This window comes from Streptomyces finlayi, assembly GCF_014216315.1.
Lineage (GTDB): Bacteria > Actinomycetota > Actinomycetes > Streptomycetales > Streptomycetaceae > Streptomyces > Streptomyces finlayi_A.
Genome location: NZ_CP045702.1, coordinates 1,251,438 through 1,366,780 on the forward strand (window position 1 = coordinate 1,251,438; position 115,343 = coordinate 1,366,780).

Consider the following 115,343-nt stretch of genomic DNA (forward strand, 5'->3'; position numbering starts at 1 on the left):
AGGACCTCGACGTCGCCACCGAGAACCCTGCGCCCATGGCCGACATCGCCGCCACGCTCCGCGCCGGCCTGGAAGCCCGCGGCTGGAAGGTGCACGCGCTGGAGACCGCCCCGCTATCCGCCCGCTTCACCGTGACCGACCCGGCCACCGGGCAGGAATGCGAAGTCGACATCCTCAAGGAGATCTTCTGGCGGCCGGTCACTCAAAGCCGGTACGGGCCTGTCCTCGCGGAGGAGGACGTGATTGGGACCAAAGTCCGCGCCCTCGCCGACCGCGGGGCGCCCCGCGACCTGATCGACGTGTTCGTGGCCTCCCGCCGCTGGAGCAATGTCGAGCTCGAGGAGTTCGGCCGCCGCCATGCCCGAGGCCGCTTCGAGCGCGAGGATCTCCGGTCGAACCTCACGGGCGCCGAGTGGACCGACGACGAAGCCTTCACCGCCTACGGCCTGGACGAGGCCACCATCAGTGCTCTCCGCATATGGGCCTTGTAGTGGGCCGACGACCTCGCGGCCCGGCTCCTTGAAGAGGCCGGTGATCCGGACATCGACTGATCGCGTCCGGACGAGATCACAACTGCAAACGAGTTCGCGAACTTGTCACACCGAGCACGCCGGGCAAGTAGCGGCCCGTCGGGGCGGGTGACCAAACTGGGTCATCCCTCGTGCGCCCCTATACACCTGGCCTCCAGGGTCTCGGCCGTAGGGAAGGCGGCGTGAACAGGGCAGCGCGCCGCGGGGATACGTAGGCCGTGTCCGGCCTCAGCCGGACGCCCGGCCCGTCATGGGACGGCCTGAGCAAGGGCCAGAGACCTCGCCGATTCTGGTCGGCTATCGGCAAGGTGACCGTGAAAGGCGACCGGCCGCCCGGACACGCGGGCGGCCGGACCGGTGTCACGCACCGTCACATGCGGAGCGCCACGCACTGGCGCAGCAGCGGTTCCAGGCGCAATTGGGTGTCCTCGCGGTCGAACACCTGTAGAGCGTCGAGGCAGGTGACAATCCACCGTCCCTCGTCCTCGTCCTCGATCTTGAGCGCCACAGCAGTCACCGCGCCCTCAAGATCGAAAGGGCCGTCCTTGAACTCGTCGTCGAGGGCCCGGTACCCAGCGGCAAGCAGTGGGTCCGCGTACACGCCGGTCGCCTCGGCCAAGGCGCGAGCCTCGGCCCGGTCCGTGCGCAGGCTCGCCAGGCGGCGCAACACCTCGTCGGGGTCACCCAGTTCGCCATGTAGGAGATGTGCTCGGCTGACCAAGAGCGGCCAACCGCCGGTCAGCTCGTGGAGACGGTCCAGGCGGTCCTCCGTGTGGAACATGTTGACACGCTGAGCCCAGCTCCGCAGGCTACGGCGGTCGTGACGACGCAGGACCACCGGGGCGGCTGAGGTGGGTTCGGTTCCCGTCAGTAGGGTCCGCCACAAGGCCAGTTGGTCGGTGTCGGTGACGAGGACGACCGCGCGGGTGACTCCCGGGGTGACGGGGAGCAGCATCTCGGCCAGGTCGACAGCCTCCCGGCAGGTTTCAGGCCGCACCGGGTCCTGGTAGTTGACGAAGTCACTGATGACGACGCGTCGTTCGCGAGGGCGCCCTCCGGTGAGCTCCTGCTTGTAGACGCTGGGCTTACCAACGGGCGGCAGCGTCCAGCCATCGATCGGTCCGGCGATCGTACGCAAGGTCCGGGCAACGTCGGTGACTCCGGTAGCAGATGTGCCAAGGACGACCCTGGTCCGGCTGGACCGCTCGCCCAGGAGGTCGTCGAGCTGAGTGTTGGTCAGCGGAGCCGGCTGGCCGTCGGGGAGTTCTGGGCGGCCTTCCTGCACGATGCTTTCCTGGAGTTCACAGTCCTGTTCGGCCCTGAGCAGGCGGGCCTCCACCTCGTGGGAGGTCCCGATCATGCGCAGGGCGTTGGGTCCGCGCAGATGCCAGCCAAGGCCGTCGTGGTTGGGCGCGAGGATACCGAGGCCGACCATCTCGGAGAGGTACGCGCGGAAACCCTCGGTGTCGAGCTGTTCGAACCCCTTGCGCCAGTACGTCTCGCACTCCTCGCGCAGCTCGGTGTCGCTCAACCGCACCTCAAGGCCGTGATGGCGGGCGTGGTACGCCAGCACGTTGGCGATCACGTCGTAGCGGTGGTCAAGGCTTAGCGTGTCCTTGAAAGCCGCCGAGATGCCGTCTCTGAGCGCGGCGTCCGACTCCACGACCTCGATGTCGGTCACCTCCACCTCATAAGGGGGCCCCTCGGCTCCGCGCCGCGCCCGCTTGCGGTGCATCAGCTCGACCAGCCGGTGCCCGAACATCTGAAGCAGGAAGGGCTGATAGGAGCAGTAGCCGAGCACCCGGTTGACGAGATCCAGGTTCTTGAACTCGAACCCGAGCGCCCGCATCGGCTCGACCAGCAGCTCGGCCGCGGACTGGGGAGCCAGCGGACCGATCACCTTCGGGGTCTGCGCGAGGTGGCCGAACGGCCCGTTGCTCGCGAGTTTGGAGAAGCGCTGCACGGAGTGCAGTCCGGCGAAGACGACCTTGGCGCGGTCCTTTGTGTCGGACCCGAGACCCTTGAGCTTCTTGGTCTGGTCGAAGCGCGGGGCGTCCGCCTCGAAGAACTGGTCGCACTCGTCGAGCAGGACCAGCAGACGGCGGCGCGAATCCCCGTCCAGCCAGGTGCGGATTCCGAGGCGCACCCGCTCGGAGATTTCCTGCCGTTTCCTTCGCCCCTGCGGCCGGTCGTCGAGTACCTGAGCTTCGGTCAGCTCCCGCTCCAGGACGCTCCACAGCGTCACCGGACCGAACGAGCTGCCTTTGCCGATGTTCTCCTGGTCGAGGTTGACGTACACCGCCTGGTGGTAGCCGGGGCGTTGCTCCGTGAACCGTTCCCCGGCGTCGGCGAGCAGTGCCGACTTACCGAGCCCCCGGCCGCCGTAGATGACCTGGGTGCCGCGTGGGTCGAGGATGCTCTTGCGTTCGGCGTCACGGCCGTAGAACATCTCGCCGCCGATCCGGCCGCGCTTTTCCCTGATGTATGGGTTGACGCCCGAGAAGGGCAGCAGTGTCTGCGTGGCGGTGCTGACCTGGCGATCGCCGCGGGCAGCGAGATAGGCGAGGGCGGCGTCGTCCACGACCAGCAGCGGCTGCAACCGGCATGAGCCGACGGCGAGTTCGACGCGGGCCTCGCGGCTCAGCGTGCCGAAGTAGACGATGAGGAGGCTCGCATCGCTGGTGTCGCGCTCTGCCCAGCTCATGACGACCTTGGCAGGCGGTCTGCCCCAGACCATCATCACCCGCAGGTTGCCGCCCTGCTCCCTGATCTGCGAGCCGAACGCGGGCGCCTTCGCCCTGCCGTTGATCTCCACTCCGGTCGCTTCGAAAAGACGGTATTCCCGCCGGTGCTGGGACCGGTCGTCAAGCGGCCTGGCGCTCTTGGCGTCGTACCCGAGGAGCTTGAGGAGCGGGGGCACCTGTCTCGTCGGAGCCACCTGGAGCCGGTCCTTCCGCTCGACGGCGGCCAGCGCGCGCCACTCGTCGAGCGCCTCGGCCGCGAGTGCCGCCTCGTCGGTGGAGAGGCCGCCGTAGTCCAGGACGGGAAGCGTCGGATGCTTACCGCCGGACCGGACCAGTTCGACGAGCTCGTGGTCGATGCCTCCCGGCAGGCCGTCGGGCACAGCCGGGAAGAAGTCAGGCAGGTGGGACTCGCCTCCCTCGATCTCCGGGACGGGTTCGCCGATTTCCAGGAAGTAGACGAGGTCGGCGGCGGTAGCCAGGTCGTTCGTCTCCAAGCGCCGCAGCACCTGGGCCCGCTCCTCCGCAGTGGGGTCCAGGGCATCTAGCCGGGCGCGGATCCGGTCGGACGCTTGCTGCCGGAAGGCGGGCAGGTCACTTCGCACCGTGTCGAGCGCCCGCCGCACGTCCAGCAGGTCGTGCCGGTCGCCGCCTTCGAGGCGGTCATGGGCGTCGGCCAGCAGCTCCTGTAGGCCCAAGTCCTGATCCTCGGTCACGGCACCATCGGCCTGCGCGCGGTGCACCTCGGCAACGAGATCGGCGTGTGTCTTCCGCAACTCCGTGCGCCGGACGGCTTCCCGGTCGTCGATCTCAGCGTCCGCGGGCGGGACGAACTCACCAGCCCGGGCGGCGGGCAGCAACTCGTGTCCGGCCAACTCTACGATGCTACGGGCCGCGGTGAAGGCGTCGTGGGAGAGCCGCTCGGCGAGGGCGTCCTGCCAGCTCCGGTCGACCGCGGTCAGCAGCTCGTCGAGCGACGGCCGCTCGTCACAGGTGTCGCACACCTTCAGCAGCTCCGCGTCCAGGACGATTTCTGGGTCGACCGGAGCGCCGGAACGCCTGGCCACGATGCCACCAGCCAGCATCGCGAACAGTTCCTCCATCGATGCGCGGGCCGCCCAGGCCGTCGCGGCAGCGATGGCGTCCGAGCGCCGCGCCATCTGCTCCAGCTCGCTCAGCGCAGCCTCCCCGCCGCCCAGCAGGGACTGGCGCAGTGAAGCAATCTCTTTGGCCGCCCGGTTACCGTCGGAACGGTCGCCGCGACGGATGCCTTCCACCGCCAGGCACCACTCCTTGACCAGGCTGACGGCTCGCTCCACCAGGTGCACCAGATCCTGCCGCCCTGAGCCCTGCAGCGGCTTGCCGCTGGACGAGCGGTGTCTGCGGTCCATGCGGTCGATCTCGCTGTTGACCTCGGCCAGCTTCGCCAGCCGCTCGGCCTGCTCCCGCACCTGCTGTATCGCGTCGCGGTTGTCGCCGACGACGGTCATGAGCAGCGATCCGAGCATCCCGTCGTCAGGGGCGAGCCAGCGCTTTGCGATCTCCGTCGCCCGCGCGAACCGCAGCCTCTGTGGCACGAGCAGGGCACGGCTCTGCTCGCGCAGCTCCCGCAGCCGGACCTCCGTCTCGGAGACATCGGCGACCAGCGGGGAAGCGATCAGCAGGGCACCGCTGAGGGCACGGTCCGCGACGGTGGTCGCCGCCTCCGCGAGCCGGTCCGGGAGTCGGGGTGCCAGTGCCTTGAGCTGAGCGCCTGCCGAGTGGTCGCCGGTGATCAGGGCGGCACGCAGCAGGGCAGGCAGCACGAGGAGTTCGCTGCCCTCGGTGTGGTGGCCCGCGTATCCGCCGTACTGCTGGAGCAGGTCCGCCATCAGCCGGGCGCCCCGGCTGTCACCGGATGTGAGCAGCGCGGCGGCACCTGCCAGGCGGAGCGCCGCCACCTGAGGCTCGGGGTGGCCGGTGGCCCTCGCCAGATGGTGGGCGAGTCCGAAGCGTCGATCCGCGACCAGCTGCGCCAAGGCCCGCTCGGCTACGCCGTCGTCGGAAGCGTCATCCACGGCTGGCCCCGCTTCCCGGACGGGCGTGTCCTCCTTGAGTGCGGCGGACGCCGAGACGGGCCCGCCCGGGTCCGTGAGGGGCGCCGGGTCGCTCGCGGCGGGAGGCGTGGCATGCGCATCGGCAGCGTGGACCGGCTCCCGGGCCGTTGTCAGGGCGGGCGCATCCGGGTCCGTGAGCGGTACCGGCTCGGTGTCCGCAGGTGGCGCAGCCTCTGCGTCGTGGGCATAGGCCGGCTCGGGGGCCGTCGCAGGTTCCGGCTTGGAGGCGTGCTCGGGTGCGGTCTCCCTGATGAATTGACCAACGCTCTCCTCCGTTTGCCCGGCCGGCAGTACGGCCGGGTACTCCACGGTCGTCTCGGCGTCGGCGCGCTGAGGGGTTCCGTCCGCCCCAGCCCCGGTGGGTTCGCGGCTGGCATCCTCCGGCTGAGCCAACGTCAGCTCTGGGGCCATGACCACCGCCATGGCACACGTGGGCAGCACCCGCACGACCTGCTCCTGCAGAACCAGGATCTCCGCCGCGGCCTCCGCCTGCCGGCCCAGCCTGATGAGCCGGGCCAAGGCGGCCAACGCTGCGCTTTCCTCCCGTTGCGGCTCCTCCCACACCGGTGTGCCCAGCAGGCGGCTGGCCGCGCCGCGCACCGCCTCAGCCGCAGGAGCGGCAGCGACGGAGCCGTCCGGGCGGGAGACAACATCCAGCAGTTCCCGCAGCGGCTCCCGTGCCCGGAGGTCACGCTCGTGCGCAGCTCGGTGCGCGCGTACGGCGCACGTCATATCCTCCAGGCGGCGAGGCACCCCCTCGATCCCCGCCGTGTGGAGCACCGCGTCGACGCTGTCGAAGACGGCACTCAGCGCGGCCAGCCGGGCCAGGTCCTCCTCCTGCGGGGGGCAGCCGTCCCGGACCGCACCGGTCACCTTTTCCGCGGCTTGCCGGGCTTGCGCGAGGGCCGACTGCAACTGTCGGCAGGCCGACTCCGGTTCCGTCCCCTCATCGGTTCGGGCGCTGTCGGACGCCGTAGCGGTCGTCTCGTGAGAGGTGCCGGGGTCGGGTACCACGATCTCAGGAGTGGGGGTATTCGTGCCCCGCCGGTCGACGACGGCAGCGCGCACAGGATTCCCGTCGCCCGCGACTGGCGGTTCGTCGTCTTCCGCTGCTCCGGGGGCGACGTCCGGGTTCGCCTCCACGATGGACCGCGCCGCGGCACCGACAGCGGCGAGCTGAGCCGTCTCCTTGTCGTCGGCTGTCACCGCGAACCAGTCCTGCTCCGACGCCCACGCAAGGATGTGGGCGTCGGTGACGGAGGCGTTGCACCACGCGAACACCGTGGCCCGGACAAGCGTCGTGCCCCACCGGGCAACGGGGTCGGAAACCGTCTCGCCGTCCTGCGCGACGACGAAGTTGCCCACCTGATTCATCACGGTGACCGTGAGTTCTTTGATTCCGCATATGCAGGTGTGCTGCCGTGCCTCACGCCGCAACCTGGCGAGAACGTCCTGGCACAGGGCTTTGCTCACCCGTCGGGGGGCCGCTATGCGGATGCCCAGCCTGCCGAGCAACTCCTGTCGGTCCTTTGGTCGCAGGGAGTTGAAGGCCAGTTCGACCATGTCGGCCGTGAGGTCGTTGAGGGCGGTGACGGCTGGGTGGTCCAGGGCGTTGAGCGCGGCGGCCAGGTCTTCGAGATCCTGGGCCGAGACGCTCGACGGGGACCACGGCGGCCCCGTGACGACGCGGTAGCGGTCCTGCATGTACGCGTACTCCATTTCTGTGGACACCAAGGAGAAGGGAGGGGCTGGCCGGACCCGCGTGATGAATCAGCGGCCGCGCGTGTGCTCGGTGACGAACGTGTATCCGTAGGGCAGTTCCCAGCCGTCCGCCTTGCCGAGCCTGCGGCAGTGCTCCCGAAAGGCCGCACGCTGAACGACACTGGGCGAGCACCCCGGTCGCAGGCGGCGCAGATGACCGGGGACGAACTGCATCCCCCGCAGCCTCTCGCCACCCGGTTCGGTGCCGCCCCACGGACGTATCACCCGCGGCCGCGCGGGGCGGTAGCCGATGAGGGCAATAGTCCGCTGTCCGTCGTGCGGCGGGAAATGAGGTTGACCCCAGGCGTCTCGACTGCCGAGCACCGGTTCCAGAAGCCGTTCCGCAAGCAGTTCCGCAACGGCCGATTCCAGGGCGGCGGCCTGTGACCGAGCCGGCCGACGCCCGTAGACCGCGCTCGGCAGGACCGAACGGTCCATAAGGGCATGGCCCTCCAGGGTGAGCAGACCGCAACGGCGCACCGTGCGCATCACCAGCTGCCGGGGGCCCAGCCCGACCGCGCTGTCACCGTGGCGGTCACTTCCCGGGACGTCCTCCCTGGTGAGCACACAAGGGTCATAACAGTGCCCGGTGTCACGGTCGCCGACCAGCACGCGTTCCTCGAGCGACGTCGTGGCCAGGCGGATCACCGAGCCGCCGCGGAGGCTGCGCAGCTCAAGCATCAGGCCGGGGAAGAAGTCGCCGGGCCAGACGATCCCGGTCAAACGGCCCGAAGTGTCACCGAGTTCGGCGACGACCTCCTGCACTGCCTCCTTCTCGTCCAACGCCTCGCCGGCATGTTCGAGTTCAAGGCGAACCGTGGGGCGCACACCGTGAGATCGGCGAAGTTCCTCGACGACGTACGGTTGTAAGGGAAACCAGCCGTCGATGAGCTGGGACAGCCGCAGGGGTGCCCGCCAGACGATCTCCTGTGCGTCACTCCGCAGGAGTTCACCGGTGCCGAGAGAGGCGTCGTCGGCCAGGGGCAGATTGACCGGGTCCAACTCTGCTTCCAGCTCCGGCTCCGATGTCGCGGGCAGCGTGGATATCCAGCCGCGCCCGGCCGGGGCCAGGGGCTCTCCGTGCGCTTCTGCATCACCGGGATGATGGGACCGCCACACACCTCCGCCCTCGAAGGCGTCGTCGAGCGTGATCCGCGAGCCGCTCTCGAACAGGCCCTGGTCGCTGTCCCCCTGGACGACGTCGGCGAGCGCCACGTTCGCCCGGCATACCGCTGCGGCGTACCCCACTCCCCTGAGCACCTCCGTCGCCCCCGGGAACGCGCGAAGCCGCGGTCCAACCGCTGTGTACACGGTGACAGGCATGGTGAGGCCGTAACGCCGCCTCCCCGGGGTGGCCGCGCGTTCGACCGCTGCGGCAAGCGACCTGAGGTCATCGCCGCCCAGCGGCCCGGTGTCCCGCCAGCAGTCCGCGAGGGAGGTCCGGGTCATGGTGTAGTCACCCCATGTGCGCAAGTCGGCACTGGAGTTGAGCGCACCCCTCACCGTGCCAAGTAGTCCGCTCAGCCCCGCTCGCAGGTCGTCGTCGTGCGTGCCGCCCACCAGTGCAGCGAGGGACACGGGGACGAAGGGACTGAGCATCTGCTCCCGTGCCGTCGTCAGGAGATGCTCCGCATAGGCCGTCAGGTCGTCGCGCCGTGCCGCCTCCTGGGACGGGTAGCGGACCTCGACGACGACATGCCCGTCCTCGTTGATCCAGCGCCGGCGCGTGCGTAAGCGGAGGAGCTGGGCCGATGAGAGGCTCAGAGCCGGGCCGAAGGCATGGAGATCCGGGACCAGGAGCTCCCTTCGCCGTGGCGCAGCGCCGTCTCCCGGCCTCCCCGGGCCCCCGGCCCCTGCAGGTGCCCCTGACACCCAGGCGGGTACGTCACCGAGGGCGCCCACCTTTGGGTGGGCACCCTCCCGATAGACGATCTCGGCGTACAACGGGTCCGACCCGGTGGCGACACACACCATTGCACCGACCGGGAGCACGGGGGCGCACTCGCCGAAGGTGACCACAGGAAAGTCGTCGAGACAGAGCGGGCTGCCGCCGTAGCCGTCGCCGCCGAGGTCGTACCCGAAGTACACGGCGTTGAAGGCGACAGCAGTGTGCACGGGCGCCGGGCGGGCCACGACTACCGCTTCAAGATAGCGCCGCAACCGATCCCGTTCTTCGTCAGGTACGGCGTCATAGCCTTTCGTCATTGCAGAGGTCAACAGGGGCCGGTCACCGTACGGATCAGGCACCTGCGCCCTATCGCGAGGCATCGACGGCACCTCCGGCCCCCCACGTTCGTCAACCGTTGCTGATACATACGGGTCCCCACCCATGACACCTCCGCCGCGCTTCAGACCACTGCGGTCTGACGTGCGGCAATTCCCGCAGGGTATGCCGACCCGGAACATTCCGGAAGCACTTTCGTCACTTTGCGATGATGGGCAGTGACTCTCATCGGACACACCCGCGTGCCGACATCAGACCGAGCTCAGATGGCGGGACCGGGGCAGGTCAACGTCCTCTGCAACAGCACTTGGCAGCTCGTGGAAGCCACAGCCATCGCCCACTTCCAAGGGCAAGATGGCCTGGCACTCCAACTGCGCGTGGATGACCCAGGCCGGGCTGACCGTCGAAGGGGAGGAGCTCGTACCCGAAGGCGATGGCGGGCACGCCTTGTTCTGGGCACGATACCCCTGATACCGCAACCTCCGGTTGGGTGATGTCACGTGGGCCTGCAAGAAGGCAGCGTCGTTGCGGTGCGGACGCCCCTGCACGCTGTCGCCCATTCCTGAGAAAGAGGTCCGAATGGGTACCGATCCGGGTTCCGCAGTCGTCCTGATCACCGGCGTGATGGCGTCGGGGAATTCCACCGTGGCCGAACTCCTGGCCGGGCAGCGGTCCTGAGCCGTCCACGTGCGCGGTGACGTCTTCCGGCGGATGGTGGTCTCCGGCCGGGAGGAACTGCTACCCGAGGAGACCACGGAGGCCAGAGCCCAACTGGGCCTTCACTACCGGCTCTCCGCGCTCGTAGCCGACGAGTACGCGCACCACGGATGGACCGCGGTCGTCCAGGACATCACCCTGGGCGACGACCTGACCCGGTATGTCGCCAGGGTGCACACCCGACCGCTATTCGTCGTCGTGCTGGCCCCCCTATCCCGGTCGTGCGGGGCAGAGAGGCCGGGCGCCCGAAGGCCGGGGACGGCGTCTGGACGGTCGAGGCACTCGACCACGCTGTGCGGGCGGAGACTCCGCGCATCGGGCTCTGGCTCGACACCTCGGCGCACACGCCGACACTGACGGTCTCAGCGATTCTCGACGACCTCCCGGCCGCGCGTCTGGAGAGCGGCTGACCCAGGTCACCGCGCAGCCCGGCTGCCGAAACCGGCCGGCAGCCATCCATGAGCCAGCAGCACTCGCATCGCACCTGACATCACTTCGCGGTAGCTGAGGGGGAAGCGGAAGTACAGCCAGACGCAGTGCGAGATGACCTCCACCGGATACCGGTGGTTCCTGTACGACGGCACAGCGGACGACACGACCAGCCCTCTCCCCAGACACGGGCAATCCGAAGAACATCCCACCCCCACCGGCAACGTGACAGCGCCGACGTAGGGCTGCCGACGAGCGCGTCTCAGCGAACTTCGCCGCCACTACCCGGGCGTCGAGGACCTCTGAACGGTCGCTTCACTCCGGACGCACCCACAGGCGGATCGCCGCCACGGTGACCGTCCCGTGCAAGATGTACGCCCGTTTGTCGAAGCGCGTGGGTGCGCCACGAGGCGCCATGGAATCGAGTGAGGTGAGAGACCTTCACCGCCGGGTTGTCGCAGCAATCCGGTTGAAGCTGGGGGCAGTTCGGTTCGGGGGATGTCGAGCCGAGCGGTAAGCAGCCCCGACAACGCCGGGACGGGTTGGTACTGCCAGACGACCCGGGCCCGGCTAGCGAGACAGGAAGGTGCACGCGAGAAATAATCCGACGGGTACCGGCGCACCCGATCCGGGTGATCAGCCGCGTTCCCGTACACGTGCGCGAGGCAATCGCACGATCGGGCAGTCGAGTTGAACGATGCGGACGCGAGCGCGTAGAACTGCGACAACAGGGCCTCCTGGAACTGCTCGGTTCGGTTCGCACCTCCGAGCTACCAAGGGGCCCTGCCTTCATGCACCTACCGCCGGAAGATCACCCCGGCGGGAAACCCGTTCGACTCACACGTTCCATGACCGGTTGAGATACGGCTTCTCACCGTCACCACCGACTACGGAACAGACCCGCTCTTTTGACAGGCCCCTGACTGGAGTAGTAAGTCGCCGAGGATCGGGTTGGCAGGCGGCCGAGTTCGTCGCTCAGGTTGATGCAGCCGAGCACGAAGCCCTCGGCTACGCCCTGTCAGCGGTCTGTCGCCCCAAAAGCCCGGGTCGACAGACCGCTGATCTCGTTGCTGAGGTTGGTGCAGCCGAGCATAAAGTCCTCGGCTGAACCTCGGTTAACGGGAGCTGGCTGAGGCGAGTGATGCGAGCAGTCCCGCGTCTCTTCCGTCTCCGTCGCTTGACGGGAAGTAGACGTAGTAGGAAGAGTCGTGCTGCTCGAAGGTAAGGCCGCCTTCTTGCCCTCCCACTACGGTGCCGTCTTCCCTGATCATCCTTAGCTCGTCCTGAATGCCGTACATGGCGGCGCTGTGATGCGGCGGGGCGACCAGTTCCACCGTGTCAGTGTGGCTCTTCATCTCTTCCACCCGGGTCGCGCTGGAGTACCCGGCCTCGATAGAGAGATTTGCACTGAACTTTGCGGTAGCTTCGGCGAACAGTACTCCAGCTTTGACTCCGGTTTCGAAGCCTACAGAGACCCCGACCTTCGCGGACCACTCCTTGGTGACTCCTTCGCTCACTCCAGTCATCCACGACGAGGAGCGGCTTTGTGGGATGCTCCCGTCTTTGTTGTTGATGAAGCCTTCGCGGTGGTAGCAGGACCTCCTTTCGAGGGTGTATGTGGGGGAGTTCTGAAGTTGCCAGATCAACGACCTGCCGGTGTCCTTCACTGCAAGGCAGGGCACCTTTACGCGCCGCTCCACCGACCAGGGTGTGTCCTCCTGCGGAACTCCGTAGTCAGTCATGGCGGGCGTTTGCGGGTCCGGGCCGATCTCCGGCTTGACGGGGAGGTTGAGCACCCAGTTCACCGGTGAATCCAGGGGATCACCCGGAGAGTACAGACACTCACCTCCGTACTCGGTCGGAGTGATCTTGAAGCCAGCCGTGTCGAACCAGCCGTATGGAGCGCGAATGTACCATGCCCGGTTTTCGCCGTATGCGTGTTCCACGGGATTGCCCCGGTGCAGGTAGGGGTGGCCGTCGGAACCCTTCTCCTTCACGCAGCCGAAGACTTGCGCGATCTTCCATTCGGGCAAAGGGTTTCCCGGGATGCCGCCATTGTCGTCCAGGTCGGAAAGGGCTCGGTAGCCGGGCGGCGGCACCGGCCGCCATATTCCATTCTTTGTCACCATCTTCCACTGCTGCGGAGAGGCGATGACCGGGTCACTCGGGTTGGTGTTCTTCGCTAGGACAGCCCAGCCTTCCTTCTGGCCACTCGGAGGCACAAGTCCTCCGCCGAGATAGAAATATCCTGGCGGGAAGCTATCCCACGACCACCCCTGGGCCGAGAAGTTGACGATCTTCAGGGTGAGTTGACCGAAAACTCGTTCTTCCGAAGCGATGTAGGTGCCATTCGACATTTGGTTTAACCTCCGAGGTCACTGGTCTCGTGATGCTCTGTCAAATGGATCAGGAGAGAACGAAATCCCCTTGATCACTTGTCACTTATGAGAATCACCCCTTCTTCACGCTAGGAGCAGACTTATTTCCTCGCAAGTCGAGTCTCCACAGACCAGCAGGTCATCAACCGCTCCCACGCGAAGATCCGTGAGCTCGCCGAGCAGTGAACCTCTTTCATCCTGAATAGTTGCAGATCAGCAGCGTATGGATGGCCTGGACGATCGTGCTGATGCGGCGGGTGGAACATCTGGCTCGCCGGAGTAGTCGCCAGGACTTCAACTGGGCGAAGGCACGTTCGCCCGGGGCTCTCAGTCGGGCGTGGTCGCGGTTGAACTGCTGGTAGTGATCGGGCTGTTCGCGGTGGTGGTAGTACGGGGTGCGGACGGTGGCGCCGGCACCCTGATAGGCGCGGTCGGCGAGGCCGCAGGCTCTGCCGGTGGGGCCGGCGGAAGCCCAGCGCGAACACGCGCAGCGTCGTTTCGCGCGTGGATCAGAAGCGCGACGGCTCCGATGACGGCAGCCGCACTCATGCCGACGGCAGAGGCCAACGCGCTGATGGCTGTGACGACCTGGGCGGTCTCCGAGGGGTTGAAGGCACCATGCACGGGGCGTGAGAGGACCGGCTGTCCCGTGAGGTAGGCAAGGACATAGCCAAGTACGGCGGCCAGGGTCAAGACCACTACACGATGCCACGGTGCTGCGGTGAGAAGGCTCCGTGTGCTCCACAGCATGTACACAAGGCCCCCGAGCGCCGCTAGGCACACCCCTCCCGCGATGGCCGTGACCGGTGTCGCCTGAACGGAGTCGTCAAGCCGGTTGCCGATCAGCAGGCCGCCCGAGACGGCCGCGGCCCAGTGCCACCAGCGTCGCCGCAATCGGTATCGAGCACGTCCGGCCTCCAGATAGACGTGCTCCTCCGAACTCAGCTTGGCGTTTAACACCGCAGGTCACTCGACCTGTTGATCTGCGGTTCTTTCCCGGACAGTTAGGGCGGCCGTTCTCCACGCTTCGAGATGTCGAGTCACGAAGCACCGAGAGAACGGCCGCTGTGTATGAGTCTGTATGTCGATGCACCCGCAGGTGAGGCGTTGGACGTGTTGTCCCGCTTTCGGGTTGAGTTCTACGAATGCCTCTACGCCCGCTCGGACGCGCTCTTCGAGCTCACCGACGCGGTGCTGTGCACGGACGGGCCGGTGAGGACGCTGGTCGAGCTGTCGCTGGCAGTCGAGCATCGACGTGGGCACGGCGCCCTGTATGCCGCGTTGGACCGGGGCTGGTGCGAGCCCGCACGCCTGCGGCGCGCTCTGGCCGGCCTTCCGCTGCCCCGCGCGGCCGACGGTCGGATCGTGCTGGCCGTGGACGTCAGCAACTGGCTCCGCCCCGACGCCCCCACCAGCAACGACCGGTTGTTCTGCCACGTCTACGGACGCGGGGACCGCAGCAAGGACCAGTTCGTGCCCGGCTGGCCGTACTCCTTCGTCGCGGCTCTGGAGACCGGCCGGACATCCTGGACCGCCTTGCTGGACGCCGTGCGCCTGGGGCAGGCGGACGACGCGACAGCGGTCACCGCCACCCAACTACGTGACACAATCGATAGGTTGAGGCAGGCCGGGCAGTGGCGCGAAGGCGACCCGGAGATCTGGGTCGTCATGGACTCCGGCTACGACATCGCCTTCCTCTCCCACGCCCTGGCAGACCTGCCCGTCGTCCTGGTCGGACGCCTGCGCTCGGACCGCGTGATGCTCCGCGACGCCGGGACCGCCCGCTCGGGACCCAGGGGCGGACGCCCCCGCAAGCACGGCGGCGTCCTCTCCCTCGCCCGGCCCGACAGCTGGCACGAACCCGAGGTCACCACGACCACCGACACCACCCACTACGGCAAGGCCGAGGCGATGGCCTGGGACCGGATGCACCCCAGACTCACCCACCGCGGCCCCTGGCTGGACCTGGCCGACGAAGAACTCCCCGTACTGCACGGCACGTTGATGCGCCTGAAGGTCGAGCGCCTGCCGGGCGACCGCGACCCGAAACCAGTCTGGCTCTGGATCTCGGCGACCGCCGCCCCACCGACGGACGTGAACCGCTGGTGGCAGGCATTCCTCCGCAGATTCGACCTCGAACACACCTTCCGGCTGATGAAACAGACCCTCGGCTGGACCGCCCCGAAGATCCGCCACGCCGACAGTGCCGACCTGTGGACCTGGCTGGTCATCGCCGCACATACCCAGCTCCGCCTCGCCCGCCCGCTCGCCGAAGATCTGCGCCGCCCCTGGGAACGGCGGGTGCCCGAGCCCCGGCGCCTCACCCCCGCCCGGGTCCGGCGAGGGTTTCGCAACATCCGCGCGGCTGCGACGAGGCTGTCGCACGGCTCCTGCCCGCTGAAGGTCAAGGGCGTTTCTTGGGCGTGTGCTTGATGAGCTTGTTGATGTTGTGCACCGTGCCGAGGAGCTTGATCTCGGCGTCCACCGCCGTGCGGCCGCAGTAGTTGAGGTGTCGTCCGAAGCGTTGGAAGAGCTGAGCGAATCCAGGCTCGACCAGGACACTTCGTTGACGGTACTGGGCCCGTCCTGTTGGGGTGGCGAGGCGGGCCGCCATGTCCTGCTGGCCGGCAGGGGCCTGCTGACGTTTCGCGGGAAAGCCTGCCTGGTCGGCATCGCTGGTGACCGAGACCAATAGCGGGAGGTCGGCGAGGGCTTCGAAGGAGGCGGCGGAAGCGTACCCGCTGTCGGCGAGCCAGAGCTGGATGTCGCCGGGGAGCCGTGCGGCCTGGTGATTGTGCTGAGTCTTCTTCACCATCGGAACGAGGGCCGTCCTGTCCGAGGGATTGTCGTGCGCTTCGATGGCCAGCAGGAATTGACGGCGGGCGCACACGATCTGGATGTTGTATCCCTGGAGGTAGCCGCCACGTTTGCCGGGAATCAGTCGGGAGTCGGGATCGCTCAGGCAGGCACGGGCGTCCGGGGAGGGGGCCGGTCGGGGGGTGCGGGCCCGCTCCAGCCAGGCCCGCATCTTCACCAGTCGCGTTCGCTGGCGAACGAGGACGGTCTTGTGCTCCATCGGGACCGGCGGCCGTCCGTTCGCTCCACGACGTCCTGCCGCCCGGTCCTCTTGGACGCGGAGCTCGTACTGCCTCAGTTTCTCCTGGTGAGCCTCGGTCTCGGCGGCCAGGCGCTTCTCCGCACGGGCCACCATCCGCTCGGCGGCTTCGACCTTGATCCGGATCTCGGTGGGTGAAGGCATAGCCCGTTCATGCAGTCTGTCCCTGGCCATGTGCGCGCGGGTGAGCCGGTCGCACAGCCGGGACAGGCGAGGCCAGTTATCGCGCGGGTCCTCGCCATCGCCCTGTGCTGCCGAGCCGTCGGCCTCGACGCTCAGCGCGTGGTCTGCTGCATCCTCCATCAGCGTGTGCATCTTTTTCTCGCACTGGGAGATGGTTTCTTCCAGGCGCTGGAGCCGCTGGTTGGCGGCGCGTGAGGCGTTCGCCTCCATTGGTGAGCCGTCCACGGCCACCGCCGAAAGATCGACCAGGCCGCGTCTGCCACACAGCGACAACACCTGGACGAACAGCGAGTTCAAGGCGGCACGGTGGCGTCGTACGAACCGCGCGACGGTGGAGTGGTCCACTCGGCGGTTCGCAGTGATGATTCGGCAGCCCACGTCGTCCCAGCAAGCCTGCTCGATGCGACGGGAGGAGCGCACCCCCCTTGCTGTAGCAGTACAGGAGCAACGCAATCAGGCTCGCGGGAGGGTAGGCCACCCCGCCCTGCCCGTCGTCACGGTAGCTGTTCTCGAACGCCGACAGGTCAAGAAACTCGACGACGCCGAGCACCTTCCAGCACAGGTGCTCGGGCGGCAGCCAATCCCGTACATCCCGCGGCATCTCGAGATCACGTTCACGGTCGCACGACAAGAAGTTCCGCTCCACCGGCCAAGAGTCCGACACCTCCCTGATCCTCGGAACCGAACAACGAATCGCTCTTGACCTTCACCGGGCAGGAGCCGTGCGACGGCCTCCGACTGCCCCGCAGCCGCACCGAAACCCTCCCGACCAGGACCAGGACGACCGGCAGGCTCGAAGAACAAGCACCGCGCCAAGCGCCACGACGTCGGCAAGACCGTCAAACGAGCCGAATCGATCAAGGAACACCAGACGCAGCGACCATAAACGCCAAGCTAAGGGCCGACCTCCTTGGCTGCCGCGGCGCCGGCGGTTGGCCCGCTGGTCTCTCGGCTCGGGGATCGTGTGCTTGATCTGACGTCTGCGCACGTGACGCCGAAAGCCCTCCCCGGCCCCTCGCCCGGTGGCACGCTCATCGCCAGGAGCGCGGTGTCGTCGTCGAGTCCCTCGCCGAACGAGTCCAGCAGTGCGGCGAGCGCCCTGACGGCTCCCGATGCCGAGGCGGGTGCGAGGGACCGCACGAAGTCCAGGAGTGCTTCGTCGCCGTAGCGTTCACCCGGGTTGCCGGTACGGGCTTCGGTCAGGCCGTCGGTGTAGAGCAGCAGGGTGTCACCGGGACGCAGGTCCAGGGTGACGGTGGTGAACTGCGCGTCCGGTACGACCCCGACCAGTTGGCCGCCCGGGGTGTGCAGGTAGTCGGCGCTGCCTTCAGCCCGGAGAAGGACGGCGGGAGGGTGGCCACCGCCGGCCAGGACGACATGGAATCCGACGTCGGTCTCCTCGGGTGTGAGCAGGCCGAAGATCACGGTGCAGAAGAGGGGTTCGTCTTCCTGGACCTGGTGATTGAGCGCGGTGTTGAGGTTGGCCAGAACCCTGACCGGTACGGGATCGGAGACTGCCGCGGCTCGCAGGGTGTACCGCGCCAGCGACGTCACCACGGCCGCGTCCGCGCCCTTGCCGCGCACGTCCCCCATGAAGAACCCCCAGCCTCCGGCGGCGAGCGGGAACAGATCGTAGAAGTCCCCGCCCACCTCGTCGGAGGATGCGAAATGGTAGTGCGCGGCGGCCTCCATGCCCGGAACCGGTTCGATGGCCGGCGGGATCAGGGTGCGCTGCAGAGTGGTAGCGAGGCGCTGCAGGCGTTCGCGGTCATGCTCAGCATCCCGCCGGGCCCGGAGGAGTTCTCGCTCGTAGGTACGCCTGTCCCGGGCGTCGAGGAGGGTGGTGCGGATCAGCATCGGTTTGCCATCCGCGTCGCGCTTGACGGTGGAGGTGACCAGGACGGGCAGCCGGGTGCCGTCCGTGGCCTTGAGTTCCAGGGCGACTCCGTTGACCTCACCCTGCATCCGCAGCAGCGGTGCGAAGTGCGTCTCGTGGTAAAGCCTGCCGCCGATGGTCAGCAGGTCGGAGAAGTACTTGTGGCCCACCAGCTCCTCGCGGCGGTGGCCGAGCCATTTCAGGAGCGTTCCGTTGACCTTGGCGATCCGTCCGTCCATCAGTGTGGAGAGGTAGCCGCATGGCGCGTTCTCGTACAGGTCCTCCGCACTGTCCTCCAGCAGGGCGGAGAACACCGGGGAATCGTGGTCACGGTCCTCTGCAGGCCATGATGCGTCGGTCCCTTCGCCGGCCGGGTGCACAGTCACGGCTCCTGCACGAAGGCGATGATCGCTTCGGCAGTCTCCTCGGGGGCACTCAGCTGGGGGCAGTGGCCCGTCGAGTCCAGTGTGACCAGTTCGCTGCCGGGGATCTGCGCGTGGACGAAGGCGCCCACCTCACGCGGGGCGATCGTGTCGCGCGCGCTCTCAGCGATGAGCGTCGGAACGGTCACCTTGGGGAGATCTGCCCGGTTGTCAGACAGGAAGGTGGCTCTCGCGAAGACCCGGGCGATCTCCGGGTCCGTTCGGCAGAAGCTGTTGGTCAGCTCCTCCCCTAGTTCGGGGCGCTCCGGGTTTCCCATGATCACCGGTGCCATGGTCGCCGACCAGCCCAGATAGTTGCTGTCCAGTGACTCGAGCAGTTCGTCGATGTCCTGCTCGCTGAATCCGCCCCGGTAGTTACCGTCGTCGATGTACGACGGCGAGGGGGTGAGGAGGACCAGCTTCTCGAAGAGTGCGGGCTCCTGCACGGCGGCCAGCACACCGATCATGGAACTGACCGAATGCCCGACGAAAGTCACGGGCCCGAGGCCGAGCTCCCGGCAGAGGCCGATGACGTCCTGCGCATAGCCGTCCAGGGTGGAGTACCGCTCGGGGCTCCAGGCCGACGCATCGGAACGCCCCGCCCCCACATGATCGAACAGAACCACCTGGAAGCGCTCCTCCAGCGCGGGCGCGACAAGACGCCAGAGATTCTGATCGCAACCGAACCCGTGGGCGAGCATCACCACCGGGCCGCCCTCCCGGCCTGTCACCCGTACCCGATTTCTCTTGCGCACGTCCACATGAACATCCTGACACCCTTTACACCTCACGGCCTGGCCTGCCGGACGGCCACCTCCCACCAGCGCGGATCACGATTGCGGTGGCAGGCAGGCGGTGTCCGTCGCGCGAATGCGTACCGGCATACGCGAGGCATGACCCTCCGAGGCGTGGATTCCCGGGCCGAAGTCCGCACCCGCCGCCGGGCCGGGCCGGGCCGGGCAGGGACCCGATGCACTCCGCAGCGCGGCGGCCGGCCACTGCGGCTTCGGCCAAGACCTCGCCCTCCCCCGCCCACGGCGCGTACAGCGGGACATCGTCAGAAGGCCCGGCGATCGGTGAACCGCCGCCATCTCGTAGTCACATAAGTGAGCTAAGTTCCCCCCAGAGCACGGGAGTTCGAGTCTTTTCGCGAAGCAGCTCGCCGGCCGCCTCCGGTTCGGGAGCGGCGGGCCCCTGGTGCCGGGGCAGGGCCGCCGGCGGCACCAGAGGTCCGGGCCGTACTCCGGGAGACCCGGACTTGACCGCGCACCCATACGGCACAAGCTGCCTACCGGCGGCGCGGGATGGTGACCCGGGCCTCCGCCAGGACGACACCGGTCACCGAGTCGCGGTGCACGGGGACGTACAGGCCCCAGTCCGCGGCCTCACCACCGTGAGCCAGCCCCCGACCCACGGGGTGTCGGTGGTCTTCAGCACACGACCGGCGAGCGGACCGCCGACGAAACGAACAATCACAGATGCCTCCGCAGTACGAGCGGGCGGGCCTTTCCCGCCTCACCCCTTAGCGGCTCTCGGCACCAGAAGGACAGGGCTCAGACGGCGCCCCGCGTCCGGTCGGCGCCGGTCCGGCGCCGGAGCTCCACCCGGGCCACAGGCGTACGGCCCGCCGGGGTGGACCAGAACGGATGCCAGTGGATCCGGACGGACAGCGTGAGCAGGTGGCGGCGCAGCTCGGTGGTACGGCGGGGGTGCAAGGCGGCGAGAGCGCGGTAGGTGTAGTGCCACTGCTGTTGGGCGTGGATCAGGTCGTCGGGGAAGAGGTGGCGTCCATTCACTCATTAGATCGCTTGTTCGAATTATGGTGCTACTCGTCCAGGGTGCCCGTCATGTAGTAGCCGGTGATCCGGCGTCTGCCGGCGGTGGTGGCTGGCTGTCGCGCGAGGCGTACAACCGCCCCGCCCACCACCAGAAGACCACCAAACCCCGGCGCGCCCAGGAGCGGCAAACTTGACGGCCTGGGCCACGTGCAGCGGGCACGAGGCCGAAGAATTCGTACGGGGTACGTCGGTGGATCTCAGTCAGTGATCATCGGCGTCGCAGGCGTCGCAGGAACCCTGGGAGGGGCGCTCCTCACCCGGCAGGTTCCGGTACTTGCTGAGTGCACATAGGCCGCGACGGTCTGAACCGTAGCGGTCGGTCGCCAATGCCCATCAGCTCGTCGTGGAAGCCGAATCCGGGAGTCAGGCCAGTGGAGCCAGGAACGGGCGCCGGGGCACAGTCTCTGAACAGGTGATCCAATCAGGGTTACCCGGAGGTGCCGCGGCCGTTTCCGGTGCACACTGGGCACCATGAGGCGTCGAGTCCTGCTTTGGAGGCGGAAGAGTGAACGCCGGCAGTGGTGGACGGCGCCTGCCCAGTCGGGGCTCCGCCGGGCGACGCTCGGCCGGCGCGAACGTGCGGTTCCGCCGGAGCAGAGGCGTCCTGCCGCCGGACCGGTTCACCACCCGCAGCCGTCTTGCCTGGCTGAATTCCGCCAGCTCCCGCATCGGCACGACCCTGGACCTGGAGCGCACCGCACAAGAACTCGCCGAGTTCACCGTGCCCCGTTTCGCCGACGGGGCGGCCGTGGACATCCTCGAGAGCGTCCTGCGGGGTGACGAGGGCTCCCGGAAGACCGAACGCGGCATCCCGCAGATGCGGGCCACGGCGCTGTGCGCCATCGAGGAGCTCTCCAGCCTGGAGCCGACCCCGGTGGGCGAGATCTTCGTGCACGCCAAGCAGCCGCACGAGACGCTGCTCCACCGGTACGTCCTCCAGCAGGGCAAACCGGTGCTGCTGAGCAGGATGCGCGACGACGACTTCATCCGCGTCGCGCCCACCGCGAGCGCCGCCGCGCAGTTGCGTGCCGCCGGCGTGCACAGTTACCTGGCCGTGCCCTTGATCGCCCGTGGGCTGCTGCTCGGCAGCGTCGACTTCGTGCGCGGCCGCGGAGCCCCGCCGTTCTCCGCCACCGACCTGGCGCTGGCGGAGCAGCTCGCCTCCAAGGCGGCGGTCTTCATCGACAACGCGCGTCTGTACGGGCGGGAGCGCGAGCACGTCGTCTCGTTGCAGCGCTCCCTGCTGCCGCGCGTCACCCCGGCGACGCCGGGCCTACTGGTGCACTCCGAGTACACGCCCGCGGCGGCGCATCATGGCGTGGGCGGGGACTGGTACGACGTGATGGCCCTGCCCGGCGGACGGACGGCGCTGATGGTGGGCGACGTGATGGGGCACGGGCTGCCCGCCGCCGCCACCATGGGGCGCCTGCGGACGGTGGCCCGCACGCTGATGACCCTGGACATGGCCCCCGAGCGGATCCTCGCGCGGCTCGACCTGGCCACCCGCGACCTGGAGGACGAGCAGGTCTCCACCTGCCTGTGCGCGGTATACGACCCCGCCGACTCTTCCTACACGCTGGCGAGCGCCGGGCACCTGCCGCCGCTGCTCCTCGACGGGCAGGGCGCCGCCGACCTCGTCCCGGTGCCGACCGGCGCGCCGCTGGGGGCGGGCGTGATTCCGTACGACCCCCTGCGGCTGCGCGTCCCGGACGGCGCCCACCTGGTCATGTACACGGACGGCCTGATCAAGTCCCGGGACGAGGACGTGGACGCCCAGTTGGACCGGCTGCGTACGGCGGCTCTGAGCCTGCCGCCCGGGTCGCTGGAGAAGGGCGGTCTGGTGGAGCGCGCCCAGGCCACCGCCGTCCAGTTCGACGAGGCGGTGCTCCTCGTCACCACGAGCGCCGCACTCCCGGCTGGGGACCTGCGGGTGTGGGAGCTGCTGCAGGACGGCCGGGCCGCCTCGGCCGCCCGTGGTCTCGTCACCGGCCAGCTCGCCGCATGGGGCCTCGAGGAACTCGCCGACGTCTCCGAGCTCGTCGTCTCCGAACTGGTCGGCAACGCACTGCGCTACGGGAACGGCCCCGGCGAGCTGCGGCTGCTGTGCGGGGAACGCCTCGTCGTGGAGGTGTCGGACACCGGCCCCGACCTGCCCCAGATCCAGCACGCGAGCCTCAGCGACGAGGGCGGACGGGGGCTTCAGCTCATCAACATGCTGTGCCGCCGCTGGGGTTCGTCCCGCACGGGCACCGGCAAGGTGGTCTGGGCGGAACAGAACATGCCAGCCTCGTTCCTAGCTGAGCGCCAGGCCATGGTGAGGTGAGGGCGCAAAGTGCTGTGACCTGGGGTGGGCGGTGGCCTCAACCCGAGTGCCTCGGTCAGGGTGACTCGCCGAACGGCTCCGGAAGGGGTGATGGTCAGGCGGCAGTACCGAGGGGCACCCTGGAGGCGTGGTGAACAGGAAGACCCCGCGCTGCAGCCAGTGCGGAACGCCTCTCCCCGACGGGTCGAGAAGGAGCCGTCGGTACTGCTCCGCGACGTGCAGGACCAGGGCCTGGCGCACGATGAAGGCCCGGCGCGAAGCGATCGAAGCGGGCGAGGCCGCCCTGAAGGCAGTTCTGCAAGGGCGCCGCCTCCCTGGCCCCGCTTCAGGGGCCCGGAGTACGGCAGCACCTGGTACTCCAGCGACACCCCGTTCGGGAAGACCAAGCGATCCGACAGCACGTGCTGCTCACCCCGCTGCCGGACCAGGGCATGGCGCAGACGGTCCCCCCAGGAAGCGTCACCGCGTGACGCCTTTCAGGTGACGCAAACCGCACACCCAAGGTCCAGGAACAGGTACCCAGCCATCGGAACCCACCGCAGCGGATCCACCGGTTGGCAGGACATGGTGTGAGTCGCCGCCCCGGCGTGGTGAGTTCCCGTGGCGAGTAGCCGGGCCGCCATGGTGAGCGGTGTGGATCCGCCCCGCCTACCGCCTCTACCGCGCCGAGTACATGCTCCGCCAACAAGGCTGCGACGCACTCGCCGACCTGTACGCGGAAGCCGCCGACGAACTCACCCAGCAAGTGGCCCTCGTCGGGGTCGGCGGCCTCAGCGGCTGGAGGTGACAAGCGGTCGAGCCCGAGACGTCGGCCTTGGGCGCCGAAGGGCTGAGTAGTCGCCCCGCCATTACGGGGGCCAGGACGGCCACAGAGCTAAGGAACTCTCCGGGCGCTGTAACAGGTGGCGGGCGTCTGTCCAATATATCTGGTGGGTGGCTGAAGGGAACCCATGGAAGTACGGGAAAATCCCGGGACAGATCGGCCGACAGCTGCAGGGGAAATCCTTCAAAACATTCGGGGATTTTCGCGAGGCATTCTGGAAAGCTGTTTCCAGTGACTCAGGGTTGGCAGCAGGCTTCAGCAAATCAAACAGGACACGTATGGCTGCCGGCAGGGCGCCATTTGTGGCGAACCAGCAAGCCGTGGGAAGGAATAACAAGTACGTCCTCCACCACGTAAAACCGATTCAACATGGCGGCGGCGTCTAGGATCTGGACAACCTGGTGGTTGTAACGCCTCGGTATCATGCCGAGGTACTGGACCCCAACTATCATCAGTGAGGTGTGATGGGCGCGCCTGACCTTACCCGCGATCAGCTCGTCGAGCTCGTTCGAAAAATTATGGCGGACCACGGGACGGAGGAGGAAGTCGATAGGCTCGTGGAGATTCTCGAAGCGAACGTTCCTCATCCTCGTGTACTCAATCTCATCTATCATCACGACATGGAAGGTTTTACGGACGGCTTGACGGCAGAAGAGGTTGTGGACACCGCCTTGTCCTATACCCCTTTGGCTCCGTAAGGACGAAGTGCGGGGTCGGATCCCCGGCCGCAGGTCGACGTATGCCGCCAGCGTCAAGGCCGCTGGCGACAGAGCCTCCGGGGCCGATCGGCCCCGGAGGCCGTTCCTTGTTCTGGCTCAGTTCAGCGCGGATCCACAGGCTTGAGTGTGGTGCGATCGGTTCGGGCTGGTGCAGGGCATGCAGAGACTGGGCAGACAGAACTCCGAGGTGAGCACGCTGCGCTTCCTCGGTCGACTCTGAGGAGACGACGCCGGAACGCCGTATCGCGTGGCCGTCGGCGCTGACAGGTTGTCGACATCGGCGGCGAGCCAAGCCGCCCCACCCGGCAGTTGTGACAGTTTCCCTGGACACCTGACTGCCCAGCAGTTCACCTGACACCCCACCAGAAGGAGCGTCCGGTGAGCGTCAAGATGCCCTGTCAGCACCATGTCGTCGCCCGGATCGGGAGTGGCACACGCCACGCACACCCTCTGAACCTGCAGGTCAGCGGCCTTTTCGAGAGGCTCAAAAAGCGTCACACACTCCACATGATGCGCCCATGAAAACATGTCGACGCGACCTGCCCAGTTTCCCGAAAGTTGGGAAACCAGCAGGTCAAAGGCCCTCCGTTGCAGGCTCGAGGATCGCTACACACTCAACATGCGACGTCATCGGAAAGACGTTGGCCTGGGCGAGTCACGGAAAAGCCCAGGTCATACACGACTTCTCAGCTCGCAATCCTGCGGGTGGATACCTGGAGCGTCAAACGAGCGTCACAGCCGACAGTCGGTGAACAGGCCGCCGAAGTGCCCGCCGGGGCCGGCTACAGGTGCAGTCCCACATGGTTCACGATGAACCGCTTCTCTTCGGAGTCGAGGGCGAAGTAGATGCGTCCGACTCAACGCTCGGGACGCAGGTCCACTGATGGCTCAGCACCCCACCCACCCGGCGGCGCATCTCGCGTGCGCAGCCGGGCGCTTGGCGTTGGGGCTCCGGCTCGCGCGCGGCCTCACAGTCGGTCTGGTACTCGCCTTCGGCGACGCATTCTTCGAGTCGACGGACGACGTTGCCTTACCCGAGGCCGAATCAATGGGGCCCTCGTAGCCATTGACCTGGGAAAACATCCCCTGGTGGCCTCGTATGAAGGGTCCCTGAGAAGCCCCTGTTGACCGTTCCTTACCGGTCCGACTGGCATGTGGTGGCACGCCAGGAAGCCGGGGCTTCGGTGGCTGGAACCTAGGGCTGATCGTTCTGCAGGAAGGCCAGGGCGTCGGCGGCGAACCGTTTGTCCGTGAAGGTTCCGCTATGGCTACGGTCCTGGTAGACGACGAGCCGGGCGTCTGGAATGCCCTTGACGGTCTGCCGGGCCAGGTCGAGTGGGTAGACGATGTCCTCCTCGCCCTGGAGGAGCAGCGTGGGCGCCTTGATCTCGCGCAATCGGCTGCGAAGGTCGAAGCCGTCCTCGGCGGCCAGCATGGTGGCGGCGTCGTGGTATTCGCGGCGGCCGTCCATGAGCCAGAGCAGGCCCCCAAGCGCCGTCCGGCCGATCGGCGAACGGGTGAGCATCTCGGCCAGTGCAGGGCTCGGCCGCTCGCCTTGCCGTGCGCGCTCGATGTAGCGGCGCTGGGCGCGCCTGCCGACCGGGCCGAGGGTGCAGGCCGTACCGCCCAGGACGAGGCGGTCGACCAGCTCGGGATGGTCGGCGGCGAGCTGGAGGGCGAGCGACCCACCGGTGGACAGGCCCAGCACGTTCACCGGGCCGCCGAAGGTCTCCCGGATCGCTTCGGCGTGGACAGCGGCGAGCTGGGCCATCGCCGTCGTCGGCGGCAGGCCGGGCGGGCGGATGAGGAGGTGAGTGGTGAACCGCTCGGAGAAGGGTCGCAGCATCCGCAGGGTGAGCCGGCGGCTCACGCCCGTGGGGACGGCCGCCTCCGGCGTGAAGAGCAGGACGATCAACGGCGGTCCTTCGCCAGCCGACAGACAGGGCAGTCCGTGCATCATGACGCGGCTCCGCGGACTCCGCCGCCGGCGTCGAGGCGGGTGATGCGCCGCTGCGCGGCGAAGGCGGCGGCCGGATAGCGCGGGTCAGGCCGCAGGGCGTATTCGCGCAGGCACGCTTCGGTGAACTTGATGACGTGCTCGTCGCCGTGCTCGGCGGCGCGGGCGCCCAGCTCGTCCAGTGGGGGCAGATCCGGTATCTCCGACTGCCAGGCCGCCGTGCCCTCGTCGCGCCGGTCCGAGGTGAAGGCGAACAGGAACGCCGACTGCACCTGCCAGAGCCGGGCCAGCGTCGGCTCGTACAGCTCCTGCGGTAGATGCGGGAGTACGAGGCGGATGGCGGCGGGGGCCGTGACGCCGTGGATCAACGGGACGGGGTACACCTCGGGGTGGCCGAGATAGACATCGGCGAACTGGGCCGTCATCTCGCTCAGCAGCCGGGGTGCCTGCTGCGGGGCCAGCATTACCAAGGACTCGCCGTAGCCGGGGAGTTCGGCGAGCGTGTCCAGGCGCCGGCGGGCGGTACCCGGCCCCATCGCGTCGTCGAGCGGTACGCGGGGCAGCGTGGCGACCGCGTCGGGCAGCTCGTGGGGGCCGTGCAGTCGCGGGCGGCCGGGGAGTTCGCTGTAGCGGGCCGCCCAGTAGGCCAGGCCGCGGGCCAGTTCCTTCAGCTGGAGCGCTGTGCTTCTGTCGCCGGTCGCGTACAGGCCGCGTACGGCGTGCGCGGTGCGGATGACCCCGTGGGTCAGGCCTGCGAACAGCCCTGGAAGCAGGCGGGGCCACCAGCGCACGAGCACCGCGCGCCAGTGCGCCCCGGCCAGTTCGCGGACGAAGAGCCGCTCCCAGTCCCCGGCCCGCCGGAAGGTGCCGAGGGCGGGGCGCCACGAGGACTCGTCCGCGGGGTCCAGGGCGAAGCCGGCGGCGGGAGGCTCGTGGTGTTCCATCGCCCTCCGGTAGCGACCTACCCACCGGGCGACTTCGTCCACTTGCCCGAGCAGGGCGAGCGCCTCGGCGCCCATCGGGCCGTGGTTGGCGAGATCCACGCCCTGTCCTCGCTCGTATCCCAGGTCGTCCATGCGTTCCAGGGCGTCATTGAGCGCATCGCTGTAGCTGATCGACGGCATATGAGATCCTCCGCAGAGCCAAACAGTTTGGATATCCAAACCATATACACTTGTAGCATGCTACAGAGCGAGAACGCCGGGAAGACGTCACGGAAGCCGACCCCGGATGAGCTTGAGGTCGCCGGTCTCGTACCGCTGCTGGAGCCCTTCTTTCGCGGTTCGGTCGTACGCGATCTGATGCCGGAGCCCTTGCGAGACGCCATGGAAGCGCATGGCCTGACGCCTCGCCACGGCGCCGTACTGCCCCAGTTGCTGGCCGGACAGCCGCTGACCGTCAGCGAGATCGCCCGACGGCTTCAGGTGTCACTGTCCACCGCCAGCGAACTGGTCGGAGCTCTGAGCCGGGCCGGCATCGTGGATCGGGCCGAGGATCCGACGAACCGCCGCCGCGTCCTGGTGTCCCTGGCCGAGGAACACCGCCTGCCGCTCGAAGCCTTCATCCTTCGGCGGACCGAGCCGCTGCTACGCGCGCTGGAGGGGCTGTCGCCCGACGAGAAGGCGGGATTCCTGACCGGGCTCACGGCCTGGGTCCGCGAAGTGCAGAAGTGAGCGTGTTGCGCGCGCTCCCGCAGGCGAGCGCTGGATGCCGAAGCTGGCACTGAGAGGTCTGGACAACGAAGAAGGCCCAGGTCGTCGACCTGGGCCTTCGCTGAAGAGCGGATGACGGGAATCGAACCCGAGCTATAAGCCGGGGGAGCTCATGGCGCCTGCTCCGGCCGACGCCGGCCAGGGGTGAGGCACGGTGAGCGCCACCCCGGGGTCGAGCCGCTCCCTGGTGTCCGAGCCAGGACTTCGGGCCGCATAGAGCCGAAGGTGTCATCATCGCCCCTGGGAATGCTCTGGGACTTTTCTGGGACTTCCGGCTGCATCAACAGACATGACCGTGAAACAGCCGAAAGAACATCTATGCAGGTCAGCGACTCACAACCACCCAGACCGGCAGGTCACGGGCCTGGCTGATCTCTTCCGCGACATCTGAGAATCGCAAGAAAGAGCACCGTCTCACCCCTCCTCGCCTGCATGCGCGTGAGGAGGGGAGGGGTGTGACGGGGGCTCCGAAACTTCGAACCGGGGCGACGGTTTCCGAGCACCGAACTCTTCACATGATCAGTCATCGGGGACACGTCACAGAACGCCCAATCCGCCGAACTCACGGGTCACCCGAGTTTCCGGCTGCTCCCCGCAGTCCGGCCGATCGCCGGGGGATGGTCCGGCGCAGGCCGTTACTCGCTGGTAGCCCGCCGATGGGCCGATCCGTCTCAGGTGCACGACTGCTGCTTCCGCCGCGCGGGCAGCGCGGACGAGCGAGGCCGACGCAGGGGCCGCCTGAGCCGCGATCCGGGTCGGCGGGATTCCGTCGTTGAGCCAACCCGGCAGACCGGTGTGACCGCATTGATCACGTGCCGACAGTTTGCCGGGGACCCTCCGGTAGCGTCAGGGTATGAGTCATCCCCATCCAGAGCTGAAAACTGCCCCGCCGTTGCCCAAGGGAGGCCTCAGGGTCGTCGCCCTCGGTGGCCTGGGTGAGATCGGCCGTAACATGACGGTCTTCGAGTACGCGGGCAAATTGCTGATTGTCGACTGCGGAGTGCTGTTCCCCGAGGAGAACCAGCCCGGGGTCGATGTCATCCTTCCCGACTTCACCTCCATCCGGGACCGCCTGGACGACATCGTCGCCGTCGTGCTGACGCACGGCCACGAGGACCACATCGGCGGCGTGCCCTACCTGCTGCGTGAGCGGGCGGACATTCCGGTCGTCGGCTCGAAGCTGACGCTGGCGTTCCTGGAGGCCAAGCTCAAGGAGCACGGCATCAGGCCGCGCACGGTCCGGGTGCGTGAAGACGACCGGCGGAGCTTCGGACCCTTCGAGTGCGAGTTCATCGCGGTCAACCACTCCATCCCTGACGGGCTCGCGGTCGCGATCCGTACCGGCGCGGGCCTGGTCCTGCACACCGGTGACTTCAAGATGGACCAGTTCCCGCTGGACGACCGCATCACCGACCTGCGCGCCTTCGCCCGGCTCGGCGAGGAGGGGGTCGACCTGTTCCTCACCGACTCGACCAACGCCGAGGTGCCGGGCTTCACCACATCCGAGCGCGAGCTGAACCCCGCCATCGAACAGGTCCTGCGCACCGCGCCACGCCGGGTCATCGTGTCCAGTTTCGCCAGCCACGTGCACCGTATCCAGCAGGTGCTGGACGCCGCTCACCAGCACGGACGCAAGGTCGCGTTCGTGGGCCGGTCGATGGTCCGCAACATGGGCATCGCCCGGGAGCTGGGCTATCTCAAGATTCCGTCCGGTCTGGTGGTCAGCACCAAGGAGCTCGAGAAGCTGCCGGACCACAAGATCACCCTGATCTGCACCGGCTCGCAGGGCGAGCCCATGGCCGCCCTCTCCCGCATGGCCAACCGCGACCACGTGATCCGCATCGGCAAGGGCGACACCGTCCTGCTCGCCAGCTCCCTGATCCCCGGCAACGAGAACGCGATCTACCGGGTGATCAACGGGCTGACGCGATGGGGTGCCAACGTCGTCCACAAGGGCAACGCGAAGGTGCATGTCTCCGGGCACGCCAGCGCGGGTGAGCTCGTCTACTGCTACAACATCGTCAAGCCCCGCAACGTCATGCCGGTGCACGGCGAGTGGCGCCACCTGCGCGCCAACGGTGACCTGGCCATCCGTACCGGCGTCGACCCCGACCGGGTCATCCTCGCCGAGGACGGAGTCGTCGTCGACCTCGTCAAGGGACGTGCGTCGATCACCGGCAAGGTGCCCGCGGGCAACGTCTACGTGGACGGCATGACCGTCGGCGGTGCCACCGAAGCCTCCCTCAAGGACCGCGTCACCCTCGCCGAGGAAGGCGTCGTCACCGTCGTGGCGATCGTCGACTCCGGTACAGGCGCCCTCGCGGAGCCCCCGGACTTCCTGGCCCGGGGCTTCGTCCACGACGACACCACCTTCGAGCCGGTCATCCCGGTGATCGAGAAGACCCTGGCCAAGGCAGCTTCGGAGGGCGTCGGGGACGCGCACCAGTTGGAGCAGCTCATCGCCCGCGCCGTCGCGTCCTGGGCGTTCCGGACCCACCGCCGCAAGCCGCTCATCATCCCCGTCGTCATCGACGCGTGAGCGGCCGGGAGAAGAACCTGAAGGTGAACGGATGAGCGCGCGTTTCCAGGAGATCGACTGGCGCCCGACACCCATGGGTGACATCAGCCTGCGACGCCGGCGGGATCCGGCGTCGGGCGTCGATGTGCACGAGGTGAAGCTGGGCGACGAATTCCTGATGTCCAGCCTCTTCACGGCGGGCGAGATCGCGCTCACCCGACTCGGTCTCGCCGGGGCGACGGGTGACGAACTGGACGTCGTGGTGGGCGGGCTCGGCCTCGGCTACACCGCCCGCGCGGCCCTGGACGACCCACGCGTACGCTCGCTCGTCGTGATCGACGCTCTCGCCGAAGTGATCGAGTGGCACGAGCGGGGACTGGTGCCGCTGGGCAGTGGTCTGGCGTCCGATCCCCGCTGCCGCCTGGCCCATGGCGACTTCTTCGCGATGGCCGCGGACTCAGCCCTGGATCCGCAGGATCCGGACCGCCGGTTCGACGCGATCCTGCTGGACGTGGACCACTCGCCCCGCCATGTGCTGCATCCGAGCCACGCGGCGCTGTACCGGCCCGACGGGCTGCGGGCCCTCGCCGGCTGTCTCCGCCCCGGCGGCGTCTTCGCCCTGTGGTCGAACGACCCGCCGGACGAGGAGTTCATGTCCGTACTCCGGGACGTCTTCACCGGAGCGGAAGCCCACGTCGTGGAATTCGAGAACCCTCTGCAGGACGGGACCGCGACCAACACCGTGTACGTGGCGCTGTAGGGACCGGGACCCGGAGACACCAGGCCCCCTTCTGACCGAACACTGTCGGAAGGGGGCTTCTCGTTAGGTGACGATGTACCGGGGAGGGCGACGGGCGCCGTCCTGGGCCTCCTGGCCCTCCTGGCTCAGTGGGCGACGGGTATGTCGGCGCGCTCGGCGGCGGCGTTCCCCGCGTCGGAGGTCGGCCCACCGTCCTTTCGGGACCTGAGGCCGAACGCCCCTACGGCGGCGGCGAGTACGGCCGTGGCGAACGGGACGAGCAGGCCGGTCCGGTAGCCGTCCAGCAGGGCGGCCGGTGTGTCCCCGCGAGTAGCTGCGACGCTGACGGCCGTGACGGCGGAGAGACCGACAGCGGCGCCGAACTGGAAGGCCGTGTAGAGGAGACCGCCCGCAAGGCCTTGCTCCTCGTCCGCGACTCCCTCGGTAGCCACGATGGTGAGGGGGCCGTAGGCCATGGAGAAGGCGAGCCCGAGGATGATCAGGCTCGGGAACATCGCCCCGTAACTCCAGTCGGCGCCCAGCGGGAGGAACAGCCCGTAGGAGAGGGCGGCGAGCGCGAGGCCGCCGAATATCACCTTGGCGTTGCCGAAGCGGAGGACGAGGCGCGGAGTCAGCGTCGGCGAAAGGACCGCGTCGATGCCGATGACCAGCATCGCCAGGCTCGTCTGCAGCGTCGTCCAGCCGCGCAGTTCCTGGAGGTACAGCACCACCAGGAACTGGAAGCCGAAGAAGCCGGCAGCGAACAGCATGGCGGAGACGTTCGCCCGCACCAAGGGGCCGTTGCGGAAGATCCCCAGGCGCACCAGCGGTTCGGGGGACCGCCGTTCGATGAGGACGAAAGCCACCAGGAACGCCAGTCCGGCAGCGAGCGTGCCGACGCTGGAAGCCGCTCCCGCGTGTGCCGCGCGCTCGACCCCCAGCACGATCAGCACCAGTGCGGCGGTGACGGTGAGCGCGCCCGCCCCGTCGAGGCGTCTCCCCAGCCTTTCGGGACGCGCCGAACGGGGGACGAACACGAGGGCCGCGACGAGTACGACGAAGGACAGTACGACCGGTGCGAAGAAGACCCAGCGCCAGCCGATGGCGGTGAGCAGTCCGCCCGCGACCAGTCCGATCGTGAAGCCTCCCGCGGCGGTCCCCGAGTAGATGAGCAACGCCTTGTTGCGATCCGGGCCTTCGGCGAAGCCGGTCGTGATGATAGAGAGACCCGCCGGGGTCATGAACGCGGCGGCCACTCCCGTGACGAACCGGGCGACGATCAGCATCCAGCCTTCGGTGGCGAAACCACCCAGGCCGGAGAACAGCAGGAACACCGTGAGCCAGAACACGAACATCCTGCGTCGCCCGAACAGATCGGCCGCCCGTCCGCCGAGCAGCATGAAGCCGCCGTAACCGAGTACGTAGGCGCTCATGACCCACTGCAACTCCCCCGTGGAGAGCCCCAGATCGGCACGGATCGACGGAAGGGCCACATTGAGCATGGCCACGTCGATGCCTTCGAGGAAGATCGCACCGCACAGCACGAGCAGGATGCCCCACTTCCGCGCGTCCAGCCCGCTTGATGCTCTCATGGCGATGAACTCCTTCTGAAAAGGGTGAGGTCGTGCGATGCCTCCAGCCTTCGCGACGCCGTGGCCGGGAACAACGGCGAAGATCGCAACGTTCGGTAAGCCAGCCTTACCGATCCTCTTCCCGGCCACCCCGGAGGCGTGCGTGGACCAGAGCGAGCTCCACTCCTTTCTCGTGCTCACCGAGGAACTGCACTTCGGCCGCACCGCCGACCGTCTGCGTCTCTCCCGTGCCCGGGTGAGCCAGCTCATCCAGAGGCTGGAGCGCCGCGTGGGAGCTCCCCTGTTCACGCGAACGAGCCGACGCGTGGCCCTCACCCCTCTCGGCATCCGGCTCCGTGACGATCTCCAGCCGCACTACCGCGGGATCGAGGACGCCCTGGCGCGCGCGGTGACCGCCGCGCGCGCGGTCGAGGGGGTGCTGCACGTCGGCTTCTCGACACCGCTGGCGGGAGAGATGGTGATGAAAGCGACCGAACGGCTGCGCGTCACCCACCCCGAACTCGTCGTCGAGGTGTGCGAGGTGCCCCTCTGCGACCCGTACGGAATGCTGCGCCGGGGCGAGTACGACATGCAGCTGACGGACTTTCCCAGCCACGAGGACGACCTGACGCGCGGCCCCACGCTCCTCACCGAAGGCAGGGTGCTGGCCGTCGCGACGGGACACCGCCTGGCCGGACGGAGCAGGGTGACCCTCGACGATCTGGCCGGTGTGCCGTTGCTGACCGTCGCGGGTGATCTTCCGGACTACTGGCTGGAGCATCAGGTGCCGACGCGCACGCCCAGCGGCCTGCCGATCGGACGGGGCCCGTCCGTCACCAATTTCCAGGAGGCGCTGACGCTCGTCGCCGGAGGGCAGGGAGCCTTGCTGGCGGGAGCACATGTGGCGCTCTACCACGGGCGTCCCAGCATTTCCTACGTTCCGGTGGAGGAGGGCACTCCGCTCGGGTACGGCCTGATGTGGCGGTCCGGCGGCAGCAACCGGGCCATCGAGCTCTTCGGTCGCACGGCTCACGAGGTCGCACGCGGCATGGTGCCGGCCGATGGTGTGGCGACGGGGGCCCGGCGGTAGGCCGGTGCCTGGCTGAGGAGGTTCTGTAAGGCCGGTGAGGAGGAGGCCCGCGTCGACCAGCTCGCCGCATGGGAGGAGTCGAGCCACTGCACCGTGCGGGAGCGGGCAGCCCTGGCGCTGACCGAGGCCGTGACCCGCCTCCCCGGCGGCGTACCGGACGCTGCTACCTCGGCGACTGGCGCACCGCGTTCGCCACCGTGGGCATCCTCGGACTCGTCTCGCCGGCCTGCCTGCTCTGCCTCATGCCGAAAGTACCGGCGGAGCGGACCTCCGCATCCGCCGATCCGCACGGGTGTTCAAGAGCAAACGCGGGGGTGCGGGCAGGACTGGTCATCACCTTCCCTGTGATCACGGGCCACTTCCTCGCCCATACGTTCGTCCGGCCCGTCCTTCAGGACGACGGTGTCGCCGACAGCATGACCAGCGTGCTGTGGATCGGCCCCGCGCTCACCGTTCTTCCGCTGGTGGCGTTACGGAAGGCCGGTCAGGGGCCGAATGAGCGGCCCGTGGCCACGGACGGCGGGGCCGCATACGCTGCACAGCGTGATCAACTCGTATGCGGGCCTTGACGATACCGAGGTGGTGGTAGCCGCCGCGCGCGCCGGCGCCGACGTGGTGCACGGGATGTACGGGCGACGGCTCACCCGTATCGACAAGGGTGCCGGGGACTTCGCCACAGACGCCGATGTCGGGTCCGAGAAGGCGATCCTCGACGTCATCCGCGGCGCCCGGCCCGAGGACGCGGTGCTCGGCGAGGAAGGCGGGCATCAGGGCACCGCCGGGGCCGTACGCCGGTGGCTGGTCGACCCCCTGTGCGGCACGCTGAACTACGCCGCCGGGACCATGGCCGTGGCCGTCAACGTGGCGCTGTGCGACGGGGCCGCGGCGGTCGCGGACCCGTTCGGCGGCGACATCTTCTTCACCGACGGCGAGCGTGCCCACGTACGGCACGACGGAGCCGATACGCCGCTCGCACCCACGTCCGCCACCGGCCTCGTCGACGTCAACCTCGACCCGCCCTTCCCGAACGCCCCCGGCTTCCGTGCCGTCGAACTGCTTGGACACCCGGGGTTCGTCGAGCGGTTCCGGCCGCGCGTCCTCTCGACGACCCTGTCGCCGGCCTGGGTCGCGGCGGGCAGGCGCGCCGCGTACGTCACCGATGGCGGCGACCTCTCCGGGAGCGTGCACTTCGCCGCCGGTATCGCGCTGTGCCGGGCCGCGGGCTGTGTGGTCCCCGGTATCGACGGCGGTCCGGTCGGGCCGGGCGGCCGGGGGCTCGTCGTGTCCGCCGACGCCGGGACCCACGGACAGCTGATGTCCCTGGTCAGCGACCGGGATCGTCTCGTTCATCGTGCAATCCTCCCGCGCGACCGACGAGCGGAGAGGACTTTTGGGCCTGAAAGGTGACATGCCGCCACCGGTCGGGGCGTCGTTCGTGGCGCGGGCCGGGAAGGCTGTGTAGCGTCGCTCCCAGCTGTCGTGGTTCGCAAGGAGCGGCCCGCGGACGCGAGTTCGCGGGCGTTCTGCTGTTCAGTGTCTCCGGGCACCATGGCGATCACCTCCGGTGCCCGTACGGTGCGGGCGCCGATTTCTGTGTCTGCTTGGAGGACAAAAAATGGCCAGTGGAACCGTGAAGTGGTTCAACGCGGAAAAGGGCTTCGGTTTCATCGAGCAGGACGGCGGTGGTCCGGACGTGTTCGCCCACTACTCCAACATCGCCGCCCAGGGCTTCCGCGAGCTCCAGGAAGGCCAGAAGGTGAACTTCGACGTCACCCAGGGCCAGAAGGGCCCGCAGGCGGAGAACATCACCCCCGCCTGATCGCCCTGGAACCGAGCGGGCCCCGCACCTGTCGGCGGGGCCCGCTCGTTCGCGTCCGGCGTCGTGGGGTCCGGCCGTCGTCCCGGACCTGGAGGTCGTGGTCGCGGCCTGCCGCGGCAGTGGCGCAGCGTCGCCGAGCGGCGTGGCGGGACCACTGCGGGCGTCGGCGCTGTGGAACTCCCCGGGCCCGTCACCACCGACCACCCGTCATGTGCGGATGCGGGGCATCGAACGACAGCTCACGTACAGCTGTGCGCCGTACCGCTTCGAGGTGCGCGGCTGAGACCGCGCCGTTCCCGCTGAATCGACGCTCAGCTCGTACCAGCGCGCGCCGGCCCGCAGGTCGCCCCGGTGTCGCCCGGGTTCCTCATCGTCGGCACCACCGTTCCGGCGAGGTCGTCGTGCCGGGCGGTCACCTCCTGGCCCGAAGTCGCGCCGGGTCCGCGGAAGGTGCGCAGGGACCCGTCGGGGCCGTACACCCCGAGGTCGTACACACCCCTTCGAGCAGGCCGTGCTCCAGGTGCCGCCGGGTGTCCTGCCGCACCGGCCTGCGCACCGGACCGCCGAAGGACAGCGCGAACCGCCCCGTCGAGGACTGCGGCCCCTGTTCTTGAGGTCCAGGCCGACGACCACCGGCCACGTGCACACCGACCACTCCCGCGCCGGGCCCTTGTGCTGGACTTCCAAACGGCGATCACCGCACGGCTCCTGGGCCGCTTCGGCGCCGAACCCCTCATCGCGGGCGGGCTCCCCGTACTCGCCGGGGGTCTGCTGGCCCCGGCGGAGGCGGGCCGCGATGACTCGCACGACGCACAGGACGCGTCCCTCACGAGGTGATCCGTCCCTTTCCTATAGCAGGCCCATTCGGGTACCCGATCACGGTCCCGCTCACGCTCACGGTCACGCAGGTCCGGCCCGCACCGCATCAGGTGCGGGCCGGATCTGCGTCCGCCGGTTTTCCGGACCCATCCGACGGAAGGCGGTGGGGAAATCCTGTTCGACGCGCACACGATCGAGTGCAGAAAATCCCGGTGCGCAGGGTTTACATGGCCCGAAATTGACCCCGACGAGGGGTCGAAACCGGCTGCCAAACGGGTGTGCCCCACATGGCCCCATGAGCGAGTCACGCGTGTTTTCTGGTCAACTGTCTGCCAAAGTGCACTTCTGTTTAACCCACTTGATCATTCCTTGGATTCCAGCTGCCCACCTTCATCTTTTCGATGGCCAGGGCTTCCCATATCGGTATTCCCTGCCGTCGGCGCCTTATCGGGTCCCGTCCTTCGGGGGGCACGTGAGAAGAGGGCCACGCGTGCGGCAAAAGAGCATTTCTGAAGAACGACAGGTGACCGTGCTCCACGTGGTCCAGCCGGTGGAGGGCGGGGTCGCACGGGTCGTCACCGATCTCGTCAGGGCGCAGGCTCTGGCAGGCCTGCGGCCCGTGGTGGCCTGCCCCCCCGAGAGCCCACTGGCCGCCGGTGCCGAGGCGGCCGGCGCGGACGTGCTCGCCTGGCCCGCCGTGCGCGACCCCGGACCCGGGCTGGCCGCTGAAGTCGCCACCGCACACCGGCTCGTCCGGCAGAGCGGACCTCAGATCGTGCACGCCCACAGCGCCAAGGCGGGCCTCGCGGCGCGGCTCGCCGTACGGGGCCGTATCCCCACGGTGTTCCAGCCGCACGCCTGGTCCTTCGAGGCCGTGGAGGGCAGGACCGCGCACCTCGCCCTGAAGTGGGAGCGGTTCGGCGCCCGCTGGAGCGACCACATCCTCTGCGTCAGCGAGTCCGAGCGCCGTACGGGCGAACGGGCGGGCATCTCGGCCCGGTGGTCCGTGATCCACAACGGCATCGATCTCGGGCACTTCCGGCCGGCCGGCCCCGCGGAGCGCGCCGCCGCCCGTGCCGCACTCCCCCTGCCGGGCGCCGTCGACGCGCGTACACCGCTCGTCGTATGCGTCGGCAGGCTCAGCCGGCAGAAGGGCCAGGACGTGCTGTTACGAGCCTGGGAGCAACTGCGCGTCAGTGGCGCCCGGCTGGTCCTGGTGGGAGACGGACCGGACGAGCGGCGGCTGCGCGAGACGGCTCCCGCCGGAGTGGTGTTCGCGGGGGCGACTCAGGACGTCCGTCCGTGGATCCACGCCGCGGACGTCTTCGTACTCCCCTCCCGGTGGGAGGGGATGGCGCTGGCCCCGCTCGAAGCCATGGCCTGCGGCAGACCGGTCGTGATGTCCGACGTGAACGGCGCCAGGGAGAGCCTGCCACCGGGCCACGACGTCCACTGCCTCGTACCTCCCGAGAACCCCGCGGCCCTCGCGGCCGCGCTCACCAGCCTCCTGACCGATCCGGTGCTGAGGGACGAACTCGGCCGTACCGCCCGGACCCACACACGGTCCGTCTTCGACGTCCGGAAGACCGCAGGAGCCGTTCACCGCATCTATCAGGAGCTTGTCGGCTTGTCCCGGCCCACGACGAGAGAGCGCACCGACCGATGACTACGGAGAGAGCCCCCGCCCCCCGCACTGCCCAGGCGACGGCCGAACCCCCCGCGGCCTCCACGATCCACCCGCCCCGCCGGGGTAACCGGCACAAGCCGGCCGGGCGCACCACGCGCCGCTTCCGGGGGTACGGGTCCACCGGGCGGCTGCTTGCCGCCGACGCGCTGGCCCTGGGCCTCACCCTCGCCGTGCTGCCGGCGGCCCCGTGGCCACCGGCCGTGATCGCGGTCCAGATGGCCGTACAACTGCTGCTGCACGCCTACCGGGGGCTGTACCGCCCGGGGCTTTCCGTGTCGGGCCTCGCCGAACTGCCCGCACTTCTCGGCCTCGCCCTGATCCAGTGGTTCGCGACCGCGGAAGTGCTGACCGCGTACGACCCCCGCTCCTCGATCAGCTGGACCGCGCTGGGTCTGGCGATCGTCACCCAGACAGTGCTGTGCTGCGCCGCCCGCGCACTGGCCCACCGTTCACGGCTCCGCTCTGCGGCCCGCAACCCCCGGTCGGCCCTGGTCATCGGGCACGGACCGGCCGCCCAGGAGGTCGCGGCCGCCCTGCACGGACACCCCGAGTACGGGCTCCGGCCCGTCGGCCGGGTCGATCCCGCGTCCTCCGCGTCCTCCGCGTCCGACACCCCCGCGGCTCCTGCGGCCGACGCCGCCCCGCTGCCCGTCCTGGTCACCCTGGAGGACGTCGGCCGTGCGGTCATCCAGAACAGCGTGCGTGACGCCTTCTTCACCACCGCGCCCGGAGCCACCCGCGACGGAGAGGCGCTCTTCGCGCTCCTGGCCGGACACGGCTGCCGGATGTGGCTCATCAACGGCCCGGCCGCCGGGGCCTTCACTCCGCACCGGGCCTCCGCGCGCCCCGACCATCTGTGGGGCTTCGCCGCGTACTCCCTGCACAACGGCGGTGGGCGGCCGGTCGCGTACGCGGCCAAGCGCACGATGGACGCCGTGCTGGCCGGCCTGGCCCTCCTCGCCGCGGCCCCGCTGCTCGCCGCCTGCGGTCTGGCCGTACGGATCTCCGACGGTCCCGGCGTGATCTTCCGGCAGGAGCGCATCGGACGGAACGGACGGCCCTTCGTCCTGCTGAAGTTCCGCACGATCAGACCGGCCGACGCCCACGAGTCCGCCACCCGGTGGAACGTCTCGGCAGACCGGAACATGAGCCGCGTCGGCCGTCTGCTGCGCCGCACCTCCCTCGACGAACTGCCGCAGCTGTGGAACGTGGTGCGCGGCGACATGAGCCTGGTCGGGCCACGTCCCGAACGCCCCTACTTCGTCGAGCAGTTCGGCCGGGTGCACACGGGCTACGGAGCCCGTCACCGGATGCCCGTCGGGATCACGGGACTCGCCCAGGTGCACGGGCTGCGCGGTGACACCTCCATCGAGGACCGGGCCCGATTCGACAACCGCTACATCGAGACGTGGTCGCTGTGGCAGGACGTGTGCCTCCTCGTCCGCACCGCCGGTTCGCTGTTCCGGCCGGGAGGCAGCTGACCGTGACCGCCACCCGGACCGCCGAACCCGCCGTCGCCGCCATTCCGCATCCCCGGGCCCGCCCAGGATCGAAGACCCCGCGGGCGGCGCGGTGGACACGGCAGTGGCCGCTGCTTCCGCTGCTCGCGACCGTGCTGCTGCTCGCCCTTCCGGTCACGGACGCGGGGACCGGCGAAGCGCAGGTCACGCGCCCGGCCGACCTCGCCTCGGGCCTCGCGGTGCTGCTCTGCCTGGCCCGTCTGCTGTATTTCCGGCAGCGTCCGCTGGCACCCGCGGCGGCTGTGGTGCTCGGACTGCCCGCGGTGGGCTTCGCCGTGGCGACGGTCACCGCTGCGGATCCGTCCGCCGCGCTCCCGGGGTTCGTCCGCTACCTCCAGGTCTTCGTGCTGGTGCCGGCCGCCGTGTGCCTCCTCATCAGGGACGCCCAGGGATTCCGGATCGTGACCGGCGCCCTCGTCCTGCTCGCCCTCGTCCAGGGAGTGACGGGCATTCACCAGTACGCCACCGGCACCGGCGCCTCGTACATGGGCGAGGACATCCGGGCGGTGGGCACGTTCGGGCCCGGCGACATCATGGGGATGTCGACCGTCGTCGCCTTCGGTCTCCTGGCGACCGCCGTCCACGTACTCCGTACACCCGAGGGCGCCCCCCGGTGGCTGCGCCCCTGTGCCCTCGGCGCGACAGCCGTGCTGCTCGTCGCCCTCGTGCTGTCGTTCAGCCGGGGCTCGTGGATCGCCACGGCGATCGCCGCCCTCGCTCTCCTCGCACTGACAGGACCGCGCCAGGCCGTGCGCGCGCTGGCGGTACTGTCCGCCACCGCCGTCGTGCTCGTCGGCGGCTTCGGCATCGGCTCCGAGATGGTCTCCCAGCGGCTCACCAGCATCACCGAGGTGACCGCCGCTCCTGACCAGTCGGTCACCGACCGGTACACCATGTGGGCCGCCGCCGCGAGCATGTGGCGCGAGGAACCGCTGGCGGGCGTCGGGCTGAAGGGATTCCCCGCGCACCGTGACGGGCACGCCTCGATCGCACTCTCCGCGGGCAGCGACACCGCGGGCGCCGGTCAGGACTTCCGCAAGCAGCCGCTGCTCTCCCCGCACAACATGTACCTGCTCGTCCTCAGCGAACAGGGGCTGATCGGGCTCACCGCGCTCGCCGGCAGCTGGCTGGCGGTCCTCGTCGGCGGAGTCCGCAGGGTGATCATCAGCAGCGCACGCGGAAACACGGCCGTGGACTGCGGGCTCGTCGCGGCGGGGCTGATGGTCTGGCAGACCGTCGACTTCCTGTACGCGGACATCGGCGGCCCCTCGACCGTACTCACGGGCATCGTGCTCGGTCTGGCCTCCTGGTGGGCGCTGGCCGGACCGGAGAGGGCGCGGACCGCGTGAACAACACCGGAATCGAATCGGGGCCGCCGGTGGAGGCGCTCCCGGACCACGTCCCCGCCCCTCCCGCACCGCGTGATCAGCCCGTCGTACCCGATCCCGCCGGACCCGTAACCGATTCCGCCGGACCCGTACCCGATTCCTGCCCCGGCGGCACGGAGACGTCCGGGGACGCGGAATCACCCGGGCTCGGCCGGTTCCTCGCCCGGGCCGCCGCCGTCACCGCCGGGCTGACCGTCGCGGGGGCCCTGCTGGGACTCGTACGCGACCAGGCCATCGCCCATCTCTTCGGTGCGAGCGGTGCGAGTGACGCGTTCCTGATCGCCTGGACCGTGCCCGAGATGGCCGCCACCGTGCTGATCGAGGACGGGATGGCCCTCCTGCTCGTCCCTGCGTTCAGCCACGCCCTGGCCCGCAGGGCAGCCGGCACCGGGGAGAAGAAGGACGCCGCCGCACGGACGACGGAGGGGACGGACGATCCCGTACGGGAGCTGATCTCGGCGACCCTGCCCCGGCTGTTCGCGCTGCTGTCCTGCATCGCCGCGCTGCTGGCGCTGGGCGCCCCGTGGGTGGTGGGAATCCTGGCCCCGGGTCTGAGCGATCCACGGCTCGCCGTGGACTGCACCCGGCTGACGTCCGTCACCGTGCTCACCTTCGGCCTCACCGGCTACCTCAGCGCGGCCCTGCGCGCGCACCGCAGCTTCCTGCCACCCGCCGGTGTCTACCTCGCGTACAACGTCGGCATCATCGGCATGACCTTCGCGCTGCACTCCCTCTGGGGCGTACGCGCCGCGGCGGCGGGCGTCGCCGTCGGCAGTGTCCTGATGATCCTCACCCAGCTCCCGGCCTTCGTCCGGCTGGTCCCCGCCCGGGTCGCCCGCGCCGGGCGGGAACGGCGCCCGTCCGCCAGGCGGCGCTTCGCCGGCGCGGCTCCCCCGCTGCTGGGAGCCACGGTCCTCGCGCCCGTCGTCATCTTCGTGGTGAGCCGTCAGGCGCAGGTCCTGGTCGAACGGTTCCTCGCCTCGTCGCTGCCGGCCGGTGCCATCTCGCATCTGAACTACGCGCAGAAGGTCGCGCAGATGCCGATGGTCCTCTCACTGATGATCTGCACGGTGACCTTCCCGGTCGTCGCCCGGGCCATGGCCAACGGCGACCGGGAGAAGGCCAGGGACCGGGTCGAACGCGACCTCGCGCTGGCCGGCATGGTCGTCCTCGCGGGGACCGCGATGGTGCTCGGGTACGCACCCCAGATCGTCGAAGTCCTCTTCCAGCGGGGGGCGTTCGACGCGGACGACACCCGGGCGACAGCCGACGTCATGCGGGTGTACGCGCTCGGGCTCCTCGGCCACTCGCTCGTGGGAGCGCTGAGCCGCCCGTACTTCTCGGCCGGGCGGCCCACGTGGTTCCCCGTCTTCGCGATGGCCACCGGGCTGATCGTCACCACCGGAGCCGGATTCGCCATGACCCACCGGTTCGGCGTCAACGGCATCGCGACGGCCAACGCCATCGGGATCAGCACGGCGGCGATGCTGCTGCTGATGGGCCTGGGGACGCGCGTGGTCGCCATCCGGGTCCGGTCCGTGACCCTCTCCCTGGTCCGGCTGGCCGGCGCCGCCACGGTGGCCGGGACGGCGGGCTGGCTGGCGGCACCGCGGGTGGCCGATCCCCTTCTCAGCCTTGCCGCCGGCTGCTTCCTCGTACCGCTCCTGTTCCTCCTGGCCGGGCTCGCACTCCGAGCTCCGGAAGTCGTCCAACTGCTGACCCTCATCCGACGGAGGTTGCTTCATGGCCGCTGACCCATCGGCTCTCACCGACTCGCGCTCCTCCCGGCTCCGACCACCCGCGTGCGCCCAGCCGTGGATCCTGACGTACCACTCCGTGAGCGAGCGGACGAGCGATCCGTACGGCATCACCGTCTCCCCTGAGCGTCTCGACCGGCAGCTGGCCTGGCTCGGGCGCAGGAACTACACCGCCGTGGGTGTGGCCACGCTGCTGCGCGCCCACGCCGAGGGCCGGCGCGGTCTCGTCGGGCTCACCTTCGACGACGGTTACTCCGACTTCGTGCACGAGGCCCTGCCGGTCCTGCGGCGGCACGGCTGCTCGGCGACCGTGTTCGTCCTGCCGGGCCGGCTCGGCGGCTCGAACGAGTGGGACCGGCCGGGCCCGCACAAGCCGCTCCTCACCGCGGAGGGCATCCGGGCCGCCGCCGACGCGGGGATGGAGATCGGCTCGCACGGTCTGCGCCACCGCGATCTGACGTCGCTGTCGGGCTCGGAGCTGCGCCGGGAGACGCACCACAGCCGGGAGTTGCTGCACGACATCACGGGCGTCGTCCCCGAGGGCTTCTGCTACCCGTACGGCTCGGTCGACGAGCGGGTGGCGGATTCCGCACGCGAGGCGGGATACGGCTACGGCTGCGCCCTCACCCCCGGACCGCTGCTCGGCCCGTTCACCCTGCCCCGTACCCACGTCAGTCACGCGGACCGCGCGGTACGCCTCAGGGCGAAGGACCTGCGCCACCGGCTGCGGTACCGGGCGGGAGTCGCTCCCGCCCGGCTGCCCGAGACCGTGACCGCCGTGTCCGGTGACCTCCGATGAGGGCCCTGCACATCATCACCGGCCTCGGCATCGGCGGCGCCGAGCAGCAACTACGCCTGCTGTTGCGCAACTTGCCCACGCCCTGCGACGTCGTCACGCTCACCAACCCCGGCGCGGTGGCCGACGGACTGCGCACCGACGGCGTACGCGTCACGGATCTCGGGATGAAGGGCAACCGTGACCTCGCGGCGCTGCCGAGGCTGGCCCGGATCATCCGGCAGGGGAAGTACGACCTCGTCCACACCCATCTGTACCGGGCCTGCGTATACGGGCGGATCGCCGCCCGGCTGGCCGGGGTCCGCGCCACGATCGCCACCGAGCACTCGCTGGGCCGGGCGGAGATCGAGGGGCGTCCCCTCACCCGCTCCACGCGTGCGCTCTATCTGCGGACGGAGCGGCTCGGTTCCGCCACGGTCGCCGTCTCCTCCACCGTCGCGGGTCGGCTGCGCGACTGGGGGGTGCCCGCGGCCAGGATCCACCTCGTGCCCAACGGGATCGACGCGGAACTCTTCCGGTACGACGACGGCGCGCGGCGGGACACCCGGGCGCTCATGGGCATCCCCGACGACGCGTTCGTGGTGGGGGGCGTCGGCCGGCTCGTCCCCGGCAAACGGTTCGACGTCCTGGTCCGGGCCGTCGCGGCACTGCCGGGCGCCCGCCTCCTGCTGGCCGGGGACGGTCCGGAGCGGGGCCCGCTGACCGCGCTCGCGGAGCGGCTCGGAGCGGCCGGGCGGATCCGGCTGCTCGGGGAGTGCGACGGGGAACGGCCCGGCGCGGGGCCCGGCGTCCCCGCGCTCCTCAGCACCATGGACGCCTTCGTCTCCACGTCCCGCGAGGAGTCCTTCGGCCTGGCGGCCGTCGAGGCGCTGGCCGCCGGGCTGCCCGTCCTGTACGCCGCCTGCCCGGCGATCGAGGACCTGCCCGCGGACCGGTCGGCGGGCGCCACCCGCGTCACGGGAGACGCCGAGGAGCTGACAGCGGCCCTGCGGCAGCGCATGCGGGCGGGACCCCACCGGCTGCCGCCGCCTCCCGCCGTCGCCCATTACGACATCAGGCGCAGCAGCGAGCACCTCATGGACGTCTACGAGCGCGCCCTCAGCGGCCACCGATAGCCATGGCCGTCCGCCATCGGCAGACCCCCGGCACCATCCTTCCGACAGAGAGCACCCTCATGACCGAGTCTCCCGAGCAGCGGCCGGCCGTCCCCGGACGGTTCAGCCGGCTGCGTACCCTTCCTCCGCTGCCCCGTTGGTGGCCGCTGCCCGCCTGTGTCCTGCTCGGTGCGGCGTGCGGCCTCTCCTACGGGCTGCTCGCCACCCCGCAGTACACGGCCACCGGCTACGCCCTGGCCGTCACCGACAAGGGCACCGACTCCGCCGCGGCCCTGGGCTTCGCCCAGTCCTTCGGCCGGCTCGCCACCAGTGACTCCACCCTCACCTACGCACACGGGGCAGCCGGGGAGAGCGTGCAGGAACTCCGTACCCGGGTGCGGTCGGAGACCTCGCCCGACTCGCCCATGATCGCGGTCAGCGGTACGTCCGACTCGCCGCGCCGGGCGGCGGAGATCGCCAACGCGGTCGTCGAGGCCGTCATCGTCGGCGGCGAGCACGTGGCCAAGGAGACGGGGGTCAAGCTCATCAAGTTCACCCACGCCGTCCCGCCGGACGAGCCCGTCTCCCCGTCCGCCCCGCTGGGAACGGCCGTGGGCGCGAGCGCGGGCGGGCTGCTCGGCGGGCTGGTCCTCCTCGTACGGCCCCGCCCTGCGCGCAGGAGCTCCGAGGCTCATGTGCCCGCCCCCGGACCGGACCGGACGGCCGGTCAGCCGGCGGCCGCGGACGAACGGGAGCTGGTGTGATGAGCGCCGGCCGCAACGAGGGCCTGACGGTGACGCTCTGCCGCGACCTCGGCGAGTTCGCCGGGCTCGCGGACGAGTGGGACGCGCTGTATCGCCGCTGCCGGACCGCCACGCCGTTCCAGAGCCATGCCTGGCTCCACTCGTGGTGGCTTTCGTACGGGCCCGCCGGCCGTCTGCGGGTGATGCTGGCCCGTCGCGGCGGGCGTCTGATCGGCGCCGCTGCGCTGATGCTCGTACACCGGCCGATGCCGCTGCTCGTACCGATGGGCGGCGCGATCTCCGACTTCTTCGACGTCCTGGTCGACGAGGAGGAGTCGGACGGTGCTCTCGTGGCCCTGGAGCGCGGACTCGACCGGGCCGCCCGGCACGCGGTGATCGACCTGCGGGAGGTACGGCCCGACGCCTCGGCGCAGCTCCTGTACGAGAGATGGGCCGGGGCGTGCGCCCGGCTCGACGACTCGACCTGCATGGAACTGCCCGCGGAGCCCATCGGCACACTGCTCCAGCGGCTGCCGGGGTCCCGGGCCCAGCGGGTGCGTGCCAAGCTGCGCAAGATCGACGCCCTGCCGGTCGAGTGCCGTCCCGTGCCCGCGCTCGACGTGCCCGGCGCGGTGGGCAGGATGCTGCGCCTGCACGAGCTCCAGTGGACCGGCCGCGGGGTCAACTCCGAGCATCTGCGGCCGCGTTTCTCGGCCCATCTGGTGCGGGCCACCCGGCGGATGGTCCGTGACGGCGGGGCCGCCCTCACGGAGTTCCTGCTGGAGGGCGAAGTGGTCGCGGTGAACATGTCGCTGCAGTCGGGCCACCTCACCGGCGGCTATCTGTACGGGGCCCATCCCTCGCTCCGGGAGCGGAAGGTGGACGTGGCGACGATGCTGCTGCGTGAGGTCTCCCAGCAGGCGGCCGACACCGGGCGGACCGTACTGAGCCTGCTGCGCGGCTCGGAGCAGTACAAGAACCACTGGGAACCGGTCCCCGTCGTCAACCAGCGGCTGCTGATGGCCCGTCCCGCCCTCGATCCGCTGCTGCGGCTGCGCCTGTCGCAGCTGAGTGCGCGTGACGTGGCGGCGGAGACCGTGAAGACCCGGTTCCCGGCCGCCCGCGACTGGCACGACCGGCTGACCGCGCTGCCCGTCATCGGACGGTGAATGCCGCACCCGGGTCACGACTTTTGCGCCAGTCCGTTACCGTCTGTCGATTTTTGCGTTGTCAGGTCATACGGGGTCCCACGCTCCGTGGCACACCTCACATCTCACAAGGAGAACTGATGTCGCGTATCTCGAAGGCAGCCGCCGTCATGGCAGGCACGGGTGCCCTGATCGCCGGCGGCGCCGGCGTGGCTGCCGCCGACGCCGGAGCCCAGGGCGTCGCCGCCAACTCCCCCGGCGTCCTTTCGGGCAACCTTGTCCAGGCACCGGTCCACACCCCGGTCAACCTCTGCGGCAACTCGGTGAACGTCGTCGGCCTGCTGAACCCGGCCTTCGGCAACACCTGCGTGAACGCCTCCGGCGGCGGTCACGAGGGCCCGGGCGACTACGGCTACGGCCACTGATTCACGCCCTGAGAAGCGGCCGGCCTCCTCCTGCTCCGGAGGGGAGGCCCGGCCGCTTCCGTGTGCCCGGGCGGGCAGGGTCAGACGTACCGGTACAGGCGGGAGTGGTTCAGGAGCTTCGAGGGTGCGACGTCCCAGGGCGGCATGGGCTCGTCGAGGCCGAAGACCCGGGCCCGGTCGGGGCCCGTGTCCCGGGTCTTGCGGCCCGGCAGGTACCGCGACCGGGGGTGTGCCTTCTGCCAGCGCGACCAGAGCAGGTCCAGGTAGGCGTGGTGGAACCAGAAGACGGGGTCGTTGGGCGAAGCCGCGCCCGCCATGAGGCCGCCGACCCAGCGGTGCACCTGGTTGTGGTTGCTCACCCCGCGCGAGCCCCTGATGCCCCAGCCCTCGATCCGGTTGCGGAACCCTGTCCTGCTGACGCTGTTCCACGGCTCGGCGTCGTACACCGGGTCCTTGAGTGCGCGGGCCACGTCCCCCTTGGCGGGCAGCGTGACAGGGGCCGAGGGGCGGCCGAAGTTCCTGGTGAGGAAGGGCTGTGCGGAGACGCCGTCGTTGATGGTCCAGTTCCCCTCGGCGTAGGCGAACGGTCCCGTCATGACCTGCCGGTCGCCTGCCCTGCCGTTCCCGCCGAGCAGGTCGTCCGCCCAGAGCGAGGCGCTCGGGGTGTTGTCCGAGGTCCAGTCCCAGTACGGGACGGAGACCCCGGGGTCGACCGCCCGCAGGGCCGCCTCGAACTCCAGGAGGTACTGGCGGTGCCACGGGAAGAAGGAAGGGGTCATATGGGCGGGCCTCGGCCGGTCCTCGCCGTCGCTGACGTAGAACTCCCGGTGCAGGACGACGAACTCGTCGTACCGCCCCGATCGCTTGAGTTCCAGGATCGCGCCGACCAGACGCCGCTTCTCGGTACGCGTGAGGTTCCGCTGGTTCTTACGGTTGTACACCCGTGCTGGTCCTCCCGTTTCAGACGCTGTGCCGCGGCCGGGCCGCGGACAGCTGTGCGGACCCGAGCTCGTCGACCGCGGCTCGAGCCGTGGCCAGCAGCGTCGGGAACGACTCGTAGTGGTTGGTATCGCTCACATAGCTGCCGTCGGCCCGCCGCATGATGTGCAAGGGCCGTCCGTCCACCTGTACGTCGATGTGCGGGACGGCGCCCGCCGCTCCGGCGCCGGCGGCCCGGACCGCACCGCCGGGCCCGCCTGTCGGCACCATGACCGTGGCCGTGCCCCGGATGTCCCGGCCGCGGTACATCTCGGCGAAGCGCTCCGGTTCCCTGCCGCCCGCCTTCGCGGAAGGTGGCGCGGGCTCCGGGTCCTTCGCCAGGAGCGGGGCGAGCACCGCCGCCGTACCCGCGGTCACTCCCACGGTGAAGGCGGTACGCAGCACGACGCGGCGGGACGTCGTGCGCGGCCCGGCCCCTCTGCCTCTCGCGTCCGTGGTCTGGCCCATGGTGTGCGCACCTGCCTCTCGTCCACTCTTCCGAGGTGTTGACGTATCCGACGTTGACAACGAGACACCGAAGGAACAGTTCTCGCACGAGCGGCGCGCCGATCACACGGATTGTCCTGAATCGCGTCAGCATGGCCGTCCTGGAATGTGGAGGTTGTGCAATGGCTGTTCCCAGGCAGGGAAGCAGGGACCGTGCGCTGCGGCCGGAGGACGTGGATCTGGCCGATCCGCTGTTCTGGACGCTGCCACGTCCCGTCCGGCTGGAAGCGTTCGCGCTGCTGAGGCAGTTGGACGAACCGGTGAGGTTCACGACCGGGACGGGGGCACGCAGCGGCCGGCTCGCGGGGCCGCGCGCCTCACGCTCCGGGACGGGCGAGTCGTTCTACGCGCTGGTGAAACACGCGGATGTGAAGGCGGCGAGCCGGCAGCCGCAGAACTTCGCCAGCGCCCCGGGCGTCACGACGCCGGAGCCGGCTGCCTGGGCGAAGGCGGTCTTCGGGAACTCCATGGTCAACATGGACGGAGAAGAGCACGCGGCCCTGCGGCGGATCGTCTCGCGCGCCTTCACCCCGCGGCTGCTGGCCAGGGCCGAGGAGAACATCCGTGAGCTCGCGCGCCGCCTGGTGGACGAGGTGATCGCCGAGCAGCCCGCAGACTTCATGCCGTCCGCGCCCTCGCGGCTGCCGCTGGAGGTCATCTGCGACCTGATGGGCATTCCGGACCGCCACCGGCCGCGGATCTCCCAGCAGATCGATCACGCCTCGGCCTACGTCGGAGTGCGGCGGCGGGGGCGGGACCGGCTGCGGGTGCCCGGGCGCGGTCTGCGTTCCCTGGCCCGGATGCACCTGGTGATGGCGCAGCTGGCCCGTGAGCGGCGTCGTGATCCCGCGGACGACCTCATCTCGGCCCTGGTCCGGGCGGACGTCGACGGCCAGGCCCTGACCTCGCGCCAGCTGGGCTCCTTCTTCTCGCTGCTGCTGGTGGCCGGTGTGGAGACCACGCGCAACGCGATCGCCCACGGCGTGTATCTGCTGGCCCGCCACCCGGAGCAGCGCACCCTTCTGGAGTCGGACTTCGACCGGTACGCCGACGGCGCGATCGAGGAGATCGTCCGGCACTCGACGCCGATCATCCAGTTCCGCCGGACGGTCACGGCCGAGTGCGAGCTGGGCGGCCGGAGCTACCGGCCCGGCGAGAAGGTGGTCCTGTTCTACGCGTCGGCCAACCGCGACGAGTCCGTCTTCACCGATCCCGACACCTTCGACATCACGCGTAGCCCCAATCCCCATCTGGGCTACGGCGGGGGCGGTCCTCATCACTGCATCGGGGCCCATCTGGCACGACTGGAGATGAAGGCGCTCTTCCGGGAACTGCTGACCCGGCTGAACACGCTGGGGACCGTCGGCGATCCCCTGCTGGTCGACTCGAATTTCGACAACCGGGTGCGTTCGCTGCCCTTCTCCCTCGACCGTCGCTGAGCAGCGGGGCTCGTCCCGGAATTTCACCCGAACGGTCCGGCTTGAATCTCGATGTTCCGCGAATGGCCCACGGATCGGCGTCCGGATCACCCGATAAAGAAAATGTCTCCTTATTGTCGAACCGGTCGGAGGTAACACCGGAGAGAAGGAGGAGCCGTGCCCGCACAGCGCCGTCTCATCAACATCTGCGTCGGGACGGCTGCGCTCAGTCTCCTCGTCGCCGGCGGAATCGCAGGAATCACCTCGTCCGGTACGGACACCACGGACGCCGCCCCGCCTTCACGTGCCGCCGCGGACGGCGCCACCGCGCACGGCGCCTACGTGGGGTACGGCCCCGAGGGCGTACGCAGGACGGGTGAGCTGTCGCGCTGGCTCGGCGGCAGGGAACTGCGGGCGGGGCACAGTTACCTGCCGGGCGACCTCTGGTCGAACATCGAGGGCCGACCCGACTTCCTGCGCTCCTGGGCTTCCTGGCGGAACGCGGACGAGGACCGGATGTTCGTGCTCAACGTGCCGATGCTGGAGCGCAACGAGGCGGGGGTCGGCGACGCCGAGGTCCGCAGGCTGCTGCGGGCGGGCGCCGCGGGCAGCTACGACCACCACTTCCGGCGGCTGGCCGAGCGGCTGGTCCGGCTGTCGATCCCTGACACGGTGATCGTGCTCGGCTGGGAGATGAACGGCGTCACGTACACGCACCGCTGCGGTCCGGACCCCGAATCGTGGAAGGCGTACTGGAATCGCATCGTGACGACGATGCGCGCCGTCCCCGGGCAGAAGTTCCGCTTCGACTTCGCCCCCAACCGGGGGACGGACGCGGTTCCGTGGACCCGGTGCTATCCCGGTGACGACGTCGTGGACATCATCGGCATGGACACCTACGACCAGCCGCCGGGCCGGAGCTTCGACGAGCAGGTGAACGGTCCGTACGGCCTGCAGAAGCACGTCGACTTCGCGGCCGAGCACGGCAAGCCGATCTCCTTCCCGGAATGGGGCCTGTTCCGCAACGGCGACAACCCCGAGTACATGCGGCGCATGCTCGAATGGATCGAGAAGCACGATCCGGTGTACCAGACGCTCACGGACTACTGTCCGCACGGTGTCTGGCAGTGCTCGGACAACCCCGAGTCCTCCCGGACGTACCGCTCGATGATGAGCGAGAACCCGGCACCGACGGCGATGCCGGATCCGAGCCCCACCCCGACGACCCCGGCCCTGCCGGCCCCCCCGAAGCCGGCCAAGCCCGCGCCCCCGGCGCCTGACCCGGCGCCGAACTCCCGGCAGTGGTGCGTCACGGTCCCGCTGAGCGACTGGCTCGGCCGCTGGCTGACGGACCGCACGTTCTGTGTGCGGTACTAGGTCGGACATACCGGCCCGGCTTCCCGGCCCCGGCTCCGCGTGGAGCCGGGGCCGGTGGGCGTTGCGCGTCTCGCCCGGGGCGGGGTCTCAGGGTGTGACTTCGTCCACTCCTCGATCCTCTGGGTGCCGCTCAACGTCCCTGCCGCGTAAGGTAGTTACGCCCCGGTTCGTCCCGGTGACAAGCACTTGCCGAACCCCGGGAAAATCGAACAGGCATGCACAGAAGCTGAGTTCCCGCCCGGAACCGGCCGAGATGCGAATCATCCGACCTGTCTGAACTTCACGGGAACTCCAGCGAAATGGCACGTGTGTGGATATCGTGCACCGAGCGAGGGCGCATCCGTCAGTCCATGGGATCGACGGATGCGCCCCGTTTGCGGGGATGCGACTTGGGCTGGGGGGTTCATGGGGCATGTCGAAATACCTGACACCGACATATCCGGGCAGATCGGGCTGACGGGGGCGCCACGAACACGCACCGCGGCGTCCAGGAGCCGGAACGCCGCGCTGGAGCAGCTGTGGAGGACACCGACTGCGGAGCGCGCGCACCCCGAGCGACCACGGTCCAGGAAGCGTCCGGGCCGTCACTTTCCGCTGCTCCTTCTGGCCGACGTGCTCGGACTGGGGGGTCCGGCCTGGCTCGTCCAGGAGGCCGGTGACCAGCCGGCACCACTGATCACGGCGTCGCTGTCCGCGCTGGCGTGGGCCGTCGTACGCTCCGCTCGCGGGCGGTACGCGCAGCGCCTGCCCGGGTCCACCGGGGGCGCGTCGGTCGCCACCGGCGACTGGCTGCTGCTCCTGGGTGTGCTCGCCGTCCTGCTCACCGTGTCCGGACAGTCCCTCGACCCGGCGGTCGCGGTGATGGCGCTCGTTCCCGGCCTCGCGCTGACGCTCCTCATATCAGGGCTGCGGCAGTGGACGGCGTACGCACGGCGGCGGCTCGTGGTGCGCCGCGTGCTCGTGGTCGGCCACGCGGCCGGCGTCGACCGGGCGGTGAATCTGCTCAACTCCCTTAAGGACCACACCTATACGGTCGCGGCGGCGATACCCGTCGGCACCACTGCGCTGAGCTGCGAAGCGCCGGTTCCCGGTCGGCTCGCCGCCACTCCCGCGGAGGACGACCTCTCCACCGTGCTGGGCGGGGCCTTCGCCCACGATGCCGATCTGGTGCTCGTGGCTCCCGGGCCGGAGCTCGCGGAAGAGCGGCTGCGGCGGCTGTCGTGGGGGCTGCACGACAGCGGGGTGCCCCTGTGTGTGCTCTCGGCGGTGTCGGAGACCGCGGCGAGCCGGGTGCGGCTCTCCTCCGTGGCCGGGCTGACCCTGCTGCACATCGCCCCGCCGCTGCGCAGCGGTCCCCAGCCGCTGCTCAAGACCCTGGTCGACCGAACCGGCGCCGTGTTCGGGCTGCTGTCGCTGGCCCCGCTGCTGCTCGTGATCGCGATGGCCGTACGCCTCACCTCACCCGGCCCGGTGTTCCATCGCCAGACCCGCCACGGCCTGCACAGCCGCCCCTTCACCATGTGGAAGTTCCGCACGATGGTGGTGGACGCCGAGACCCGCAAGGCGCAGCTCGGCGCGGCGAACGAGGCCGAAGGCCCGATGTTCAAGATGCGCAGCGACCCCCGGGTGACACGGGTGGGCCGGACGCTGCGGCGGGCCTCGCTCGACGAACTCCCGCAGCTCATCAATGTGCTGCGGGGTGAGATGTCCCTGGTGGGACCTCGCCCGCCGTTGCCGGAAGAGGTGTCCCGGTACGACGAGCGCGAGCACCGGCGGCTCGCGGTCAAGCCGGGACTGACCGGTCTGTGGCAGGTCAGCGGGCGCTCGGACCTGTCCTGGCAGGAGACCGTCTCGCTCGATCTCTGGTACGTCGACAACTGGACGGTGGCCGCCGACATGGGGCTCCTCGCGCGAACCCTGCGCGCCGTCACCAACGGCCGCGGGGCCTACTGACGTGGGCGGGGAACAGATGCGAGGAGCCCGTACACGGCATGGCGGCCGGCCCGCCCCCTCAGCTCCGCGGGGACCGCTGGCCGAGCCACCAGGCATAGGTTCGCGCGATGCCGTCGCGCAGCGGGATCTGTGGCTCGAAGCCGAGGGAGGTCAGCCGGGAGACGTCCAGGAGCTTGCGCGGAGTGCCGTCGGGCTTGGACGTGTCCCAGGCGATCTCTCCCCGGTACTCCGTCACGTCGCGGACTGTTTCGGCGAGTTCGCGGATCGTCAGGTCGTCCCCGCAGCCGATGTTCACGGGGTCCTCCCCGTCGTAGGACTCCAGCAGCCGGACACAGGCTGCGGCGAGATCGTCGACGTGCAGGAACTCGCGGCGGGGGCTGCCCGAGCCCCACAGGGTCACCTCGGGAGCACCGTCCTGCTTGGCCTCGTGGAACCGGCGGATCAGGGCGGGCAGAACGTGCGAGGTCTCCAGGTCGAAGTTGTCGCCGGGGCCGTAGAGGTTGGTGGGCATGGCGCTGATGTACGACGCGCCGTACTGCCTGCGGTACGAGCGGACCTGGGTGATCCCGGCGATCTTCGCCAGTGCGTACGCCTCGTTCGTCGGTTCCAGTGGGCCGGTCAGGAGGGAGTCCTCGCGGATGGGCTGTGGGGCGTGCTTGGGATAGATGCAGGAGGAGCCGAGGAAGAGCAGCCGCTCGGTGCCGGCCGCGTGCGCCCCGGCGATCACGCTGAGCTGGATGCGCAGGTTGTCCTCCAGGAACTGCACCGGCCAGGTGCTGTTGGCCATGATCCCGCCCACCTTGGCGGCGGCCAGTACGACGACGTCCGGGCGGACGTCGCGCAGATACGCCTCGGTCGGCGCGCTGTCGCGCAGATCGAGGAGGTCCCGGCCGCGGGTGAGCACCTCGTGGCCGTCGGCCGCGAGGCGGCGCACCAGCGCCGAGCCGACCAGACCCCGGTGGCCCGCGACGAATATGCGGGAGCCGGGTCGTAGCAGGGGGCGGACGGATTCCTGGGGAGGGCCGGGGAGATCAGACGTCATGGCTCGGATTCTGCCAGGAGCCGTGTGAGTCAGTGACCTTTACCACAGAACACTCAAACTCCGAAATTTCGGTGAACGACCGCCTGCCGGCGGACAGAAGGGGTGGACCATGGCGAAGACCGCACTCATCACCGGTGTGACCGGCCAGGACGGTTCGTATCTGGCGGAGCTGCTGCTCGAGAAGGGGTACACGGTCCATGGCCTGATACGCCGCTCGTCGAGCTTCAACACCGAGCGGATCGACCACATCTACCAGGGCCCGGAGGAGGCGGGGCGCTCCTTCGTCCTCCACCACGCCGATCTCGCGGACGGCGTCGCGCTGGTGAACCTGCTGCGTGACATCCAGCCCGACGAGGTCTACAACCTGGGGGCGCAGTCCCACGTCAGGGTCTCCTTCGACGCACCGCTCTACACCGGTGACGTCACGGGGCTCGGCGCCATGCGGCTCCTGGAGGCCGTCCGCGCGAGTGGCATCGACGCCCGGGTCTACCAGGCGTCCTCGTCCGAGATGTTCGGCGCCAGCCCGCCGCCGCAGAACGAGCGCACGCCGTTCCACCCCCGCAGCCCGTACAGCGTCGCCAAGGTCTACGCGTACTGGGCGACGGTCAACTACCGCGAGGCGTACGGGATGTTCGCGGTCAACGGCATTCTGTTCAACCATGAGTCGCCGCGCCGCGGTGAGACCTTCGTGACCCGGAAGATCACCCGTGGGGTGGCCCGGATCAAGGCCGGGCTCCAGGACCGGCTGCACCTCGGCAATCTCGACGCCGTCCGCGACTGGGGGTACGCCCCCGAGTACGTGGACGCGATGTGGAGGATGCTCCAGCGCGACACCCCCGACGACTACGTGGTCGCCACCGGGGAGGGCGTCAGCGTGCGGGAGTTCCTGGAGTGCGCCTTCGAGCACGCCGGGCTCGACTGGCGTGAGCATGTGCGCTACGACCCGAAGTACGAGCGGCCGAGCGAGGTGGACGCGCTGATCGGGGACGCCTCCAAGGCGCAGGAGCTGCTCGGCTGGAAGTCCTCGGTGAAGTCGGGGGAGCTGGCCCGCATCATGGTCGACGCCGACATCCGCCGGCTCGACGACCAGCTCAGCGGAGCGGCCGTCCGGGTGCACCGATGAACGGGCCGGGACGCCTCGGACGCAACCGTTGCGGTGCCCTCGCCTCCTGTGTGCTGTCCGCCGCCGGGGGCCGTCGCGCCGCCGGCCGCCGCACTGACACCGCTCGTACAACGGCTACTGGCGGGTCGGCGGCGACGCCATGAGCAACGCCTGGCCGAACCGGCCGGCCAGCACCTACCTCGCCGGTCAGATCGACGAGACCGCGGTCTACCCGGGCGCGCTGACCGCCGCCCAGGTGGCCGCCCACCACGACCTGGCGGACGCCGCTCCCCCGGCGGGCGGCACCACGCTCACAATCGCACCGGCCGAGGACGCGTACGTCAACGGGGTCGCGGCGAACACGACGTACAACGACAGCCAGCTCGCCTCGCGCGGCAGTACGCCGTATGTGGGCCATCTGCGCTACACCCTGCCCGCGGCCCCACCCGGACAGGTACTCACCGGCGCCCGCATCGACTTCCGCACCTCGTCGGACGCGACGTCGGGCTCCACCGACAGCCACACCCTGGTACCGGTCACCGGTGCCTGGACCGAGTCGGCGGTCACCTACAACACCCGGCCGGCGCTGTCCGCGTCCGTGCTGGGGACCATCACGGACGCGGCCTCGGTCTCCACCGGCTACTCGGTGGACCTGAACGCGTCCGCACTGGGCGGGGCGCTCGGCTCCGCCTACTCACTCGCCCTGACCAGCAGCGGGACGGACAGTCTGCGCATCTGGTCGAGCGAGTCATCATCCGCGGCCTACCGGCCGCAGCTCGTTCTCACCTTCGGAGCTGAATGATGAACGGAAGTACGGGGCAGAGATCCGGGAAGCCTCGTGGACGGGTGCGAGCCGCATCCGCCGCGCTGTGCCTGCTCGCCGGGGCCCTGACCGCCACAGCGGCAGGAGCCGCACCGGCTGCCGCGCTGACACCGCCGGTGTCGATCACCGCGGACGACCTCACCACCTGGCAGACCAACGGCATCGTCTGGTCGATGGCAGCGACCGACGGGGTCGTGTACGCGGGAGGAACCTTCTCCACCATCCGGCCGCCGGACGCTGCGGCCGGCACGGGCGAGCAGCCCGCGGTGAACTTCGCCGCGTTCGACGCCGGGACGGGAGCACCGATCGGGTGCGACCTGTCGTTCACCCTCGCCTCCGGGACGGCGACCGTACGGGCACTGACCCTCTCCCCGGACGGCGACACCCTCTACGCGGGCGGCCAGTTCGGCTCGGTCAACGGGGTGGGCGTCAGCAACATCGCGGCCATCGACACGGCGACCTGCACCCCGCGCCAGGACTTCAAGATCAGCGTCACGGCGACCGTACGGGCCCTGGCCGTCACTGCCGACACCGTCTATCTGGGCGGTGACTTCAACAACGTCGGCGGGCAGACCCGGAACAAGTTCGCCGCCGTCACCACGGGCGCGGACCTGCTGCCGTGGACGGCGAACACGGACGAGGTGGCCCGGGCCGTCGAAGTGACGCCGGACGGGCAGAACGTCCTGCTCGGCGGCGACTTCTTCACCGTCAACGGCACCGCCTCGCACGCACTGGCCGTGGTCGACGCCACCACGGGAGCGCTCACCAAGAGCTACCCCGGCTTCATCCCAAATGCGTCCACGGTGAAGGACCTGACCACGGACGCCACCGGCTTCTACACGGCCAACGAGGGCACCGGAGGCGGTGTCTTCGATGGCAGGATCGCGGTCGACCTCGACGACTTCCAGCAGCGCTGGCGCGACACCTGTCTGGGGGCCACCCAGTCCGTACTGGTCCACTCCGGAGTGCTGTACAGCGGCAGCCACGCCCATGACTGCTCCAGCATGGGCGCGTTCCCCGACCAGCCGCGCAAGCACCTGCTGGCCCAGTCCGTCGACGATCCGAAGCTGCTGCCCTGGTTCCCGGACACCAACGACGGCCTTGGTGAGCCGGTCGGGCCCCGGGTGATGGCCCAGACGGACAGCGCAGGCCGCCACTACCTGTGGGTCGGCGGTGAGTTCACCAAAGTCAACGGCGCGGGCCAGCAGGGACTGACGCGGTTCGCCGACGGTCCGGACACCGGCGCCCCGTGGGTGCCCAACGTCAGCCTGTCGACGGTCGCTCCTGGGCGGATCGACGTCAACTGGCAGACCAGCTTCGACACCGACGACGGTGAGCTGACCTACCGGATCTACAAGGACGGAGCCACCACCCCGATCCACACCACGACGGGCTACTCCGTCTTCTGGGACCGGCCGCAGCTGCGGTGGACGGACACCGCCGTCGCGCCTGGCGAGAGCCACTCGTACCGGATCACCGCGAGCGACGGCATCAACACCAGCGCCAAGTCCCCGTCCCAGTCCGCGACCGTCTCGGCCACGGCCGGGGCGTATCCGGCGCGGGTCCTCGGCGACGGGGCCTCGCTGTACTGGCGGTACGACGAAGGGGTGTCGTCCTTCGCGTCGGACACGGGCCCCGGCCTGGACAACGGGTTCCTGCGCAACGGGCCCGCCTACCGGCAGACCCCGGCCGCCGTCGCGGGCGATTCGACCGCGATCGGCTTCGACGGGAGTGCCGACTACGCGTACAGCAACGAGCGGCGCCCGGCACCGGCCCGGTTCTCGGTGGAGACCTGGATCAAGACCACCACCACCCGGGGCGGCAAGATCATCGGTTTCGGTAACCGGGTGATGCAGAACAGCTCCTCGTACGACAGGCACGTGTACATGCGCAACGACGGACGGCTGGTGTTCGGCGTCTACAGTGGCGGGGCCAGAACGGTGACCTCGCTGGGCGCCTACAACGACGGCAACTGGCACCACGTCGTCGCCACCCAGGGCACCGGCGGTATGGCGCTGTACGTGGACGGGCAGCTGCGCGCGTCGAACTGGCTGTACACCGGCAACGAGTCCAGCCCAGGCTACTGGCGGGTCGGCGGGGACAACCTCGGCAGCTGGCCGAGCCGTCCGACCAGCAACTTCTTCGCCGGTCAGCTCGACGAGACCGCTGTCTACCCGACCGCGCTGAGCGCTTCCCAGGTCAGCGCGCACTACGCCCTGAGGACGGGCTGATGAAGTATCCGTTCCTGGCCGGCGCCGCCGTCGTCGTACTGACGGCGGCGCTGGCCGCCTGCGGCTCGTCCGCCGAGGGGAACGGGCCGCAGGCCGCGGGTGCCACAGCATCCGCGGCCTCCGGGCCCCCCGTCGCCGGACCCTCGGCCACGGCCCGGGAGCAGGAGCCGGCCCCCGACGCCTCCGCGAGCGCGACCCGTGAGGCCCCCAAGGTGCCCACCGACCGGATCACCCCGGCCACCGGGTCGTTCACGAGGAAGCAGAAGGAGTTCCTGACCGACCGGGTCCCCGTGGGCATGGACCCGGCCGCGGTGCTCCAGACCGGGCAGGAGACCTGCGACAAGCTCCGCTACCTCGTCAAGGTCGACCGGGACACCGCCGTCGGCTCGATCGTGACCGGCGAGATCCCGGACGCACCGGACGCCGTCGCCCATCTGTGCACCGAACAGCAGGAGTTGGTGGACGAGGCCGCCCTCGGTTACGCCGACGGCACCCACACGGGCAAGAAGCTCCGGCCGGGCAGCTACCGCTCGGCCGCGCCCACCAAGGACTGCACCTGGCGGATCGAGGACGGGTCGGGCAAGGCCCTGGACTCGGGGTCGTCCGACACCGGGAAGCCGACGCGGATCACCATCCCGCGCACGGCGCGCACCTTCACCTCCACAGGCTGCTACGCCTGGCTGCCCGAAGGAGACAACAGTTGAGCAAGCTGCCGATCGCGGTCGCGATCCCCACGAAGAACGAGGGTCTCAACATCGCCGAGGCGGTGAAATCGGTACTCGGCCACTTCGAGGCGGTCGTCGTGGTGGACTCCCACAGCACGGACGACACGGCGAAGATCGCTGAGGAGTGCGGGGCCGAGGTGGTCACCTACACCTGGGACGGCGGCCATCCCCGTAAGAAGCAGTGGTGCCTGGACCACGTCCGCACCGACCTGGACTGGATCCTGGTGCTCGACGGCGACGAGCGGCTCAGTCCCGGGCTGCTCGCGGAACTACGGACCATCTTCTCCGATCCGGCCGCCGAGAAGCCGGCCGCGTACGACATACCGCTGGGCTACTGGTTCTCCGGGAAGCGGCTGCGGCACGGGTACACCATCCGCAAGCGGTCCCTGACGGACCGGACCCGCTGCCACTATCCGGAGGTCGGCGACCTCGACGCCCCCGGGATCGGTGAGGTGGAGGGGCACTACCAGCCCGTCGCCCCGACGAGCGCCGCGCTGGTCAACCCGATCGAGCACCAGGACCTCGATCCCGTCACCGCCTGGTTCGAGCGGCACAACCGCTACTCGGACTGGGAGGCGTGGCTGGAGCACCACCCGGACGTCAAGGAGCAGGTACGGAAGGTGAAGTCCCGCCAGGGCCAGCTGTTCCACAAGGCGCCGTTCAAGCCCCTGGTGTCGTTCGCGTACATGTACGTCTACCGGCGGGGCTTCCTCGACGGCCGTGCGGGGCTCGACTTCGCGCTGGCGATGAGCTTCTACCGGTGGCAGATCGCGCTGAAGTCACGTGAGGGAACGTCGCGTTGAGCTACCGGCGGCTCCGGCGGACCACATCCTCGTAGGTCCGCCGGAGGGTTCCGGTCACGGCCTCGATGGTGAAGTGGCCGTTGACCAGGCCCCACGCCGCCTCGCCGGCGCGTTCGTTGGCCTCGGGCTCCAGCAGGTCCAGGACGGCCTGCGCGACCTTCCCCGCGTTGGCGGCGTCCTCGCCGGGGCGGCTCTCGACGACGAGACCCGCGCCCGCCTCGGCCACATCGGGCGCGAGTCCACAGGTACGGGTGATGACGACGGGGGTACCGACGGACATGGCTTCGAGGACGGAGACGCCCAACGGTTCCTCGATCGAGGGGAGTACGTACACGTCGGCCTCCCGTCCGGCCGAGAGCACCTCCTCGTGTCCGAGGGGCCCCACGTGGTCGAGCGAGTCCGCCACACCCAGCCTGCGGGCGAGTGCGAGGGTGCCGGGCAGCGCACCCGTGTCAGGGCCTGCCAGGACGAAGCGCGCGTCGGGGTACTTCTCCAGGACGGCCGGCATCGCGGCGACGAAGTCCTCAGGGCGCTTGCGCTCCTGGATACGGGCGAGGAAGAGCACGGTCGGGGGCCGGGCCGGGTCCCGGGCGGGCTTGCGCTCCTGCGGGCGGACGCCGTTGACCAGCCGTACGGTCCGGGTCAGCGGGACCGGGGCGGCCACGGCGTTCACATCGAGCCGCTCCGTCTCCGTCAGGTGCAGGACGGCGTCGGCACCGCGCAGCACCTTGCGGACTCCGAGCAGGTCGGTGAGCTGGGCGACGCGCTTCTCCGTCGGGTCCACCATGCCGTGGGTCTGGACGACCAGCGGCGTACGGGTGGCCAGGGCCAGCAGGGCTACGGGCAGGGTCACGAGGTCGCGCATCAGATGGACGTGTACGAGGTCGGCGCCCCGCATCATGCGGCGCGCGGCGCGCAGCAGCGCACCTGAGGTGATGCCGCTGACCTCGAACACGGGGAGCACGTGCCGGGCCTGGAAGAGATGGACCGGAACTCCCTCGACGGCATCCGGGAGTTCGCCGTCGAAACCGTCACCCAGCGCCATGATCCGGGCGTCGTCGCCCTGGGCGCGCTGCACCTTGGACAGGTTGAGCGCGACTCTCGTCGGGCCACCGAACGCGTGGTCCGGAGTGTGGAGCGTGACGACGTGCAGAATCTTCACCAGGGTCCCCCTCAACCTCGGCCGACTGTTCACAGAATAGTCAGGGCATCCCCCCAAGTGCGTTGATTCGTTAAGGTGTTCCCAGGTCGGTCCACGGAGCGGGGAGCGCATGACATCCGTGCAGGTCGAGTCCGTCGCGAAGCCCATGTCGTGGGCGATGCTCTCGCGGGCGCTCGCGGTCCCGATGATTCTCGGCCTGGTCTGCTTCCTTCCGGCGGTGATCGTCGCGCAGCCGGGCACCGGTGTCCGCGACAACGCGTTCTGGCTGCAGCTCGTCCTCACCTGCTACTCGGGGGCACGGCTCGCCACGATGATCCTGTCCACCGGGCGACGGCTGCTCCAGGGCGTCTTCTGGATGTTCGTCTACATCGCCATGGGGGTGGCACCGCTCGCCCAGGCGGTCATAGGGCAGACGCCGACCCCGATGGTGGGCCCGCGGTCCGACCTGGTGACGGCGATCGGGCTCATCCTGCTGGGCTGCGCCGCCTTCGACCTCGGGGCGCTGCTGGCCGCGCGGCGACCGCTGCGGCGGCGCGCGGGGGCTCAGGGCAGGGCGGGCCCGACGGCACACCAGGGGCGGCTGACGCTGCTGGTCGTGATCGCGTTCGTGGCCGGCGGGTACTACATCCTGAAGCTCGGCGGGCCCGCGATCTTCTTCAGCAGCCGGCAGGAGATCAGCGCGTCGGTGGCGGAGAGCGGCGTCGTGTCCACCGAGTCCAATGTGGGTTCGGCGTTCCTGAAGGGCTTCGGCACCGTACCCGCCCTGATCGCGCTGCTCTTCTGCACCCGTCGTCTGGCGACGTCGCGCAGGGCCCGGCGCTCACCGTCGACGGTCCTGGTGTGGGTGGCGCTGGTGGCGCTGAACCTGATCGTGAACAACCCCATCTCCAACGCCCGTTACTGGTTCCTGACCGTGCTGGTCTCGCTGCTGTTCACCGCGTTCCCCAGCAGCGCGGCGATCTACCGCTCGGTCCTGGCCATGGGCGTCGTGGGAGCGCTGGTGCTGTTCCCGTACGCGGACCGGTTCCGGTACGACGCCGAAGGGTACAAGCCGCCCGCGGAGTCGGCGTCCGTCTTCGAGCCGCTCGCCACCAAGGACTACGACCAGACGGTGATGTTCGCCAACACCATCTCCTGGGTCGACACCCGCGGCCACACCTACGGCCGTCAACTGGCCGGTTCGGCCCTGTTCTTCGTGCCACGCGCGGTGTGGAGCGGGAAGCCGGAGGACACCGGTGTCCGGGTCGGTCAGTGGATGGGCATGAAGATGACCAATCTCTCCGCGCCGCTGTGGACCGAGCTCTGGGTCGACTTCGGTGCCACCGGCATGGCCGGCGGTCTGGCCCTCATCGGCTACGGGGCGGCCCGTACGGACCGCAGGTTCGCGATCGCGGTGACCAGGGCGGGTCCGGGACCCGGCAGTGTGCTGGCGATCGCGGCGCCGCTCATCGCCGGATACACCTTCATCCTGCTGCGCGGTCCGCTGCTCCAGTCCGCCGGGAAGTTCGCGATCGCCGTCCTGTGCCTGCTGCTCGTGACCAGCTTCAGGACCCGGAGCGGACAGCGCTCGCGCTGACGGTCTCGCGCCCCGGGGTTTCCCGGGCCCGCAGCCGCACGACGCGGGTCCAGGTGGCGACCGCCTTGCACACGGACCCCAGGCACAGGCCCCAGGCGGCCCCGGTGACACCGCCGAGCGCGTAACCGCCTGCCAGGAAGGCCACGGCGGCCAGCGAGAACACCACCTGGATGGACAGGGTGGTACGGGGGTCGAGCATCCGCAGCGCGAGCAGACCGCAGGTGCCGACGGCCATCGCCGCGTACTGGCTGCCGGTCGCGGGCAGCAGCGCGGCTGCCGTGGGCCAGGTGTCGCCGAGCAGTTCGCGTCCCGCCGCGTCGGGCAGCAGCGCGAGCGCGGCAGCCCAGAGGGCCGCGGTCGCAGCCAGGACGGCGCCCAGTGCCGCCGTGGCCCTCACCTGCCGCCGCCGGGAGCCGAGACGGCCGAGCAGCGGGGGGCCGAAGCCGGTGGCCGAGGTGTAGAGCACGTTCAGGGGGCCGAAGAGGGTGGTGGCGCCCCTGAGCGCGCCCACGACCAGGGGGCTGCCGACGGCCCCGAGGCCGAGCACCGAGAGCTGGCTCGTGGCGTTGCCGACGCCGAACTCCACGACGAACCGCTGCCCGAGGTGCCCCCGCCGGAGCAGGGGGCGCACCCTCAGCGGTGTCCCCGCGGTCCGCCGGTGCAGCAGGGTGGCGGAAAGCAGCAGGGCCGGGAGCGCGGAGAGCCCCCAGACGGTGACCAGGCGCGCCGCCCCCGCCCCGTGCGGCTGCACGGCCAGCGACCCCAGCACGCAGGCCAGTCGCAGGACGTCGCAGAGCAGGGCGAGGTGCGGCAGGCTCAGGGTGGAGAAGGCGTAACGCATGGCGTCCTGGCCGAGGACTACCGGAAGCACGAGCCCGAGCATCATCAGGGCGCGTGCCGTGTCGCCCGGGACGAGCAGACAGACGGTGGCGAGCAGTGTCCCGAGCGCCGTGGCGGCGAGCAGGGTGAAGGCGACGGCCGACCGGCAGGCCCCCCGGGTCTCGTCGTCCGCGCCGCGTCTCAGCACCAGCGGCTGTCCGGTGTAGGCGCCGGAGGCACCCAGCAGGATGCTGAAGACGAGGTAGACGGCGGAGAAGCGCGCGAAGTCGGCGACGGTGGAGAGCCGGGCCGCCGCGACCAGCACCAGGATGTTGGTGAGGGCGGTGACCCCCTGGTCCGCGACCGAGCAGGCGATCGCGGTACGTGCCCTCACCGGCGCCCCGCGGAGGCGTCGAAGGCACGCAGCCCGAGTGTCTCGGTGGGGTCGCCGGTGATCGCGGGGTCGTCGGGGTCGGGGCCGTCCGTCCGTGCGGCCGGACCGCTGCGCCGCCGCGGGGACTTCTTGCGGTCCTTGGAGCCGAGGCGTCCGCGGCCCGGGTGCAGGAGGACGCCCAGCACCGAGCCGCCGGAGGCGCTGATGATCTCGCGGATGCGCTCCACGTCGCTGCGGTGCACCTCGCGCGGGTCGCAGACGATCATGACGCCGGCCACCCGGTCGACCAGGGCCACGGCGTCGGCGTAGGCCAGGACGGGCGGGGCCAGCACGATGACGACGGTGCCGGGACGGTCGGCCTCGGCGACGATGCGGCCGACGGGGGCGGAGGTCAGCGCGCGGGGCACGTTGTCGACTCGCCGTCCCGCGACGAGGGTGAAGGCGCCGGAGCCGGGCACGTCCACGTTGGAGCGGCTGCCCGATGGCCAGGTGCCGTTGTCGTCCGCCGCCCAGCGGGGCGGCCTGGCCTCGTACGCCGCCGAGCCGAGTTCGCGGGCCAGCGACGGCGTCCGCAGATCGGCCTCGACGAGGAGGACGTCGCGGCCCATCTCGGCGAAGGCGGCGGCCAGGTTCGCGGCGGCGCCGGCCGCGGCGGCGTTGTCGCCGCGCGGTGCGGTGACCAGCAGTCGGCGGCTCTCCGTGAACGAGGGGTCGTAGGCGAGGCGGAAGGCCACGGCCCGGTACTCCTCGGCGAGTCTGCTGCCGCCCCGCCCGATGGCGAGCAGGCTGTCCGGGGCGCCGCGCTCCCGGGGCAGGGTGCCGAGCACCGGAGCGCCGAGGGCGCGTACGAGCTCGCGGGTGGAGCGCACCGACGGGTCGAAGACGAGGCGTACCCACGACAGGAGGAGGCCCAGGGCGAGGCCCACCACGCCACCGAGGCCGAGCAGCATGGGCAGGCCCGCGCCCGTGGGCTCCCGCGGGGCGACGGGCTTCTGGTTGAGGTAGCCGGGCGTGCTGTCCAGGGCCCGCAACTCGCTTATCTTGCGGCTGAGTTCGGAGATGGACACGATGAGGTTGGCGCGGGCGCTGCTCACGTCGTCGGCCTCGCTCGCGCCGACCTGGTCCTCGAGCAGGTCGCGCTTCTCCTCCAGCGGCTTGAGCTGGGCCCGGTAGCCCTCCGCCATGTTCTCGATGCTGTCCTCGGTGCGCTGTCTGCGGTGTTCGAGGTAGGCGTCGGCGAGCGCTTCGGCGCGGGATCTGGCCTGCTCGGGGGTGGCGCCCGTGTAGGAGAAGCGCAGGGTGAGCGTGTTGGGCGGGTTGGTGACCTGGAGGCCGGCCAGCAGGTCACCGGCGTCGACCGGGTCGGCGTCCTTGGCCAGGGCGTCGGCGGCCAGTTCGCCCACGGTGTCACTGGCGGCGGTCTGCCGTTCGGAACCGATGTTGATGCCCTTGTCCGCCGAGGCGCCGGTGGCGAACGGGTCGGCGGTGGCGGAGCGGACGAGGACGACGCCGGTGGCGGTGTACGTGTCCGCGCCGCTGAGCGCGAGATAGCCGCCGCCGAGAAGCCCGACGATCACGCCGACGGCGAGGAGCGCGCGGTAGCGCAGGAGCTGGCGGAACTGGTCCCGCAGCAGCGCCGGTTCGTCCTGTTCCTCCAGGGCACGGATCGGATGCGTCATCGCGGTGGTCTCCCTTGAGCGTTCCCGAGGACCTCGGTGAGCAGGGCGTCGAAGCGTGCGAGTCCCGCCTCGCGGCCCAGATGGTGTGCGACGTACCGCGGGCCCTGGGCGCCCAGGACCTCGGCCGCGGTGGCGTCCTCGGTGAGTTTGCGTACGGCCGCCAGGAGCGCGGCGGGGTCCTCGGGTGCGACCAGGACTCCGGCTCCGGAGCGGCGTACCTCGTCGGCGGTGCCGCCCTCCTCGGCCACGGATGCGACGACGGGCCGGCCGGAGACGAAGTAGGAGGTGAGCTTGGAGGGCACGCTCATGTCGAGTACGGAGGCCCGCTGGGTCACCGCGAGGACGTCGGCCGCAGCGAGGACGTCCGTGAACTCCTGGGCCCCCGCGGGCGGCAGGAAGTCGATGTTGGGCAGGGTGCCGGCGAGGGCACGGAGTGTCTCGCGCTGGTTCCCGTCGCCCATCAGTACGACGCGGACGTCCGGGGCGAGCCTGGCCGTGTCGAGGAGGACCTCCAGGCCCTGCTTGAGGCCCATGTTCCCGGAGTGCAGCAGGACCGGGGTGTGCTCGGGCCAGCCGAGCCGGGCGCGGGTGGCGGAGCGGTCGGCGGACGGGGGCTCCACATGTGTCCAGTTCGGGACGACGCGTATGCGGTCCGGGTGGACGCCGAGCGCGGTGACCCCCGGCACGAAGGTCTCGTGGATGACGCCGACGAGGGCGGCGTCCCGGAGGGCGTACCGCTCGGCCGAGGCGGCGATGGCCGCGGCCCTGCCGCCACCCCGTATGCCGCTCTGGGCGGCGGCCGCGCCCATCAGGTCCTGGACGACCGGTATGTACGGGACGCGGTGGCGGCGGGCGATACGGGCTCCGATGACGCCGCCCGCGAGGCTGGGCATCTGGGCGATCACCGCGTCGGGGCGGCCCGGCGGCGGCGCGAGGAGCCCGTGCGCCAGCACCGTCGCCTCGAAAGCGCCTCTGCGCAGGGCGGTCTGTCGGGGCGGCACGTAGTGCCTGCGGCGGTGGACGACGACTCCGGACCGGACCTCACGGGTCCGCCAGACCCCTCGGTATCGCGCGTCGAGGCTCCAGGACGGGTAGTGCGGCATGCCGGTGAGCACCTGGACGCCGGCTCCGGACGCGGCCCAGTGCTCGGCGAGCTGGGTGGCGTACGGGCCGATGCCGGTCAGCTCGGGCGCGTAGTTGGTCGAGACCACCAGCAGTCTGCGGTCCTCGAACGTTCGGTGATCTTCGGCAGCGGACATCGGTTCGGTCGCCTTCCCCCCGGAACAGCCACTGCTCCCCCCATGGAACAGTCCCCGGAGCGAGCTTATCCGTTCACGGCTTGCCCAAGTGTTCTTCACAGTAAGGTCGTTGGAGATCTACACCGATACCGATATTTCCGGGGGGAGACAGCGGATGGTGCACAGAGTCGGATATGCACCGGGTGTGTACGACTTGTTCCATGTAGGACACCTGAACATCCTGCGGCATGCGCGCAGTCAGTGCGACTACCTGGTGGCCGGGGTCGTCTCCGATGAGATGGCCGCGCTCGCCAAGGGCCACAAGCCGGTGATACCTCTGCCCGAGCGGCTGGAGATCGTCCGGAGCGTACGTTTCGTGGACGCCGCGTTCGTCGAGACCGTGCCGGACAAGGTCGAGACCTGGCAGCAGGTCCGCTTCGACGTGATCTTCAAGGGCGACGACTGGAGGGGCACGGAGAAGGGGCTCCGACTGGAGCGCGACTTCGCCGAAGTCGGCGTGGAGGTCGTCTACTTCCCGTACACCGTGCACACCTCCAGCACCCAGTTGCGCCGGGCGCTCGACGTGCTGGTCAGTCCGCCCGGAGCGCTCTCAGCTCCCTGAACCACTTCGTGAGGAACGCCACGAGGAACAGGGCGTGCACGGCGGCGAGCGCGGCGTACCCGGCGAGGAAGACCCCGGGTGCGCCGGACAGCAGGAACACCAGGCAGAACACCCCGTAGTCGGCGGGGAGCAGCGCCACGGCCCGCACCCGGGAGACCGGGCCCGCGGCCCCGTCCACCGGGGCCGGGCGGGCCGCTGCCGCCGCCTTGCCGAGCTGCTCGCGGAGCAGTCCGGCGCAGAAGGTGAGCACCGCGACGAACAGGAAGCCGAGCGGCAGCAACAGCCAGCCGTCCGAGGACAGTGCGCCGAAGCGGTGGAACGAGACCAGTACGGCCGTGTGGACCAGGATCATCTTGGCGCAGTCGACGACATGGTCGAGCCATTCGCCGTCGGGGCCGCCCTTCCCGGTGAGCCGGGCCAGCTGGCCGTCCGCCGAGTCGAATGCGAAGCCGACGGCCAGGCCCGCGTAGACGGCCACGCCGAGCGCCCACGAAGGCTCGGCGAGCGCGACCGTCAGGATGGCGGCGAAGGTGAACGCGGCACTGACCAGCGTTACTTGGTTCGGTGACAGTCCCAGCCGGTAGGCCCCGGCCGCGAGCACCCGCCCCGCGGGCCGGTTCACATGACGCGAGTAGAGCGATACGCCCTTGGCGGTCTTCTGCGCGCCGCGCAATTCGCGCAGCACCGTACCTGTGCTTCTCATACGCCCCCCAGCGTCCAGCGGTGTCCGCATCATGGCACGCGGAGATCCTCCCTGTGGACCCTGTTCACCTTTGGCCCGCCCGGGGCCCCTCACCCGCGCGGACCGGCTCCGCTCGCGCCGCCCGGCCGCGCGTTCCACGATCGGGGCTCGGTTACCGAGGGAGACACCGGCCGTGGACCGACAGGACTGGCACGGACGGCAGCGGACGGACCATCACCGCCAGGAGCAACCGCCGCACCGGACACGTGTGGACGTCGGTCAGCGCTCCTCGGTCAGCTGCTCGTCCAGCTCGTCGAAGAGCAGCCGCTCGTGGTCGATCTGGCCGGTGCGGTAGGCCGAGCGGGCCACCAGATGGGCGGCGACCGGGCCGGTCATCATCTGGAAGAAGACGACCAGGCCCAGGGTGGCCAGGTCCATGCCGACGCCCAGCCGCAGCCCGACCCCGATCAGGACGAGGAGCAGGCCGAGGGTCTGCGGCTTCGTGGCGGCGTGGCTGCGCGACAGGACGTCGCGCAGCCGCAGCATGCCGATGACGCCGAGGAGGGAGGTGGCCGCGCCGATGAGGACGAGGAGGGCGCCGGCCGTGTCGGCGATCTGGTACCAGGGGCTCACTCGGCTCCCTCCTTCGTTCCGGTGGCGGCCGGGGGCGGCGGGTTCGCGCGGGACTGCGGCCGGTCGCGTACGGCGATGAAGCGGGCGATGCCCACCGAGCCGGTGAAACCGAGGAACGCCAGCACCATCATGATCGGGAAGTAGTAGGGGTCCCTGGAGAAGGCGGACTTGGCTCCGAGTCCCGCGATGATCAGGGCCGCGCACACGTCCAGCGCGATGGCCCGGTCGAGCATGGAGGGGCCGCGCCGGATGCGGATCAGGAGCAGCGCCCCGGCGACGACGATCATCACCACGGCGGCGGTCAGCACGATCCGGTCGAAGGTCTCGGGAGCACTCATGCGGCACCTCTCCCCGGGCCGGTCCACGGGAGGTCGGGGGGCGGCTCGCCGACACGGGCGATCTCCTCGCGGGTGCCGAAGGCCCGTACCGTCAGCTTCTCCATGCGCCACACGGACGTGCGCGCCGCGTCCAGAGCGGCGGGGCTGTCCGCGTCGAGCACATGCAGGAAGAGCGTGGCCGTCGAACGGCGTACCTCGACGATGGATCCGCCCGGCACGTTGGACACGGCGACGGCGGTCGCGGCGAGCATGAGATCGCTGCGGCAGCGCAGCGGGACGCCGATGACGGCGCTCAGGTGGGACCGTCGGTCGAAGATCTGACGGGTGACCCGCACACCCGAGGTGTACATGTCGTAGAGCAGGTACGTGGCGAGGCACAGGATGCCCCAGGGGCGCAGACGCAGTCCGAGGTCGACCCTCGGCAGGGGGAACGCCAGGCACACGGCCACCGACACGGCGAGGCCGGTGATGACGTTGGCCCAGGACAGCGTGGACCACAGCAGCACCCAGATGAGGGTGAGCCAGGCGATCAGCGGCAGATCGAGCACCCGGCGGCGTTCGCCTAACTCGCAGCTGAAGGGCGGGAGTTCCTTGTTGCGGAAGGAGAGGCTGAGTACCCGCTTCACCGGCCGAGCACCTCCTCGACGTAGGGGGTCCGGGCGAGCATCTCGGCAGCCGCGCGGTCGGTGTACGAGGTCAGGGGACCGGCGAACACGGTGAACGCCAGCCCGAGGGCCACCGCCGCCGTGGTGGCCCCCAGCATCGTGCGCGGCAGCCGGGTGGTGGTGGTGACCGCGTGTCCGTGCAGGGTGGCCGCCACCGCGCGGCCGGCCGGGTGGTAGTCGCGCACCACTTCGTCGCCGGTGCCCGGCATCCGGTCGGGGCCCGCGTCGGCGTCGTCGTCGGACGCGTCGTCGGACTCCAGGACCGTGCCGTCCGCGGCCTGCCCCGGCGGGGCGGCCCGCCAGAACGCCAGGTTCCAGACCTTCGCCATCACGTACAGCGTCAGCAGACTGGTGGCCACCGACCCGGCCACCAGGATCCAGGCCATGGCGCCTCCGTCGGCGACCCCGGCCCGCACGAGGCCCAGTTTTCCGATGAACCCGGAGAGCGGCGGGATCCCGGCCAGATTCATCGCGGGTACGAAGAAGAGGACGGCGAGCACGGGGGCGGCCTTGGCGAGGCCGCCGATCCGGGTGAGTTCGGTGGTGCCCGTATGCCGCTCGATGAGCCCCGCGACGAGGAAGAGCGTCGTCTGCACGGTGATGTGGTGGGCGACGTAGACGACGGCGCCGCCGAGCGCCTCGCGGGTGGCGAGACCGACACCGAAGACCATGTAGCCGATGTGGCTGATGAGGGTGAAGGAGAGCACTCGCTTCAGGTCGGTCTGGGCGACGGCGCCCAGGATGCCGATGACCATGGACGCGAGCGCGGCGGTCATCAGCACGCCGCCCAGCCGGCCGCCCGGGAAGAGCAGCGTCTCCGTCCGCAGCATGCAGTAGACGCCGACCTTCGTGAGGAGTCCGGCGAAGACGGCGGTGACGGGGGCCGGTGCGGTGGGGTAGGAGTCGGGCAGCCAGGCCGCGAGGGGGAACACCGCGGCCTTGACGCAGAAGACGACGAGCAGCGTGACGTGGATCAGGGTCTCCACGCCGAGGGGGAGTTCACCCAGCCGTACGGCGAGCTGGGCGAAGTTGGCGGTGCCCGCGGCCGCGTACGTCGCCGCGATGGCGATCAGGAACACCATCGAGGAGAACAGCGAGATGATCACGTAAGTGGATCCCGCGCGGATCCGCGGGCCCGTGCCGCCCAGGGTGAGCAGGACGAAGCTGGCCAGGAGCATGATCTCGAAGCCGACGTAGAGGTTGACGAGGTCGCCGGCGAGGAAGGTGCAGGAGACCCCTGCGACGAGAATGAGGTAGGCGGGGTGGAAGACGGCGACCGGGGTCTCCTCGTCCCGGTCGGCCATGCCCTGGCCGAGGGAGTGGACCAGCACGCAGAGCGTGACGGCCGAGGAGACGGTGAGCATCAGTCCGGACAGCCGGTCGGCGACCAGGGTGATGCCGAGCGGTGGGGCGAAGTCGCCGAGGTCGACGGAGAGCGGGCCGCCGCGGTCCGCGGCGATCATCAGGGCGACGGAGAGGGCGAGCACCGCGCTGAGCACGGTGACGCTGATGAAACGCTGGAAGCGTTTCAGACGGGTGCCGAAGGCGAGGCTGAGGCCGGTGGCGCAGAGCGGCAGCAGCACCGGCAGCGGGACGAGTGCGTTCATCCGGGGGCTCCTCGGTCGGGTTCTTCGGACGCGTCGCCCCGCTGCTCGGCCGCGTAGTCCTCCGGGTCCGCGCCCAGCACGTCGTGCCAGAGGTCGCCCGACGCGTCGCGGCCGCGGGCCTGGAGGGCACGGTCGGCGCGGAGCCGCTCGCTGAGACGGCGGTGTTCGTCCCGGTAGCGGGCGCGGTCGCCGCTGGTGGGCTCGGACCCGCTCCGGTACTCCGCGCGGAGTACGGCCCGTTGCTCCATCACTTCGATGCGCAGGGCGATGCGCCGGTCCTCCAGGTCGTCGTGCACCTCGTCGGTGCCGGTCAGCTGGTGGCTGCGGTAGGCCATGGCCAGGAGGAACGCGGTCGTGGCGAGGGTGATGACGATGGCGGTGAGCGCGATCGCCTGCGGCAGCGGGTCGGTGACCCGGTGCAGGGGGACGCCGTAGAGGAGCGGCTCACGGCCGGCCGGTCCGCCGGCGGCCAGGATGAGCAGATTGATGCCGTTGCCGGCGATCACGGCGCCCAGCAGGATGCGGGTGAGGGGCCGGGTGAGCATCAGGATGCCGCCGACCGCGCAGAGCACCACGCCCGGGACGAGGAGCGAGAGGCTGACCGTCACCGGCCGGCACCTCCCGCCGGGTTCCCGGCCTCGGTGGGGACACCCGCGGCCCGTTCGATCTGCCGGTCGATCTTGGCGCCGAGTGCGCGCACGATGTCCAGGACCACTCCGAGGACCAGCAGATAGACCCCGGCGTCGAAGAGGACCGTCGAGCCGAGGTGGTAGTCCCCGAACACGGGCAGGTGCCCCTTGTGCGACCAGGCGAGCAGGACGGTGCCCTTGACGAGTCCGAGCAGCGCGACGCCGGTGGTCAGGATCAGTCCCAGGCCGGTGAAGAGTCCCGGCTGCAGCGGCGCCGCCTCGGCCAGTTCGAACCGGCCGCCCGCCAGATAGCGGATGATCAGGGCGACTCCGGCGACGAGCCCGGCGACGAATCCGCCGCCCGGCATGTTCTCCGCGCAGAACAGCAGGTACACGGAGAGGACCAGGATGGGGTGGAAGAGCAGCCGCGCCGTCACTTCCAGGACGACGGAGCGGTGTTCCGGCGCGAGGGTCTCGCCCGCCGCCAGCCAGCTCCGCTCGGGTGCCGATTCGTCCCCGTGCGGCAGTCCGGTCAGCCGGGAAGTGGTCAGGGACCAGGCGGTGCGCCCCCGTAGATCCTCCTGAGCCATCGGTCCCTCGCTGCGGCGGTGCCGGTAGATCAGGCTGGTCACGCCGATCGCCGCGGCGGCGAGCACCGCGGACTCCCCCATCGTGTCCCAGGACCGCAGGTCCACGAGGATGGTGGCCACCACGTCCTTGAGTCCGTGCCGTGCGGTCTCCTCGACCATCGCGGCGCCCGCCGGTTCCGCGGTGCGTGCCGCCGCCGCGACCCACACGACCACGCCCACCGTGCCCGCCGCGGCCAGCGCGAGCGGGATGCGGGCGGCGCGCCGCCAGGCACTGACCGACTCCTCGAAGCGCACCGGCATCCTGCGCAGGACGAGCACGAACACGACCATCGACACGGTCTCGACGCAGAACTGGGTGAGGGCCAGGTCGGGTGCTCCCTGGACGACGAACAGCAGGGCGGCCCCGTATCCGGTCAGCCCCGCCAGGACCACGCCCTTCATCCGGCGGCTGACCGTCAGACAGGACAGCCCGGCCGCGCACGTCAGCACCGCCACGGCGCCCTGGAGCGGGACGTCCCACAGCCGGGGGCCCGCCACCCCGCGCCAGGGCCGGTCGGTCACGAGCACGGCCAGCTGTCCGGCCAGCAGCACCGCCAGGATGGTGGCCAGATAGCCGGTGAGCGAGCCGCGCTGGACGAAACCGGTGATCTGGAGGGCGAGGCGTTCCAGGCCGAGGAGGAGATGGCCGAAGACGCTGTCCGCTGTCGGCCACGCGATCCGCCGGGAGATCCGGGTGACGGTGGAGCGCCCGGCGAAGAGCACCGCACCGCCCGCCCAGGCGAGCACCGACAGGAGCAGGGCGATGCCGAAGCCGTGCCAGAGGGAGAGGTGGTACGGATGTGCGGGCGCGGGGAACGTGTCCGCGTAGGCGGCGAACAGCCGGTCGGTCCAGCCGACGCCGGGCCCCAGTACCAGGCCACAGACCGCCAGGAGGGCGGGAGGCGCGAGGAAGGCCTGGCCCACCCGGTGTACGGGGGTGTCAGGGACGCCGGGTTTACGGGCGAAGGCGCCCCACACGAACCGTACGGTGTACGCGGTGGTCAGCGCCGAACCCACGACCGTGGCGGCCAGGACCCACCGGTCCACGGGGTTCCCCTCCAGCAGCGCTTCGAAGGCCGCCTCCTTGGCCGCGAAGCCGAGGAACGGAGGAAGCGCGGCCATGGAGGCGGCCGCGAGCACGGCGACCGCGCACACGTGGGGCAGGGCCCGGCCGACGCCGGAGAGTCTTCGCAGGTCGCGGGTGCCGGCGGCATGGTCGACGATGCCGGTGACGAGGAACAGGGGCGCCTTGAACAGGGCGTGTCCCAGGATCATGACAGCGGCGGCGAGGGCCGCGTCGCGGTTGCCCGCGCCGGCGAGGACGGTGAGGAAGCCGAGCTGGCTGACGGTTCCGTAGGCGAGGACCAGCTTGAGATCGTGCAGGCGCAGTGCGCGCCAGCCGCCGAGCAGCATGGTGGCGGCGCCGAGCACCAGGACGACGGGCCGCCAGACCGGCACGTCGGCGAAGGCAGGGGCGAGCCGTGCCACCAAATACACCCCGGCCTTGACCATCGCGGCGGCGTGCAGATAGGCGCTGACCGGTGTGGGCGCGGCCATCGCGTTCGGCAGCCACAGGGAGAACGGCCAGATCGCGGACTTGGACAGGGCGCCGCACAGCACCAGGACCACGGCGACGGAGACGGCGGGCGTGGCCTCGGGCGGATCGGCCACGATCGTGGAGATCCGGTAGGTGCCGGCCGTCTGACCGATGATCAGGAAGCCGACGAGCATCGCGAGGCCGCCGGACGCCGTCACGGTCAGTGCCTGGAGCGCCGAGCGGCGGTTGGACTTCCGCTCGCTGCCGTATCCGATCAGCAGGAACGAGAAGACCGTGGTCAGTTCCCAGAACACGTAGAGCGAGATCAGGTCGTCGGCGAGGACCAGGGCGAGCATGGCACCGGCGAAGGCCAGCAGGTTCCCGGCGAATCCGGCCAGGCCCGGGGCGTCGTCGTCGAAGTACGAGGCGCAGTAGAGCAGCACCAGCGTGCCGATGCCGGCCGCGAGCAGCACCATCAGTTCGGCGAGCGCGTCCAGACGCAGGGACACGGAGACGTCGTACGCCGGCATCCACTGCCACGACCAGCTGACCGGCTCCCCTGACGCCGCGCCCTCCCACCGGACCGCCGCCCAGACCGTGGCGGCGGCCGGGGGCACCGCGAGTACGAGGAAGGCACGTCTGCCGAGACGGCGCACCAACGGGCCCGCACAGGCCGCCAGCACGAAGTGGCAGACGATGAGCGCGGTCATGAAGCGGGGGGCTGAGGAGCTTCCTGGACAAAGGGCACTGAGTACAGATATATCGCACCGTGCCGTTCACTCGGACGCCGCGCCGCGCCGCGCCCGGAGCGGTTCGGTTCCGCTTCCGGTTCCGCTTCCGGTGCCGCTCCGGTGCCTCCGCCGGTTCAGATGTGGCGGGCGCAGTCGCCGCTGTGGTCGCAGTACGGCGCGTGCCCGGTCCTCCGGCAGCCGCAGAGCATCACCCGGGTCTCATGGCGGGGGCCCTGGGCGGTGACCACTTCGAGGTTCCCGCGCAGGTGGAGTACGCCGTCGGAGTGGAGGGAGACCCGGGTCGGCGCGTCGGGGACCTCGTCGGGGAGGCCGTCGGTGCGGTGGTACCGGAGGGCACCGCTGGGGCAGCGGTGGATGACCTCGGCGACCTCGTCGGCGGAGGCGTTACCGGGCACGATCCAGGGCTTGCGCCCCACCTCGAACACGGCGGGCAGGCCCCGGACGCACTCGGCCGCGTGCAGGCAGCGGTGGGCGTCGTAGCTGACGGTGATGCCCTCACCGTCGTACGACCTGGCCGCAGGGGGCGGGGGCGGTTCACTGGTCACCGCTGGCCTCCTGGATCTGCTCGGCCGGATCCGCTCGGGGCTCCGTGCTCCGCACTTCCGTGCGGGCCCCTCCAGCGTCTCCCGAGTACACCGGCTTCGCCAACTGGCGTGTCACCGTGCCCCGGTTGCCCGAGGTGCGGGGCGTCGTGATGAGCGCGGGCAACCAGGCCGTCAAGGCGCTGCTCACCCCGATCACGGACGAGCTGCTGAAGGTCGGGATTCCGGGCGCGGCCCACGTGCTGGTGCAGCCGTACCGAGTGGTCGAGGACCAGGGGTGGCGGGGCGGGTTCAGTCGAGTGCCGCCACCCCGTCGAGTTCCACCATCGCCTGTTCGTCCCAGAGTCTGACGACGCCGATCACGGCCATGGCCGGGTAGTCGCGTCCTGCCGACCGCCGCCAGATCCGGCCCAGTTCGGACGCGTGCTCCCGGTAGTCGGCGACATCCGTGGCGTACACGGTGACCCTCGCCAGCCCTGCCGGGGTGCCGCCCGCCGCGCGCAGGGCGGTGAGCAGGTTGCCGAGGGCCTGCTCGAACTGCTCGGGCAGGGTGTCCCCGACCACCTTCCCGGCCTCGTCGAGGGCGGTCTGGCCGGCGAGGAAGACCAGACGGCCGCCCGTGACGGTGACGGCGTGCGAGAAGCCCGTGGGCGGGGAGAGTTCGGCGGGGTTGATCCGGTTGACCGGGTTCATACGGACGGCTCCTGGGTCGCGTACAGCTGCTTGGCGATGATCGTGCGCTGCACCTCGCTGGCACCCTCGTAGATCCGGGGCGCGCGGACCTCCCGGTAGAGGTGTTCGAGCAGGTGGCCGCGGCGCAGGGCGCGGGCGCCGTGCAGCTGGACGGCGGCGTCGACGACGTACTGCGCGGTCTCGGTTGCGTACAGCTTCGCCATGGCGGCGCGTCCGGGCACGCCGTCCTCGCCCGCGTCGTACGCCGCGGCCGCCGCGTACACCAGGAGCCGGGCGGCCTCGGTGCGGGTGGCCATCTCGGCGACCTGGTGGGAGACGGCCTGGAGGTCCTTCAGCGGGCCGCCGAAAGCGGTGCGTTCCGCGGTGTGCGCGACGGTGGCGTCGAGGGCCGCGCGGGCCATGCCGACCGCGAAGGCTCCGACGCTCGGCCGGAAGAGGTTGAGGGTGTTCATGGCGACCCGGAACCCCCGGTCGGGCTCGCCGAGGACGTCGGCGGCGGTGACGGGGACGTCCTCGAAGGCCAGCGCCCCGATGGGGTGCGGGGAGAGCATGTCCAGCGCTTCTCCGGTGAGCCCGGGGCGGTCGGCGGGGACCAGGAACGCGGTGACGCCCCGGGCTCCCGCGCCCTGGGTCGTACGGGCGAAGACGGTGTAGAAATCGGCCTCGGGCGCGTTGGAGATCCAGCACTTCTCGCCGGTCAGCCGCCAGCCGTCCGGGGTGACGCGCGCGCCGAGGGCGAGGGCGGCGGCGTCGGAGCCCGCGCCCGGCTCGCTCAGCGCGAAGGCGGCCACGGCGCGGCCCGCCCGCACCTCGGGCAGCCAGCGCCCGCGCTGCGCGGGCGTGCCCGCCTGGACGACCGGATACGCGCCGAGCCCCTGGAGCGCGAGGGCGGTCTCGGCCTCCGTACAGCCACGGGCCAGGGATTCGCGCAGCAGGCAGAGGTCGAGCGCGCCGGAGTCGAAGAGCCTGTCGAGGAGCCCCAGTTCGCCGAGGGCGGCGAGCAGCGGGCGGTTCACCCTGCCCGCCTCGCCCTTTTCGGCGAGCGGCCGCAGCTGGTGCACGGCTGTCCCGTACAGCTCCGCGCACCAGGCGGTCCTGGCCGGGTCGAGCGAGAATGCCGTCATGGCGGCGCCTCTCTTGTCACGTCTTATCGCGAACCGTTGACTACCGTCACTCAAACGATACGCTCCAGGGGCGACAAGGGGGCGATCCTTCATGGAGCCGATTTCCTCGCCGGACGCGTCTGCGGACGGTGCCACCGCACACACCGACACGTTCTCCCGTGACCGTCTGCCACCGGCAGCGCAGCGGCCGGAGCTGGTCTTCGACCGGCCGGAGCTGCACTACCCCGCCCGGCTGAACTGCGGATACGAACTCCTCGACCGCACCATCGGCCGCTTCGGCCCTGACCGCCCCGCCTTCCGCGGCGGTGACGGCGGGGTGTGGAGCTACGGGGAGCTGCGGGACCGGGTGGACGGCATCGCCCATGTCCTCACCGGTGACCTGGGCGTACGCCCCGGCAACCGGGTACTGCTGCGCGGCCCCACCACCCCCTGGCTGGCCGCCTGCTGGCTCGCGGTCATGAAGGCGGGCGCGGTCGCCGTCACCGTACTGGCGCAGGCACGGTCCCAGGAGCTGTCCACCATCTGCTCACTCGCCCGGGTGAGCCATGCGCTGTGCGATGTCCGCTCCGTCGAGGATCTGCTGAAGGCCCGGGTCCCTGAACTGCTGATCACGACGTACGGGGGCGTCGCGGAGGACGATCTGACGCGTCTGGCGGAGTCCCGTCCGGGGCCGTACGAGCCGGTGGACACCGCAGCGGACGACGTCGCCCTGATCGCGTTCACCTCGGGCACCACCGGGCGGCCCAAGGGCTGTATGCACTTCCACCGCGATGTGCTGGCCGTCGCCGACACGTTCTCGCACCACGTCCTGCGTCCGGAACCCGACGACGTGTTCGCCGGGAGCCCCCCGCTCGGTTTCACCTTCGGGCTCGGCGGCCTGGTGATCTTCCCCCTGCGCGCGGGCGCTTCGGCACTTCTGCTGGAGCAGGCGGGGCCCAGGCAGCTGCTGCCGGCGCTCGCCGCCCACCGGGTCTCGGTGGTGTTCACCGCGCCGACGGCGTACCGGGTGATGCTGGACCACCTCGACGGGCACGACCTGTCGGCGCTGCGCAGGTGCGTCTCCGCCGGGGAGAACCTGCCCGCCGCCACCTGGGAGTCCTGGTACGAGCGGACCGGTCTGCGCATCATCAACGGCATCGGGGCCACCGAGCTGCTCCACATCTTCATCTCGGCCGCCGACGACGCCATCCGCCCCGGCACCACAGGGAAGCCCGTACCCGGCTGGCAGGCGCGGGTCGTGGACCCGGCGGGTGAGGAAGTGCCGGACGGCGAACCGGGACTGCTGGCCGTGCGCGGCCCGGTCGGCTGCCGCTATCTCGCCGACGAGCGCCAGACGCGGTACGTGCGGCACGGCTGGAACATCACCGGTGACACGTACGTCCGCGAGCCGGACGGCTACTTCCGTTACGTCGCCCGCGCCGACGACATGATCATCTCCTCCGGCTACAACATCGCGGGTCCCGAGGTCGAGGACGCGCTGCTGCGCCATCCGGAGGTGACCGAGGCCGCCGTGGTGGGCCGTACGGACGAGCTGCGCGGCCAGATCGTCGTGGCGTACGTGGTGCTGCGCGAGGGCTCCGCGCAGACCGCGGACTCCCTGCGCCGCTACATGAAGGGGGAGCTGGCTCCGCACAAGTGCCCCCGCGTCATCGAGTTCCTGGCCGCGCTCCCCCGGACCGCGACCGGCAAACTCCAGCGCTTCCGGCTGCGCGGGGACGCGGACCGGCACGCCGCGGCTGACGGGCTCTAGAGTGATCACGTGGCCGAGCTGCACACTCCCCGTTCCCTGATCGTCAGCCTCTACGGCGCGTACGGTCGCTCCCCCGGCAACGAACCGCTGCCGGTGGCCGAGCTGATCCGTCTGCTGCGCGCCGTAGGGGTCGACGCGCCCTCCGTACGCTCCTCCGTCTCCCGGCTCAAGCGCCGCGAACTGCTCGTCCCGGCCCGCACGACTGACGGGTCGGCCGGTTACGCGCTGTCGGCGGACGCCCGGCAGCTGCTGGACGACGGCGACCGGCGCATCTACGAACAGCCGGAGCCCCGGGCCGCCGACGGCTGGGTACTGGCCGTCTTCTCCGTACCGGAGGCGGAGCGCCACAAGCGGCATCTGCTGCGCTCCCGGCTGGCCCGCCTCGGCTTCGGCACGGCCGCGCCCGGGGTGTGGATCGCGCCGGCGGGGCTGTACGAGGAGACCCGGCACACCCTCGAGCGGCTGGAGCTCGCCCCGTACGTGGATCTGTTCCGGGGGGAACACCTCGGTTTCGCGGCGACGAAGGAGTCGGTGGCCCGCTGGTGGGACCTGGACGCCATCGCACGGCTCCATCTGGACTTCCTGGAGCAGCAGGAGCCGGTGCTCAAGGCGTGGGAGGCGTGGCCCCTCGGGAGCGTCCCGGACCCCGAGGTCGCCTACCGGGACTATCTTCCGGCGCTGGACTCCTGGCGGAAGCTGCCGTACGCCGACCCCGGGCTGCCGGAGGAACTGCTGCCGAAGGACTGGCCAGGGGGCCGCTCGGCCGAGGTGTTCGGGCTGCTGCACGCGATGCTGCGCGATGCCGGGGAGCGTTTCGTACGCCCGTGAGCGCGCCCGCAATTCGGGTGACTGCCGGAGCGCGGAACCGGCAGGATGAGGCATGACCTGGACTTTCACGGACGATGTCGGCGTTTTTTCTGGATACGGCGGGTGCGTGGCTGGCCTCCCGGCCCGCGGACAACACCCTGGTGCTGACCGTCACCGCCACGCTGCGGGACAGCGGTCCCCGCGCGTACGGCGAGAGCGTCCCCGTCCTCGGCTGGTGGCGGGGGGCCGACGGAGCGGTCGCGGGGACGCTGGTGCACACTCCGCCGTATCCCCCGATGCTGGGCGCGACCGCACCGGAGGCGATCACTCCGCTCACCCGCGCGCTCCCGCTGACCCGCGTCAACGCGGACCGCGCCACGGCCGAGGCGCTGGCCGCGCACTGGCCGGGCCACCGGGTCGACGAACAGCGGCGGCTCTACCGGCTCGGGACACTCGTCCCGCCCTCCCCCGCCCCGGCGGGCCGGCCCCGGACGGCGACGGCCGCCGACCGGGACCTCCTCCTGGACTGGCACGGCACGTTCGCCGAGCAGGTCGGTGAGCCCCGCACCCATATCGAGCGGCTCGTCGACGAGCGCACGACGTACGGCGGGCTGACGCTGTGGGAGGACGCGGGTGTGCCCGTGTCGATGGCGGGCGTCTCGCGGAACATCGCGGGCTCGGTGCGGGTGGCGACGGTCTACACGCCGTCGGAACACCGGGGCCGGGGTTACGCGGCGGCGGTGACGGCGGCGGTCGGCCGGGCGGCACGGGCGGCGGGAGCCGAGGAGGTGCTGCTGTTCACGGACCTCGCGAACCCGACGAGCAACGGTGTGTACCGGCGCATCGGGTTCGAGGCCGTCTCGGACCGGCTGCTGCTCAGCGCGGTGGCCCGGCATCCCGCACCCAGTCCCTGCCGCTGCCACGAGTGCCTGGCGCTCAGTTCAGCGTGAGCCGTGGTTTCGGCGCGTCGGTACGGCCGGCCGGCGGGGTGCGGCTGCCCGCACGGTACGGCAGGGGCCAGGGCGCGCCCGGTCCGCGGTAGTCCTGTTCGGCCGCCGCGTGGAGGGTCCAGTGCGGGTCGTAGAGGTGCGGGCGGGCCAGGGCGCAGAGGTCGGCGCGGCCCGCGAGGAGCAGCGAGTTGACGTCGTCCCAGGAGGAGATGGCGCCGACCGCGATGACGGGGACGCCGACGGTGTTGCGGATGCGGTCGGCGTAGGGGGTCTGGTAGGAGCGGCCGTACTCGGGGCGTTCGTCCGGCACGACCTGTCCGGTGGAGACGTCGATGGCGTCGGCACCGCGCTCGGCGAAGGCCCGGGCGATGGCGAGGGCGTCCTCGGCGCTCGTACCGCCGTCGGCCCAGTCGGTGGCGGAGATGCGGACGGTCATGGGCCGGTCGGCGGGCCACTGCTCCCGGACCGCGTCGAAGACGTCGAGGGGGAAGCGGAGCCGGTTCTCCAGCGGGCCGCCGTACGCGTCGGTGCGGTGGTTGGCGAGCGGGGAGAGGAACCCGGAGAGCAGGTAGCCGTGCGCGCAGTGGAGTTCGAGCAGGTCGAAGCCGCAGTGCGCGGCGCGGCGGGCCGCTGCGGCGAACTCCTCGCGGACGGCGTCGAGTCCGGCCCGGTCCAGCGCCTCGGGCACCTGGCTGACGCCGGGGGCGTAGGGAAGCGGGGAGGCGGCTGACAACGGCCAGTTGCCCGCGTCGAGCGGCTGGTCGATGCCCTCCCACATGAGTTTGGTGGAGCCCTTGCGGCCGGAGTGGCCCAGCTGGACGCCGATCGCGGCCCCGGGGGCACTACGGTGCACGAAGTCCGCTATGCGGGCCCAGGCGGCGGCCTGTTCGTCGGTGTAGAGGCCGGCGCAGCCCGGCGTGATGCGGCCTTCGGGGCTCACACAGACCATCTCGGTCATGGTGAGCCCGGCGCCGCCCAGAGCGCGGGCGCCGAGGTGGACGAGGTGGAAGTCGCCGGGGACGCCGTCGGTGGCGGAGTACATGTCCATGGGCGAGACGACGACCCGGTTGCGCAGTTCCAGTCCGCGCAGCCGCAGCGGGGTGAACATCGGCGGGGTTCCGGGCGGGCAGCCGAACTCCTCCTCGACGGCGCCGGTGAAGGCGCGGTCGCGCAGCCGGAGGTTGTCATGGGTGACGCGGCGGCTGCGGGTGAGGAGGTTGAAGGCGAATCGGCGGGGCGGCTGGTCCAGGTAGGTGTCCAGTTCCTCGAACCAGCGCAGGCTGGCGGCCGCCGCGCGCTGGGTCGAGGCGACGACCGGGCGGCGCTCCGTCTCGTACGCGTCGAGCGCCGTACGCAGATCCGGCTGTTCCCCGACACAGGCGGCCAGTGCGAGGGCGTCCTCGACGGCGAGTTTGGTGCCGGAGCCGATCGAGAAGTGCGCCGTGTGGGCGGCGTCGCCGATGAGGACGGTACTGCCGTGCGACCACCGCTCGTTGACCACGGTGGTGAAGGTGAGCCAGGAGGACTTGTTGGAGCGCAGGGGCCGGCCGTCGAGGGCGTCGGCGAACGTCTTGGCGCAGCGTGCGGTGGACTCGGCCGCATCGCAGCGGTCGAGCCCGGCGGCCCGCCAGACCTCCTCGCGCATCTCGACGATGACGGTGGAGGCGTCGGCCGAGAAGGGGTAGGCGTGCAGTTGCATCACGCCGTACTCGGACTCGGCGATCTCGAAGCGGAAGGCGTCGAGTGCGAAGTCGGCGGCGAGCCAGATGTAGCGGTTGCGGTGCGGGGTGAGGTGCGGGCGGAAGACGTCGGCGTGGGCCTCGCGGGTGGCGCTGTGCACACCGTCGGCGGCGATCACCAGGTCGTACGTCTGCGCGAGCTCCGCGGCGGGCGGGGCCTGAGTGCGGAAGCGGAGCCGGACGCCGAGGGAGTGGCAGCGCGCGTGCAGGATCTCCAGGAGCCTCCGGCGGCCGAGCGCCGCGAACCCGTGTCCGCCGGACGTCTCGCAACGGCCCCGGTGGACGATGTCGATGGTGTCCCAGCGGACGAACTCGTCCCGCAGCGCCGCGTACACGACGGGGTCGGCGTGCTCGATGCCGCCGAGCGTCTCGTCGGAGAGGACGACGCCGAATCCGAAGGTGTCGTCCGGGGCGTTGCGCTCCCAGACCGTGATGTCACGCCCGGGGCCCAGCCGTTTCAGCAGCGCCGCCGCGTACAGGCCGCCGGGGCCTCCGCCGATGACCGCGATCCGCATCGAGTCGCCGGACATCACGCTACCTTCCTTGCCATTTCGGCGTGCGCTTCTCGGCGAAGGCCGCGTGGAATTCGGCGTAGTCCTCGCCGTTCATCAGGAGCGCCTGGGTGGCGGCGTCCATTTCGACGGAGGCCGCGAGGGGCATGTCGAGTTCGGCGGTGAGCAGCGCCTTGGTCTGCGCGAGCGCGAGGGCGGGTCCGTCGGCGAGTCTGCGGGCGAGCGCGGCGGCGCGCTCCCCGGCCTGGCCTTCCTCGGCGAGTTCGCTGATCAGCCCGATCCGTTCCGCTTCGGGGGCGTTCACCGGGTCGCCGAGCATGAGGAGCCGGGTGGCATGGCCGAGACCGACGACGCGGGGCAGCAGATAGGCGGCGCCCATGTCACCGCCGGAGAGGCCGACCCGGGTGAAGAGGAAGGCGAAGCGGGCCGTCGGGTCCGCGATGCGGAAATCGGCCGCCAGGGCGAGAACGGCCCCGGCTCCCGCAGCCACGCCGTGTACGGCGGCGATAACCGGGAAGGGGCATTCACGAAGGGCCCGTACGACCTGGCCGGTCATCCGGTTGAAATCGAGGAGCTGGGCGGTGTCCATCGCGAGCGTGGCGCCGATGATGTCGTCGACGTCGCCTCCGGAACAGAACCCGCGCCCCTCACCGGAGAGCACCAGGGCGCGCACGGAACGTTCGCGTGACAGTTCGGCGAGCAGGTCGCGCAGGTCGGCATAGGCGCCGAAGGTGAGCGCGTTGAGCTTCTCGGGCCGGGCGAAGGTGACGGTCGCGACCCCGTCGTCCCTCGTCACCCGCAGATGGTGCCAGTCCTCCGTACGGAGGGCGGAACTGGGAAAAGGGCTCATGGGAGGTGGTCCCCTTCAGCCGGTGGCCAGCGGAGCCTGCCCGCTCCGGGCGACTCGGTCCACCCCGAAGTTATCACTCATATGTGACTGTCGTCAGGAGTGCGCGATAACCCAAACGTGCGAGTGTTGTGGCGAACGTCCCTTTCGTGCCGGTCGACCGGCTCTATCACTGCGCCACCCCACTTCGTATGGTTGAACGCAGGATTTGTCGATACCAGGAAGACTCGCTCCGGAACGGAAGCAGCTGTGCCCCCCGATGTCCCCATTCCCGCGTCATGGCGTATCGCCCTGCCGCATTCCACGGCAGCCGTGCCGATCGCCCGCGCACTCATCCGTACCGCGCTCATGGACATCGACGCCTCCGCGGACAGCTACACCGCCGAACTCCTCACCGCCGAACTGGTCGCCAACGCCGTCGAGCACACGGACGGGGACCTGCCCATCGAACTCGTCGTGGAACTCATGGCGGCCGGGTGCCAGGTCGAGGTCCACGACCGTGACCCCTCGCCGCCCGGCGACCTCTCCCGGCCCACGCCCGGCAGCGCGCCGGACCCCTGGCAGGAACACGGCCGGGGGCTGCTCCTGATCCGCACGCTCAGCTCCGCCTGCGGTCACCGCACGACGGAGCACGGCAAGGCGGTGTGGTTCACGCTGCCCGCGATGCCCGCCCAGCCGCCCCCCGCACGGCACGCCCGCGCGGCGGAGTGATCAGGCGCCGGGTTTGGCCATCGTGGCCACGAGTACGGCCTTGATGGTGTGCATCCGGTTCTCCGCCTCGTCGAAGACGACCGAGAACGGGGACTCGAAGACCTCGTCGGTCACTTCAAGCTCCGTCAGGCCGTACGCGTCGTGGATCTCCCGGCCGACCTTCGTGCCGAGGTCGTGGAAGGCCGGGAGGCAGTGCAGGAACCTGACGTCGTCGTTGCCCGTGGCCCGCAGGACGTCCATGGTCACGGAGTACGGCGCGAGCGCGGTGATGCGCTCGGCCCACACCTCCTTGGGCTCCCCCATGGAGACCCAGACGTCCGTGGCGACGAAGTCGGCGCCGCGGACACCTTCGGCGATGTCCTCGGTGAGCGTGACCGTCGCGCCGCTGACCTGAGCGAGCTTCCGGGCCTGCGCGACGACGTCCGCCGCCGGCCAGTAGGCCCGGGGCGCGACGATCCGGATGTCCATTCCGAGCAGGGCGCCGGTGACGAGGTAGGAGTTGCCCATGTTGAAGCGGGCGTCGCCGAGGTAGGCGAACACCATCCGGTCCAGCGGCTTCGCGCTGTGCTCGGTCATCGTGAGCACGTCGGCGAGCATCTGGGTGGGGTGCCACTCGTCGGTCAGCCCGTTGAAGACCGGGACGCCACCGTACGCGGCCAGCTCCTCGACGGCCTGCTGGCTGTCGCCCCGGTACTCGATGCCGTCGAACATCCGGCCCAGCACGCGGGCCGTGTCCTTCACCGACTCCTTGTGGCCCATCTGCGAGCCGGAGGGGTCCAGGTACGTCGTGGACGCGCCCTGGTCCGCCGCGGCGACCTCGAACGCGCACCGCGTACGCGTCGACGTCTTCTCGAAGATCAGCGCGATGTTCTTGCCGCTCAGCCGCCGCACCTCGGTCCCCGCCTTCTTGGCGGCCTTGAGCTCCGCGGCCAGGGCGACCAGGCCGCGGAACTCCTCGGCCGTGAAGTCCAGCTCCTTGAGGAAGTGGCGGCCTGCGAGGTCTGTGGCCATGTGACTGCTCCTGGTCGGACAAGGGTCGCTCGAAGCGCTGATCCTGGAAGTCTATACGAGTACCTGCATTGCTATACAGGAGCATGCGTCATCGGGCTGCTCGCTACACGGGATCACGCACTACCGGACAGCTCATGCACCGGGGCCCGCCGCGCCCCCGCCCCAGCTCGCTGCCGCGGATCTCTATGACTTCGATGCCCTGCTTGCGCAGATGCGTGTTGGTGCTGACGTTCCGCTCGTACGCGACGACGACCCCCGGTTCCACGGCCAGCACGTTGCAGCCGTCGTCCCACTGCTCGCGCTGCGCCGCGTGTACGTCCTGGACGGCGGCGAGCACCCGGATCGACTCCAGGCCGAGCGCGGCGGCGATGGCCCGGTGCATGTGCTCGGGCGGATGGTCGGTGACCTTCAGCTCCCGTGGGCCGTCACCGGGCTCGATCGTGTACGAGCGGAGCATCCCGAGCCCGGCGTACTGGGTGAACGTATCGCCGTCGATCATCGTCATCACGGTGTCGAGGTGCATGAACGCCCTGTTCTTCGGCATGTCCAGCGCCACGATCGTCCGGGCCGAACCGGCGTCGAAGAGGCCCTGGGCCAGCATCTCCACGGCCTGCGGAGTGGTGCGCTCGCTCATCCCGATCAGCACGGCTCCCTGGCCGATGACCAGCACGTCGCCGCCCTCGATGGTCGACGGGTAGTCGTCCTGGCCCTCCGACCAGTGGTGGAACACCCCCGCCTCCGGCCCGGTGAAGAGGGGGTGGTGACGGTAGATCGCCTCGAAGTGGACGGTCTCGCGCTGTCTGGCGGGCCAGCGCATGGCGTTGATGGACACCCCGTCGTAGATCCAGGCGGAGGTGTCACGGGTGAAGAGGTGGTTCGGCAGCGGCGCCAGGAGGAAGTCGTCCAGATCCATCACATGGAACCGGACCGAGGTCGGCTCGCTGTGCCGCTCCAGGAACTCCCGCTTCGTCATCCCGCCGACGAGCGCCTCGGTCAGCTCGGCGGTGGACAACTCCTCGAAGGCCGCCCGCAGATGCTCGGTGGCGAGCGGACCGTACTCCTTCTCCTCGAAGACCCGGTCGAGGACGAGTCGTTTGGCCGCCGGGATGTCCAGCGACTCCCGCAGCAGATCACCGAAGAGATGCACCTCCACACCCCGGTCGCGCAGTACGTCGGCGAAGCCGTCGTGCTCCTGGCGGGCGCGGCGCACCCACAGCACGTCGTCGAAGAGCAACGCGTCCTTGTTGCCGGGGGTGAGCCGCTTGAGCTCCAGATCGGGGCGGTGCAGGATGACGCGGCGCAACCGCCCGGCCTCGGAGTCGACATGGAATCCCATGCCTCCATCCTCACCGCACGGAGCGCCGTTCACCCGGCGAACGGCCGTCTTGTCCTCGATCTCCCCCAAAACCCCAAGGGCCCGGGAGGAACTCCCTCGACGGGCTTGGTCCCGCCCGCTAGGTCCTGTCTGGAGTTCCAGCGCGGGAGAAGGAGCGGCGTCCGGTGCCGTCGAATCCAAGGCGGAGGAGGGAGCGATGGCGGAGCCCTCGCGACTGACGACAACGCCGGAGGCGGCGGTGCCGGACGCCGCGACGCCGCGGGGGAACTCCAGACAGGACCTAGAGCCTCGGGTCGACCGGCTCCGACTCCATAGCCAGCACCGCGAAGACCGCTTCGTGGACCCGCCACAGCGGCTCCCCGTCGGCCAGCCGGTCCAGGGCCTCCAGACCCAGCGCGTACTCCCGCAGCGCCAGCGACCGCTTGTGGCCGAGGAACCGGGAGCGCAGCCGCTCCAGATTCTCCGGGCGGGTGTACTCGGGGCCGTAGATGATCCGCAGGTACTCCCGGCCGCGTACCTTGATGCCCGGCTGGACCAGCCGGCCCTTCTCGTCCCGCACGAGCGCACCGAGCGGCTTCACGACCATGCCCTCGCCGCCCCGGCCCGTCATCTCCAGCCACCAGTCGATGCCGGAGCGCACCGACTCCGTGTCGCCGGTGTCCACGACGAGCCGCCGCGTCACCTGGAGCAGCCCGGTCGGGTCGTGCTCGACGAGCCGGTCCAGCCATGCCAGCTGCTCGTCGTGCGGTACGGAGGCCAGCGAGCGGCCCTGCACGGCGAGGATCTGGAAGGGTGCGAGCCGCACGCCTTCGAGCCCTTCGGTGCTCCAGCAGTAACGGCGGTACGCCCGGGTGAACGCGGTCGCGTCCTGGGCACGTCCGCGCTGCCGGTCCGCCAGCGCGCCGACGTCGACGGAACGGGCGGCAGCCGCTTCGAGGGCGGCGACGGCCGCGGGGAAGACGGCGCCGGAGGCGGCGCCGACCGCCGCGTACTGCGAGCGCAGCAGCCCGGCCGCCTTCAGCGACCACGGCATCAGTTCGGCGTCCAGGAGGACCCAGTCGGTGTCCCACTCCTCCCACAGCCCGGCGGCGGTGACGGCCTCGCGCAGCCGGCCGAGAACCGCTTCGGTGAGCGCGGGGTCGTCGAGGAACGGCCGCCCGGTACGGGTGTGCAGGGCGCCCGTCGGGCCTTCGGTACCGAAGCGCTCACGCGCCGCCTCCGCGTCGCGGCAGACCAGCGCCACGGCCCGCGAGCCCATGTGCTTCTCCTCGCAGACGACCTTGGCCACACCGTCCGTCCGGAACTGGGCGAACGCCTCCGCCGGGTGCTCCAGATAGCCGTCCTCGTGCGAGGCGGCGGCCGGCGCCATGGTCGGCGGGAGATAGGCCAGCAGCCGCGGGTCGACGGCGAACCTGCTCATGACTTCGAGCGCCGCCGCGGCGTTCTCCTCGCGCACCGAGAGGCGGCCCATGTGCCGGGTCTCCACGATGCGGCGGCCCTGGACGTCGGCGAGGTCCAGGGGACGGCCCTCGCGGCCGCCGGGCGCCTCGGAGACGAGCGGTCTGACCGGCTCGTACCAGACCTTCTCCGCCGGCACGTCGACGAGTTCGCGCTCCGGCCAGCGCAGCGCGGTCATCCTGCCGCCGAAGACGGCGCCGGTGTCCAGGCAGATGGTGTTGTTGACCCAGGAGGTGGTGGGGACCGGCGTGTGGCCGTAGACCACGGTGGCGCGGCCCCGGTACTCCTCGGCCCACGGATAGCGCACGGGCAGGCCGAACTCGTCGGTCTCGCCGGTCGTGTCCCCGTACAGCGCGTGCGAACGCACCCGGCCGGAGGTGCGGCCGTGGTACTTCTCCGGCAGCCCGGCGTGGCAGACGACGAGCTTCCCCCCGTCCAGCACGTAGTGGCTGACGAGGCCCTCGATGAACTCCGCGACCTGCCCGCGGAACGCGGGGTCGACGGCGTCCTCGCGCTCCAGCTGCTCGATGGTCTCCGCCAGCCCGTGGGTGTGCTGGACGCTGCGGCCCTTGAGATGACGGCCGAGCTTGTTCTCGTGGTTGCCCGGCACGCACAGGGCGTTGCCGGCCGACACCATGCCCATGACACGGCGCAGCACTCCGGGGCTGTCGGGGCCGCGGTCGACGAGGTCGCCGACGAAGACGGCGGTACGCCCTTCGGGGTGCGCGCCGTCGACGTATCCGAGGGTGGTGAGCAGGGTCTCCAGCTCGGAACCGCAGCCGTGGATGTCTCCGATGATGTCGAAGGGGCCGGTGAGATGGCGCAGGTCGTTGTACCGGCGCTCCAGCACGATGCCCGCCTGCTCGGCCTCCTCCTCGGTGCGCAGGATGTGCACCTTGCGAAAGCCCTCGCGCTCCAGACCGCGCAGCGAGCGGCGCAGTTCGCGGCGGTGGCGCTGGATGACGTGGCGCGGCATGTCGGCCCGGTCGGGACGGTTCGCGTTGCGCGCGAGGCAGACCTCTTCGGGCAGGTCGAGGACGATGGCGATCGGCAGCACGTCGTACTCGCGGGCCAGCCGCACGAGCTGCTTGCGGCTCTCGGGCTGGACGTTGGTGGCGTCGACGACGGTGAGACGGCCGGCGGCGAGACGCTTGCCCGCGATGTAGTGCAGGACGTCGAAGGCGTCACCGCTGGCACTCTGGTCGTTCTCGTCGTCGGCGACGAGGCCCCGGCAGAAGTCCGAGGAGATGATCTCGGTGGGCTTGAAGTGCTTGCGGGCGAAGGTGGACTTGCCCGATCCGCTGGCACCGATGAGTACGACGAGGGAGAGGTCGGTCACCGGCAGCGTGCGCGACGTGCGGAGGGTGTCGGTGGTGCCGGTGCTGCTCATGCGGCCTTCGCCTCCTTCTTGTTCGTCCCGTTCATCTGGTCCGTCTGGTCCGTCTTGTTCGTCTTGTTCGTCTCGTCCGGCGTGTTCATCGTGAACACGGCCATCTGCGTCGGCGGCCCCACCTCGGGGTCGTCCGGGCCCACGGGGACGAAGGCCACCTCGTAGCCGTGACGCTTCGCCACCTCCGCGGCCCACCGGCCGAACTCGGCCCTGGTCCACTCGAAGCGGTGGTCGCCATGGCGCACGTGCCCGGCGGGGAGTGTCTCCCAGCGGACGTTGTACTCGACGTTGGGCGTGGTCACGAGCACGGTGCGCGGCCGCGCCGAGCCGAACACCGCGTACTCCAGGGCGGGCAGCCGCGGCAGGTCGAGGTGCTCGATGACCTCGCTGAGCACCGCCGCGTCGTACCCCTTGAGCCGCTTGTCGGTATAGGTGAGCGAGCCCTGCTGGAGCGTGACCCGGCTCGCCTGCCGCTCGCCCATCCGGTCCAGCTTCAGCCGGCGCGAGGCGATGGTCAGGGCGCGCATCGAGACGTCGACGCCGACGATCTCCGTGAAGGCCACGTCCTTGAGCAGCGCCTGGACCAACTGACCCTGACCGCAGCCCAGGTCCAGCACCCGGCCCGCACCGGCGGCGCGCAGTGCCGCCAGGATCGCCGTGCGCCGCTGCTCGGCGAGCGGCACCGGCTTCTCCTCGGTGTCCTTCGTCTCGTCCACGGCGTTGTCCACGGAGACCACGTCGAGGTCGTCCGACTCGGCGAGCCGCACCAGTTCGAGCCGCTCCATCGCCTGCCGGGTCAGTCCCCAGCGGCGCGACAGATACCGGCTGGTGATCAGCTTCTGCTCGGGGTGCTCGGCCAGCCACCCCTCGCCGGCCCGCAGGAGCTTGTCCACCTCGTCAGGGGCCACCCAGTAGTGCTTGGCGTCGTCCAGGACCGGCAGCAGGACGTACAGCTGCCGCAGTGCGTCCGCGAGCCGCATCTCCCCCTCCAGCACCAGCTGTACGTAGCGCGAGTCGCCCCACTCCGGGAACTCCTCGTCCAGCGGCACGGGCACGGCCTCCACGCTCGTCCAGCCGAGCGGGCCGAAGAGCTTACGCACCAGCTCGGTGCCCCCGCGCGCGGGCACCGCGGGGATCTCGATCCGCAGCGGGAGTGGCTGCCCGGCCCGCTCGGGCATGGCCTGGCACGCCCCGTTCAGAGCGGACGCGAAGACCGTGCTCAGAGCGACGGAGAGGAGCGAGGAGGCGGCGTAGGGACGGTCGTTGACGTACTGCGCGAGCGCCGCGTCGGGGGCGCCGCCCCTGCCCTTGCCCTTGCCGCGGCGCACCAGCGCCACACTGTCCACCTCCAGCAGCAGGGCCGCCGTACAGCGCTCCGCGGATGCTTCGGGATAGAAGACATGCGCGGTGCCGTGGGAGGTGGGATACGTCTGCGCCTTCTCAGGATGCTTGTGCAACAGGAAGCCGAGATCGGTGGCGGGACGCTCCGGGGTGCCGGTTGTGCTGATAGTCAGGAACACCTGTCCGAGTATGGCCCCCGTCCCCTGCTCCCACCAGGCAATTTCACGCTGTCAACAGCTCTCCCAGCTCCCCGATCCGCGCCGGTCCGATACGGCAGCACCCTCCGACCAGGCGCGCCCCGGCCTCCTGCCACGCCCGCACCCGTCCGGCGTCGAAGGTGCTGTCCCCCGCCCACTCCCTGCGCCCTGCGTCCCACCGCTCGCCGCTGTTCGGATAGACGACCACCGGCTTGCCGGTGACCTCGGCCGCCGTCCCCACCGCCCGGTCCGCGTCCGCCGGATCGCAGCAGTTGACCCCGACGGCCACCACCTGCCCGTTCCCGGCGGCCACCTCGAACGCCTCCGCCAGGGGCTGCCCGGCCCTCGTCCGGTCCCCCGCCACGCTGTACGAGAGCCACACCGGCAGCCCGAACTCCCCGGCCACCCGCAGCAGGGCCTCCGCCTCGTCCATGTCCGGCACCGTCTCCAGTGCGAGGACATCGGGCCGCGCCGCGGCCAGCGCCGCCACCCGGGGCCGGTGGAAGGTCTCCAACTCCCCCGGCGAGAGCCCGTAACGGCCCCGGTACTCGCTGCCGTCCGCGAGCATCGCCCCGTACGGCCCGACCGAGGCGGCGACCCAGATCTGCCGCCCCGCCCCTTCTCCGGCCCGGCGCGCCAGCTCCACGCTGCCGGCCAGCAGCTCCGCGGCGTGGGCCCGCCCGATCCCGCGCCGCCGGAAGCCCTCGAACGTCGCCTGGTATCCGGCGGTGATGAGCACCTGTGCCCCCGCGCGGACGTACGCCGTGTGCGCGGCCTCGATCTGGTGGGGTGCGTCGGCCAGCAGGCGGGCCGACCAGAGCTCGTCCGACAGATCGCAGCCCTGGGCCTCCAACTGGTTGGAGAGACCGCCGTCGAGCAGGACGGTCCCCTCGGCGAGGGCGGCGCCGAGCGTGCGGACCGGTGGGTCCTGTGCGGGACCTGCCGGGACGTGCTGGGCCACCGGGCCGGGTTCCATGTGTGCTCCTCCTGTACTGCCGGGGCGGTCGGGGAGAGAGATGGGGGATGGGGATGGGAATGCCGGGGCGAGGCCGGTCAGGCCAGCTGTGACTGGACCCGGGACGAGATCAGTTCCAGGTGGTCGAGGTCGTCCAGATCCAGGACCTGGAGGTAGACCCGGGACGATCCGATCGCGCCGTACCGGCCGAGCTTGTCGACCACCTCGGCGGGCGAGCCCGCGAGACCGTTCGCCTTGAGCTCCTCGACCTCCCGGCCGATGGCGGCGGCCCGTCGCGCCACCTCCGCGTCATCCTTGCCCACGCAGACCACCAGGGCGTTGGAGTACACCAGCTCGTCCGGCGCGCGGCCGATCGCCTTCGCCGCCTCCCGGACCCGGCCGAACTGCTTCTCGCTGTCCTCCAGGGAGGCGAACGGGATGTTGAACTCGTCGGCGTACCTCGCGGCGAGCCTCGGCGTGCGGCTGGCACCGTGTCCGCCGATCAGGACCGGCACCTTGGCCTGGGCCGGCTTGGGCAGCGCGGGCGAGTCGGCCAGCTGGTAGAAGGTGCCGTCGTAGCTGAACGTCTTCCCCGCCTCGGTCGCCCAGAGACCGGTGATGATCGCCAGCTGCTCCTCCAGACGGCCGAACTTCTCCTTGGGGAACGGAATTCCGTACGCCTTGTGCTCCGCCTCGAACCAGCCCGCTCCCAGGCCAAGTTCGACACGCCCGCCGGACATCTGGTCGACCTGCGCGACCTGGATGGCCAGCACGCCCGGCAGCCGGAAGGTGCCCGCCGTCATCAGCGTCCCGAGCCGGATGCGCCTGGTCTCGCGCGCCAGCCCGGCCAGGGTGATCCAGGCGTCGGTCGGGCCGGGAAGCCCATCGCCCGGTCCCATGTGAAGGTAGTGGTCGGAACGGTAGAAGGCGTCGAAGCCGAGGTCCTCAGCGGCCTTGGCCACGGTGAGCAACGTGTCGTAGCTCGCCCCTTGCTGGGGCTCGGTGAAGATTCGAAGATCCATGCATCCATCCTGCACCTTCGAACACCGGCCGTCGCAGCTCCTGTGCCCCGGACCCGTCGCGCCCCTCACCGCCTCATGGCGGGCCCGTCGCCGAACCCGCGGGACCGTGGAGCACCCCGAACGGACCGTCCCGCTCGCGTTCCCTCTCCGCCTCCCTCTCCTCCTCGCGCTCCGCGAGGCGTCTCAGCATCCCGTGCACCCGGTCGACCGACTCGTCCGCCGCGTCTATCGCCTCGATGCACTGCCAGTAGAGACCCTCCTCGTCGGTGTCACAGGCGACCCCGACCAGCGCGATCCCCACCTCGCCGAGCAGCGCCACCAGAGCCGTCAACGAGCTCTGCACATCCGTCACTTCGGTGAGCTGAGAGGCCCGTGTCCCACCGGAGAGCACCATCGGGTGGTCGAGGGCCGAGCCCACCCGGCCGCCGGCCTCACTCAGGCCGCGCGCCTCGCCACGTAACTCCACGGGCCCGCTCAGGACCAGCCGGCTGCCCACCGTCCTGGCGAGGGCCTGTGCCTGCCACGCCTCCGCCATCACGTTCAGCGAGCCCCGGCTCTCCGCCAGAGCACGGCGGCCGGCCTCGATCAGTCGCTCCGCTTCCACGTCATTCCCCCGTCCGCACGAAAACCCGCTCACCTCTTCCATTACCCACAGTGAGGTAGCGAGCACCGGAAGAACAGAGGAATTCGGAAATCTGTGGACACCAAATCGACTGTGGACAACTCGATCACTCCGAAGAGTGACCACGGTCGGGTTCCGGGCGCTCCACGACCGGGAAGCGCACCTCGTTCCTGTCGATCTTGGCCGTCAGGGCGGCCAGCGGATCGATCCCCAGCACCTCGCAGAACTGCAGGAGATACGCGAGCACGTCCGCGACCTCGTCGGCGACGCGATGCGCCGTCTCCGCGTTCTCCATCACCCGCGCCGACTGTTCCGGCGTCAGCCACTGGAAGATCTCGACCAGTTCGGACGCCTCGACACTCAGCGCCGCCACCAGATTCTTAGGGGTGTGGTACTGCTCCCAGTCCCGTGCCGCGGCGAACGCCGCCAGCCGCCGCTGAAGTCCCGCCACATCGAGTTCCGTCACGGTCCCAGGTCTACCACTGCGGCTCCGGGCGCCTCACGGGCACACCACAGCCCCGGGGCGCCCGGACGCGCCGCCTACGCGTGCGGAACGCCCGCCGCCGCGACTCCCTCGACCTCCATGCCGACCGGGGCCAGCAGGAACACATTGCGGTCGACGCGGTGCATGGCACTGCCGAGCCCGAAGACCACACCGCTGCTGAAGTCGAGGATGCGCTTGGCCACATCGGTCTCCGCCGCGGTCAGATCCAGCAGCACCGGAATCTGCGCGACGAGGTACTCCGCGACTTCGCGGGCGTCCGCGAACACCTGGACCCGCAGCACGACCAGCCGCCGCTGCTCGGCCACCGGCTCCTCCGGGACCGCGCGGTGGTCGACCCTCGAAGGCCACTCGTTGCGGCCGCGCAGGGGTACGACCTGGGCGAGCCCTTCCCACTGTTCGTCGGTGGCGTCGTACCTGTCGTACCTGTCGTACCTGCTCACAGGGCCACCCCGTCCGTACGCCGGTTGACTGCGCGCCGGCTGCGCTCACTGTTCATCAGGCAAGTCTCCCGCCTCTCACCCGTTCGGCGTACCACCGACACGGGCACGGTACGGACTCGGCCGCTCAGACCGCGATGACGGCGACTCCCGCCTCGGCGAAGCGTGCCGTCGCCTCCGGGGTGATACCGGAGTCGGTCACCAGCACATCGACCTGCCCGAGATCACAGACGCGGGCGAAGGCCCGCTTGCCGATCTTCGAGGAGTCCGCGGCGACGACCACACGCTGCGCCCGCTCGGCCAGGAGCCTGTTGATGCTGGCCTCGCCCTCGTGATGGACGTACGCCCCGCGCTCGATGTCGATCGCGTTGACACCCAGGACCGCGATGTCCAGCGTGATCTCGCCCATCACACCACTGGCCAGCGGACCCGTCAGCTCGTACGACTGCGGCCGGGCGACCCCGCCGGTCACGACCAGCTTGATCTGCGGCCGGATCACGAGTTCGTTGGCGATGTTCAGCGCGTTGGTCACGACGGTCAGCGTGGGCTGGCCGCCCGCCGACGCCCCCGTCTCGCCCACGATGTCAGGGCGCAGGGCCAGCGCCCTGGCCACCTCGGTGATCGTGGTGCCGCCGGTCAGGCCCACCACCTCACCCACGGCCACCAGTTCGGAGGCGGCGCGGCCGATGGCCTGCTTCTCCGGCGCGTGCCGGCCCGTCTTGTAGCGGAGAGCCAGTTCGTACGAGACACCATGGGCGACTGCTCCGCCGCGGGTCCGGGTGAGCAGGTGCTGCTCGGCGAGCTGGTCGAGATCGCGGCGGATCGTCGCCGCCGAAACGTCCAGGGCCGCCGCGGCGTCCTCGACCTCGACCCGGCCGTTCTTTCCGACCAGTTCCAGCAATGCGTCCCACCGGGCGTCCCTGGCCACGAGTGTGCTCCTCACCTGTCCTGCCTGCGGCACCACGTTTCCCGGGAACGCGGTCGCCGGGCGCCGGACAGCGCAAGCGTCGCACAGGCTGTCCGCACCCGGTTCCCCCCACTACTACATGCTTGTTTCTGCTCGATGTGAGGCTGTAACGTGCAAATTCAAGCATCACGCTCATCGTTCACCCCAACCAGATGGAGCAGACGTGTCCTTTGCAGCGAGCGAGACAGCCAGCCAGCCCGCGTGCTGGCGCCGCGCCGCGGAGCTGGCGGGTGACCGGGCGGACGCCCTGCCCGCCACCGGCGAACGCATCGCGGTCGTCGGCTGCGGCACCTCCTTCTACATGGCGCAGGCCTACGCCTCGCTCCGCGAGGACGCCGGGCTGGGCGAGAGCCACGCCTTCGCCGCTTCCGAGTTCCCCTCCGGGCGCAGGTACGACCGTGTCGTGGCGCTGACCCGCTCGGGTACGACGACCGAGGTACTGGAACTGCTCACCGGGCTCAGCGGCACCACGCGCACCGTCGCCCTCACGGCGGACCCGGCCACGCCGGTCATGACGGCCGCCGACGACGTCGTCGTACTGGACTTCGCCGACGAACAGTCCGTCGTGCAGACCCGGTTCGCGACCACCGTGCTCACCCTGCTCCGCGCCCACCTCGGGCTGCACACGGAGCAGGCGGTACGGGACGCCGAGACGGCGCTCGCCGATCCGCTGCCCGAAGGGCTCCTGGACTGCGCGCAGTTCACGTTCCTGGGCCGGGGCTGGACGGTGGGCCTCGCCAACGAGGCGGCGCTCAAGATGAAGGAGGCGTCCCTGTCCTGGACGGAGTCGTACCCGGCGATGGAGTACCGCCACGGACCCATCAGCATCTCCACCACGGGGACCGCCACCTGGATGTTCGGGCCGGCTCCGGAAGGTCTGGCACAGCAGGTGCTCGACACCGGCGCCCGCTGGATCGACAGTGGCCTCGACCCGCTGGCCGACCTCGTGCGTGTCCAGCGACTGGCGATCGCCCGGGCACTCGCGGGCGGCCTGGACCCGGATCTCCCGCGGCACCTGACGCGCTCGGTGGTCCTCAGCAGGAGCTGACTCCGTCCGACGGCGGGCCGGTGGGGTCCGGACGCCGAAAGGACGCGGGGTGGGAGGGCGCACCGGCAGCCCTCCCACCCCGCACACGGTTGACCCCGCGACTCAGGACTCCTCGAAGTAGGCGTCCAGCGCCTCGTCGAGCCGCGCCGGCCATTCCTTGAGGGTGCTCCGCGAGGCGGCTTCGACCTCGGCGTTGAACCAACGGCGGCTCGACACGTGGACCGTGACGGTGAACCGGCGCCCGAAGCGAGCGGTCCTGACCTCGACGGCGCCGATCTCGTCCCAGGTGAAATCGGCCTCCTGGTCGTCCAGCCGGAACCGGATACCGGAGTGGTCGGCCCGGATGGAGCCACGACGGTCACTGACCTCGAAAACAGGCCCGTCACCCTCGACGTCCGTGTCCGGTCCTGCCTCCGCTACCGGTTCCGTTTCCGATTCCGGTTCCGTTACGGCTTCCGCCACCTCGCCCGCCTCGTCCGCCTCGTCCGCCTCGTCCGCCTCGTCCGCCTCGTCCGCCTCCTCCGACGGCTCGGCGACGACCGCGTCCTCGGCGAGGGAGTCGGCGGGCTCCACGTCTTCCTCCGTCCGCGCCGTGCCAGGGGCCGTGAGGCCGGGGATGAACGCCGGGTCGGTGCCTGCGGCGAACTCGGGTCGGGTCTTCGAATCTATGCGCTGCTCCACGGCGGGCAGTATGGACGACGAACCTGTACGAGGCCAGTGGCGACCGCCACCGGAGGGTGCGGAGGCTACAGGACTCCCCTCCTCCACTCGCGGGTCAGCAGGTAGCCGAGGTACGCGCCGCCGATGGCCATCGTGTAGATGCCCACGGGGAGGTTGTCGAAGAGCGGCAGCTGCTGGGCCGCGAGATCGGCCAGTACGAGCAGCAGCGCGCCGGTCACCGCGGACAGCAGGAGGTGCGGCCCGGACACCCTCGTGAGGCGTTTGGCGATCTGAGGGGCGGTCAGCGCGATGAAGGCGATGGGGCCCGCCACGCTCACGGCGCCCGCGCACAGCACGATCGCGAGGAGCACGGCGGCCGTCTTGGTCTTCTGCGGTTCGGAGCCGAGGCCCGCCGCGATGTCGTCGCCCATCTCGCCGATGTCGAGCCGCCGGGCGATCAGCGCGCACAGCGGGGCCGCGGCGAGCAGCACCAGCCAGATCGCGCTCGCGTCGTCCCAGGCCCTCGCCGAGAGGCTGCCGTTGACGTACGCCGCGAGGACCGACGCCTGGTCCCGTTCCATCGCGTAGACGACGTACTGCGTGATGGCCGTGCAGACGGCCGCGACACCGATTCCCGCCACGACGAGCCGGGCGGGATTGCGGAAGCCCGTACCGGTGGACACGTAGACCAGCAGCATGGCGAGCAGCGCTCCGGCGAGAGCTCCCAGGGAGACGGGCACCGTGTCCGGCAGCATGAGCGCGACGATGGCGGCGCCCGCGCCCGCCCCGGAACCGAGCCCGATCACGTCGGGGCTGCCGAGGGGGTTACGGGTCACGGACTGGAACAGTGCTCCGGACAGGCCCAGCGCCGCTCCCGTACCGAGGGCGACGACGAGGCGGGGGCCGCGCAGGCGTTCCAGTACGAACGCGTCCTTGCCCTCCGCTCCGCCCGTGAGCGCCCCGGCCAGGTCGGCGAGCGGGATGCCGAGCCGGCCGAGCGTCAGCGTGGCGGTCGCGGCTCCCGCCGTCAGGAGCACAAGGACGAGGGCGGTGACGACGGAGACCCGCCGGACGGGCACCGCGACGGTGCGGCCGAGGGTCAGGAAGCCCCGGGGTGAGGCGGTACGGAAGCCCGCCTGGTCGGCCGTCATGCGCTTCCCCTCATTCTGCGTACGGCGATGAGCAGCGCGGGCGCTCCGATGAACGCGGTCACGACGCCGACCATCAGTTCCTGCGGGCGCAGGACGATGCGGCCGACCACGTCGGCCGCGAGCAGCAGCGTGGGTCCCGCGATGGCCGAGAAGGCGATCTGGAGACGGAAGTCCACGCCGACGAGGACCCGCACGACGTGCGGAACGGCCAGGCCGACGAAGGCGATGGGGCCGACGGCCGCCGTCGCCGCGGCACTGAGCAGTGTGGCCGCGAAGAGTCCGCCCGCGCGCACCCGGGCCGGATGCGCGCCGAGGGAGGCCGCGGTGGCGTCCCCGAGGGCGAGGGTGTTGAGGCCGGGTCCGAGCACCAGGGCGATGACGAAGCCGGTCGCGGCGAACGGCAGGACGGACATGAAGACGTCGAAGTCCCGTCCGCCGAGCGCGCCGACGACCCAGTAGCGGTAGCTGTCGAACACCTTGGGCCTGCCCAGGGTGACGGCCTGGATGTACGCCATCAGCACGGCGGACAGCACGGCGCCCGCCAGTACCAGCCGCACGAGACCCGTACTCCCTCCCGAGGAGCCGATGACATGGACGAGCACTCCGGCGATCAGTGCCCCTGGCAGGGCCCACCACATGGTGGCGGTGCTGCCGGTGGCCCCGAAGAAGGCCGTCGCGGTGACGATGCTCGCCGAGGCACCCGCGTTGATGCCGAGCAGTCCGGGATCGGCGAGGGGGTTACGGCTGACGCCCTGCATCAGGGTGCCCGCGACGGCGAGACAGAGCCCGGCCAGGACGCCGAGAGCGGTCCGCGGATAGCGGCTCTCGATGATGGTGGTGATGTTGGGGTCGGCGGCGCCGGAGAGGACGTCGACGACATCGCCGAACGAGGTCGACCTGCTGCCGTACATGACGCTCGCGCACAGGGCGAGCGCCAGGACGGCCAGTCCGAGGATCAGGATCGACGCACGCCGAGCGGCGCCGGTACGCGAGGTACCCGCGCCGCTCGGCGGTGCGTGTGTGGTGGTAGCCATACGGATGCCTGCGCTGCGTGGTTACTTGCCCGCGGCGGCGACGGCCTTGTCGATGACCGGGAGGTAGCGGTCGATCACCCACGGCACGGTCAGCGGGTTGATGATCGAGGACGCGGTGACGAACGGGGTGTCGTCACTGGCGACGACCGCGCCCTTCCTGACCGCCGGGATGGCGCCGTACAGCGGCTGCGCCTCGATCTCCTTGCGGCTCTTGGCGTCCATGTAGAACGTGAAGACGAGGTCGCTGTCCTTCAGCTTCTCGGCGTTCTCCAGGCCGATGAGCGCCGAGTCGGTGCCCTCGGTCTCCTTGAACGTGTTCACCACCGGGTCGACGGTCAGTCCGAGGGAGGAGACCATCGTGACGCGCTGCTCCTCGGGCTTGAAGACGCCGAGGGTGCCGGGGCCGGTGTTGTAGATGTACGAGAAGGTGACGTCCTTGTAGTTCGGCCGGGTGGCCGCGGCGTCGGCGAGCTGCTTCTCGATCTTCGTCTTCAGACCCTTGGCGTCCTCGGTCCGGCCGAGGGCCTGGCCGATGATGTCGATCTGCTGGTCCCAGTCCGTGCTCCACGCCTGGTCCGGGTAGGCGACGGTCGGAGCGATGTCCTTGAGGATGTCGTACTGCTCCTGCGTGATACCCGACCACGGGGCGAGGATGACGTCCGGCTCCAGCTCGGTGATGGCCTCGATGTCGATGTCCTCACCGCCCGTGAACTGCTTGGGCAGCTTGTCGCCCGACTTCGTCACGGCCTCGTGGATCCACGGCAGGTAGCCGGTCTTGTCGCTGCCCCACTCGTAGCTCTCCATGCCCACCGGGGTGTGGCCGAGAGCGATCGCCGTCTCGGCGGAACCCTGGCCGAGGGTGACGATGCGTTCGGGCTTCGCGTCGATCTCCGCGGTGCCGAGTGCGTTCTTGATCGAGACGGGGAAGGAACCCTCACCCTTCGCCGAGGACTCCGTGGTCTTCTTCTCGTCGTCGCTGCCGGACGAGCAGCCGCCCAGGACGAGCGTGAGCGCGGCGGCGGTGGCTGCGATGGTGTGACGACGCAGGCGGGTGGACCCGAGCATTGGTGTTCCTCATGATTGGCGAACGGTGAGAGTTAGGCAAGCCTAAGCTAATCATGTTTCCCGTCCGCGGCGGGGTCCCGTTATCGAACAGCCACCTACTTCGCGCCACCCGTGGAGCCGCCCGCGTCTCCCGGCCCGATGTGCTCGCCCGGAGTGGCCAGTTCCTCGACAGCCTCGGCGCCCACCACCGCCCCGGTCGACTTCTTGCCGCGCCGCAGCCGGCCCTCCAGCCAACTCGCGAAGGTGGTGAGGGCGAAGTTGATCAGTACGAAGATCACCGCGACGACCGTGAAGCTCGCGATGGTGTTGGCGCCGTAGTTGGCGCTCATCGGGCGCACCGAGGCCAGCAGTTCCGAGAAGCCGAGCAAGGCGCCGCCGAGCGCGGTGTCCTTGACGATGACGACCAGCTGGCTGACGAGCGCGGGCAGCATCGCGGTGACGGACTGCGGCAGCAGCACATGCAGCATCGTCTGCCCCTTGCGCATCCCGATCGCCTTGGCGGCGTCGGTCTGGCCCCTTGGCAGGGACAGGATTCCGGCACGCACCACCTCGGCGAGCACCGACGCGTTGTAGAGGACGAGCCCGGTGACCACCGCGTACAGCGGGCGGGTGTCGGGGCTGATGTCGGTGAACTCGGAGAACGCCGCGTTGGCGAAGAGCATGAGGATCAGTACGGGGATCGCGCGGAAGAACTCCACGACCGTGCCGGCCGTGCCGCGTACCCACCGGTGGTCGGAGAGCCTGGAGATGCCGAGGAGCGCACCGAGGGGCAGGGCGATGACCATGGCGAGGGAGGCGGCGAGGGCGGTGTTGCGCAGGCCCGGCAGGATGTAGGTGCTCCAGGCGCGGGAGTCGGTGAAGAAGGGCCTCCACTTGACCCACTCCAGCTGGTTCTTCTCCTCCAGGCTCCGGTACACCCACCAGGCGAGCACGGCGAGCGCCACCAGGAACACCAGCGTGAACAGGGCGTTGCGCCGCTTGGCGCGCGGCCCCGGAACGTCGTAGAGGGGAGGAGTCATCGCCGCACCGAGACCTTCTTGCTCACCCAGCCGAGGAAGAGCCCGGTCGGCAGAGTGAGGCAGACGAAGCCGGCCGCGAAGACGGCGGAGATGAGGATGAGCTGCGCCTCGTTCTCGATCATCTCCCGCATCAGCGCCGCGGCTTCGGCGACCCCGATCGCGGCGGACACCGTGGTGTTCTTGGTGAGCGCGATCAGTACGTTCGCCAGCGGGCCGACCACCGAACGGAACGCCTGCGGGAGGACGACCAGGCGCAGGGTCTGGGCGAAGCTCAACCCGATGGCGCGCGACGCCTCGATCTGGCCCACCGGCACGGTGTTGATGCCGGACCGCAGCGCCTCGCAGACGAACGCGGAGGTGTACGCGGTCAGACCGAGCACGGCGAGCCGGAAGTTGATGGCCGTGAAGTCGTCCGCGCCCAGGCTCACACCGAGCGTCTGGAAGAGCCCGAGCGAGGTGAAGATGATGATGACTGTGAGCGGGATGTTCCGCACGACGTTGACGTAGGCGGTGCCGAAGCCGCGCATCAGGGGGACGGGGCTGACCCGCATCGCCGCCAGGACCGTGCCCCAGACGAGGGAGCCGACCCCGGAGTACAGGGTGAGACGTACCGTCACCCAGAAGGCGCCCAGGAGGTCGTAGCCTTCAAGGAAGTCGAACACGTTGTCCCGCGCTTTCGCGTGTGGGGAGGGTCCGGTGCGCCGCCCGCGCGGCGGCGCACCTCATCACCCGGCTGCCGGACCGCGAACGGTGCTACTCGACGACGTTGCCGATCTTCGGCGCGGGCTCGTTCTCGTAGTTGGCCGGGCCGAAGTTCTTCTCGACGTACTGATCCCAGGAGCCGTCGGAGACCATCTTCTCCAGGGCCGTGTTGATCTTGCCCTTCAGATCGCTGCCTTCCTTGACGCCGATGCCGTAGTTCTCGTTGCTGAGCTTGAAGCCGCCGAGCTTGAACTTGCCCTTGAACTCGTCCTGCGCGGCGTACCCGGCGAGGATCGAGTCATCGGTGGTCAGCGCGTCGACGATCTCGTTCTCCAGGCCCGTCAGGCACTCCGAGTAGCCGCCGTACTCCTGGAGTTGCGCCTGGGGTGCGATGTCGTCCTTGACGTTCTGCGCGGAGGTCGAGCCGGTGACCGAGCAGAGCTTCTTGTTGTTCAGGTCCTCGGGCTTCGTGATGGAGTCGTCGTCGGCCCGGAGCAGGACGTCCTGGTGCGCGAGCAGATAGGGACCCGCGAAGTCGACCTTCTTCTCGCGCTCGTCGTTGATCGAGTACGAGGCCGCGATGAAGTCGACGTCGCCGCGCTCCAGCAGCGTCTCGCGGTCGGCGCTCTTGGCTTCCTTCCACTTGATGTCGCCCGGTTCGAAGCCGAGTTCCTTGGCGACGTACGTCGCCACATCGACGTCGAACCCCGTGTACTTCCCGTCCGGGGTCTTCAGCCCGATGCCGGGCTGGTCGAACTTGATGCCGATGGTGATCGTCTCGGCACCGCTCCCGGCGGAGCCACTGCCCGCGCCGACGGCCTGGGCTCCTCCGGAGGCGACGGTCACTGTCGCCAGGGAGAGCGCGAGCGCTGCGGCCGCCGCTGTGGTTGTCCTGCGAACCTTCATGGTGATCATCCCTACGGTCTCGACGGGTAATCTCGATGGGGCCTCGTGGTGGGCCTCGTGGTGGGCCTCGTGACGGGCCTCGTGATGGGGCCTTGTGGTGGGCCTCGCGTGGGGCCCCGACGAGCGGCGGCTCCCGGGCCGGCCCGCTCAGTGCTTGAGGATCTTCGACAGGAAGTCCCTGGCCCGGTCGCTGCGTGGGTCGCCGAAGAACTGCGCGGGCGTCGCCTCCTCCACGATCCGCCCGTCGGCCATGAAGACCACACGGTTGGCGGCCGACCGTGCGAAGCCCATCTCGTGGGTGACGACGGCCATGGTCATGCCGTCCCGGGCGAGCTGTTGCATGACCTCCAGCACCTCGTTGATCATCTCGGGGTCGAGCGCGGAGGTCGGCTCGTCGAAGAGCATGACCTTCGGGTCCATCGCGAGGGCCCTGGCGATCGCAACGCGCTGCTGCTGACCGCCGGAGAGCTGCGCGGGGTACTTGTCGGCCTGCGAGGCCACACCGACGCGCTCCAGGAGCGAGCGCGCCCGCTCCTCGGCCGCCCGCTTGTCCTTCTTGCGGACCTTGAGCTGGCCCAGGGTGATGTTCTGGAGCACGGTTTTATGGGCGAAGAGGTTGAACGACTGAAAGACCATGCCCACATCGGCCCGGAGCGCGGCCAGCTCACGGCCCTCGGCGGGCAGCGCCTTGCCGTCGATGAAGATCTCTCCGGAGTCGATGGTCTCCAGACGGTTGATCGCCCGGCAGAGCGTGGACTTCCCGCCTCCCGACGGGCCGATGACCACGACCACTTCGCCCCGGCCGATGGTGAGGTCGATGTCCTGGAGCACGTGCAGCTCGCCGAAGTGCTTGTTGACGTTGCTCAGCACGACCAGAGCATCGGTCCTGCCCGGCCCTTCGCGTCTCGTATCCGCTGAACGGCTCATCTGCTTCATCGTCCGCCGTCCGCGGGCGCGGCGCACGCCGGGAGACGGCGGCGCCTCAGGAGGACAGTCGGCGAAGCGAGTGCTACGGAACTAGGTCCTGTCTGGAGTTCCAGCGCGGGAGAAGGAGCGGCGTCCGGTGCCGTCGAATCCAAGGCGGAGGAGGGAGCGATGGCGGAGCCCTCGCGACTGACGACAACGCCGGAGGCGGCGGTGCCGGACGCCGCGACGCCGCGGGGGAACTCCAGACAGGACCTAGCGAGCGTCCATCTGGGCGGGGTGTCCGACGCGGAAGGTCTGGCGGTAGACCGAGGGCGGCACACCGATGCCGGCGACCAGGTGCTGCCGCAGCGAGGCCGCGGTCCCGAAACCCGCCTCCTCGGCGATCCGGTCGACCGGCAGGCCGGTCGTCTCCAGCAGGCGTCGCGCCCGCTCGACCCGCTGCTGGGTCAGCCACTGCCCCGGCGTCACGCCCACCTCGTCGCGGAAGCGGCGCGAGAACGTCCGTACGCTCATGCGCGCATGACCCGCCAGCTCGGCCAGCTGGAGCGGGCGGTGGAGCTCACCCAGCGCCCACGCGCGGGTCGCCGAGGTGGTGGACGCCGAAAGCTCGGGGACCGGCCGCTCGATGAACTGGGCCTGCCCGCCGTCCCGCCACGGGGGCACGACACAGAGCCGCGCCACCCGGTTGGCGACCTCGCTTCCGTGGTCCCTCCGCACCAGATGCATGCACAGATCGACCCCGGCGGCGACTCCGGCGGCGGTGAGCACGTCGCCGTCGTCGACGAACAGCACACCCGGGTCGACCCGGACCAGGGGGAACATCCGCTGGAACCGCTCCGCCTCGTTCCAGTGGGTCGTCGCGGGACGGCCGTCGAGCAGCCCCGCGGCGGCCAGGACGTACGACGCGGTACAGATCGACACGATCCGCGCACCCGGGCGGAGTTGACGCAGCGCCTCGGCCAGCGGGGCGGGCAGCCAGTCGCGCTCGGCGTCCGGCCCGCAGGCGAACGGCGGGATCACCAGGGTGTCCGCCGTCGCGATGGCCTCCGCCCCGTGCTCGACACCGACGGTGAAGTCGGCGCTCGACCGGACCGGCCCGCCGTCCAGACCGCAGGTGACCACCTCGTACAGCGGTTGGCCGTCCGCGTCCTCGGCCGTCCCGAAGATCCGGACCGGGATGCTCAGCTCGAACGGATAGACGCCCTCAAGGGCCAGTACGACGACGCGATGCATGGCCAGATCCTTCCACATGATGGCCATCCGGACACTCGAAGCGTCCGGCGCGCTGCCGCAGGGTTGATCCCGGAGCAACCCCCACCTGCACATTCACCCGCACAAGGGAGCAGCACATGCGCGCCATCGGTCAGGACTCACTCGGCGGACCCGAGGTACTGAAGCTCATCGAGGTGGACCGCCCCGAACCCGGCCCCTCGGAAGTCCTCGTCCGCGTCCACGCGGCCGGCGTCAACCCGACCGACTGGTGGCACCGCTCCACGGGCGGCCTCGCCGGTCGGCCCATCAGGCTGGGCTGGGACGTCTCGGGCACCGTCGAGGCGGTCGGCCTCGGCGTGACCATGTACCGGCCGGGCGACGAGGTCTTCGGGATGCCGCGCCTCCCGCAGCCCGCGGGAGCGTACGCGGACTACCTCACCTCCCCCGCCCGCCACCTGGCCCGTAAGCCGCGCAGCCTCTCCCACGTGGAGGCGGCCGCGCTCCCGGTGGCCGCGCTCACCGGTCTGCAGTCGCTCGTGGACACCGCCGCGCTGCGCCCGGGCCAGCGGGTCCTCGTCCACGCGGCGGCGGGCGGGGTGGGCCACCTCGCCGTCCAGATCGCCAAGTCCCTGGGTGCCTACGTCATCGGCACGGCGAGCGCGGCGAAGCACGACTTCGTACGGTCCATGGGCGCCGACGAGGTCATCGACTACACGACGGCCGACTTCGCATCGGCGGCCCGGGACATCGACGTGGTGATCGACACCATCGGCGGGGAGTACGGCCCCCGCTCCCTTCGCACCCTGCGCCCGAGCGGCATGGTCGTCTCGCTGGCCTCCCCGGCGGAAGCCCCGCTCGCCGAGGTGGCGGCCGCCTCGGGCCTGCGTGCGGGCTTCACCATCGTGGAGCCGGACCACGCCGGCCTGAAGGCACTCGCGGAACTCGCGGACGCGGGGGCGCTCCGCCCGCACATCGCGGCGGTGCTGCCCCTGGCGGACGCGGCGAAGGCCCATGAGCTCGGGGAGTCGGGCCGCACGACCGGCAAGCTCGTCCTCAGCATCGTGGAGTGAACCGCCCGCACGGCGGGTGCCGGGTCAGTGGTCGTCCCAGTGCCCGTCGTGCACGGCGTGCCGGTGCCCTTCGTGCACGTAGTCGGTGTGACCCTCGTGCGGGACGGCGACATGACCGCAGCCCTCGCCGTGCTGGTGCGCGTGGTTCTCGTGGGCGGCGTGCGCACCGGTCCTGCACTCGTCCGCGTGACCTTCGTGGAGGCGGTGTACGTGCCCGTCGTGCGCGTAGTCCACGTGGTCGTCGTGCGGGAAGGCGACGTGGCCGCAGCCCTCACCGTGCTGATGCGTGTGGTCGGTGTGAGGGGCGTGTGCCGTAGTGGTCATGACTCTCTCCGCTTCCGGTCCGTGCGTCCGGTCAGGGGGCACTCCGGGCCGCTTCCGAGGCCGGCCGCACCTGGCGTGTTTGCGCCACTGAACCCTTCCACCCGGGCCGGTTGTGGGAGTTCGTCACGGACGGGCTCGACAGCGGGGCGTACGGCCGGATCCTCCGGTCCAAGGGCTTCTTCGTGCTGGCCGGCCGGACGGCGGTGACGGGGCTGTGGTCGCAGGCCGGTTCCGTCGCCCGCTTCGAGCCTTCGGGCGCCCGCGACGCCGGCACCGTCCAGGGTCAGGAGCTGGTCTTCATCGGCATCGGACTGCGTACAAAAGCCCTGCGGGCGGCCCTGACCAGTTGCCTGACGGCCGAGGGCGAGCCGATGCCGCCCGTCGACCCCTTCCCTGCGTGGGACACGGCCGGCATCGACGACAGTCCCACGCACGTACACGGTCACGGACACCCGGAAGTCACGTCCCGCAGCTGAAGTCGGCGACACACCCTGTGGGCCCGGCGCGCTCCCCCGCGCCGGGCCCACAGGGCTGTTCAGACTGTTCCGGCCCGCTCCGGGACCACGGCCTCGGCGAAAGCGCCTCCCTGGGAGGCGAGTTGCTCCCAGGTGCCCTCCTGCACAATGCGTCCGGCGTCCAGGACGGCGATGCGGTCGGCCCTGCGGATCGTCGCCGGGCGGTGGGCGATCCAGATCGTCGTACGGGTGGAGGACGCCGCCGCGAGCGCCGCGGCCAGTTCGGCGTCTCCGGCCGTGTCGAGGTGCGCGGTCGTCTCGTCGAGGACCAGGACGCGGGGGTTCGCGAGCAGGGCGCGGGCCAGGGAGATGCGGGCGCGCTGACCGCCGGAGAGTGTCGTGCCGCGCTCCGCGACATGCAGGTCCACGCTCTCCACGAAGCGGTCGATACCACAGCGCCGGACCACCTCGGCCACCTCGTCGTCACTCGCGTCGGGCGCGCCCAGGCGGAGGTTGTCCGCGAGGCTGCCGTGGAAGAGGGGTGTCTCCTGGCCGACCACGGCGACCGCTCCGCGCAGTTCCGCTTCCGCCACGTCCCGTAGGTCGACCGGTCCGCAACCGTCGGCGGGCAACAGTTCGACCGTGCCTTCGGAGGGGTCCCAGAAGCGGGCGAGCAGATGCGCACAGGTCGATTTCCCCGCCCCGGAGACGCCCACGAGGGCCACGGTCTCCCCGGCCCGTACGGTCAGGTCGATGCCGTCGAGAACGCTCCGCCCGCCGTAGTCGAAGCGGACGCCACGCATCCGCACACCCAGGGGCCCCCGGGGGGCTGGCCTCGGCGCGAGGGGTTCCACGGCGCCCGCCGGGGCCGTGATGGCCGCTCCGACCCGTGCGGCGGCCGGCCGCAGCCCGCCGGCCTGGCCCAGCGACGCCGCCGCGTCGGCCGCGGGTGCGAGCGTGCCGAGTGCCAGGGCCATGGCGGCCGGGGCCCAGGCCCCGTCGAGCCGTCCGGCGGCGACCGCCTGCGCCGCGAGCGCCACGACCCCGGTCACCGCGGCGACCACCAACGCGTCCCGGACAGCGGCCGCAGCCGCCTCCCAGGACTGCTCGGCCTGCTGTGCGTCGGCCAGCCCTCGGCCCGCCTCGGCCAGTCGCGTACGCCTGGCGCGCAGGCCGCCGAAGCCGAGGAGTTCCCGCAGTCCGTCGACGGTCTGCACCGCCTCCGCAGACAAGTCGGCGGCCGCTGTACGGGTCCGGGCCCCCCGGCGCGTCCGTCCCCGCCCCTCCAGCAACGGGGCGAGTACGAGCAGGACCGCGACCGGGAGCACCACGGCCAGCATCCGTGGCTCGACGACGGCCAGGGTGGCGGCGCCCGCGCCGAACACCGTCGCGGACGCCATGAGCTGGGCGATCGCGTGGGCGTAGAAGAACTCCAGCGCCTCGACGTCCCCCATCGCCGTCGCCGCCAGGTCACCGCTGCGGCGGCCGCCGATCCGGGCCGGTGCGCTGCGGGCGAGCCCGTCGAAGATGCGTACCCGCAGCACGGCCAGGACCCGGTAGGCGAGATCGTGGCTCAGGTCCATCTCCCGCCAGGTGGCCAGCGCCTTGACGAGGACGAGTGCGATCAGCGCCGCCATGGTGGCCCCTGAGGGAGCGTGCCCCTCGATCACGGCTGCGCCGACCGTGTGGGCGGCGAGCGTCACCAGGGCGACGAGTGCGGCCTGATCGGTGAGTGCGGCTGCGCAGGTGCGCGCCACCATGAGGCGGTGGGCGCCGAGTGCGGGCAGCAGGCCCCTGAGGGCGCCGCGCGTGCCGCGCTGCTCGGTGTGGAGATCCGCCGTGATCGTGTGGAGGGTCGTCATGCCGCTCGCCGCGCTTCCTGCGTCCGGCCGGCCTCGACCAGGGACGCGTACAGACCGTTCTCGGCCATGAGGGTGGTGTGGTCACCGATGGCCCGCACCCGTCCGCCGTCGAGGACGACGATGCGGTCCGCGTGGCGTACGGCGTCCAGACGGTGGGCGATGACGAGGCAGGTGCGTCCGCGCGCTGCCTCGGCCAGGGCCTTGCCTATCCGGGCCTCGCCGCGTTCGTCGACCGCGCTGGTCGCCTCGTCGAGGACCAGGACGCGCGCGTCGGCGAGCAGGGCGCGGGCGAGCGCGAGGCGCTGGCGCTGGCCGCCGGAGAGGGTGGCGCCGCGTTCGCCCAGCACGGTCAGATAGCCGTCGGGCATGGCGGCGATCTCGTCGTGGAGGTCAGCGGCGCGGGTCGCCCGTCGCAGTGCGTCGTCGGTGGCGTCGGGCCGGGCCAGACGAAGGTTGTCCGCGACGGTGGCGTGGAAGAAGTACGTCTCCTGCGAGACGACGGCGATACCCCGGCGCAGGGAATCGAGGGCGTACCGCGCCGCCGCGACTCCGTCCACGCTCACCTGGCCGTGCACGGGGTCGTGGTGGCGGGCCAGAAGGGACAGGAGGGTCGACTTGCCCGCGCCGGAGGGCCCGACCACTGCGGTCGTACGTCCTGCCGCCGCCGTGAACGTCACACCGTCCAGTGCGGGCCGTACGGCACCGGGGTAATGAAATGTCACATGGTCGAATGCAATGTCAGGTGCGATGGACCAGTCCGCCTGTTCCCGCCCCTCGTCCGGCACTCCGCCCTCCGCCGTGCGCAGGGCGGCGATGCCATCCGCCGCGGAGACCCCGAGATAGCCGGCGTGCCACTCCCTGGAGAGGTCGCGCACCGGGCGGAAGCACTCCGAGGCCAGCATCAGCAGCAGATAGGTGCCGGTCGCCGTCGTGTTCCCGGAAGCGGCGGAGGCGCAGGCCACCAGGGCGGCCGCGACCGTGCCGCCCTGGATCGCCAGATCGGTGAGACCGGTGTCGACGAGCGAGACGCGCAGTTTGGCGACGGTGGCGCGGTGGAGCGCGTCCGAGCGGTGTTCGAGGCGCGCTCGGGTCCGTCCGACCGCTCCGGCCGCGCGCAGGGCGGGCATGCCCTGAAGGGCTTCGAGGTAGTCGGCGGCGAGGGTCTCGTACGACTCCCAGTGCTCGCGCCCCCGGCGCTCCAGCAGCCGGTCCCACCAGCGGGGGGCGAGCAGCGCCAGGAGCAGGGCGGGTACGAGGGCCAGGAGAGCGTACGGGGCGAGGGCCGCGACGGCGATCAGCAGCAGCGGCGGGACGGCGCAGGTGATGAGGAGTTGGGGCAGATAGCGGGAGACGTACGCGTCCACGCCTTCGACACCGTCGACGAGTGTGGCGCGTACGGCGCCGACACGTACGCCCTGGACGTGGGAGGGCCCCAGCCGGCCCAGGTGTTCCAGCAGTGCGTCGCGCAGACCCACCCGCACACGGGATCCGGCGCGCACGGCGGTGCGCCGCTGCCACCAGCTCAGTCCGGCGCGGACGACGACGGCCACGAGCACCCCGGCCAGCAGCGCGGGGAGGTGGCCGGTGTCACCACGGGCGATGGCGGAGAGCGCGACGGCCAGAAGCACCGCCTGTGCGAGGTGTGTCAGGGCCACCGCGCCGAGCAGGGCGGTGGCGCCGAGCAGCGCGCCGCGCGCCGTGCGGGCGGCGCGTGTCAGCTCCGGGTGAAGCATCACGGCTGATCTCCTCTTCCCAGGGCGAGTCCATGGACGATCCAGTCATGCCCGGGTGGGCCCGCGAGCGCCGCGCCGAGGTCGGCGCCCTGCCAGGAGCCCACCGGACGGGATGTCAGATCAAGCTGCGCGGACCTCAGTTGGGCCAGCCCGATGGCGTATCCGGCGGCGAGGTGATCACGGCGGATGCGCTGCGCGTCCGCGTCCTGGGGACAGCCGTACGCGAGCAGCACGGCGCCCGCTTCCGCGATCCAGCCCTGACCGGCGGCCCAGGCCGCGAGCGTCGGGCGGGCCTCGCCCGATGCCAGGAGATGAAGCGCCGGACGGTCCGGGCGGTTGCCGGCCGGTGCGAGGTGGAGCAGCCCGGGGTGCGCACCGCCGGTGGCCACGCACCACCGGAGTCCTGTGGTCAGTGCCCCGGCCGCGCGGGCCAGGACCTGGGTGAGGGCCTCGGGGGAGGGCGTTCCGCGCGGCGGCGGTGGAGCGCTGCGCCGGGACATCAGGATGCCGTCGGGCACGCGCGCTGCCGACGTGGTCCACTCCCCCGGCCCGGCGGCCGGAGCGGCCGCGTCCAGGGCGCACCAGATCCGTTCCAGTTGCGCGGATGCCTCCCCGGCTCCGGGTTCCGGCCGCGGGGCCGCTCCGGGCGGGCAGGACGCCCAGCGCGCGAGGGCCTCCCCGGGGTCCGGCGCCGCCGGGCCGATGGCGACCGCGGCGAGGGGGTGCCGGGGTGTGGTCCCGGGCCAGGTCCGCTGCCACCGGGCAGGTCCGGGCAGGCCCGCCGCTGCCGACAGGAGGGCGCCGTCCGTGTCCAGGCTCATGCTGACCGCCCCGGCCGACATCAGTGCGGCGACGGCGTGACCGGCGTCCAGGAGCAGCAGCGGCAGTGCGCGGTGTCCGTAGTGCGAGACCGTGCGCCGCGCGTCCACCGTGAGGACGACGAGGGTGCCGTCCGGCGGGTCGGCCGGGGCGGGTCCCCGCCGGTGCACCCGGTGGCGTACGGCGTCGTAGGCGTAGCGTCCGGGTGGCAGCGCGCCCGAGGTTCCCACCAGGAGATGGGCGTCGACGGGGTTCAGCCCGCCGGCCGAGGGCGCGGGCCGCAGCCGTCCGCTGCCCGGCCCGGTGGGGGTGACGGCGAGTGAATGGCGCAGGACGTGATCGAGGTCCGGTGCGGTACGGGTGGTGAGGGGCACCGCCCGCGCGGTCCAGCGGGCGAAGGGCCCCGCCGGGGTGTCCGGGCCGGGCGGCGCACCGGACCGGGCGAGCGCGAGAGCCGTGCGAGCGGGGTCCTCGGTGGTGGTGGGTGCGGGCACGTCGTTCCCCTACATGTGTGGCGGCGGTACGAGGGTGAAGTCCTGTGGTCCGGCGGGTTCCTTGGCCCGCCATCCCCTGGACAGGGCCGCGTCGGCGAATCGGGGGCTGCCGAAGTACGCGAAGGCGGCGGGGGCGTTGGGGACGAGGCCGGAGACGAGCACACGCGCCACCCTGAGCGGTGTCGCCCTGACGTCCTCGGTGGTCAGGTCGAAGGTGACCACCCGGTGCCCGCCGGACGCGAGCCGGCCGTCGAGTGCGGTGCGGCTGCCCGGCGCGATGTCGGCGATGTCCACGACTCCGTGCGCCGGTTCGGTGAACCGGGTGGCCATCGGGGTGACCCGTTCGTCGAGCCACACCTGGACGTGTGCGCCCAGGTCGCGCACGGCGGCGAAGTCGGTGCCGCAGTCGTCGAGGTAGCGCCGGTCGGCCCGGTGTTCCAGGTAGAGACCGGGGGCGAACATACCGGCGTCGACCGCCTTGAAGACCCAGCCGTCGCGTTCGACCGCTCCCTGCGTGAACACCCAGGTGTGTACGGCTTCGAGCACGGCCTTGCGGGCCGCGTCGGCCGGGTCGTAACGGCAGGCGAAGCCCGCGGCGTGGATGCCCCGGCGCCGGTCGTGGACGAGCGCCGCCATGCAGGGGGCGAACTCCGAGGGCATCTCGACGATCCACACGTCGAGGTCGCAGCCGTCCAGGTCTGCGGCGAGTCCGGGAACACTGGCCGGGTCGATGCCCCGGGTCGGGCCGTCGAGGTGCCACCACAGCTCCAGGGCGTCCCGCTCGACGACCTCCAGCAGTCCGCGCTCGACGGCGTCGTCGAAGCCCTGACCGGTGGCTATCCCCGCGTAGTTGAGGTGGTGCGTGCGGGGAAGTGAACGGAGCTCGCCCTGACGCCAGTTCAGGTGGGTCAGGGAGACCGGCGCCCAGCATTCCCCGTCGCCCTCGTCGCCGACGGCCCACAGGGCGGGGGTCTCCATGAGGAACGGCCGGTAGGGGAAGTCCGGGCGGGCGTACTGCCAGGGGGCGTACCGGGGCAGGTCGTCGGGGCCGTACAGCCGCTTCCCCTCGTCGATGAGCTGCTGGGCCGTCGCGCGCCGTGGCGCACCGAAGTGTCCGGGTGGCGGCAGCCGGTTGCCGCAATAGCGCTCGACCGCTTCGGCGATGGCTGCGACGCGGGCTCCGGCGGGGTCACCGAACGTCGTTCCGAGTGACACCCGGTCAGCGGGCCAGGCCCCGAACCTCCGGGCGTCGGACACCTCGGCGGTCATGGCGAGGTAGCGGGGCGGTGCCCCCGCCGGATGTTCGACGGGCTCCACCGCGCGGATCAGTCCGCAGACGGGGTCCACGAGATCGTCGAGGGAGAAGCGGGCGGCCGGAACGCTGGTGCTGGTCAACGGCATATCTCCTGAGCGGGGTTGACGCGCGCGACGCGGTGCCGCGCGGCGACGACGGGCAGGGCGAGCACGCTGTCGCCGATCCGCACCGACCGGCGCGAGGACCGCAGCAGGGTCGCGGTGACCGGGTCCTGTCCGGTGTGCGGATTGCGGGCGTGCGCGGGAAAGTGGTGCCCGCCGACTTCGATGCGCAGACGGGTTCCGGCGGGGAGGCGCCGGGACAGGTGGCCGAGCGGGACCGAGAACCGTGCCGCCCCGTGCGCGGGGTCGGTGCGCCGTACGGCACCGGTCGCCAGGTGGTCGGCGACGCCCCGTGGGTCGAGGGCGACCAGGCGGACGATCCAGTCGGCGGCGGGTGTGTCCGCGACCGCACTCAGGCGGACTTCGGCGCCGCCCAGGAGGTCCAGCGGCCTGGGGAGCGGCGGCGTCACCAGCAGGCAACGGTCGGGGTGTCCTGCCGTCGGGACGTTCAACCGGTCGGAGCGGAAAGGCCGCTCGGGGTCGGCTTCGAAGTCGGACCCGGCGAGCAGTCGCAGAGCGGTGGCGAAGGGGTAGGGAGTGGGTTTTGGGGCTTCCGCGGCCATGGAGGCCCACCAGCCGCTGCCGCCCAGCGCCGAGACGCCGTGCCGTCCCGGTGAGAGGCTGCCCGCGAGCGCGGCCCGCGCCCAGCGGACGTAGAGGCGACCGAGGTTGAGCTGGTGCTGCGGACGGGCCTCGGGGTCGGGGGCGGCGGTCAGGGCGTGCCCCCAGGGGCCCATCAGCAGCCGGGAGGGGCCTCCCCAGTGCCGCCAAAGTTCAACGGTGTCGTCGCGGAAGGGGTCACGCGTGCCGCCCACGGCGAGCAGCGGGATTCCGGCGGCCGCCGCGCGGGCGCCCAGACCACCGTCGCGCTCCGCCGCCCACAGCCGAGGCCAGGAGGGCAGGTCCCGGCCGAGCCTCGACGGAAACCCGGCGACGGGGAGGTGTTCGAGCAGGCGTGGGTCCCGCGCGAGGGCGTCTTCCAGCGCGGTGTCGTCGGACGTGCGACGGTCGCCGTGCGCGGCCCACCAGCCCGCACGGGCCAACAGCCGCTCGGGGCCGCCCCGTTCGCGCGCCGTCTCGGCGGTCCCGAGCGCGGGCACGGCCGCCACGACGGCATCCGGACGGCTGTCCGCGGACGCTCCGAGCGCGGTCGCCAGCGCGCAGTGCGCACCGTACGAACTCCCGTGGGCCACGACCTGCCCGTTGCTCCAGGGCTGCTCACGGAGCCGGCGCACGGTCGCCCCGCCGTCCGCCTCCTCGCCGCGGTACGGGTGCCAGTGCCCCTCGGACGCGTGCCGGCCCCGTACGTCCTGCGCCAGGGCGGCGAAGCCCGAGGACGCCCAGGCGCGCAGCTCGGCGCGGTGGCGGCGGCGGTCGTACGGGGTGCGGATCAGGACCGCCGGGAAGGGCCCTTCGCCCTCGGGGAGGCAGAGGTCGGCGGTGAGCCGTGCGCCGTCCGCCGTGTCGACCAGGAACGTGGGGTCCGCGCGCGGAGCGGTCATCGGGGGGCGCCCCGGCCCGGCAGCGGGGCAACGGCGGGCACGGGCAGGACGGGGTGCTCACTGACCGTCAGGTCGCGCAGGTCCACGCGGCGCAGACGGCGGCGCACGGGCAGACCGCCCGTGGTGTGCCGCCCTGCGGCCCAGGAGAT

General features: G+C 70.6%; 92 protein-coding genes and 10 pseudogenes (2 of these 102 cut by a window edge). 42 read left to right on the forward strand and 60 right to left on the reverse strand.

The genetic code is table 11. The annotated features are described in order from the left end of the window. Positions 1 to 491: the 3' portion of a nucleotidyl transferase AbiEii/AbiGii toxin family protein gene (locus F0344_RS05810; RefSeq protein ID WP_185297752.1), read on the forward strand. It extends 118 nt beyond the left edge of the window; 491 of the gene's 609 nt are visible here — the last part of the coding sequence; the start codon falls outside the window, past its left edge; it ends in the stop codon at positions 489 to 491. A 409-nt stretch (positions 492 to 900) separates the two neighbouring features. Here F0344_RS05810 and F0344_RS05815 read toward each other — a convergent pair whose 3' ends face one another. Both F0344_RS05815 and F0344_RS05820 read right to left on the reverse strand, forming a co-directional pair. Further along, positions 901 to 7,071: a hypothetical protein gene (locus F0344_RS05815; RefSeq protein ID WP_185302530.1), complete on the reverse strand. Its 6,171-nt coding sequence runs from the start codon at positions 7,069 to 7,071 to the stop codon at positions 901 to 903. Between the two features lie 66 nt (positions 7,072 to 7,137). Next, positions 7,138 to 9,288: a hypothetical protein gene (locus F0344_RS05820; protein WP_258049690.1), complete on the reverse strand. Its 2,151-nt coding sequence runs from the start codon at positions 9,286 to 9,288 to the stop codon at positions 7,138 to 7,140. Between the two features lie 643 nt (positions 9,289 to 9,931). Here F0344_RS05820 and F0344_RS05825 point away from each other — a divergent pair. Next, a pseudogene (locus F0344_RS05825) lies at positions 9,932 to 10,479 on the forward strand (AAA family ATPase). An 81-nt stretch (positions 10,480 to 10,560) separates the two neighbouring features. Here the strand turns inward: F0344_RS05825 and F0344_RS05830 are convergent. The 4 genes and pseudogenes from F0344_RS05830 to F0344_RS35470 all read right to left on the reverse strand — a co-directional run. Next, positions 10,561 to 10,665, reverse strand: a pseudogene (locus F0344_RS05830) (IS6 family transposase); the annotation flags it as partial. A gap of 148 nt (positions 10,666 to 10,813) precedes the next feature. Further along, positions 10,814 to 10,906: pseudogene (locus F0344_RS36735) on the reverse strand (IS5/IS1182 family transposase); the annotation flags it as partial. A 707-nt stretch (positions 10,907 to 11,613) separates the two neighbouring features. Further along, positions 11,614 to 12,855 carry a hypothetical protein gene (locus tag F0344_RS05835; protein ID WP_185297754.1) on the reverse strand — a complete coding sequence of 414 codons (1,242 nt, stop codon included), beginning with the start codon at positions 12,853 to 12,855 and terminating at the stop codon, positions 11,614 to 11,616. Between the two features lie 214 nt (positions 12,856 to 13,069). After that, positions 13,070 to 13,657: a transposase family protein gene (locus F0344_RS35470; protein ID WP_308460890.1), complete on the reverse strand. Its 588-nt coding sequence runs from the start codon at positions 13,655 to 13,657 to the stop codon at positions 13,070 to 13,072. Positions 13,658 to 13,947: 290 nt separating this feature from the next. Here F0344_RS35470 and F0344_RS05845 point away from each other — a divergent pair. Then, positions 13,948 to 15,279, forward strand: a pseudogene (locus tag F0344_RS05845) (NF041680 family putative transposase); the annotation flags it as partial. Position 15,280: 1 nt separating this feature from the next. Here the strand turns inward: F0344_RS05845 and F0344_RS05850 are convergent. Continuing rightward, complete coding sequence (locus tag F0344_RS05850; RefSeq protein WP_185297755.1) at positions 15,281 to 16,471, reverse strand: transposase; 1,191 nt, start codon at positions 16,469 to 16,471, stop codon at positions 15,281 to 15,283. A gap of 445 nt (positions 16,472 to 16,916) precedes the next feature. Between F0344_RS05850 and F0344_RS36480 the strand changes: the two are divergent. Continuing rightward, positions 16,917 to 17,060, forward strand: a pseudogene (locus tag F0344_RS36480) (NF041680 family putative transposase); the annotation flags it as partial. A gap of 12 nt (positions 17,061 to 17,072) precedes the next feature. On the opposite strand, the pseudogene F0344_RS35475 reads toward F0344_RS36480, so the two are convergent. The 5 genes and pseudogenes from F0344_RS35475 to F0344_RS05870 all read right to left on the reverse strand — a co-directional run. Next, a pseudogene (locus F0344_RS35475) lies at positions 17,073 to 17,171 on the reverse strand (IS5/IS1182 family transposase); the annotation flags it as partial. Between the two features lie 17 nt (positions 17,172 to 17,188). After that, a pseudogene (locus F0344_RS05855) lies at positions 17,189 to 18,436 on the reverse strand (PP2C family protein-serine/threonine phosphatase); the annotation flags it as partial. Beyond that, a complete protein-coding gene (locus tag F0344_RS05860; protein ID WP_308460891.1) occupies positions 18,433 to 19,233 on the reverse strand; it encodes an alpha/beta fold hydrolase in 801 nt (266 codons plus the stop codon). The pseudogene F0344_RS05855 and the gene F0344_RS05860, both read right to left, overlap by 4 nt. Positions 19,234 to 19,760: 527 nt before the next feature. Continuing rightward, the gene (locus F0344_RS05865) at positions 19,761 to 19,886 is read right to left on the reverse strand and encodes a hypothetical protein (protein ID WP_258049691.1); all 126 of its coding nucleotides are present in this window, start codon (positions 19,884 to 19,886) and stop codon (positions 19,761 to 19,763) included. Between the two features lie 139 nt (positions 19,887 to 20,025). Beyond that, the gene (locus F0344_RS05870) at positions 20,026 to 20,268 is read right to left on the reverse strand and encodes a hypothetical protein (RefSeq protein WP_185297757.1); all 243 of its coding nucleotides are present in this window, start codon (positions 20,266 to 20,268) and stop codon (positions 20,026 to 20,028) included. A gap of 547 nt (positions 20,269 to 20,815) precedes the next feature. On the opposite strand from F0344_RS05870, the gene F0344_RS05875 reads away from it, so the two are divergent. The 4 genes from F0344_RS05875 to F0344_RS05885 all read left to right on the forward strand — a co-directional run bounded on the left by F0344_RS05875 (position 20,816) and on the right by F0344_RS05885 (position 24,154). Further along, positions 20,816 to 22,633 (forward strand): SpoIIE family protein phosphatase, encoded by a 1,818-nt coding sequence (locus tag F0344_RS05875; RefSeq protein ID WP_185297758.1) that lies wholly within the window; start codon positions 20,816 to 20,818, stop codon positions 22,631 to 22,633. A 631-nt stretch (positions 22,634 to 23,264) separates the two neighbouring features. Further along, positions 23,265 to 23,420 carry a hypothetical protein gene (locus F0344_RS05880; RefSeq protein WP_185297759.1) on the forward strand — a complete coding sequence of 52 codons (156 nt, stop codon included), beginning with the start codon at positions 23,265 to 23,267 and terminating at the stop codon, positions 23,418 to 23,420. A 146-nt stretch (positions 23,421 to 23,566) separates the two neighbouring features. Continuing rightward, on the forward strand, positions 23,567 to 23,842 hold the full coding sequence (locus F0344_RS36740) for a hypothetical protein (protein WP_374940063.1): 276 nt from the start codon (positions 23,567 to 23,569) through the stop codon (positions 23,840 to 23,842). 78 nt (positions 23,843 to 23,920) lie between these two features. Then, positions 23,921 to 24,154 (forward strand): bacteriocin immunity protein, encoded by a 234-nt coding sequence (locus F0344_RS05885; protein ID WP_185297760.1) that lies wholly within the window; start codon positions 23,921 to 23,923, stop codon positions 24,152 to 24,154. 1,216 nt (positions 24,155 to 25,370) lie between these two features. On the opposite strand, the gene F0344_RS05890 is transcribed toward F0344_RS05885, so the two are convergent. Continuing rightward, a complete protein-coding gene (locus tag F0344_RS05890; RefSeq protein WP_185297761.1) occupies positions 25,371 to 26,135 on the reverse strand; it encodes an alpha/beta fold hydrolase in 765 nt (254 codons plus the stop codon). Beyond that, complete coding sequence (locus F0344_RS05895; RefSeq protein ID WP_185297762.1) at positions 26,132 to 27,256, reverse strand: questin oxidase family protein; 1,125 nt, start codon at positions 27,254 to 27,256, stop codon at positions 26,132 to 26,134. Before F0344_RS05895 ends, F0344_RS05890 begins: the two co-directional genes overlap by 4 nt. A gap of 57 nt (positions 27,257 to 27,313) precedes the next feature. Here F0344_RS05895 and F0344_RS05900 point away from each other — a divergent pair, with 57 nt between their 5' ends. From F0344_RS05900 to F0344_RS05910, 3 genes are all read left to right on the forward strand, one after another. Beyond that, on the forward strand, positions 27,314 to 27,805 hold the full coding sequence (locus tag F0344_RS05900) for a MarR family winged helix-turn-helix transcriptional regulator (RefSeq protein ID WP_185297763.1): 492 nt from the start codon (positions 27,314 to 27,316) through the stop codon (positions 27,803 to 27,805). Between the two features lie 892 nt (positions 27,806 to 28,697). Beyond that, entirely contained in the window at positions 28,698 to 30,383 is a 1,686-nt protein-coding gene (locus tag F0344_RS05905) for a ribonuclease J (RefSeq protein ID WP_185297764.1), read from the forward strand. Positions 30,384 to 30,414: 31 nt separating this feature from the next. Continuing rightward, a complete protein-coding gene (locus F0344_RS05910; RefSeq protein ID WP_185297765.1) occupies positions 30,415 to 31,122 on the forward strand; it encodes a spermidine synthase in 708 nt (235 codons plus the stop codon). A 125-nt stretch (positions 31,123 to 31,247) separates the two neighbouring features. On the opposite strand, the gene F0344_RS05915 is transcribed toward F0344_RS05910, so the two are convergent. Next, a complete protein-coding gene (locus F0344_RS05915) occupies positions 31,248 to 32,693 on the reverse strand; it encodes an MFS transporter (RefSeq protein WP_185297766.1) in 1,446 nt (481 codons plus the stop codon). Positions 32,694 to 32,835: 142 nt separating this feature from the next. On the opposite strand from F0344_RS05915, the gene F0344_RS05920 reads away from it, so the two are divergent. The 14 genes and pseudogenes from F0344_RS05920 (at position 32,836) to F0344_RS05985 (ending at position 46,958) form a co-directional block, all read left to right on the forward strand. Continuing rightward, the gene (locus F0344_RS05920) at positions 32,836 to 33,762 is read left to right on the forward strand and encodes a LysR family transcriptional regulator (RefSeq protein WP_185297767.1); all 927 of its coding nucleotides are present in this window, start codon (positions 32,836 to 32,838) and stop codon (positions 33,760 to 33,762) included. 27 nt (positions 33,763 to 33,789) lie between these two features. Further along, a pseudogene (locus F0344_RS35480) lies at positions 33,790 to 33,924 on the forward strand (carboxymuconolactone decarboxylase family protein); the annotation flags it as partial. A gap of 381 nt (positions 33,925 to 34,305) precedes the next feature. Then, complete coding sequence (locus F0344_RS05930; protein WP_185297769.1) at positions 34,306 to 35,169, forward strand: inositol monophosphatase family protein; 864 nt, start codon at positions 34,306 to 34,308, stop codon at positions 35,167 to 35,169. A gap of 208 nt (positions 35,170 to 35,377) precedes the next feature. Then, a complete protein-coding gene (locus tag F0344_RS05935) occupies positions 35,378 to 35,581 on the forward strand; it encodes a cold-shock protein (protein WP_037908938.1) in 204 nt (67 codons plus the stop codon). 672 nt (positions 35,582 to 36,253) lie between these two features. Next, on the forward strand, positions 36,254 to 36,418 hold the full coding sequence (locus F0344_RS05940) for a hypothetical protein (RefSeq protein ID WP_185303028.1): 165 nt from the start codon (positions 36,254 to 36,256) through the stop codon (positions 36,416 to 36,418). A 505-nt stretch (positions 36,419 to 36,923) separates the two neighbouring features. Next, a complete protein-coding gene (locus F0344_RS05945) occupies positions 36,924 to 38,066 on the forward strand; it encodes a glycosyltransferase (protein ID WP_258049693.1) in 1,143 nt (380 codons plus the stop codon). Next, a complete protein-coding gene (locus tag F0344_RS05950) occupies positions 38,063 to 39,568 on the forward strand; it encodes an exopolysaccharide biosynthesis polyprenyl glycosylphosphotransferase (protein ID WP_185297771.1) in 1,506 nt (501 codons plus the stop codon). The genes F0344_RS05945 and F0344_RS05950 overlap by 4 nt, the downstream gene beginning before the upstream one ends. Positions 39,569 to 39,570: 2 nt before the next feature. After that, complete coding sequence (locus F0344_RS05955) at positions 39,571 to 40,956, forward strand: O-antigen ligase family protein (protein ID WP_374940064.1); 1,386 nt, start codon at positions 39,571 to 39,573, stop codon at positions 40,954 to 40,956. After that, the gene (gene murJ / locus F0344_RS05960; protein WP_185297772.1) at positions 40,953 to 42,749 is read left to right on the forward strand and encodes a murein biosynthesis integral membrane protein MurJ; all 1,797 of its coding nucleotides are present in this window, start codon (positions 40,953 to 40,955) and stop codon (positions 42,747 to 42,749) included. Before F0344_RS05955 ends, murJ begins: the two co-directional genes overlap by 4 nt. Continuing rightward, positions 42,739 to 43,551, forward strand: a complete 813-nt coding sequence (locus F0344_RS05965; RefSeq protein ID WP_185297773.1) for a polysaccharide deacetylase family protein — start codon at positions 42,739 to 42,741, stop codon at positions 43,549 to 43,551. Before murJ ends, F0344_RS05965 begins: the two co-directional genes overlap by 11 nt. Beyond that, the gene (locus F0344_RS05970; RefSeq protein WP_185297774.1) at positions 43,548 to 44,663 is read left to right on the forward strand and encodes a glycosyltransferase; all 1,116 of its coding nucleotides are present in this window, start codon (positions 43,548 to 43,550) and stop codon (positions 44,661 to 44,663) included. The genes F0344_RS05965 and F0344_RS05970 overlap by 4 nt, the downstream gene beginning before the upstream one ends. 59 nt (positions 44,664 to 44,722) lie before the next feature. Beyond that, a complete protein-coding gene (locus F0344_RS05975; protein WP_185297775.1) occupies positions 44,723 to 45,406 on the forward strand; it encodes a lipopolysaccharide biosynthesis protein in 684 nt (227 codons plus the stop codon). Further along, the gene (locus F0344_RS05980) at positions 45,406 to 46,554 is read left to right on the forward strand and encodes a GNAT family N-acetyltransferase (RefSeq protein ID WP_185297776.1); all 1,149 of its coding nucleotides are present in this window, start codon (positions 45,406 to 45,408) and stop codon (positions 46,552 to 46,554) included. Before F0344_RS05975 ends, F0344_RS05980 begins: the two co-directional genes overlap by 1 nt. Positions 46,555 to 46,673: 119 nt before the next feature. Then, positions 46,674 to 46,958, forward strand: a complete 285-nt coding sequence (locus F0344_RS05985) for a chaplin (protein WP_185297777.1) — start codon at positions 46,674 to 46,676, stop codon at positions 46,956 to 46,958. 80 nt (positions 46,959 to 47,038) lie between these two features. Here the strand turns inward: F0344_RS05985 and F0344_RS05990 are convergent, their stop codons facing one another. Both F0344_RS05990 and F0344_RS05995 read right to left on the reverse strand, forming a co-directional pair. Continuing rightward, positions 47,039 to 47,899 (reverse strand): tyrosinase family protein, encoded by an 861-nt coding sequence (locus tag F0344_RS05990; protein WP_185297778.1) that lies wholly within the window; start codon positions 47,897 to 47,899, stop codon positions 47,039 to 47,041. 19 nt (positions 47,900 to 47,918) lie between these two features. Then, positions 47,919 to 48,404: a tyrosinase family oxidase copper chaperone gene (locus tag F0344_RS05995; protein WP_185297779.1), complete on the reverse strand. Its 486-nt coding sequence runs from the start codon at positions 48,402 to 48,404 to the stop codon at positions 47,919 to 47,921. Between the two features lie 161 nt (positions 48,405 to 48,565). On the opposite strand from F0344_RS05995, the gene F0344_RS06000 reads away from it, so the two are divergent. The 3 genes from F0344_RS06000 to F0344_RS06010 all read left to right on the forward strand — a co-directional run bounded on the left by F0344_RS06000 (position 48,566) and on the right by F0344_RS06010 (position 53,191). Further along, on the forward strand, positions 48,566 to 49,882 hold the full coding sequence (locus F0344_RS06000; RefSeq protein WP_185297780.1) for a cytochrome P450: 1,317 nt from the start codon (positions 48,566 to 48,568) through the stop codon (positions 49,880 to 49,882). Positions 49,883 to 50,038: 156 nt separating this feature from the next. Further along, the gene (locus F0344_RS06005; RefSeq protein ID WP_185297781.1) at positions 50,039 to 51,238 is read left to right on the forward strand and encodes a glycoside hydrolase family 26 protein; all 1,200 of its coding nucleotides are present in this window, start codon (positions 50,039 to 50,041) and stop codon (positions 51,236 to 51,238) included. A 405-nt stretch (positions 51,239 to 51,643) separates the two neighbouring features. Further along, the gene (locus F0344_RS06010) at positions 51,644 to 53,191 is read left to right on the forward strand and encodes a sugar transferase (protein WP_185297782.1); all 1,548 of its coding nucleotides are present in this window, start codon (positions 51,644 to 51,646) and stop codon (positions 53,189 to 53,191) included. Between the two features lie 58 nt (positions 53,192 to 53,249). Here the strand turns inward: F0344_RS06010 and F0344_RS06015 are convergent, their stop codons facing one another. After that, on the reverse strand, positions 53,250 to 54,233 hold the full coding sequence (locus F0344_RS06015) for a GDP-L-fucose synthase family protein (RefSeq protein WP_185297783.1): 984 nt from the start codon (positions 54,231 to 54,233) through the stop codon (positions 53,250 to 53,252). A 109-nt stretch (positions 54,234 to 54,342) separates the two neighbouring features. Between F0344_RS06015 and gmd the strand changes: the two genes are divergently transcribed. The 5 genes from gmd (at position 54,343) to F0344_RS06040 (ending at position 59,917) form a co-directional block, all read left to right on the forward strand. Then, positions 54,343 to 55,356: a GDP-mannose 4,6-dehydratase gene (gene gmd, locus F0344_RS06020; protein ID WP_185297784.1), complete on the forward strand. Its 1,014-nt coding sequence runs from the start codon at positions 54,343 to 54,345 to the stop codon at positions 55,354 to 55,356. Between the two features lie 139 nt (positions 55,357 to 55,495). After that, positions 55,496 to 56,137 carry a CBM96 family carbohydrate-binding protein gene (locus tag F0344_RS06025; RefSeq protein ID WP_185297785.1) on the forward strand — a complete coding sequence of 214 codons (642 nt, stop codon included), beginning with the start codon at positions 55,496 to 55,498 and terminating at the stop codon, positions 56,135 to 56,137. Further along, entirely contained in the window at positions 56,134 to 58,389 is a 2,256-nt protein-coding gene (locus tag F0344_RS06030; protein ID WP_185297786.1) for a LamG domain-containing protein, read from the forward strand. The genes F0344_RS06025 and F0344_RS06030 overlap by 4 nt, the downstream gene beginning before the upstream one ends. Further along, complete coding sequence (locus tag F0344_RS06035) at positions 58,389 to 59,093, forward strand: hypothetical protein (protein WP_185297787.1); 705 nt, start codon at positions 58,389 to 58,391, stop codon at positions 59,091 to 59,093. Before F0344_RS06030 ends, F0344_RS06035 begins: the two co-directional genes overlap by 1 nt. Beyond that, on the forward strand, positions 59,090 to 59,917 hold the full coding sequence (locus F0344_RS06040; RefSeq protein WP_185297788.1) for a glycosyltransferase family 2 protein: 828 nt from the start codon (positions 59,090 to 59,092) through the stop codon (positions 59,915 to 59,917). The genes F0344_RS06035 and F0344_RS06040 overlap by 4 nt, the downstream gene beginning before the upstream one ends. Position 59,918: 1 nt before the next feature. Here the strand turns inward: F0344_RS06040 and F0344_RS06045 are convergent, their stop codons facing one another. After that, positions 59,919 to 61,079: a glycosyltransferase gene (locus F0344_RS06045; protein WP_185297789.1), complete on the reverse strand. Its 1,161-nt coding sequence runs from the start codon at positions 61,077 to 61,079 to the stop codon at positions 59,919 to 59,921. 109 nt (positions 61,080 to 61,188) lie between these two features. Here F0344_RS06045 and F0344_RS06050 point away from each other — a divergent pair, with 109 nt between their 5' ends. After that, positions 61,189 to 62,655, forward strand: coding sequence for a hypothetical protein (locus F0344_RS06050; protein WP_258049698.1), 1,467 nt, complete (start codon positions 61,189 to 61,191; stop codon positions 62,653 to 62,655). On the opposite strand, the gene F0344_RS06055 is transcribed toward F0344_RS06050, so the two are convergent. From F0344_RS06055 to F0344_RS06065, 3 genes are read right to left on the reverse strand one after another with little or no spacing between them, the layout of a single operon-like run. Further along, a complete protein-coding gene (locus F0344_RS06055) occupies positions 62,624 to 63,868 on the reverse strand; it encodes a hypothetical protein (protein WP_185297790.1) in 1,245 nt (414 codons plus the stop codon). The genes F0344_RS06050 and F0344_RS06055 overlap by 32 nt on opposite strands. Further along, on the reverse strand, positions 63,865 to 65,547 hold the full coding sequence (locus F0344_RS06060) for a lipopolysaccharide biosynthesis protein (RefSeq protein WP_185297791.1): 1,683 nt from the start codon (positions 65,545 to 65,547) through the stop codon (positions 63,865 to 63,867). The genes F0344_RS06055 and F0344_RS06060 overlap by 4 nt, the downstream gene beginning before the upstream one ends. Further along, positions 65,544 to 66,806, reverse strand: a complete 1,263-nt coding sequence (locus tag F0344_RS06065) for a glycosyltransferase (RefSeq protein WP_185297792.1) — start codon at positions 66,804 to 66,806, stop codon at positions 65,544 to 65,546. The genes F0344_RS06060 and F0344_RS06065 overlap by 4 nt, the downstream gene beginning before the upstream one ends. A gap of 154 nt (positions 66,807 to 66,960) precedes the next feature. Between F0344_RS06065 and F0344_RS06070 the strand changes: the two genes are divergently transcribed. Further along, complete coding sequence (locus tag F0344_RS06070) at positions 66,961 to 67,407, forward strand: adenylyltransferase/cytidyltransferase family protein (RefSeq protein ID WP_185297793.1); 447 nt, start codon at positions 66,961 to 66,963, stop codon at positions 67,405 to 67,407. Here F0344_RS06070 and F0344_RS06075 read toward each other — a convergent pair. The 10 genes from F0344_RS06075 to F0344_RS06120 form a co-directional block, all read right to left on the reverse strand. Continuing rightward, positions 67,376 to 68,110 carry a CDP-alcohol phosphatidyltransferase family protein gene (locus tag F0344_RS06075; protein WP_185297794.1) on the reverse strand — a complete coding sequence of 245 codons (735 nt, stop codon included), beginning with the start codon at positions 68,108 to 68,110 and terminating at the stop codon, positions 67,376 to 67,378. The genes F0344_RS06070 and F0344_RS06075 overlap by 32 nt on opposite strands. 258 nt (positions 68,111 to 68,368) lie before the next feature. Then, positions 68,369 to 68,722, reverse strand: a complete 354-nt coding sequence (mnhG, locus tag F0344_RS06080) for a monovalent cation/H(+) antiporter subunit G (RefSeq protein ID WP_185297795.1) — start codon at positions 68,720 to 68,722, stop codon at positions 68,369 to 68,371. After that, positions 68,719 to 69,060, reverse strand: coding sequence for a monovalent cation/H+ antiporter complex subunit F (locus F0344_RS06085; protein ID WP_185297796.1), 342 nt, complete (start codon positions 69,058 to 69,060; stop codon positions 68,719 to 68,721). The genes mnhG and F0344_RS06085 overlap by 4 nt, the downstream gene beginning before the upstream one ends. Then, on the reverse strand, positions 69,057 to 69,686 hold the full coding sequence (locus tag F0344_RS06090; protein ID WP_185297797.1) for a Na+/H+ antiporter subunit E: 630 nt from the start codon (positions 69,684 to 69,686) through the stop codon (positions 69,057 to 69,059). The genes F0344_RS06085 and F0344_RS06090 overlap by 4 nt, the downstream gene beginning before the upstream one ends. Next, the gene (locus tag F0344_RS06095) at positions 69,683 to 71,332 is read right to left on the reverse strand and encodes a Na+/H+ antiporter subunit D (RefSeq protein ID WP_185297798.1); all 1,650 of its coding nucleotides are present in this window, start codon (positions 71,330 to 71,332) and stop codon (positions 69,683 to 69,685) included. The genes F0344_RS06090 and F0344_RS06095 overlap by 4 nt, the downstream gene beginning before the upstream one ends. Beyond that, positions 71,329 to 71,940, reverse strand: a complete 612-nt coding sequence (locus F0344_RS06100) for a Na(+)/H(+) antiporter subunit C (protein WP_185297799.1) — start codon at positions 71,938 to 71,940, stop codon at positions 71,329 to 71,331. The genes F0344_RS06095 and F0344_RS06100 overlap by 4 nt, the downstream gene beginning before the upstream one ends. Next, positions 71,937 to 74,837 (reverse strand): Na+/H+ antiporter subunit A, encoded by a 2,901-nt coding sequence (locus F0344_RS06105; protein WP_185297800.1) that lies wholly within the window; start codon positions 74,835 to 74,837, stop codon positions 71,937 to 71,939. Before F0344_RS06105 ends, F0344_RS06100 begins: the two co-directional genes overlap by 4 nt. 155 nt (positions 74,838 to 74,992) lie before the next feature. Next, positions 74,993 to 75,424, reverse strand: coding sequence for a (4Fe-4S)-binding protein (locus F0344_RS06110; protein ID WP_185297801.1), 432 nt, complete (start codon positions 75,422 to 75,424; stop codon positions 74,993 to 74,995). 288 nt (positions 75,425 to 75,712) lie between these two features. Then, positions 75,713 to 76,114 carry a RidA family protein gene (locus F0344_RS06115; RefSeq protein ID WP_185297802.1) on the reverse strand — a complete coding sequence of 134 codons (402 nt, stop codon included), beginning with the start codon at positions 76,112 to 76,114 and terminating at the stop codon, positions 75,713 to 75,715. Then, positions 76,111 to 77,238, reverse strand: a complete 1,128-nt coding sequence (locus tag F0344_RS06120; RefSeq protein ID WP_185297803.1) for an acyl-CoA dehydrogenase family protein — start codon at positions 77,236 to 77,238, stop codon at positions 76,111 to 76,113. Before F0344_RS06120 ends, F0344_RS06115 begins: the two co-directional genes overlap by 4 nt. 91 nt (positions 77,239 to 77,329) lie before the next feature. On the opposite strand from F0344_RS06120, the gene F0344_RS06125 reads away from it, so the two are divergent. The 3 genes and pseudogenes from F0344_RS06125 to F0344_RS06135 all read left to right on the forward strand — a co-directional run bounded on the left by F0344_RS06125 (position 77,330) and on the right by F0344_RS06135 (position 80,745). Next, complete coding sequence (locus F0344_RS06125; protein WP_185297804.1) at positions 77,330 to 78,988, forward strand: AMP-binding protein; 1,659 nt, start codon at positions 77,330 to 77,332, stop codon at positions 78,986 to 78,988. A gap of 9 nt (positions 78,989 to 78,997) precedes the next feature. Next, positions 78,998 to 79,816: a PaaX family transcriptional regulator gene (locus F0344_RS06130; protein ID WP_185297805.1), complete on the forward strand. Its 819-nt coding sequence runs from the start codon at positions 78,998 to 79,000 to the stop codon at positions 79,814 to 79,816. Between the two features lie 52 nt (positions 79,817 to 79,868). Continuing rightward, a pseudogene (locus F0344_RS06135) lies at positions 79,869 to 80,745 on the forward strand (GNAT family N-acetyltransferase). Here F0344_RS06135 and F0344_RS06140 read toward each other — a convergent pair. Continuing rightward, entirely contained in the window at positions 80,732 to 83,014 is a 2,283-nt protein-coding gene (locus F0344_RS06140; RefSeq protein ID WP_185302534.1) for a bifunctional salicylyl-CoA 5-hydroxylase/oxidoreductase, read from the reverse strand. The pseudogene F0344_RS06135 and the gene F0344_RS06140 overlap by 14 nt on opposite strands. 4 nt (positions 83,015 to 83,018) lie before the next feature. Further along, entirely contained in the window at positions 83,019 to 83,846 is an 828-nt protein-coding gene (locus tag F0344_RS06145) for an enoyl-CoA hydratase family protein (protein ID WP_185297806.1), read from the reverse strand. 246 nt (positions 83,847 to 84,092) lie between these two features. Here F0344_RS06145 and F0344_RS06150 point away from each other — a divergent pair, with 246 nt between their 5' ends. Then, positions 84,093 to 84,554: an ATP-binding protein gene (locus F0344_RS06150; protein WP_185297807.1), complete on the forward strand. Its 462-nt coding sequence runs from the start codon at positions 84,093 to 84,095 to the stop codon at positions 84,552 to 84,554. Here F0344_RS06150 and argF read toward each other — a convergent pair whose 3' ends face one another. From argF to F0344_RS06200, 10 genes are all read right to left on the reverse strand, one after another. Continuing rightward, positions 84,555 to 85,565, reverse strand: coding sequence for an ornithine carbamoyltransferase (gene argF, locus F0344_RS06155; RefSeq protein ID WP_185297808.1), 1,011 nt, complete (start codon positions 85,563 to 85,565; stop codon positions 84,555 to 84,557). A 103-nt stretch (positions 85,566 to 85,668) separates the two neighbouring features. Further along, positions 85,669 to 86,901: an arginine deiminase gene (locus F0344_RS06160; RefSeq protein WP_185297809.1), complete on the reverse strand. Its 1,233-nt coding sequence runs from the start codon at positions 86,899 to 86,901 to the stop codon at positions 85,669 to 85,671. 280 nt (positions 86,902 to 87,181) lie between these two features. Then, entirely contained in the window at positions 87,182 to 89,749 is a 2,568-nt protein-coding gene (locus F0344_RS06165) for a polynucleotide kinase-phosphatase (RefSeq protein WP_185297810.1), read from the reverse strand. Continuing rightward, positions 89,746 to 91,269 carry a 3' terminal RNA ribose 2'-O-methyltransferase Hen1 gene (locus F0344_RS06170; RefSeq protein ID WP_185297811.1) on the reverse strand — a complete coding sequence of 508 codons (1,524 nt, stop codon included), beginning with the start codon at positions 91,267 to 91,269 and terminating at the stop codon, positions 89,746 to 89,748. The genes F0344_RS06165 and F0344_RS06170 overlap by 4 nt, the downstream gene beginning before the upstream one ends. Before the next feature lie 43 nt (positions 91,270 to 91,312). Beyond that, complete coding sequence (gene mmuM, locus F0344_RS06175; RefSeq protein WP_185297812.1) at positions 91,313 to 92,263, reverse strand: homocysteine S-methyltransferase; 951 nt, start codon at positions 92,261 to 92,263, stop codon at positions 91,313 to 91,315. 77 nt (positions 92,264 to 92,340) lie between these two features. Next, the gene (locus F0344_RS06180) at positions 92,341 to 93,264 is read right to left on the reverse strand and encodes an LLM class F420-dependent oxidoreductase (RefSeq protein WP_185297813.1); all 924 of its coding nucleotides are present in this window, start codon (positions 93,262 to 93,264) and stop codon (positions 92,341 to 92,343) included. 73 nt (positions 93,265 to 93,337) lie between these two features. Next, positions 93,338 to 93,868 (reverse strand): DUF6099 family protein, encoded by a 531-nt coding sequence (locus tag F0344_RS06185; protein WP_185297814.1) that lies wholly within the window; start codon positions 93,866 to 93,868, stop codon positions 93,338 to 93,340. 124 nt (positions 93,869 to 93,992) lie between these two features. Further along, positions 93,993 to 94,352: a nucleotide pyrophosphohydrolase gene (locus F0344_RS06190; protein ID WP_185297815.1), complete on the reverse strand. Its 360-nt coding sequence runs from the start codon at positions 94,350 to 94,352 to the stop codon at positions 93,993 to 93,995. A 74-nt stretch (positions 94,353 to 94,426) separates the two neighbouring features. After that, positions 94,427 to 94,831, reverse strand: a complete 405-nt coding sequence (locus tag F0344_RS06195; protein WP_185297816.1) for a cell division protein SepF — start codon at positions 94,829 to 94,831, stop codon at positions 94,427 to 94,429. Between the two features lie 124 nt (positions 94,832 to 94,955). After that, the gene (locus F0344_RS06200) at positions 94,956 to 95,756 is read right to left on the reverse strand and encodes a DeoR/GlpR family DNA-binding transcription regulator (protein ID WP_185297817.1); all 801 of its coding nucleotides are present in this window, start codon (positions 95,754 to 95,756) and stop codon (positions 94,956 to 94,958) included. A gap of 202 nt (positions 95,757 to 95,958) precedes the next feature. Between F0344_RS06200 and F0344_RS06205 the strand changes: the two genes are divergently transcribed. After that, complete coding sequence (locus F0344_RS06205; protein ID WP_185297818.1) at positions 95,959 to 96,843, forward strand: SIS domain-containing protein; 885 nt, start codon at positions 95,959 to 95,961, stop codon at positions 96,841 to 96,843. 102 nt (positions 96,844 to 96,945) lie between these two features. On the opposite strand, the gene F0344_RS06210 is transcribed toward F0344_RS06205, so the two are convergent. The 9 genes from F0344_RS06210 to F0344_RS06250 all read right to left on the reverse strand — a co-directional run bounded on the left by F0344_RS06210 (position 96,946) and on the right by F0344_RS06250 (position 105,540). Then, on the reverse strand, positions 96,946 to 97,524 hold the full coding sequence (locus F0344_RS06210; RefSeq protein WP_185297819.1) for a hypothetical protein: 579 nt from the start codon (positions 97,522 to 97,524) through the stop codon (positions 96,946 to 96,948). 65 nt (positions 97,525 to 97,589) lie between these two features. Then, complete coding sequence (locus F0344_RS06215; protein WP_185297820.1) at positions 97,590 to 98,654, reverse strand: FecCD family ABC transporter permease; 1,065 nt, start codon at positions 98,652 to 98,654, stop codon at positions 97,590 to 97,592. After that, positions 98,651 to 99,688, reverse strand: coding sequence for a FecCD family ABC transporter permease (locus F0344_RS06220; RefSeq protein WP_185297821.1), 1,038 nt, complete (start codon positions 99,686 to 99,688; stop codon positions 98,651 to 98,653). The genes F0344_RS06215 and F0344_RS06220 overlap by 4 nt, the downstream gene beginning before the upstream one ends. A 21-nt stretch (positions 99,689 to 99,709) precedes the next feature. Continuing rightward, the gene (locus F0344_RS06225; RefSeq protein WP_185297822.1) at positions 99,710 to 100,753 is read right to left on the reverse strand and encodes an iron-siderophore ABC transporter substrate-binding protein; all 1,044 of its coding nucleotides are present in this window, start codon (positions 100,751 to 100,753) and stop codon (positions 99,710 to 99,712) included. Between the two features lie 95 nt (positions 100,754 to 100,848). Next, positions 100,849 to 101,772 carry an amino acid ABC transporter permease gene (locus F0344_RS06230; RefSeq protein ID WP_185297823.1) on the reverse strand — a complete coding sequence of 308 codons (924 nt, stop codon included), beginning with the start codon at positions 101,770 to 101,772 and terminating at the stop codon, positions 100,849 to 100,851. Then, on the reverse strand, positions 101,769 to 102,434 hold the full coding sequence (locus F0344_RS06235) for an amino acid ABC transporter permease (protein WP_185297824.1): 666 nt from the start codon (positions 102,432 to 102,434) through the stop codon (positions 101,769 to 101,771). The genes F0344_RS06230 and F0344_RS06235 overlap by 4 nt, the downstream gene beginning before the upstream one ends. Positions 102,435 to 102,525: 91 nt before the next feature. Beyond that, positions 102,526 to 103,380, reverse strand: coding sequence for a glutamate ABC transporter substrate-binding protein (locus tag F0344_RS06240; RefSeq protein ID WP_185297825.1), 855 nt, complete (start codon positions 103,378 to 103,380; stop codon positions 102,526 to 102,528). Between the two features lie 147 nt (positions 103,381 to 103,527). Further along, entirely contained in the window at positions 103,528 to 104,307 is a 780-nt protein-coding gene (locus F0344_RS06245) for an amino acid ABC transporter ATP-binding protein (protein ID WP_185297826.1), read from the reverse strand. Positions 104,308 to 104,559: 252 nt separating this feature from the next. Continuing rightward, complete coding sequence (locus F0344_RS06250; RefSeq protein ID WP_185302535.1) at positions 104,560 to 105,540, reverse strand: GlxA family transcriptional regulator; 981 nt, start codon at positions 105,538 to 105,540, stop codon at positions 104,560 to 104,562. A 116-nt stretch (positions 105,541 to 105,656) separates the two neighbouring features. On the opposite strand from F0344_RS06250, the gene F0344_RS06255 reads away from it, so the two are divergent. Next, a complete protein-coding gene (locus F0344_RS06255) occupies positions 105,657 to 106,589 on the forward strand; it encodes an NADP-dependent oxidoreductase (protein WP_185297827.1) in 933 nt (310 codons plus the stop codon). Between the two features lie 24 nt (positions 106,590 to 106,613). Here F0344_RS06255 and F0344_RS06260 read toward each other — a convergent pair whose 3' ends face one another. Next, a complete protein-coding gene (locus tag F0344_RS06260; protein ID WP_185297828.1) occupies positions 106,614 to 106,913 on the reverse strand; it encodes a hypothetical protein in 300 nt (99 codons plus the stop codon). An 80-nt stretch (positions 106,914 to 106,993) separates the two neighbouring features. Between F0344_RS06260 and F0344_RS06265 the strand changes: the two are divergent. Next, a pseudogene (locus F0344_RS06265) lies at positions 106,994 to 107,389 on the forward strand (CobW C-terminal domain-containing protein); the annotation flags it as partial. Between the two features lie 59 nt (positions 107,390 to 107,448). Here F0344_RS06265 and F0344_RS06270 read toward each other — a convergent pair. The 6 genes in view from F0344_RS06270 to F0344_RS06295 are tightly spaced (at most 9 nt apart) and all read right to left on the reverse strand, a layout consistent with a single transcriptional unit that may run on beyond the window. Next, the gene (locus tag F0344_RS06270) at positions 107,449 to 109,230 is read right to left on the reverse strand and encodes an ABC transporter ATP-binding protein (RefSeq protein WP_185297830.1); all 1,782 of its coding nucleotides are present in this window, start codon (positions 109,228 to 109,230) and stop codon (positions 107,449 to 107,451) included. Then, a complete protein-coding gene (locus F0344_RS06275) occupies positions 109,227 to 110,966 on the reverse strand; it encodes an ABC transporter ATP-binding protein/permease (RefSeq protein ID WP_185297831.1) in 1,740 nt (579 codons plus the stop codon). The genes F0344_RS06270 and F0344_RS06275 overlap by 4 nt, the downstream gene beginning before the upstream one ends. Continuing rightward, complete coding sequence (locus F0344_RS06280) at positions 110,963 to 112,276, reverse strand: nitroreductase (RefSeq protein ID WP_185297832.1); 1,314 nt, start codon at positions 112,274 to 112,276, stop codon at positions 110,963 to 110,965. Before F0344_RS06280 ends, F0344_RS06275 begins: the two co-directional genes overlap by 4 nt. A gap of 9 nt (positions 112,277 to 112,285) precedes the next feature. Continuing rightward, on the reverse strand, positions 112,286 to 113,677 hold the full coding sequence (locus F0344_RS06285) for a YcaO-like family protein (RefSeq protein ID WP_185297833.1): 1,392 nt from the start codon (positions 113,675 to 113,677) through the stop codon (positions 112,286 to 112,288). After that, a complete protein-coding gene (locus tag F0344_RS06290; RefSeq protein ID WP_185297834.1) occupies positions 113,668 to 115,194 on the reverse strand; it encodes a CocE/NonD family hydrolase in 1,527 nt (508 codons plus the stop codon). The genes F0344_RS06285 and F0344_RS06290 overlap by 10 nt, the downstream gene beginning before the upstream one ends. After that, positions 115,191 to 115,343: the final stretch of a hypothetical protein gene (locus F0344_RS06295; RefSeq protein WP_185297835.1), read on the reverse strand. 699 nt of this gene lie beyond the right edge of the window; the window shows 153 of its 852 coding nt (coding positions 700-852); its start codon lies beyond the right edge, outside the window; the stop codon is at positions 115,191 to 115,193. Before F0344_RS06295 ends, F0344_RS06290 begins: the two co-directional genes overlap by 4 nt.

Coding starts and splice junctions, on each gene's coding strand:
- F0344_RS06030 (WP_185297786.1), top strand. CDS start 56,134: ATGATGAACGGAAGTACGGGGCAGAGATCCGGGAAGCCTCGTGGACGG.
- F0344_RS06140 (WP_185302534.1), bottom strand. CDS start 83,014: ATGTCCGGCGACTCGATGCGGATCGCGGTCATCGGCGGAGGCCCCGGC.
- F0344_RS06105 (WP_185297800.1), bottom strand. CDS start 74,837: ATGACCGCGCTCATCGTCTGCCACTTCGTGCTGGCGGCCTGTGCGGGC.
- F0344_RS06250 (WP_185302535.1), bottom strand. CDS start 105,540: ATGCATCGCGTCGTCGTACTGGCCCTTGAGGGCGTCTATCCGTTCGAG.
- F0344_RS06000 (WP_185297780.1), top strand. CDS start 48,566: ATGGCTGTTCCCAGGCAGGGAAGCAGGGACCGTGCGCTGCGGCCGGAG.
- F0344_RS05905 (WP_185297764.1), top strand. CDS start 28,698: ATGAGTCATCCCCATCCAGAGCTGAAAACTGCCCCGCCGTTGCCCAAG.
- F0344_RS06260 (WP_185297828.1), bottom strand. CDS start 106,913: ATGACCACTACGGCACACGCCCCTCACACCGACCACACGCATCAGCAC.
- F0344_RS06285 (WP_185297833.1), bottom strand. CDS start 113,677: ATGCCGTTGACCAGCACCAGCGTTCCGGCCGCCCGCTTCTCCCTCGAC.
- F0344_RS05890 (WP_185297761.1), bottom strand. CDS start 26,135: ATGATGCACGGACTGCCCTGTCTGTCGGCTGGCGAAGGACCGCCGTTG.
- F0344_RS06120 (WP_185297803.1), bottom strand. CDS start 77,238: ATGACGGCATTCTCGCTCGACCCGGCCAGGACCGCCTGGTGCGCGGAG.
- F0344_RS06025 (WP_185297785.1), top strand. CDS start 55,496: ATGAGCAACGCCTGGCCGAACCGGCCGGCCAGCACCTACCTCGCCGGT.
- F0344_RS05885 (WP_185297760.1), top strand. CDS start 23,921: ATGGGCGCGCCTGACCTTACCCGCGATCAGCTCGTCGAGCTCGTTCGA.
- F0344_RS06270 (WP_185297830.1), bottom strand. CDS start 109,230: ATGACGACCCTCCACACGATCACGGCGGATCTCCACACCGAGCAGCGC.
- F0344_RS06015 (WP_185297783.1), bottom strand. CDS start 54,233: ATGACGTCTGATCTCCCCGGCCCTCCCCAGGAATCCGTCCGCCCCCTG.
- F0344_RS06010 (WP_185297782.1), top strand. CDS start 51,644: ATGGGGCATGTCGAAATACCTGACACCGACATATCCGGGCAGATCGGG.
- F0344_RS05900 (WP_185297763.1), top strand. CDS start 27,314: ATGCTACAGAGCGAGAACGCCGGGAAGACGTCACGGAAGCCGACCCCG.
- F0344_RS05835 (WP_185297754.1), bottom strand. CDS start 12,855: ATGTCGAATGGCACCTACATCGCTTCGGAAGAACGAGTTTTCGGTCAA.
- F0344_RS06075 (WP_185297794.1), bottom strand. CDS start 68,110: ATGAGAAGCACAGGTACGGTGCTGCGCGAATTGCGCGGCGCGCAGAAG.
- F0344_RS06230 (WP_185297823.1), bottom strand. CDS start 101,772: ATGACTCCTCCCCTCTACGACGTTCCGGGGCCGCGCGCCAAGCGGCGC.
- mmuM (WP_185297812.1), bottom strand. CDS start 92,263: ATGGAACCCGGCCCGGTGGCCCAGCACGTCCCGGCAGGTCCCGCACAG.
- F0344_RS05935 (WP_037908938.1), top strand. CDS start 35,378: ATGGCCAGTGGAACCGTGAAGTGGTTCAACGCGGAAAAGGGCTTCGGT.
- F0344_RS06215 (WP_185297820.1), bottom strand. CDS start 98,654: ATGACGGCCGACCAGGCGGGCTTCCGTACCGCCTCACCCCGGGGCTTC.
- F0344_RS06050 (WP_258049698.1), top strand. CDS start 61,189: ATGACATCCGTGCAGGTCGAGTCCGTCGCGAAGCCCATGTCGTGGGCG.
- F0344_RS05910 (WP_185297765.1), top strand. CDS start 30,415: ATGAGCGCGCGTTTCCAGGAGATCGACTGGCGCCCGACACCCATGGGT.
- F0344_RS06145 (WP_185297806.1), bottom strand. CDS start 83,846: ATGAGCCCTTTTCCCAGTTCCGCCCTCCGTACGGAGGACTGGCACCAT.
- F0344_RS05915 (WP_185297766.1), bottom strand. CDS start 32,693: ATGAGAGCATCAAGCGGGCTGGACGCGCGGAAGTGGGGCATCCTGCTC.
- F0344_RS06220 (WP_185297821.1), bottom strand. CDS start 99,688: ATGGCTACCACCACACACGCACCGCCGAGCGGCGCGGGTACCTCGCGT.
- F0344_RS06035 (WP_185297787.1), top strand. CDS start 58,389: ATGAAGTATCCGTTCCTGGCCGGCGCCGCCGTCGTCGTACTGACGGCG.
- F0344_RS05980 (WP_185297776.1), top strand. CDS start 45,406: ATGAGCGCCGGCCGCAACGAGGGCCTGACGGTGACGCTCTGCCGCGAC.
- F0344_RS06095 (WP_185297798.1), bottom strand. CDS start 71,332: ATGAACGCACTCGTCCCGCTGCCGGTGCTGCTGCCGCTCTGCGCCACC.
- F0344_RS06160 (WP_185297809.1), bottom strand. CDS start 86,901: ATGGGATTCCATGTCGACTCCGAGGCCGGGCGGTTGCGCCGCGTCATC.
- F0344_RS05950 (WP_185297771.1), top strand. CDS start 38,063: ATGACTACGGAGAGAGCCCCCGCCCCCCGCACTGCCCAGGCGACGGCC.
- F0344_RS05995 (WP_185297779.1), bottom strand. CDS start 48,404: ATGGGCCAGACCACGGACGCGAGAGGCAGAGGGGCCGGGCCGCGCACG.
- F0344_RS06290 (WP_185297834.1), bottom strand. CDS start 115,194: ATGACCGCTCCGCGCGCGGACCCCACGTTCCTGGTCGACACGGCGGAC.
- argF (WP_185297808.1), bottom strand. CDS start 85,565: ATGGCCACAGACCTCGCAGGCCGCCACTTCCTCAAGGAGCTGGACTTC.
- F0344_RS06180 (WP_185297813.1), bottom strand. CDS start 93,264: ATGGATCTTCGAATCTTCACCGAGCCCCAGCAAGGGGCGAGCTACGAC.
- F0344_RS06065 (WP_185297792.1), bottom strand. CDS start 66,806: ATGTCCGCTGCCGAAGATCACCGAACGTTCGAGGACCGCAGACTGCTG.
- F0344_RS06070 (WP_185297793.1), top strand. CDS start 66,961: ATGGTGCACAGAGTCGGATATGCACCGGGTGTGTACGACTTGTTCCAT.
- F0344_RS06240 (WP_185297825.1), bottom strand. CDS start 103,380: ATGAAGGTTCGCAGGACAACCACAGCGGCGGCCGCAGCGCTCGCGCTC.
- F0344_RS06060 (WP_185297791.1), bottom strand. CDS start 65,547: ATGACGCATCCGATCCGTGCCCTGGAGGAACAGGACGAACCGGCGCTG.
- F0344_RS06125 (WP_185297804.1), top strand. CDS start 77,330: ATGGAGCCGATTTCCTCGCCGGACGCGTCTGCGGACGGTGCCACCGCA.
- F0344_RS05970 (WP_185297774.1), top strand. CDS start 43,548: ATGAGGGCCCTGCACATCATCACCGGCCTCGGCATCGGCGGCGCCGAG.
- F0344_RS06225 (WP_185297822.1), bottom strand. CDS start 100,753: ATGCTCGGGTCCACCCGCCTGCGTCGTCACACCATCGCAGCCACCGCC.
- F0344_RS06115 (WP_185297802.1), bottom strand. CDS start 76,114: ATGAACCCGGTCAACCGGATCAACCCCGCCGAACTCTCCCCGCCCACG.
- F0344_RS06245 (WP_185297826.1), bottom strand. CDS start 104,307: ATGAGCCGTTCAGCGGATACGAGACGCGAAGGGCCGGGCAGGACCGAT.
- F0344_RS06165 (WP_185297810.1), bottom strand. CDS start 89,749: ATGAGCAGCACCGGCACCACCGACACCCTCCGCACGTCGCGCACGCTG.
- F0344_RS05985 (WP_185297777.1), top strand. CDS start 46,674: ATGTCGCGTATCTCGAAGGCAGCCGCCGTCATGGCAGGCACGGGTGCC.
- F0344_RS06255 (WP_185297827.1), top strand. CDS start 105,657: ATGCGCGCCATCGGTCAGGACTCACTCGGCGGACCCGAGGTACTGAAG.
- gmd (WP_185297784.1), top strand. CDS start 54,343: ATGGCGAAGACCGCACTCATCACCGGTGTGACCGGCCAGGACGGTTCG.
- F0344_RS05975 (WP_185297775.1), top strand. CDS start 44,723: ATGACCGAGTCTCCCGAGCAGCGGCCGGCCGTCCCCGGACGGTTCAGC.
- F0344_RS05965 (WP_185297773.1), top strand. CDS start 42,739: ATGGCCGCTGACCCATCGGCTCTCACCGACTCGCGCTCCTCCCGGCTC.
- F0344_RS06085 (WP_185297796.1), bottom strand. CDS start 69,060: ATGAGTGCTCCCGAGACCTTCGACCGGATCGTGCTGACCGCCGCCGTG.
- F0344_RS05895 (WP_185297762.1), bottom strand. CDS start 27,256: ATGCCGTCGATCAGCTACAGCGATGCGCTCAATGACGCCCTGGAACGC.
- F0344_RS05815 (WP_185302530.1), bottom strand. CDS start 7,071: ATGCAGGACCGCTACCGCGTCGTCACGGGGCCGCCGTGGTCCCCGTCG.